Annotated in this window: 107 protein-coding genes, 1 other RNA gene, 1 pseudogene and 2 riboswitches; of the genes and pseudogenes, 38 read left to right on the plus strand and 71 right to left on the minus strand. The window is 37.9% G+C overall.

Annotation, left to right across the window (positions count from 1 at the left end):
* Positions 1-345: 345 nt before the first annotated feature.
* Positions 346-687: a transfer-messenger RNA gene (gene ssrA, locus EO116_RS00005) on the minus strand.
* Between the two features lie 129 nt (positions 688-816).
* On the opposite strand from ssrA, the gene sigH reads away from it, so the two are divergent.
* From sigH to EO116_RS00095, 20 genes are all read left to right on the plus strand, one after another.
* The gene (gene sigH / locus EO116_RS00010) at positions 817-1461 is read left to right on the plus strand and encodes an RNA polymerase sporulation sigma factor SigH (RefSeq protein ID WP_127160097.1); all 645 of its coding nucleotides are present in this window, start codon (positions 817-819) and stop codon (positions 1459-1461) included.
* Between the two features lie 19 nt (positions 1462-1480).
* A complete protein-coding gene (gene secG, locus EO116_RS00015) occupies positions 1481-1717 on the plus strand; it encodes a preprotein translocase subunit SecG (protein WP_126939070.1) in 237 nt (78 codons plus the stop codon).
* Between the two features lie 55 nt (positions 1718-1772).
* The gene (gene rnr / locus EO116_RS00020; RefSeq protein ID WP_127160098.1) at positions 1773-4145 is read left to right on the plus strand and encodes a ribonuclease R; all 2373 of its coding nucleotides are present in this window, start codon (positions 1773-1775) and stop codon (positions 4143-4145) included.
* Positions 4145-4609, plus strand: a complete 465-nt coding sequence (gene smpB / locus EO116_RS00025) for an SsrA-binding protein SmpB (RefSeq protein WP_127160099.1) — start codon at positions 4145-4147, stop codon at positions 4607-4609. The genes rnr and smpB overlap by 1 nt, the downstream gene beginning before the upstream one ends.
* A 13-nt stretch (positions 4610-4622) precedes the next feature.
* Positions 4623-5450: a PHP domain-containing protein gene (locus EO116_RS00030; RefSeq protein WP_127160100.1), complete on the plus strand. Its 828-nt coding sequence runs from the start codon at positions 4623-4625 to the stop codon at positions 5448-5450.
* Positions 5451-5459: 9 nt separating this feature from the next.
* A complete protein-coding gene (locus tag EO116_RS00035) occupies positions 5460-6317 on the plus strand; it encodes a hypothetical protein (protein WP_127160101.1) in 858 nt (285 codons plus the stop codon).
* Between the two features lies 1 nt (position 6318).
* Complete coding sequence (gene miaB, locus EO116_RS00040) at positions 6319-7629, plus strand: tRNA (N6-isopentenyl adenosine(37)-C2)-methylthiotransferase MiaB (RefSeq protein ID WP_127160102.1); 1311 nt, start codon at positions 6319-6321, stop codon at positions 7627-7629.
* Positions 7630-7644: 15 nt separating this feature from the next.
* Positions 7645-10245: a DNA mismatch repair protein MutS gene (gene mutS, locus EO116_RS00045; protein ID WP_127160103.1), complete on the plus strand. Its 2601-nt coding sequence runs from the start codon at positions 7645-7647 to the stop codon at positions 10243-10245.
* The gene (gene mutL, locus EO116_RS00050) at positions 10245-12263 is read left to right on the plus strand and encodes a DNA mismatch repair endonuclease MutL (protein WP_127160104.1); all 2019 of its coding nucleotides are present in this window, start codon (positions 10245-10247) and stop codon (positions 12261-12263) included. Before mutS ends, mutL begins: the two co-directional genes overlap by 1 nt.
* Before the next feature lies 1 nt (position 12264).
* Positions 12265-13044 carry a class I SAM-dependent methyltransferase gene (locus EO116_RS00055; protein ID WP_127160105.1) on the plus strand — a complete coding sequence of 260 codons (780 nt, stop codon included), beginning with the start codon at positions 12265-12267 and terminating at the stop codon, positions 13042-13044.
* 1 nt (position 13045) lies between these two features.
* Positions 13046-13993, plus strand: a complete 948-nt coding sequence (miaA, locus tag EO116_RS00060; protein WP_127160106.1) for a tRNA (adenosine(37)-N6)-dimethylallyltransferase MiaA — start codon at positions 13046-13048, stop codon at positions 13991-13993.
* Position 13994: 1 nt separating this feature from the next.
* Positions 13995-15236 (plus strand): methionine gamma-lyase family protein, encoded by a 1242-nt coding sequence (locus EO116_RS00065; protein ID WP_127160107.1) that lies wholly within the window; start codon positions 13995-13997, stop codon positions 15234-15236.
* A 130-nt stretch (positions 15237-15366) separates the two neighbouring features.
* Positions 15367-15516 (plus strand): hypothetical protein, encoded by a 150-nt coding sequence (locus EO116_RS08390; RefSeq protein ID WP_164726005.1) that lies wholly within the window; start codon positions 15367-15369, stop codon positions 15514-15516.
* Positions 15509-15712: a hypothetical protein gene (locus tag EO116_RS00070; RefSeq protein WP_164726006.1), complete on the plus strand. Its 204-nt coding sequence runs from the start codon at positions 15509-15511 to the stop codon at positions 15710-15712. Before EO116_RS08390 ends, EO116_RS00070 begins: the two co-directional genes overlap by 8 nt.
* Before the next feature lie 851 nt (positions 15713-16563).
* Entirely contained in the window at positions 16564-16734 is a 171-nt protein-coding gene (locus EO116_RS08395; RefSeq protein ID WP_164726007.1) for a hypothetical protein, read from the plus strand.
* Positions 16735-16976: 242 nt separating this feature from the next.
* The gene (locus EO116_RS00075; RefSeq protein ID WP_127160109.1) at positions 16977-17177 is read left to right on the plus strand and encodes a hypothetical protein; all 201 of its coding nucleotides are present in this window, start codon (positions 16977-16979) and stop codon (positions 17175-17177) included.
* Between the two features lie 192 nt (positions 17178-17369).
* Complete coding sequence (mnmA, locus tag EO116_RS00080; protein ID WP_127160110.1) at positions 17370-18431, plus strand: tRNA 2-thiouridine(34) synthase MnmA; 1062 nt, start codon at positions 17370-17372, stop codon at positions 18429-18431.
* A gap of 11 nt (positions 18432-18442) precedes the next feature.
* Complete coding sequence (lepA, locus tag EO116_RS00085) at positions 18443-20242, plus strand: translation elongation factor 4 (protein WP_062403449.1); 1800 nt, start codon at positions 18443-18445, stop codon at positions 20240-20242.
* Positions 20242-21402, plus strand: a complete 1161-nt coding sequence (gene hemW, locus EO116_RS00090; RefSeq protein WP_164726008.1) for a radical SAM family heme chaperone HemW — start codon at positions 20242-20244, stop codon at positions 21400-21402. Before lepA ends, hemW begins: the two co-directional genes overlap by 1 nt.
* A 40-nt stretch (positions 21403-21442) precedes the next feature.
* Complete coding sequence (locus EO116_RS00095) at positions 21443-22033, plus strand: nitrite reductase (protein WP_127160111.1); 591 nt, start codon at positions 21443-21445, stop codon at positions 22031-22033.
* Between the two features lie 193 nt (positions 22034-22226).
* On the opposite strand, the gene EO116_RS00100 is transcribed toward EO116_RS00095, so the two are convergent.
* A complete protein-coding gene (locus tag EO116_RS00100; protein ID WP_127160112.1) occupies positions 22227-22589 on the minus strand; it encodes a hypothetical protein in 363 nt (120 codons plus the stop codon).
* A gap of 724 nt (positions 22590-23313) precedes the next feature.
* On the opposite strand from EO116_RS00100, the gene hrcA reads away from it, so the two are divergent.
* From hrcA to EO116_RS00150, 10 genes are all read left to right on the plus strand, one after another.
* A complete protein-coding gene (gene hrcA, locus EO116_RS00105) occupies positions 23314-24318 on the plus strand; it encodes a heat-inducible transcriptional repressor HrcA (RefSeq protein WP_127160113.1) in 1005 nt (334 codons plus the stop codon).
* 20 nt (positions 24319-24338) lie between these two features.
* On the plus strand, positions 24339-24842 hold the full coding sequence (grpE, locus tag EO116_RS00110) for a nucleotide exchange factor GrpE (protein ID WP_127160114.1): 504 nt from the start codon (positions 24339-24341) through the stop codon (positions 24840-24842).
* Between the two features lie 59 nt (positions 24843-24901).
* Positions 24902-26728, plus strand: a complete 1827-nt coding sequence (dnaK, locus tag EO116_RS00115; RefSeq protein WP_127160115.1) for a molecular chaperone DnaK — start codon at positions 24902-24904, stop codon at positions 26726-26728.
* Positions 26729-26746: 18 nt separating this feature from the next.
* Complete coding sequence (gene dnaJ / locus EO116_RS00120) at positions 26747-27919, plus strand: molecular chaperone DnaJ (protein WP_127160116.1); 1173 nt, start codon at positions 26747-26749, stop codon at positions 27917-27919.
* A 24-nt stretch (positions 27920-27943) separates the two neighbouring features.
* Positions 27944-28825: a 50S ribosomal protein L11 methyltransferase gene (locus EO116_RS00125; RefSeq protein WP_127160117.1), complete on the plus strand. Its 882-nt coding sequence runs from the start codon at positions 27944-27946 to the stop codon at positions 28823-28825.
* A 12-nt stretch (positions 28826-28837) separates the two neighbouring features.
* Positions 28838-29578, plus strand: coding sequence for a 16S rRNA (uracil(1498)-N(3))-methyltransferase (locus tag EO116_RS00130; RefSeq protein ID WP_127160118.1), 741 nt, complete (start codon positions 28838-28840; stop codon positions 29576-29578).
* Positions 29579-29585: 7 nt separating this feature from the next.
* Positions 29586-30887 (plus strand): tRNA (N(6)-L-threonylcarbamoyladenosine(37)-C(2))-methylthiotransferase MtaB, encoded by a 1302-nt coding sequence (mtaB, locus tag EO116_RS00135; protein WP_127160119.1) that lies wholly within the window; start codon positions 29586-29588, stop codon positions 30885-30887.
* Between the two features lie 170 nt (positions 30888-31057).
* Positions 31058-31408, plus strand: a complete 351-nt coding sequence (locus tag EO116_RS00140) for a histidine triad nucleotide-binding protein (protein ID WP_127160120.1) — start codon at positions 31058-31060, stop codon at positions 31406-31408.
* Between the two features lie 14 nt (positions 31409-31422).
* Positions 31423-32934 (plus strand): beta-Ala-His dipeptidase, encoded by a 1512-nt coding sequence (gene pepD, locus EO116_RS00145; RefSeq protein WP_127160121.1) that lies wholly within the window; start codon positions 31423-31425, stop codon positions 32932-32934.
* Positions 32935-33196: 262 nt separating this feature from the next.
* Complete coding sequence (locus tag EO116_RS00150) at positions 33197-34192, plus strand: site-specific integrase (protein ID WP_127160122.1); 996 nt, start codon at positions 33197-33199, stop codon at positions 34190-34192.
* 245 nt (positions 34193-34437) lie between these two features.
* Here the strand turns inward: EO116_RS00150 and EO116_RS00155 are convergent, their stop codons facing one another.
* Positions 34438-34755, minus strand: a complete 318-nt coding sequence (locus tag EO116_RS00155; RefSeq protein ID WP_127160123.1) for a LysM peptidoglycan-binding domain-containing protein — start codon at positions 34753-34755, stop codon at positions 34438-34440.
* 197 nt (positions 34756-34952) lie between these two features.
* On the opposite strand from EO116_RS00155, the gene lexA reads away from it, so the two are divergent.
* Positions 34953-35633, plus strand: a complete 681-nt coding sequence (lexA, locus tag EO116_RS00160; RefSeq protein ID WP_127160124.1) for a transcriptional repressor LexA — start codon at positions 34953-34955, stop codon at positions 35631-35633.
* Positions 35634-35697: 64 nt separating this feature from the next.
* Here the strand turns inward: lexA and dapA are convergent, their stop codons facing one another.
* The 25 genes from dapA to cobU form a co-directional block, all read right to left on the minus strand.
* Positions 35698-36582: a 4-hydroxy-tetrahydrodipicolinate synthase gene (gene dapA, locus EO116_RS00165; RefSeq protein WP_127160125.1), complete on the minus strand. Its 885-nt coding sequence runs from the start codon at positions 36580-36582 to the stop codon at positions 35698-35700.
* Positions 36583-36606: 24 nt separating this feature from the next.
* Positions 36607-37638, minus strand: coding sequence for an aspartate-semialdehyde dehydrogenase (locus EO116_RS00170; protein ID WP_127160126.1), 1032 nt, complete (start codon positions 37636-37638; stop codon positions 36607-36609).
* Between the two features lie 91 nt (positions 37639-37729).
* Positions 37730-38524: a 4-hydroxy-tetrahydrodipicolinate reductase gene (gene dapB / locus EO116_RS00175; protein WP_127160127.1), complete on the minus strand. Its 795-nt coding sequence runs from the start codon at positions 38522-38524 to the stop codon at positions 37730-37732.
* Positions 38525-38532: 8 nt separating this feature from the next.
* On the minus strand, positions 38533-40209 hold the full coding sequence (gene recN / locus EO116_RS00180; protein WP_127160128.1) for a DNA repair protein RecN: 1677 nt from the start codon (positions 40207-40209) through the stop codon (positions 38533-38535).
* Between the two features lies 1 nt (position 40210).
* Positions 40211-40666 (minus strand): arginine repressor, encoded by a 456-nt coding sequence (argR, locus tag EO116_RS00185; RefSeq protein ID WP_127160129.1) that lies wholly within the window; start codon positions 40664-40666, stop codon positions 40211-40213.
* Positions 40666-41241 carry a class I SAM-dependent methyltransferase gene (locus tag EO116_RS00190; RefSeq protein WP_127160130.1) on the minus strand — a complete coding sequence of 192 codons (576 nt, stop codon included), beginning with the start codon at positions 41239-41241 and terminating at the stop codon, positions 40666-40668. The genes argR and EO116_RS00190 overlap by 1 nt, the downstream gene beginning before the upstream one ends.
* Positions 41238-42116, minus strand: coding sequence for an NAD(+)/NADH kinase (locus EO116_RS00195; protein WP_127160131.1), 879 nt, complete (start codon positions 42114-42116; stop codon positions 41238-41240). Before EO116_RS00195 ends, EO116_RS00190 begins: the two co-directional genes overlap by 4 nt.
* Positions 42117-42124: 8 nt before the next feature.
* Positions 42125-42928 carry a TlyA family RNA methyltransferase gene (locus EO116_RS00200; protein WP_127160132.1) on the minus strand — a complete coding sequence of 268 codons (804 nt, stop codon included), beginning with the start codon at positions 42926-42928 and terminating at the stop codon, positions 42125-42127.
* 9 nt (positions 42929-42937) lie between these two features.
* Entirely contained in the window at positions 42938-43816 is an 879-nt protein-coding gene (locus tag EO116_RS00205; RefSeq protein WP_127160133.1) for a polyprenyl synthetase family protein, read from the minus strand.
* A gap of 83 nt (positions 43817-43899) precedes the next feature.
* Complete coding sequence (gene xseB / locus EO116_RS00210; protein WP_062402788.1) at positions 43900-44109, minus strand: exodeoxyribonuclease VII small subunit; 210 nt, start codon at positions 44107-44109, stop codon at positions 43900-43902.
* On the minus strand, positions 44102-45307 hold the full coding sequence (gene xseA, locus EO116_RS00215) for an exodeoxyribonuclease VII large subunit (protein WP_127160134.1): 1206 nt from the start codon (positions 45305-45307) through the stop codon (positions 44102-44104). The genes xseB and xseA overlap by 8 nt, the downstream gene beginning before the upstream one ends.
* Before the next feature lies 1 nt (position 45308).
* A complete protein-coding gene (locus EO116_RS00220; protein WP_127160135.1) occupies positions 45309-46301 on the minus strand; it encodes a metallohydrolase in 993 nt (330 codons plus the stop codon).
* A 1-nt stretch (position 46302) separates the two neighbouring features.
* The gene (nusB, locus tag EO116_RS00225) at positions 46303-46701 is read right to left on the minus strand and encodes a transcription antitermination factor NusB (protein WP_127160136.1); all 399 of its coding nucleotides are present in this window, start codon (positions 46699-46701) and stop codon (positions 46303-46305) included.
* Positions 46688-47068 carry an Asp23/Gls24 family envelope stress response protein gene (locus tag EO116_RS00230; protein ID WP_127160137.1) on the minus strand — a complete coding sequence of 127 codons (381 nt, stop codon included), beginning with the start codon at positions 47066-47068 and terminating at the stop codon, positions 46688-46690. The genes nusB and EO116_RS00230 overlap by 14 nt, the downstream gene beginning before the upstream one ends.
* Positions 47069-47077: 9 nt before the next feature.
* Complete coding sequence (locus EO116_RS00235) at positions 47078-47440, minus strand: Asp23/Gls24 family envelope stress response protein (protein WP_127069248.1); 363 nt, start codon at positions 47438-47440, stop codon at positions 47078-47080.
* Positions 47441-47536: 96 nt separating this feature from the next.
* The gene (gene efp, locus EO116_RS00240; RefSeq protein ID WP_126939116.1) at positions 47537-48094 is read right to left on the minus strand and encodes an elongation factor P; all 558 of its coding nucleotides are present in this window, start codon (positions 48092-48094) and stop codon (positions 47537-47539) included.
* Between the two features lie 14 nt (positions 48095-48108).
* The gene (locus EO116_RS00245; RefSeq protein WP_127160138.1) at positions 48109-49179 is read right to left on the minus strand and encodes a Xaa-Pro peptidase family protein; all 1071 of its coding nucleotides are present in this window, start codon (positions 49177-49179) and stop codon (positions 48109-48111) included.
* A gap of 74 nt (positions 49180-49253) precedes the next feature.
* On the minus strand, positions 49254-49979 hold the full coding sequence (locus EO116_RS00250; RefSeq protein WP_127160139.1) for a pseudouridine synthase: 726 nt from the start codon (positions 49977-49979) through the stop codon (positions 49254-49256).
* Positions 49969-50613, minus strand: coding sequence for a histidine phosphatase family protein (locus tag EO116_RS00255; protein WP_127160140.1), 645 nt, complete (start codon positions 50611-50613; stop codon positions 49969-49971). Before EO116_RS00255 ends, EO116_RS00250 begins: the two co-directional genes overlap by 11 nt.
* Positions 50614-50624: 11 nt before the next feature.
* On the minus strand, positions 50625-51719 hold the full coding sequence (locus EO116_RS00260) for a histidinol-phosphate transaminase (protein WP_127160141.1): 1095 nt from the start codon (positions 51717-51719) through the stop codon (positions 50625-50627).
* 11 nt (positions 51720-51730) lie between these two features.
* Complete coding sequence (locus EO116_RS00265; protein WP_127160142.1) at positions 51731-52609, minus strand: GHMP kinase; 879 nt, start codon at positions 52607-52609, stop codon at positions 51731-51733.
* Positions 52610-52628: 19 nt separating this feature from the next.
* Positions 52629-53366 carry an adenosylcobinamide-GDP ribazoletransferase gene (gene cobS, locus EO116_RS00270; protein ID WP_127160143.1) on the minus strand — a complete coding sequence of 246 codons (738 nt, stop codon included), beginning with the start codon at positions 53364-53366 and terminating at the stop codon, positions 52629-52631.
* Between the two features lie 7 nt (positions 53367-53373).
* On the minus strand, positions 53374-54351 hold the full coding sequence (gene cbiB / locus EO116_RS00275) for an adenosylcobinamide-phosphate synthase CbiB (RefSeq protein WP_240629081.1): 978 nt from the start codon (positions 54349-54351) through the stop codon (positions 53374-53376).
* On the minus strand, positions 54351-55871 hold the full coding sequence (locus EO116_RS00280; RefSeq protein ID WP_127160145.1) for a cobyric acid synthase: 1521 nt from the start codon (positions 55869-55871) through the stop codon (positions 54351-54353). Before EO116_RS00280 ends, cbiB begins: the two co-directional genes overlap by 1 nt.
* On the minus strand, positions 55864-56451 hold the full coding sequence (gene cobU / locus EO116_RS00285) for a bifunctional adenosylcobinamide kinase/adenosylcobinamide-phosphate guanylyltransferase (RefSeq protein ID WP_127160146.1): 588 nt from the start codon (positions 56449-56451) through the stop codon (positions 55864-55866). The genes EO116_RS00280 and cobU overlap by 8 nt, the downstream gene beginning before the upstream one ends.
* A gap of 72 nt (positions 56452-56523) precedes the next feature.
* Between cobU and EO116_RS00290 the strand changes: the two genes are divergently transcribed.
* Positions 56524-56874, plus strand: a complete 351-nt coding sequence (locus EO116_RS00290; protein WP_009353780.1) for a hypothetical protein — start codon at positions 56524-56526, stop codon at positions 56872-56874.
* Between the two features lie 114 nt (positions 56875-56988).
* On the opposite strand, the gene EO116_RS00295 is transcribed toward EO116_RS00290, so the two are convergent.
* The 10 genes from EO116_RS00295 to EO116_RS00340 all read right to left on the minus strand — a co-directional run bounded on the left by EO116_RS00295 (position 56989) and on the right by EO116_RS00340 (position 67406).
* Positions 56989-57492 carry a cob(I)yrinic acid a,c-diamide adenosyltransferase gene (locus EO116_RS00295; RefSeq protein ID WP_009353784.1) on the minus strand — a complete coding sequence of 168 codons (504 nt, stop codon included), beginning with the start codon at positions 57490-57492 and terminating at the stop codon, positions 56989-56991.
* Positions 57493-57556: 64 nt separating this feature from the next.
* Positions 57557-58420, minus strand: a complete 864-nt coding sequence (htpX, locus tag EO116_RS00300) for a zinc metalloprotease HtpX (protein ID WP_127160147.1) — start codon at positions 58418-58420, stop codon at positions 57557-57559.
* Positions 58421-58500: 80 nt separating this feature from the next.
* Complete coding sequence (thrB, locus tag EO116_RS00305; RefSeq protein ID WP_127160148.1) at positions 58501-59430, minus strand: homoserine kinase; 930 nt, start codon at positions 59428-59430, stop codon at positions 58501-58503.
* A gap of 10 nt (positions 59431-59440) precedes the next feature.
* The gene (locus EO116_RS00310; RefSeq protein WP_127160149.1) at positions 59441-60733 is read right to left on the minus strand and encodes a homoserine dehydrogenase; all 1293 of its coding nucleotides are present in this window, start codon (positions 60731-60733) and stop codon (positions 59441-59443) included.
* Positions 60734-60751: 18 nt separating this feature from the next.
* Positions 60752-61204, minus strand: coding sequence for an ACT domain-containing protein (locus EO116_RS00315; RefSeq protein ID WP_062402832.1), 453 nt, complete (start codon positions 61202-61204; stop codon positions 60752-60754).
* A gap of 2 nt (positions 61205-61206) precedes the next feature.
* Positions 61207-62205: a flippase-like domain-containing protein gene (locus EO116_RS00320; protein ID WP_127160150.1), complete on the minus strand. Its 999-nt coding sequence runs from the start codon at positions 62203-62205 to the stop codon at positions 61207-61209.
* Positions 62202-63068, minus strand: a complete 867-nt coding sequence (locus EO116_RS00325; RefSeq protein WP_127160151.1) for a ChbG/HpnK family deacetylase — start codon at positions 63066-63068, stop codon at positions 62202-62204. The genes EO116_RS00320 and EO116_RS00325 overlap by 4 nt, the downstream gene beginning before the upstream one ends.
* 59 nt (positions 63069-63127) lie before the next feature.
* On the minus strand, positions 63128-63934 hold the full coding sequence (locus tag EO116_RS00330; protein WP_127160152.1) for an RNA methyltransferase: 807 nt from the start codon (positions 63932-63934) through the stop codon (positions 63128-63130).
* 12 nt (positions 63935-63946) lie between these two features.
* Positions 63947-65680: an ABC transporter ATP-binding protein gene (locus EO116_RS00335; protein ID WP_127160153.1), complete on the minus strand. Its 1734-nt coding sequence runs from the start codon at positions 65678-65680 to the stop codon at positions 63947-63949.
* Positions 65670-67406, minus strand: coding sequence for an ABC transporter ATP-binding protein (locus EO116_RS00340; RefSeq protein WP_127160154.1), 1737 nt, complete (start codon positions 67404-67406; stop codon positions 65670-65672). Before EO116_RS00340 ends, EO116_RS00335 begins: the two co-directional genes overlap by 11 nt.
* Before the next feature lie 124 nt (positions 67407-67530).
* Between EO116_RS00340 and tpx the strand changes: the two genes are divergently transcribed.
* Both tpx and EO116_RS00350 read left to right on the plus strand, forming a co-directional pair.
* Positions 67531-68046, plus strand: coding sequence for a thiol peroxidase (gene tpx, locus EO116_RS00345; protein ID WP_127160155.1), 516 nt, complete (start codon positions 67531-67533; stop codon positions 68044-68046).
* Positions 68047-68115: 69 nt separating this feature from the next.
* The gene (locus EO116_RS00350) at positions 68116-68535 is read left to right on the plus strand and encodes a phosphate-starvation-inducible protein PsiE (RefSeq protein ID WP_164726009.1); all 420 of its coding nucleotides are present in this window, start codon (positions 68116-68118) and stop codon (positions 68533-68535) included.
* A gap of 288 nt (positions 68536-68823) precedes the next feature.
* Here EO116_RS00350 and EO116_RS00355 read toward each other — a convergent pair whose 3' ends face one another.
* From EO116_RS00355 to EO116_RS00425, 15 genes are all read right to left on the minus strand, one after another.
* A complete protein-coding gene (locus EO116_RS00355) occupies positions 68824-70719 on the minus strand; it encodes a glutamine synthetase (protein WP_127160156.1) in 1896 nt (631 codons plus the stop codon).
* 119 nt (positions 70720-70838) lie between these two features.
* Positions 70839-71291, minus strand: a complete 453-nt coding sequence (locus tag EO116_RS00360) for a GatB/YqeY domain-containing protein (protein WP_127160157.1) — start codon at positions 71289-71291, stop codon at positions 70839-70841.
* Positions 71292-71311: 20 nt separating this feature from the next.
* Entirely contained in the window at positions 71312-71491 is a 180-nt protein-coding gene (gene rpsU, locus EO116_RS00365; protein WP_009353131.1) for a 30S ribosomal protein S21, read from the minus strand.
* A 124-nt stretch (positions 71492-71615) separates the two neighbouring features.
* Positions 71616-73763 carry a TonB-dependent siderophore receptor gene (locus EO116_RS00370; protein WP_164726010.1) on the minus strand — a complete coding sequence of 716 codons (2148 nt, stop codon included), beginning with the start codon at positions 73761-73763 and terminating at the stop codon, positions 71616-71618.
* Between the two features lie 19 nt (positions 73764-73782).
* Complete coding sequence (locus tag EO116_RS00375; RefSeq protein ID WP_127160159.1) at positions 73783-74733, minus strand: ABC transporter substrate-binding protein; 951 nt, start codon at positions 74731-74733, stop codon at positions 73783-73785.
* Between the two features lie 291 nt (positions 74734-75024).
* Positions 75025-76812 (minus strand): WG repeat-containing protein, encoded by a 1788-nt coding sequence (locus EO116_RS00380; RefSeq protein WP_127160287.1) that lies wholly within the window; start codon positions 76810-76812, stop codon positions 75025-75027.
* An 11-nt stretch (positions 76813-76823) separates the two neighbouring features.
* A complete protein-coding gene (locus EO116_RS00385) occupies positions 76824-78101 on the minus strand; it encodes an amidohydrolase (RefSeq protein WP_127160160.1) in 1278 nt (425 codons plus the stop codon).
* A gap of 9 nt (positions 78102-78110) precedes the next feature.
* Complete coding sequence (gene mtnA, locus EO116_RS00390; RefSeq protein ID WP_127160161.1) at positions 78111-79163, minus strand: S-methyl-5-thioribose-1-phosphate isomerase; 1053 nt, start codon at positions 79161-79163, stop codon at positions 78111-78113.
* A gap of 28 nt (positions 79164-79191) precedes the next feature.
* Positions 79192-80064, minus strand: coding sequence for an Hsp33 family molecular chaperone HslO (hslO, locus tag EO116_RS00395; RefSeq protein ID WP_127160162.1), 873 nt, complete (start codon positions 80062-80064; stop codon positions 79192-79194).
* Positions 80065-80078: 14 nt separating this feature from the next.
* Positions 80079-80537: a 6,7-dimethyl-8-ribityllumazine synthase gene (gene ribE, locus EO116_RS00400; RefSeq protein WP_126939143.1), complete on the minus strand. Its 459-nt coding sequence runs from the start codon at positions 80535-80537 to the stop codon at positions 80079-80081.
* 76 nt (positions 80538-80613) lie between these two features.
* Entirely contained in the window at positions 80614-81810 is a 1197-nt protein-coding gene (locus EO116_RS00405; RefSeq protein ID WP_127160163.1) for a bifunctional 3,4-dihydroxy-2-butanone-4-phosphate synthase/GTP cyclohydrolase II, read from the minus strand.
* 14 nt (positions 81811-81824) lie between these two features.
* Entirely contained in the window at positions 81825-82478 is a 654-nt protein-coding gene (locus EO116_RS00410; protein ID WP_009353516.1) for a riboflavin synthase, read from the minus strand.
* Positions 82459-83589, minus strand: coding sequence for a bifunctional diaminohydroxyphosphoribosylaminopyrimidine deaminase/5-amino-6-(5-phosphoribosylamino)uracil reductase RibD (gene ribD / locus EO116_RS00415; protein ID WP_164726020.1), 1131 nt, complete (start codon positions 83587-83589; stop codon positions 82459-82461). The genes EO116_RS00410 and ribD overlap by 20 nt, the downstream gene beginning before the upstream one ends.
* A 95-nt stretch (positions 83590-83684) precedes the next feature.
* Positions 83685-83815, minus strand: a riboswitch (FMN riboswitch).
* Between the two features lie 88 nt (positions 83816-83903).
* A complete protein-coding gene (locus EO116_RS00420) occupies positions 83904-84881 on the minus strand; it encodes a suppressor of fused domain protein (RefSeq protein WP_206168298.1) in 978 nt (325 codons plus the stop codon).
* A gap of 110 nt (positions 84882-84991) precedes the next feature.
* Positions 84992-85909 carry a suppressor of fused domain protein gene (locus EO116_RS00425; protein ID WP_127160165.1) on the minus strand — a complete coding sequence of 306 codons (918 nt, stop codon included), beginning with the start codon at positions 85907-85909 and terminating at the stop codon, positions 84992-84994.
* Positions 85910-86545: 636 nt separating this feature from the next.
* Between EO116_RS00425 and EO116_RS00430 the strand changes: the two are divergent.
* Together EO116_RS00430 and ade are read left to right on the plus strand one after the other, a co-directional pair.
* Positions 86546-87879 (plus strand): annotated as a pseudogene (locus EO116_RS00430) (NCS2 family permease).
* Positions 87880-87898: 19 nt separating this feature from the next.
* Positions 87899-89581: an adenine deaminase gene (ade, locus tag EO116_RS00435; RefSeq protein ID WP_127160166.1), complete on the plus strand. Its 1683-nt coding sequence runs from the start codon at positions 87899-87901 to the stop codon at positions 89579-89581.
* Between the two features lie 200 nt (positions 89582-89781).
* Here ade and EO116_RS00440 read toward each other — a convergent pair whose 3' ends face one another.
* Positions 89782-92598 carry an FAD-binding and (Fe-S)-binding domain-containing protein gene (locus EO116_RS00440; RefSeq protein ID WP_127160167.1) on the minus strand — a complete coding sequence of 939 codons (2817 nt, stop codon included), beginning with the start codon at positions 92596-92598 and terminating at the stop codon, positions 89782-89784.
* Positions 92599-92823: 225 nt separating this feature from the next.
* On the opposite strand from EO116_RS00440, the gene EO116_RS00445 reads away from it, so the two are divergent.
* On the plus strand, positions 92824-93318 hold the full coding sequence (locus EO116_RS00445) for an S-adenosylmethionine decarboxylase family protein (RefSeq protein ID WP_164726011.1): 495 nt from the start codon (positions 92824-92826) through the stop codon (positions 93316-93318).
* Between the two features lie 141 nt (positions 93319-93459).
* Here the strand turns inward: EO116_RS00445 and EO116_RS00450 are convergent, their stop codons facing one another.
* Genes EO116_RS00450 through EO116_RS00460 form a run of 3 tightly spaced genes read right to left on the minus strand, consistent with a single transcriptional unit; the run spans position 93460 to position 97899 of the window.
* Positions 93460-93939 (minus strand): dCMP deaminase family protein, encoded by a 480-nt coding sequence (locus tag EO116_RS00450; RefSeq protein WP_127160169.1) that lies wholly within the window; start codon positions 93937-93939, stop codon positions 93460-93462.
* A 12-nt stretch (positions 93940-93951) separates the two neighbouring features.
* Positions 93952-96420: a leucine--tRNA ligase gene (gene leuS, locus EO116_RS00455; protein WP_127160170.1), complete on the minus strand. Its 2469-nt coding sequence runs from the start codon at positions 96418-96420 to the stop codon at positions 93952-93954.
* Positions 96421-96471: 51 nt separating this feature from the next.
* Positions 96472-97899: a glycosyl hydrolase family 18 protein gene (locus EO116_RS00460; RefSeq protein ID WP_127160171.1), complete on the minus strand. Its 1428-nt coding sequence runs from the start codon at positions 97897-97899 to the stop codon at positions 96472-96474.
* A 139-nt stretch (positions 97900-98038) separates the two neighbouring features.
* Here EO116_RS00460 and lgt point away from each other — a divergent pair, with 139 nt between their 5' ends.
* On the plus strand, positions 98039-98851 hold the full coding sequence (lgt, locus tag EO116_RS00465; RefSeq protein WP_127160172.1) for a prolipoprotein diacylglyceryl transferase: 813 nt from the start codon (positions 98039-98041) through the stop codon (positions 98849-98851).
* A 183-nt stretch (positions 98852-99034) separates the two neighbouring features.
* Here the strand turns inward: lgt and trmFO are convergent, their stop codons facing one another.
* The 14 genes from trmFO to thiD form a co-directional block, all read right to left on the minus strand.
* Positions 99035-100354 carry a methylenetetrahydrofolate--tRNA-(uracil(54)-C(5))-methyltransferase (FADH(2)-oxidizing) TrmFO gene (gene trmFO, locus EO116_RS00470; RefSeq protein WP_127160173.1) on the minus strand — a complete coding sequence of 440 codons (1320 nt, stop codon included), beginning with the start codon at positions 100352-100354 and terminating at the stop codon, positions 99035-99037.
* Positions 100351-102600, minus strand: coding sequence for a type I DNA topoisomerase (gene topA, locus EO116_RS00475; protein ID WP_127160174.1), 2250 nt, complete (start codon positions 102598-102600; stop codon positions 100351-100353). Before topA ends, trmFO begins: the two co-directional genes overlap by 4 nt.
* Positions 102601-102613: 13 nt before the next feature.
* The gene (gene dprA, locus EO116_RS00480) at positions 102614-103717 is read right to left on the minus strand and encodes a DNA-processing protein DprA (RefSeq protein WP_127160175.1); all 1104 of its coding nucleotides are present in this window, start codon (positions 103715-103717) and stop codon (positions 102614-102616) included.
* The gene (locus EO116_RS00485) at positions 103718-105289 is read right to left on the minus strand and encodes a YifB family Mg chelatase-like AAA ATPase (RefSeq protein WP_127160176.1); all 1572 of its coding nucleotides are present in this window, start codon (positions 105287-105289) and stop codon (positions 103718-103720) included.
* A 15-nt stretch (positions 105290-105304) separates the two neighbouring features.
* The gene (locus EO116_RS00490) at positions 105305-105661 is read right to left on the minus strand and encodes a YraN family protein (RefSeq protein ID WP_127160177.1); all 357 of its coding nucleotides are present in this window, start codon (positions 105659-105661) and stop codon (positions 105305-105307) included.
* 264 nt (positions 105662-105925) lie between these two features.
* Positions 105926-106729, minus strand: coding sequence for a ribonuclease HII (locus EO116_RS00495; RefSeq protein WP_370447255.1), 804 nt, complete (start codon positions 106727-106729; stop codon positions 105926-105928).
* Positions 106716-107609, minus strand: a complete 894-nt coding sequence (ylqF, locus tag EO116_RS00500) for a ribosome biogenesis GTPase YlqF (RefSeq protein WP_127160179.1) — start codon at positions 107607-107609, stop codon at positions 106716-106718. Before ylqF ends, EO116_RS00495 begins: the two co-directional genes overlap by 14 nt.
* 249 nt (positions 107610-107858) lie before the next feature.
* Positions 107859-108200: a 50S ribosomal protein L19 gene (gene rplS / locus EO116_RS00505; protein WP_009354025.1), complete on the minus strand. Its 342-nt coding sequence runs from the start codon at positions 108198-108200 to the stop codon at positions 107859-107861.
* Positions 108201-108370: 170 nt separating this feature from the next.
* Positions 108371-109264, minus strand: coding sequence for a DUF4261 domain-containing protein (locus EO116_RS00510; protein ID WP_127160180.1), 894 nt, complete (start codon positions 109262-109264; stop codon positions 108371-108373).
* A 70-nt stretch (positions 109265-109334) separates the two neighbouring features.
* Positions 109335-110228, minus strand: coding sequence for a zinc metalloprotease HtpX (locus EO116_RS00515; RefSeq protein WP_127160181.1), 894 nt, complete (start codon positions 110226-110228; stop codon positions 109335-109337).
* 6 nt (positions 110229-110234) lie between these two features.
* Positions 110235-112268: a glycine--tRNA ligase subunit beta gene (glyS, locus tag EO116_RS00520; RefSeq protein ID WP_127160182.1), complete on the minus strand. Its 2034-nt coding sequence runs from the start codon at positions 112266-112268 to the stop codon at positions 110235-110237.
* Between the two features lies 1 nt (position 112269).
* A complete protein-coding gene (gene glyQ / locus EO116_RS00525) occupies positions 112270-113145 on the minus strand; it encodes a glycine--tRNA ligase subunit alpha (protein ID WP_009354040.1) in 876 nt (291 codons plus the stop codon).
* Between the two features lie 378 nt (positions 113146-113523).
* Positions 113524-114195, minus strand: a complete 672-nt coding sequence (gene thiE, locus EO116_RS00530; protein WP_206168299.1) for a thiamine phosphate synthase — start codon at positions 114193-114195, stop codon at positions 113524-113526.
* Between the two features lie 94 nt (positions 114196-114289).
* Positions 114290-115096, minus strand: a complete 807-nt coding sequence (gene thiD / locus EO116_RS00535) for a bifunctional hydroxymethylpyrimidine kinase/phosphomethylpyrimidine kinase (protein WP_127160183.1) — start codon at positions 115094-115096, stop codon at positions 114290-114292.
* 66 nt (positions 115097-115162) lie between these two features.
* A riboswitch (TPP riboswitch) is annotated at positions 115163-115259 on the minus strand.
* Positions 115260-115343 lie beyond the last annotated feature (84 nt).

The following is a 115343-nucleotide window of genomic DNA, read 5'->3' on the forward strand; positions in this document are numbered from 1 at the left end:
CCGTCCTCATTTACTCTTGTATGTTTGATATATTCCTCTTTAATTTTAAAGATAATTTCTGTATAATTAACTGTAGACATATATGACTCATCCTTTCTTAATTGTGTGGTTACTTTTATGATACGGTTTGAGTTTGTATATGTCTATTTTATTGCAAAAAAAGAATGTTGGCGACTACTCTTATATGAGTAGCCCCAACATTTATTATAGAGCCTAAAATTACCTAAACTATACGAACACTTACGAACATTGAAAATAGTATAGAACACTAAAAAACCGCTTATTCATCGGATTCGTGAACACTTACGAACACTTATGAATAAGCGGTTATTTCATTTGGTATTGTGGTGGAGACGAGGGGAGTCGAACCCCTGTCCAAACATGTTGCCCCCTAGACCTCTCCGAGCGCAGTTGATGTTTTAAATTTTGGATAGTGTTTGGACACCAACAACCTAAGCTATCCTAGCTCATGAGATTTAACTAGATCTAATTGAGCGGATAGAACTAGCTAGCCCGTAGTTTGACGCCACATCCCTCTCCACGGGCGAGAGAAGGTGTGACGTAGCTTATGCAGCTAATGCAAAATTTTCTTCTGCGTTTAATTTAAGGTTCACTGATTTATGGTCGAGTGAGACACCAGCTCGCTTTCTAAGATACACCCATACCTGTCGAAACCTTTACGTCCCCATATGTTATTATTGTCTTATAATTATATAGATATATGTTGTGAAAGTCAAATGTAAATATGTACTTTTTTATATAGATAGTGTATACTATTAAATATCATTCCTAGTACAGAGTCACAGGAGGAATCCTATGTCATATGAAACAGAAACAGTAGCTGAGTTTGAGCGTTTTTCTTCATTAACTGATGAAGAAATTGTTACTATCTATCAACGTGAGAATAATCATTATGCTACTGATTATATTGTGCAACGATATAAAAATTTTGTTCGATCCAAAGCTAGGTCCTATTTTTTAATGGGTGCTGATAAAGAAGATATTATACAAGAAGGCATGATTGGTTTATATAAAGCAACGCGTGATTTTAATCAAGACCATGAGGTTAGCTTTAAAGCGTTTGCTGAATTATGTATTACGCGACAAATCATTTCTGCCATAAAAGGGGCGAGTCGTCAAAAACATATCCCTTTGAACTCGTATATCTCTTTAAATAAGCCAGCCTATGATGACTCAGAACGAACGCTCATTGAAGTGTTAGAGACAGAAAAAAATCTAGATCCCCAAGAGGTAGTCATCAATAGAGAGCAATATGCTCTGATTAAGGAAGTAATGGAGGCTGTTCTTAGTCCTCTAGAGTGGGATGTATTGCGTGGATATATGGATGCCAAGTCGTATCAAGAGATGGCAGAAGAACATCATCGTTCTGTAAAATCCATTGATAATGCATTGCAGCGAGTAAAGAAAAAAATGGAAGTGTACTTCGGTCATAGCCGTTGATACAGAAAGGAAGAGATTCATGAGAGATTTTCTAATGGTTGTTGAAATTATTATTTCTATTCTTTTAATTGTGGTAGTAGTAGCACAAACTGGTAAAAGCGCAGGTATGGGCGGTGCTGTTTCTGGTGCAGCAGATTCCGTATTTGGTGGTAAAGAGCGTGGCGTAGATGGATTTTTATCACGCTGTACGGTGATTCTTGCTACTTTGTTCGTATTAGTTAGTCTAGCTTTAGATTTAGTGTTAAGTTCTTATTAATACATAAAAAACCCTACCCTATGGTAGGTTTTTTTTATAGAAATACTGAGGTACTATGAGAGAAGAAATATTAGGATTTTTTAGAGATATATGGCCTGAATCCTATCATATCGAAGATGTTCCTTTCATCTTAGGTTATAAAGGCGAAGAGATTCAGGCTTATTTTTCTGTATTACATGAGTTAGAAGAAGAAGGATGCATTCGTATTAAAGACGGTGAATATGGGGTCTATCAAAAAACAGAGGGCCCTCACCTAATAGGAATTTATAAGGCAAGTAAAAAAGGATTTGGATTTGTTATACCTTCGGAAGGTAATTTACCAGATGTATTCATTCCCAATGGTTGTGCAGGTACAGCTATGCATGATGATGAAGTAGAATATATTATCAAGCGAAAAGGTACGAGTAAACGAAATGCAGAAGGTATCATTCGTCGTGTTGTGACTCGAAATACAACTCGTGTAGTAGGCATATTTGAACGACTTCCTAAAAGTGGCTTTGTGACACCTCATAATGAACGATTAGGTGAGGATATTTATATTCCTTTAGAATGTACTATGGATGCACGAAGTGGTGCCACCGTAGTAGTTGAATTGACAGCTTGGCCAGAGGAACATCGCAAAGCAGAAGGCAAAATTGTGGGAATTGTAGGGGATAGTTCTACACTGGATTTAGATGTATTGTCCGTGATGGCTACCTTTGATTTGCCAAAAGAGTTTCCAAAAGATGTGCAAGAAGAGGCCCGGAAGATTTCTTTCACAATTACTGATGAAGTAGACCGCTTAGATTTACGCCACCAAGAAATGATCACCATCGATGGAGAAGATGCGAAGGATTTAGATGATGCTGTGCATGCGAAAGTATTGGACAATGGCAATATTGAATTGGGGGTTCATATTGCAGATGTCAGCCACTATGTACCGACTGGATCTATTATTGACCAAGAGGCATACCGCCGTGGTACCAGTGTCTATTTGGTGGACCGTGTCATCCCTATGTTACCGGTGGAGCTATCAAACGGCATTTGCTCTTTGAAAGCTAAAGAAGATCGCTATGCTATGTCCTGTATTATGGAAGTAAGTCCTCAAGGTAAAGTGTTGCACTATTCTATAAAGCCATCCATTATTCATATCACTCGTCGTTGTAGCTACAAGGAGATTTACTTAGCCTTAGAAGAGAACATTATTCCTGATGATTTGGCACCTCTCATGGATATGGTACGAACTTTGGAAACATTGGCATACCAATTAATAAAGATGCGCCAACAAGCTGGGGCCATAAGTTTTGAGCTTCCAGAGTATAAAGTTCTCTTAGATGCTACGGGCATTCCTCAACGAATCATACGAAAAGATAGAACCATTGCAGAAAAATTAATTGAACAATGCATGCTGTTGGCCAATGAAACGGTGGCAACTTTTCTTAGTGAACGTTTGGACACATCCATATATCGTATCCATGAAGATCCAAAGGATGCTAAGTTAGAGCAACTTATTACTGTCCTACATCATTCTGGATATCCTGTGAAATTACCAAGCAAGGTAGAGCCTAAGCATATTGAAGAATTATTGCAATCCGTCAGCGGTACAGAGATTGAACCGGTGGTACAGATCATGGTACTTCGTTCCATGCAACAAGCGAAATACAGCTCGGAACATATTGGGCATTTTGGGTTAGCATCTGACACATATACCCATTTTACATCACCCATCCGTCGCTATCCGGATTTGATGATTCATCGACTCTTGCGCTATGTATTGGGTGGCAAGCCAAAACGACTTGCATATATCGCTGATGAAGCATACTTAACACATGGAGCCACTCATTGCTCAGAGCGTGAACAAATCGCCACAGAAGCAGAACGTGAAACCTTGGACATGAAAAAGGTCCAGTATATGGCACAATATGTAGGTGAAAGTTTCGAAGGACATGTAAGTTCCATTACTGCCTTTGGTTTATTCATTGAACTTGACAATGGCGTGGATGGTTTAGTTCCATATAATTTGATGGATGATGACCATTATGTCTTTGATGAACCGCATTATATGGCTTATGGAAGAAGAAGCGGTAAAGAGTATCATTTAGGAACCCCTGTTACTGTGACTCTTATTAAGGCTGATATAGAACTTAGACAAATTGATTTTGTCATTGGAGAGGTAGAATACATCGATGGCTACTTACGGAGAGGTCAAGAAAGGAAACAATCCCTTTCTAGACCACAAAGGAAAAATAGATCACCGTATAAAAAGAAAAAAGATGAGAAACGAAATAATCGAGATAGACAAACTCATGATATAATAGAAACGACAGGTACCACGAAAGCGGTAGAGCAAATGCTACGCAAGCTGGATACAAAAAAGAAAACAGCGTTTTATGAAACGATACATAAAAAAAGTCATCGTAAACAAGGAAAGAAACAGAGGAAACGGTAATGGCGAAAGATAACAATGCATTAATTGTAGATAATCGCAAAGCTCGGCATGACTTTCATATTCATGAAACCTATGAGGCAGGCATTGCCCTTACAGGAACGGAAGTGAAGTCGATTCGGGCTGGGCGCATTAATTTAAAAGACAGTTTTTGTCGCATTGAAAATGGGGAACTTTTCTTATACCAAGTACATATCAGTAAATATGAGCAAGGCAATCAATTTAATCATGAGCCAGAACGGACACGTAAATTGCTTATGCATAAGCGTGAAATTCATAAACTATTAGGCCAAGTGAAAGAAAAAGGATACTCTTTGATTCCCTTAAACTTTCATTATAGTCATGGGTATGTAAAAGTTACCATTGGCCTTGTGACAGGTAAGAAAAATTATGATAAACGACAAGATATGGCGGAGCGAGATGCAAAACGAGATATTGAGCGTCGTATGAAAGAACAGAATCGTTAGGAAAGGAGGGTCTATGTTAGTCGATTTCCACATGCATACGAATGTATCAGACGGTACGTATATGCCAAGAGATTTAGTGGCATTAGCAAAAGAGAAACAAATACAAGCGATGTCTATTACAGATCATGATGAAGTAGGTGCTTATGGGCAATTAACAAGAGATGATAGAATGGGAATTCAAATCTATTATGGTTGTGAGTTTAGTACCTATTACAATGAGAAAGAAGTGCACGTATTGGGATATCAATTTTCCTTAGACCATCCGGAACTACAGGATTATATTTCTCACTTTAAAGAAGTACGTCGTTCTAGAATCCATAAAATGGTGGATAAATGTGCGGACGCAGGTTATGATATTTCCTATGAGGAATTGGTAAATACCTTTACCGATGCTGTGTCCTTTGGGCGCCCTCATATTGCGCAATTATTGATTGCTCACGGCTATGTGAAAACCGTAGGGGAAGCCTTTGATACCATGTTAAACCCCAATGGTCCTTGCTTTGTGCCGAAGGAAAAGTATGCCCCACAACAGGCCATTGATTTGATTCATCGTGCCGGTGGTATCGCTGTGTTAGCCCATCCTAAATTAGTGGAAAATGACACCTATGTACATGAATTGCTAACGCTTCCTTTTGACGGAGTGGAGGTCTATCATTCTAGTCATTCTACTGAGGATAGTGCTAAATACCATCAATTTGCCACTGATAGGGGATTGTTAATCTCCGGTGGATCCGACTTTCACGGGATACAAGATCGATTTCCTGAAAGTATCGGCCTTGGTGAATATGAAATACAAAGTGAATGGGTAGCAGAATTTATGAAAGCCTTACAAGGCGCATAGAGGTGTAGTATGGATGTAATCGCATTTATTGGCCCTAGCGGAACAGGTAAAAGTCATAGAGCATTAGTGGTGGCCCATGAACACCACGCATCTTGTATTATCGATGACGGCATATTAATTCATAATAATCGCATCGTAGGTGGATTTTCTGCTAAAAAAGAAGAAAATCGTATTAAAGCCGTTCGTCGTGCTATCTTTCAGGACAAACAACAGGTGGAAAGTGTGCGAAAAGCACTGGATGAAATTCAACCAGAACGCCTTATGATTTTAGGCACATCGGAGAATATGATTGGAAAAATCACGAAAGCCTTGGGGATTCCTGGGCCGTCCTATTATATTCATATTGAAGATGTAGCTAGTCCGAAGGATATTGAAAAAGCACAACATGCTAGATTAAAAGAGGGAAAACATATTATTCCCGTTCCATCGGTGGAGTTAAAACCTCACTTTAAAGGATTTTTAATCGACCCTATTAAGTCGTTCTGGCGCAGAACTAGATTGTCTTCGAAACAAGATGAAGGTTGGGAAAAATCTGTTATTCGCCCAGCTTTCAGCTATTATGGAAAACTGGTCTTTGAAGATGCAGTGATTCAAGCACTCATCAAAAATAGCATTGAAAAATCCCCAGGTGTGACAGATGTGCGCAGTATGGATATCAAAAAGAGCAAGGAAGTCACCAATGGGTTAATCTTACAAATTGACGTTACTGTTATGTTAGGATTCGTGGTAAAGGAAATCATGGATACGTTGCAAAAAACGATACGTCAAGAAATAGAATATATTACAGGCATGTCCATAGAGCGGCTTGCCATTAAGGTGGGTGGCACTATTGAGCCATCAAAAGTAAAATACAAGCATAAGGAGTAATATGAAGTCATACTATATTTATACATACGGTTGTCAAATGAATGAAAGTGATTCAGAACGATTGGCACATCAATTAGAGTCTGTTGGATATGTACCTACAGAAGATGTAGATTCTTCGGATTTGATTATTTTAAATACTTGTTGCGTTCGTGAAACAGCGGAAAATAAAATTTATGGCCGTATTGGCGAGTTAAAGCATTTGAAAGAAAAGAATAAAAACTTAATCATTGCCATCACTGGCTGTATGGCACAAAAGAACCAAGCGGATATGTTCAAACGAGCACCTCATATTGATATTGTATTGGGTACGCATAATATCCAACATATCAATGAAATGGTAAAAGAAGTGCAACGTACGAAAAAACGCCAAGTCAATGTAGAAATGGATAACACTGTATTACCAGAACTGGCGGCGAAACCAAATGGTACTTTCTTTGCGTGGGTACCAATTATGAATGGTTGTAATAAGTTCTGTACATACTGTATCGTACCCCATGTGCGGGGCCGTGAAATTAGCCGACCTGTAGAGTCCATTGTGAAGGATGTGCGTGAACTAGGTGAAAAGGGCTTTAAAGAAATCACTTTGTTGGGACAAAACGTAAACTCCTATGGTTTGGATTTTAAAGATGGTACAGACTTTGGTACTTTAGTAGATGCCTTAGATGGCATTCCAGGTATCGAGCGTATTCGTTATATGACAAGCCACCCCCAAGATATGACGAAAGGCATGGTAGATGCCTTAGGTCGTTCTTCTAATATTGTGACACAGTTACATTTACCAGTGCAGTCTGGATCTGACAACATTTTAAAACGAATGAATCGTCATTATTCTGTAGAACAATATAAAGAGTTGTTACAATATTGCCGTGAAAAAATCGATAGCGTTACTATCACAACAGACATTATTGTGGGTTTCCCTGGAGAAACAGAGGAAGATTTCCAACAAACATTGCAATTATTGAAAGACGTACGATATGATATGGCATTTACTTTCATCTATTCCAAACGCTCCGGCACACCAGCGGCGGAATTTGAAGAGCAAGTGCCAGAGGAAGTGAAACGTGTGCGTTTACAAGCCTTGATGGACGTGCAAAATGAGATTTCTCTCGAGTTGAACCAAGCCATGGAAGGTAAGGTGTATGATATTATTGTAGAAGGACCTAGCCGTACCGATGAAAATATGTGGTTTGGACGTACATCGGGCAATAAAATGGTCCTATTCCCTAAACAAGAGAACTTAAAAGTTGGGGATACTATTGATGTACGTATCGATAAAGGACAAACGTGGGTATTATACGGCACTGTACTATAGAAAGGAGTTAACAGAATGGGCAAGAAACAAACGCCTATGATGGAGCAGTATTTTAGTATTAAAGCTCGCTATGAAAAGGAACTATTATTTTTTCGGTTAGGCGACTTTTACGAGCTTTTTTACGACGATGCTATCACCGCATCACGAGAATTGAATATCACCTTAACAGGTCGCAATGCGGGTGAAGAAGATAAAGCTCCTATGTGTGGCGTTCCTTTCCATTCTGCAGAATCCTATATTGAAAAACTCATCAGTAAAGGCTACAAGGTAGCCATCTGTGAACAAGTGGAAGATCCTAAAGAGGCAAAGGGCATCGTAAAACGTGATGTCATCCGTGTCATCACACCAGGCACAGTACTCAGTGAAAATGGTACGAAAGATGGAGAAAATAACTTTTTAGCCTTGACCTATGAAACAGGGGGGCAGCGCATTGTGTTGTTCACGGATATCACTACTGGTGAAGTGATTTGGGAACGCATGGATTGCGGTAGTGAAAGTTCTTTATTTGATGCTTTCACCATGTATCAACCAAAAGAGCTTATCCTAGCTGGTAGTAGTGAATTACCTACTAGTATCCAAGATTTTTTGACACGTCAAATGTCAGGCATAGCCTTGTCTCCGTTCACGCCTACAGAAACTATAGACAGTATTCGTCTAAAAGGTCGTGAACATTTTTCTGACGCCGGCTTGCTAGAAGAAGATGTATTAGAAGCCTTAGGTTATGTAATTCTCTATTTACAAGAAATTATTAAAACAGATACGTCTCACATTAATTATGTGCACCAACTATCTGTGGGAGACCGCATGATATTGGACACATCTTGTTTGCGCCATTTGGAGATTACAAGAAATGTTCGAGATGGATCTAAAAAAGGTACACTCCTAGATGTACTAGATAAAACATTAACCCCTATGGGGGCTCGCATGTTGAAACAGTGGATTGAGCATCCTTTAATGGATATCCATCGCATCGTGCGCCGTCAAATGGGAATAGGTGAATCTATTGATAATCCGACCATGCGTAGTCAACTGCGTTCTTTATTAACTTCTGTCTATGACTTTGAACGCATTCTAAGCCGTGTAGAAACGGGGAGTGTGTCTCCTAGAGATTTTGCCTCCTTACGAGAATCTTTGCGGGTCTTACCGATGATTCAAGAGGTAATACAACATTGTACCTCTAATATTCTTCAAGACTGTCATATTATGATTCATACTCATGATGACCTATGTGACCTCTTAACACGTGCTATCGTGGATCAGCCGTCGTTAGCGTTGAAAGATGGTCATGTCATCCGTGATGGATACAGTGCAGAATTAGATGAATTACGTTCTTTGGCTACCAATAGTCAAGAGTGGCTACATCGCTTAGAAGAAGAGGCGAAACAAGCTACAGGGATTCGCCTAAAAACAGGATACAATAAAGTATTTGGCTACTATTTTGAAGTGTCCCAAGGGCAAGTAGGTTTAGTGCCAGATTATTTCATCCGTAAACAAACCTTAACCAATGCGGAGCGCTATATAACACCAGAGCTAAAAGAGTTTGAAATAAAAATGCTCAATGCAAAAGAGCAGATTCAAAAGTTGGAATATTCTTTGTATCAAGACTTGCGCCTTAAGGCAAAAGAAAATATTAAAGAGATCCAAGAGACGGCTCGTGGCATTGCCCAATTAGACGTGATTTTGAGCTTAGGGGAAGTGGCTTTTACCAACAAATATATATGTCCTACTATTGTTACAAATGGGGCCATTTCCATCAAAGATGGTCGCCATCCAGTGATTGAAACCTTGCTGAAACAGGAATTGTTCATTCCTAATGACGTGGTGTTGAACCATTCCGAAGAAGAGTTCATTCTTATTACAGGTCCTAACATGGCAGGTAAATCGACATACATGCGTCAAGTGGCTTTGCTCATGATTATGGCACAAATTGGATCTTTCATTCCAGCGAGAGAGGCCACTATTGCTCCTGTGGACAGAATTTTTACCCGCGTCGGTGCCAGTGATGATATCTCTACTGGTCAAAGTACTTTCATGGTGGAAATGAAAGAAGTATCCTATATCTTAGAGCATGCGACGTGCAACAGTCTAGTCATCCTCGATGAAATCGGCCGTGGTACTTCTACCTTTGATGGTCTTAGTATTGCTCGTGCCGTGGTGGAGCACATTTGTGAAACCATTCACTGTAAAAGTTTGTTTGCCACTCACTATCACGAGTTGATTGAACTAGAAGACCAATATAGTAAACTGAAAAACTATACGGTGGCAGTTAAAGATAAAGGCAATGATGTGCTATTTTTGCGCCGCATTGTAAAAGGTGGTGCAGACCGCAGTTATGGTATCCATGTGGCTAAATTAGCAGGTCTTCCTAAGGCTGTTCTAGATCGAGCTAACACAATTCTATCTCATTTGGAAGATGGAAAAGTAGTATCGGAAGCAGTGCCTAAGAAAAAAGAAAAGCCAAGTGCTACAGGACCGCTATTCGGGAGTGGTGATTTATTTACACAACCCATTCTGGATCAGTTATTAAAGCTAGATATTATGAGTATGACCCCCATAGAGGCCATCAGTGAATTATATCGTTTACAAGAAGAGGCGAAACAAGGAGGTGGCAAGTAATGCCAACCATTCATGTCCTAGATGAAACGACTATCAATCAGATAGCAGCCGGTGAAGTGGTAGAACGCCCTGCCTCTGTTATCAAAGAGTTAGTAGAAAATGCTATCGATGCAGGAGCTACTTCTATTGAAGTAGAAATTGTAGAAGGTGGCATTGAATATATGCGTATTACCGACAATGGGTGCGGTATGTCCGAAGTAGATGCACGGCTAGCCGTATTGCGTCACGCTACTAGTAAAATTCGCAGTGCTGACGATTTATACGATATTGCCTCTTTAGGTTTTCGTGGTGAAGCGATTGCCAGTATTGCCTCTGTATCTAAGTTTACCTTACGGACCCGTCAGGAAACGGATACTATGGGCACACGGATTTATATCGAAGGTGGTCATATGGTAGATTGCGATCCATGTGGCACATCGGTGGGCACCTCCATTGAGGTGAAAGATCTATTCTATAACACCCCTGCTCGTAGAAAGTTTTTAAAATCTACTCGTACAGAAGCGAATAAGATTCAAGATATGATTGGCAAACTGGCACTGAGCCACACCCATATTGCTTTCAAATGTATTGTGGATACACGAGTTACCATCATGACACCAGGGAATCATAAGATGGTGGATACTATCGCCGCTCTCTATGGATTTAAAGTTAGTGAAGATGTATTTCCCATTGCTTATGAGGCGGAAGGTATTTATGTGGAAGGTGTGGTCAGCAAGCCAACGGTACTAAAAAGTAGCCGTCAATGGCAGACGACCATCGTAAACCAACGTGTCATTGCCGACAAAGCTATCTACAAGGCTATCGATACGGCGTACCATGCCCTATTACCAAAAGGTGGCTATCCCTTGGTGGTGTTACAAATCGTAGTACCTCCAGGGACCGTAGATATCAATGTACACCCAAGAAAAAGTGAAGTGAAATTCTCCGATGATAAACCAGTTTTTAAAGCAGTGTATAACAGTATTTTACAAGCCTTAGAACATCCGACTCATCACAGGACTAGCCAGCAAGAAGAAACCATTGCTACAGCCATCGACTACGATAAAGTATTCACTGGACGTTCCCAAGGATTTACAGTGATGCGTGAAAAAACAGAGGCTCTCGTGGATACGATTCGTCAAAAGGGATATACAGCGCCACAGCGCACTGTGTATGAGCAAGCTAACTTTAACGAAACCCTTGATGTGAATGAAAACTTTGTGCCTAAAAGTTATACTCAAGAGGATAAAGATCGGTTCAGAGCTATCCGTGAATCACGGCCTAATTTAGTACCAAGTTCTGTAGAGCCATATATAAACCATACTGGAAATGAATCCGTATCGAGATATCTAAGTGCAGCACAAGGTCTAGCAGATGATTCTCACACTGGGGATGCTCTTGGTATAGATAGTTCCTATGATACTGATCATGGTAATTCATATGATACTAATGCTAGTAAAACAGTAGCTAATCATGGATTGCTTCCTATGGGCCAAGTAGCCTCTTGCTATATTTTGGCAAAAAAAGGCGATGATTTATACATTATCGACCAACATGCAGCGCACGAACGTGTGCGGTATGACAAACTATGCAAATCATCTGAGTCCATTCCAATGCAGGAATTATTAATGCCTATGCACATGGATGTGAGCGAGGAAGAATTAACATTGGCAGAAGAACAGAGAGATGCATTGTTAGATTTAGGATTCCAAGTAGACCAAGGAGGACCCACTTCCTTACGTATTGATGGTCATCCTGTGGATATTATTGAAAGCAAAGTTCCAGAGATTTTACAATATGTATTTTCCTACATGCATGATCATCAAAGTCCAAGTGCAGCCCAATTACGTCATGAAATGTTGGCCTATTCCTCCTGTCGTGGTGCCATTAAAGCAGGACATAATCTGAACTTGGTACAAATTGATGCCTTATTGAATGATTTATTTACCACAGATAAGCCCTATGTATGTCCTCATGGACGACCTACGATTATTAAATTTACACCAGATGAATTAGGAAAATTGTTTTTACGGAGTTAGTATGTATTTCATTAGCACAAGTTCAAAGACAAATGCATATCTCATTGAACAGGCTAAGGAGTTAAGTAAACTTCTACAAATGCCCTATGTGCCACGAAAGCATCAGTCTGTAGAAGAATTATTAGATGTACATCATTGTGCGGGTGCCTTAGTCATCACCAAGGAAGGTCCTTCGTTTGTGACAAAAGAAGGGATGCCCCATCAATTTCATCTGTCTATGGCACATTTGCGCTTGTTAGAAATCGACCGTGGACATAGAGACCATCTGCTACGAGCTATCGGCTATGAAACGGTCACATCTGTTTTAGATTGTACCGCTGGATTAGGTTCAGATAGTGCTGTTATCAGCTATGGTTGTCCACAGTTAACACGTCATACGGCTATTGAAGGACATCCTATCTTGGGGTATATCACCAATTATGGATTTCGACACTTTCAGCATAAAAATCCTAATGTAACAGAGGCGTTGCGCCGTATTCAATTGGTTATTTGTAACTATCAGGATTACCTAAAACAGATAGAACCTAATCGGTATGATGTTATCTATTTGGACCCTATGTTTGAAAATCCTGTTTATGAAAGTCCTCAGTTTCTGCAGTGGCGTGGTCATTTACTAGAATCTAAGATATCTTCAGACATTGTAGAACTCGGCTTGGAAAAATCGAAACGTTTGGTCATTAAAGAGCGAAAAGGTAGTCGTTTATTCAAAGACATTCCACCTATAGAGATGGTGGGTGGTAAATATAGTTCCATCGCTTATGGTATCTATGAAAGGAGGTAAGATGAACCAGTTAATCACTATTTTGGGTCCTACCGCAGTAGGGAAAACAGCACTTACCTTACGGATGGCGGAAACCTTACAATCTCCCGTACTATCTGGAGATGCGTACCAAATTTATAAAGGGTTGACCATTGGCACTGCTAAACCTACCCTTGAAGAATTGAACAGAGTGCCTCACTATTTCATCGATACTCATGAGCCTAATGACTCGTATAGTGTGGCAGAGTTCAATGCACAAGCTAACACTGTCATATATGCTGTTAACAAGGACGGTAAGATTCCCATCTTATCTGGTGGTACAGGGCTGTATGTTCAATCCTTGCTAGAAGGATATGACTTTTTAGATGTACCTCGCAATGACAGTTTACGCCTTGAATTAGATAACATTTTTGATACCTCTGGATTAGAAGGTTTGCAAGCCTATGCTAATGAATTGGCTGAAAAAGAAGGTCTTACCTTACCATTTCAAGATAAACATCGCCTATACCGTGCGATCGAGTGTGTCTTAGCTGGTGAGGGACATGCCTTATTAACGCCATCAAAAGAAGGATTAGTCTTTCATGGTCCTGTCATCGGCTTAGAACGGTCCAGGGAAGAACTATACGAACGGATTAACCTTCGAGTAGAGTATATGGTTCGAGATGGCTTATTCGAGGAAGTAGAACAGCTATTGGAATCTGGTGTAAAACCAGATTCACAGGCTTTCAAAGGCATTGGATATAAAGAGATTATTCCTTACTTTCAAGGGGAATATTCAAAAGAACGGGCTATTGAATTAGTACAACAACATACACGACAATTTGCAAAGCGGCAAATTACGTGGTATAAACGGATGCCGTATATTCAGTGGATTTCTATCACTCCAAATCGCAGTGAAGAAAGTATTTATGAGGAAGCTATGGAGCTGGTTAAAACTAGTTTTGAGTTTTCTATACATAGAAAGGAATAGAATGACTGTAGAAGAAATCCGTCAACAGGCTCTTGAGTTAGCTGAAAAAGAGTTCAAAAAATTTGAGCCTGTGGCGTTATATAATACAAAAAAAGTACTGGAAGCATTTAAAGAGTGCCAACTTTCAGATTATCATTTTAATGGTACCAGTGGCTATGGTTACAATGATGTAGGCCGTGAGAAACTAGACGAGGTGTTCGCTCACGTATTTAAAGGAGAGCGTGCCATCGTGCGCCCTCATTTCGTGTCCGGCACCCATGCATTAGCCACAACCTTGCAAGCTATCTTAGGAAACGGGGCGAAAGGGAAAGAGTTCGTTTATGCTGTAGGGCAACCATACGATACGATGCAATCCGTCATTGGTGCGTCACGCCATGTGCCAGGATCATTAACAGAGCAAGGTTTCATCTATAAAGAAGTTCCTTTGGTGAATAACACTTACGATTTAGAAGGTATTCACCAAGCTATTACAAAAGATACTCGTGTGGTGGTGATCCAACGATCTAGAGGGTATAGTACGCGAGAACCTTTATCTGTAGAAGACATTGGTACCATTGTGAAAGCTGTAAAAGAAGTGAATCCTGAGACCATAACCTTTGTGGATAATTGTTATGGTGAATTTACAGAAATTAGAGAGCCTCTAGAAGTAGGAGCAGATATTATGGCAGGCTCCCTCATTAAAAATGCTGGCGGCGGTATTGCTCCTACCGGAGGTTACGTGGTAGGGCGAGATGACCTAGTAGAACAAGTGGGGTATCAATTAACGGCTCCAGGATTGGGTGACCATATGGGATCCTACGCGCCGGGATATCGCCTATTCTTCCAAGGATTATTCTTAGCACCTCATGTGGTATTACAAGCCTTGAAAGGAGCTGTCTATACAGCGGCAGTGGGAACCTTATTGGGATATGATGTATTTCCAAAAGTCGATGCACCTCGTTTTGATTTGATCCAAGCTATTAACTTACACGGACCAGAAGAAATGGAATACTTCTGCCGTGGCATGCAAGCCTATAGCCCTGTAGATGCTCATGTACATCCAATCCCAGGAGATATGCCTGGTTACGAAGATAAAATTATCATGGCAGGGGGCACCTTCGTACAAGGATCTTCCATTGAACTAAGTGCAGACGGACCAGTACGACCACCGTACACTATCTTTATGCAAGGCGGACTTGTGTTTGAGCACTCTATGCTAGGAATCTTGGGAGCTGCGGAAGAGATATTAAAACATAGAGGGTAGAATATTTACTTTTTACTAGTATAGAAAGGGGGGACGACGTGAAAGAATGGATTGAGATTGTCGGTTCGATAGTAGCCTTACTATTAGAAGCTACCCCACAATGTATATCCATTGCAATACGTCAAATTGAATGAAAACAAAAACACAAAAATTCTTGTTAGTGTTGGCAATTATTGCCTTTGCATCTAACATTTATACAGGTATGAATTGGAGCTCATGGATTAATGGTGCTTTGATTGGTTACCTTTACAGAACATGGATAGGTGATGATAATGCCTAGAGGTGGAACACGAGAAGGTGCAGGCCGTAAAGTTGGGTGGCGTAAAGGATATAGCGAGGCTAGACAAGGTCATCAAATCCGATTGCACGAAGATGAATGGGAAGTAGTTAAAGCATTTGCCAACTTAGTAAAACAAGATATTAATAAAGCGAGAGAAAAGTTAAAAGAATTAGAAGATGAACTGGTTAAAGTCTAATTATTTATTGTTGCTTTAATGAATAACTGAATGTTTAAGAGTTGGAAAAGTTACAAAGCTCTAAAATATAAAAAGGTTTATACAAAATGGTAAGACTACAAAAACAATATGAAGCAGAGAATATGGTAACATATGATTATTATCCTAATAATGGAACAGATTATGGGACATTTTCAGTAGATAAAACAACTCTCAACTTTACGGTTGAATGCTTAGATCCAATCTATCCGGAATTATTTTTTTCAAAGCTTTAATAAAAGTCAAAGAAATGATTGCAAATAATGATTGCAAGAATGAAGCAAGCATTATATGGTATTGATTAATTTAACTTTGAGTTTTATTGATAAGAATTGTATCGGGTATTTTCTGCATAATTTATTAAAAAAGCTTTACCAATTACTAATATTTTTTGTAGAATAGGTATAAGAACTTCTCGAGGTAGAAAATTTGTGGCCTCTACACAACTAGAAATAGGATTGAGATGTGGGGTAAGCGACACCCACCGAGAAGTATTAAAACCACTTACATTAGTAGGTGGTTTTTCTATTATTTATCTTCATATTTTAATCATAAAAAAGTATAATATATGTATGAAGGGAGGCGAAAACGTGAAAGAATGGATTGAGGTTATCGGTTTAATACTAGCTGTACTATTATGAGCAATCCGCCAATGTATATCCATTGTTACACGTTGAACAGAATGAAAATAATATTGAAAGTGTACGTAGTATTAGCAATTGCAGTGTTTATAAGTAAAATTTACACAGGGTTAGATTGGAGTTCATGGATAAATGGCTTCGTTGTTAGCTATGCAATTACAGTTGTAGTTAAACTTATGGGCGGTGATAAGAATGCCTAGAGGTGGAGCACGAGAAGGTGCAGGTAGACCATTAACAGGTGGAGAGCTTAGAAAGCAACGCCAATTAAGGGCTACAGAGGAAGAATGGCAAATCATTAGAGAGTTTTCTCAAATCTTGAAAAAAGATAAAGAACGAGCCAAACGGATGTTAGAAGTAAAATAGTTATGAGGACGCTTAGAGATAGGCCTCCTTTTATGTTATATAAAAGATGGTGATGATTTGATAAAAGCGTATGTAGTAAGAAACGATTCTTGAATAATAGGCTGCTTTAAAGGTCATAGAGATCATCTTGCTAGACTATTATATTTTTTATATAATAAAAACATAAATAATAGACAACTGGAAATACATGAGATTGTTTGTTTTAGTATTAAAGAAAATGAATATAAAGAGGGTGTTGCGGTATGTTGAACAAACCAATAAATAGTAAAGATAACATAAAATATGATTATCTTGATGATTTTAAAAACAATCCAGAACAAGTGATAACATGGGAGACAAAAAAAGCCTATTTTGCAAGTGCAGATGAATTTTGCAGAATGTTAGCTGAAGATAAAGAATATCAAGACTTTCTTGATGCATTATGTAAAAAATTTGGATACTAACCACTTACTAAGGTAGGTGGTTTTTTATTATGAGAAATGGATAATTAAGCCAATTATGGGTTTAAAATATTGTCATTATTACATAAAATACGATATAATATAGTGATATGTATAAGTATAATTTTTTGTTCAATTATACATCTTCAGACTTTCAATCTGTTTTGATGTATCAATTTGATGGTAGGAGATAATATGGACAAAGTATATGCAGTAGCTATGAGCGGTGGCGTAGATAGTTCTTTAACCGCTTCAATGTTATTAGAACAAGGGTATAAGGTATTTGGTATTACCTTGCGTTTATGGGTAAGCGACACGGCGGAAGATGAAATTCCCCAAGCTGTGGTGGATGCGAAGAAAATGTGCGATTTTCTTGGTATTGAACATCATGTGGTGGATGCGAAAGACATCTTTAAAGACAATGTGGTAGATTATTTTATCACGGAATATTCCAATGGTCGTACACCGAATCCATGCGTGTTCTGTAATCGCAATATTAAATTCGATTTGTTATTACAACGTGCCTTATCCTTAGGGGCTACACACATGGTGACAGGTCATTATGCGCAGGTTATGTACAATGAGGCAGCACAGCGGTATGAATTACATAAAGGTGACGATCCAACGAAGGATCAAAGTTATGTATTGTACACGTTAACCCAAGATATTTTAAAACATTTAGTCTTTCCTTTGGGGAATCAACCAAAAACGAAAACTCGCGAAATGGCTCATGAAAAAGAATTGCCTGTATGGGATAAACCAGATAGCTTAGATATCTGTTTCTTGCCGAATCACAATTACCAAGGGTTCATCGAAAAAACATCGAAATCGAAACCTAAATCAGGGCGTATTGTTCATGAAAATGGTGAGGTGTTAGGTACGCATAATGGATTATATAATTATACAATTGGACAACGTAAGGGCTTGGGCATTGCGTATGCATACCCTCTCTATGTTGTGAAATTAGATGGCGAAACAAATGAGGTTATCGTTGGTCCTAATGAAAGTTTATTCTCTCGCACCATGTTGTGTAAAAACTATAACTTCCTAGACGGAGTTGTGCCTACAACATTACAAGCGGAAGGTAAGATTCGGTATGCTGCGAAACCATCACCATGTACTGTTACTTTCACAGAGGACGGTACTATGAAAGTTGAATTTACGGAACCACAACGCGCCATTACACCGGGGCAATCTGTCGTATTCTATGAAGGAAGTCGAGTTCTTGGTGGTGGTGTAATAGATATTGTTTGTTAGAAAGGGAAGTCATGAGTACATCACATATTCGTAATTTTTGTATCATTGCTCATATTGACCATGGTAAGTCCACGCTAGCGGATCGTTTAATCGAAGAAACTGGGTCTTTGACGAAACGAGAAATGCAAGCCCAAGTCTTAGACTCCATGGACCTAGAACGGGAACGGGGCATTACGATTAAAGCCCAATCCGTTCGTTTATTGCACACTGCAAAAGATGGACAAGAATACACATTAAATTTAATCGACACACCGGGTCACGTGGACTTCAGTTATGAAGTATCCCGTTCCTTGGCAGCTTGCGAAGGAGCCTTGTTGGTGGTGGATGCTGCACAAGGTGTAGAGGCGCAAACTTTGGCCAATGTCTATTTGGCATTGGAACATGATTTGGAAATCATTCCTGTCATTAATAAAATTGATTTGCCAAGCGCAGATCCTGAACGTGTAAAACGTGAAATCGAAGATGTTATCGGCTTAGATGCATCTGACGCTATTTTAGCCAGTGCTAAGTCTGGTATTGGTATACAAGATATTTTAGAGGCTATTGTAGAGAAAATTCCTGCGCCACCAGATCATTCTGATAAACCAGCACGTGCTTTAATTTTCGACTCTCGCTTTGACTCCTACAAAGGTGCCATTGCTTACGTACGTGTGCAAGAAGGTTCTTTGAAAGTAAAAGATACCATCCGTATGATGCACAGTTCTAAGGATTTTGAGGTCACTGAATTAGGCGTATTTACACCGCATTTATTACCAGTCCAAGAATTGCCATGTGGGTCTGTAGGCTGTGTGGCAGCAAGTATTAAAAACGTTCGTGACTGTCGTGTAGGGGATACGATCACAAAAGCAGATAATCCAGCGGAAGAACCATTACCAGGATACCGTAAAGCCGTGTCTATGGTGTATTGTGGTCTTTATCCAACAGATTCTAAAGATTACGAAAACTTGCGGGATGCCTTAGAAAAATTAAACCTAAACGACGCTGCTTTAGAATACGAAGCAGAAACATCCTTGGCATTAGGCTTTGGATTCCGTTGCGGTTTCCTTGGATTGTTGCATATGGATGTCATCCAAGAACGATTGGAACGTGAGTACAATCTATCCTTGATTACGACGGCTCCAAGTGTAAACTATAAGGTATACAAAACTAATGGGGAAGTCATCGAAGTGGACAACCCTGCTAAATTACCACCGCCAACTGAAATCGACTATGTAGAGGAGCCATATGTAAAGGCTACCACTATCGTCCCTAAAGATTATGTGGGGGCCATTATGGAACTTTCACAGGACAAACGTGGGGAATACATCAGTATGGAATATATTGATGAAAGCCGTGTATCCATCGTGTATCATTTGCCATTAGGGGAAATCATTTACGATTACTTTGATAAATTGAAATCTGCTACGAAAGGCTACGCATCCTTGGATTACGAATTGATTGGCTACCAACAATCTCCAATGGTAAAAATGGATATCTTATTAAATGGAGATCCTGTAGATGCCTTAAGTATTATCGTTCATAAAGATCGCGCTCAATTACGTGGCCGTGCCCTTGCTGAGAAATTGAAAGAATTGATTCCTCGTCAAAACTTTGAAATTCCAATCCAAGCGGCAGTGGGGACAAAAATTGTGGCTCGTGAAACGGTAAAAGCATGGCGTAAAGACGTATTGGCAAAATGTTATGGCGGTGATATTTCCCGTAAACGTAAATTGCTAGAAAAACAAAAAGAAGGTAAAAAACGTATGAAAGCCGTAGGGTCTGTAGAGATTCCACAAGAGGCATTCATGGCGATTTTGAAAGTAGAAAACTAATGAATACAACTCGTATTCCAGTAGGCGACAGGGGAATGTATATCCACATTCCCTTTTGCCGTCAAAAGTGTACCTACTGTGATTTTCCTTCGTACCAAGGATTAGAAGACTATTTTGATGTGTATGCCTATGCGTTGCGCCAAGAGATTGAATCTAGTCAATCCCTGTTGGGGACAGAGCCCTTCGATACGATTTACTTCGGCGGTGGCACACCGACTGTGTTGTCCATTAAGGAATTGAATCGTATATTAGAGACAGTGTATAAAATATATACGATCAGTAGCGATGTGGAAATTACCATAGAGGCTAACCCTGGTGAAGTAGACACACAATACTTGCGACACTTATATGAGCTTGGCATCAACCGTATCAGTTTCGGTGTGCAAACGTTTCGTGATGACCATTTGCGTGTATTGCACCGAACTCATACGGCAAAGATGGCACAGCAAGCTGTATTAGATGCCTATGAGGTAGGGTTTCGTAATATTAGCATTGATCAGATCTATGGATTACCACAACAAACATTGGAAGATATTTCTTATAATCTAGAAGTCATTCAGTCTTTGCCGATTAGCCATATCTCAATCTATGGCCTGCAAGTGGAACCTAGTACCTTATTACATCGCCAAGTCATGGATCATTCGGTTATATTACCGTCTGAAGATATATGCGAACAGATGTACGACTGCCTTGTAGAAGGGTTAAAAAAACAGATGTTCGATAGATATGAAATTGCTAGTTTTGGTAAAGATGGGGCTTTCAGTCGTCATAATATCAAATACTGGCATGGCGCTGATTACATCGGCTTTGGTGCTGGTGCCCATTCCTTTGTGGGGAATCGGCGCTTTCAGAATACTCCTTACGTGGTGCCTTACATCCATAAGATTGAAATGGGTGAAAGTCCTTGCATAGAAGAAGAAATGATTACTAGTCCTCGTGACTATGAAGATTTTTGCTTTCTTGCATTGCGCACAAAGTGGGGGTTAGTACCTAGTTTATTTGAAAGTCGATTTAATCTAGACTTTCACAATATATATGGATCTATTGTAATAGATCTAATACGTAAACAATTGCTTGTTTATGAAGATGATGCATATCGTCTCACTAAGGAAGGGGCCAAGCACGGCAATTATGTGTTTAGTCAGTTCCTTACGTCCTAAGTAGGAATGTACGCCCATACAGTTAATTTAGGAGAGTTTTATGAAAACAGCAGTTATTTTACATGCCTTATTCAGTGAGTTCACATACGAACAAATGGAGACAATTTTTAGCCTAGCGAAAGAACATAATGGAAAGTTCCGTATCGTTCCTACAGGCATTCAAATTTATGACATTACAAAAGAACAAAAGGAAGCCATCTTGGAACACTTACCAGATGGAGTGGTGCAAGTACAACATAAATCGGTGAACTCCATCGTGGCATGCCGAGGTACAGATGGATGTAGCCATGCCTTTATGGAAACCATTCCGATGGCGACCATGGTAGACCAAAAACACTACGGCAAAGATATGCCGAACAAAATTCGCATCGGCATCAGTGGTTGCCCTCGATGCTGCGCTGAATCCATGATTAAAGATATCGGCCTAGTGGGAAAACCAAATGGCTTTACCTTAGTAGCAGGTGGCACAAGCGGCGCCTTACCTCGAAAAGCAATTACCTTGCTAGAAGGATTATCCCCTGAAGAAGCAGAACAGAAAATCTCAGAGCTCTTAGAATGGTATAGCACCAATGCGAAGCCAAAAGAGAAGTTTGAGCATGTGTTACAACGATTGGGGAATCCCTTCAAATAGTCACTTGTTCTGTTATGTAGCCTGTGGCTAATTAAACTGAATATACTAAAAGGAAGAGCACGGTATACTCCTCACAAACGGTATTTCATAATGTTTGTTCGGAGCACACCGTGCTCTTCTAGTGTTTGTGTAATTTAGTTGGTAAGATTCGCCACAGGCTACTACGCTTAACTTCGTTCCTAATGGGAATAGATTAGTACTTAATGGTTTTGTAATACACGCCAGCTTTAGGGTTGGTAATCCTTAGTTTTAATGGTGCATCGTCCTTGATGAGGTATAATGTGTCTTCTTCTAATCCAGTCCACTCAAGTGTAACTGAAGTTTCACCCGTTGTAATACCTAGTTCAGTCAACGGTGGAATGTAGAGAAGACGCATTGTATTTGGTAACAGTGTACTACTTTTTTTGATGAACTGTAATTGGTCTCCGTGTTTTACATAGTCCAATATATGTTCTAATTCGTTATGATGCTCCTCATTGATTAACTCATGAACCTGTGCGTGCTCGACATGTATAAAATTCTTAATCTCATCACGTTGTAATACAATAAATTTCATATACTACCTTTCCTTTACAGAAATCATTAATATAAAATTAGACTAAGCTATGGTCTATTAGTTTCCTAAACTTAATAACTCAATTGTTATATCTTTATAATCTTAATAACATTATACTATCATTTCTATGCCGAGACAATTTGAAAGGACAAATAACACCATCCCACCCAAACGTCATTCCGAGTGGATGTGTTAGTGAGGTGTGTCATGCAAAAAGGATTCTGTGTATTGATAACTTGTATGTCAGGGTTCTAGAAAAATTATGATAATGCTAGAAGTATGTTGCATTCTTTTGTTATGAAAATTAAGCCATCTCACCAAACGCCACCCCGAGTGGATGCGTTGGCGAGGTATGTCATATAAAAGGGATCCTGTATTTTGATGACTTGTATGTCACGGGTTTTAGATTAATTATGATATTACTAGAAGAATGCGACATACTCCGGAGCAAACCTACCGTAGGATCAGTTTCTGGAGGAGTGTGTCGCATTCTTCCCTTTATAAAATTGATGGTATATAGATTGACATACAAGAGACCATAAAGATTTATTTAGTATGACATACTTCACCAAACCAGACAATCAAAAAGTTTGTTTTTTTGACTAATACGGTATTTACTGAACTTTCACCAATTTTTCACTTGACATATGTTGTAAATGTGATACTATATATCTTGTAGTTAGCACTCAACCTTAGTGAGTGCTAATAATAACGAGGTGATACTATGGATGAAAGGAAAGAGCGCATTCTGCGTGCTATCATTCAAGATTACATTAAAACAGCGGAACCGGTTGGTTCTCGTACAATCGCAAAGAATTATGATTTAGGTATCAGTCCTGCGACGGTACGAAATGAAATGGCTGATTTAGAAGATCTTGGCTTTCTTGAACAACCTCATACATCAGCAGGTCGGATTCCTTCCGCTAAGGGATATCAATATTATGTGGATACCCTACAAGGATTTGAAGATGATGCAGCTGAAGATATTCCTGTAATTCGAGAGTTATGGCAGGCTCATCAACAAGAACTAGATGATTTTTTCGTGGAAATAGCAAAGTTGATTTCTCGAATCAGTCACAATGTGAGTATGTTTTTAGCTCCCGCCCATGATTCATCAACTATAACCTATATTCATGTTCTTCCTATTGATGAACATAGAGCCGTTATGGTAGTGGTAACGAATACAGGTGCTTTGGATAATGAGCCAATATATTTTACGGAACCTATTAATACAGAAGAATTAGCTATGCATGCGCATCGATTCAATAGTGTACTTCATGATGTGTCTATTCAGGATATTACCCGAGAAAACTTAGATAAAATGCGGGTAACTTTAGATCTACAAGATACAACGTATGTCATTTTCTGCGACACACTATATCGAGCCATTGCTAAGAGAAAATTATTCTACACAATAGGAACTACATCCTTATTAGAACAACCAGAGTTTAACGATATTAAGAGGGCTCAGCCACTGTTAGCCTTACTGGAACAACAAGATGAGTTAACTCAATTATTAACACCAAACTCTAGTAGTCCTATAGATGTAAAAATAGGTCACTCTAATGAACTAGTAAAAGATATCAGCGTCATCCAAGCAAGCTTCAATGTTCCTCATCAAGTAGGTACCCTCGCTATTGTAGGGCCTACACGAATGGAATATGGACGTATTATGGGTATTCTTGCATATATAAATAAGTGCATGGAAGAATTACAAAGGAAACAATAACTATTGTAAAGAGGTGAAGTATGGAAGAAAACAAACAAGAAGAAACGGTCACTCCTGAAGTGGAAGTTTTGGAAGAAGAAGCTCCAGAAACAGTAGATCCTACAAAGGAATGGGAGCAACGATACATGCGTTTGCAAGCAGATTTTGAAAACTTCAGACGTCGTACGAACCAAGAAAAAGAACAATTAGGGGTATTTGTTAAATCTCATGTGATTGAAGATTTACTCCCTATATTAGATAACTTTGAAAGAGCACTTTCAGCACCGGAAACGCCGGAAACAAAAGCGTTTATGGATGGATTCGTAATGATTCAACAAAGTTTGATGGCAAGCCTTTCCAAACAAGGCTTAGCAGTCATCGAAGCTGTAGGACAACCATTTGATCCAAATTATCATCAAGCCATTATGCGTGTTCCGCAAGAAGATATGGAAGATGATACAGTTTGTGAAGTGTTACAAACAGGCTATACTGTAGAAGGTCGTGTAGTACGCCCAGCTATGGTAAAAGTAGTTCATAACGGATAATTAATACATATATAATTATAATTAACATATTTAGAAGAAGTATTAGGAGGTCATGTTAAATGGCAAAAGTAATTGGTATTGACTTAGGTACTACAAATTCTTGTTTCGCAGTGATGGAAGGCGGCGAACCAACTGTTATTACAAACCAAGAGGGAGCTAGAACGACTCCTTCCGTAGTAGGTTTTGCGAAAAATGGCGAACGTTTAGTAGGTCAATTGGCTAAACGTCAAGCGGTTTCCAATCCTGAAAATACAATCATTTCTATTAAACGTCATATGGGTACAGATTACAAAGTGAATGTAGAAGGTAAATCCTATACTCCACAAGAAATCTCCGCTATGATTTTACAAAAAATTAAAGCTGATGCTGAAGCGCATTTAGGGGAACCAGTAAAACAAGCAGTTATTACTGTTCCTGCATACTTCACTGACTCTCAACGTCAAGCTACAAAAGACGCAGGTACAGTGGCCGGTCTTGAAGTTCTTCGTATCATCAACGAACCTACAGCGGCTGCATTAGCATACGGTGTAGATAAAGGTGAAGATGGTAAAATCCTTGTATTCGACCTTGGTGGTGGTACATTCGACGTATCCATCCTTGAATTAGGTGAAGGCGTATTCGAAGTATTGGCAACATCTGGTAACAACCATTTAGGTGGTGACGACTTTGACCAACGCATTATGGATTATTTAATCGGCGAATTTAAAAAAGAAACTGGCATCGATTTATCCAATGATAAATTGGCTGACCAACGTTTAAAAGAAGCTGCTGAAAAAGCTAAAATTGAGTTGTCTGGCGTAGCAAGCACACAAATCAACTTGCCATTCATCACAGCTGATGCAACTGGTCCTAAACATTTAGACGTAACATTAACTCGTGCTAAATTTGATGAATTGACACGTGACCTTGTAGAAGCAACTATCGAGCCTACACGTAAAGCAATGAAAGATGCTGGTTTATCTGCATCCGATATCGATAAAGTATTATTAGTTGGTGGTTCCACTCGTATTCCAGCTGTACAAGATGCTATCAAACGCGAATTAGGTAAAGAACCAACTAAAAATATCAACCCAGATGAATGCGTAGCTATCGGTGCTGCAATTCAAGGGGGTGTATTAGTAGGGGAAGTAAAAGACGTGTTGTTACTTGACGTAACTCCATTGTCCTTAGGTATCGAAACTATGGGTGGTATCTTCACACGAATTATCGACCGCAACACAACAATCCCTACTTCTAAATCACAAGTATTCTCCACAGCAGCAGATAACCAACCTTCCGTTGATATCCATGTATTGCAAGGGGAACGCGATATGGCGGCAGCGAACAAAACATTGGGTCGTTTCGAATTGTCTGGTATCCCAGCAGCTCCTCGTGGAGTGCCTAAAATCGAAGTTACTTTCAACATCGATGCTAACGGTATCGTAAATGTAAAAGCAAAAGATCTTGGCACTGGTAAAGAACAAGCAATCACAATTACATCTTCTTCTGGCTTGAGTGACGAAGAAATCGATCGCATGGTAAAAGAAGCTGAAACACATGCAGCTGAAGATAAAGCGAAAAAAGAAGAAGTTGAAGTGAAAAACAATGCTGATAACTTGGTATACCAAGCTGAAAAAGCAGTGAAAGACTTCGAAGGTAAAGCTGATGCAGCACAATTAGAAGCTGTTAAAAAAGCGACAGAAACGTTAAAAGCATCTATTGAGTCTGGTGATATTGAAAAAATTAAAGCTGATAGCGAAGCATTGACAGCTCCTTTATACGAATTGTCCTCTAAAATGTACGAACAAGCACAAGCGCAAGGCGAACAAGGTGGACAAGAAGCTCCTAAACAAGACGATAATGTAGTAGACGCAGACTACACAGTAGTTGATGAAGACAAAAAATAATAAGAAGGGACATAGGTAATGGCTCGTGATTATTATGACGTCCTAGGCGTCAACAAAAATGCATCCCAAGATGAAATTAAGAAAGCCTTTCGTAAGAAAGCACGTCAATACCATCCAGACGTAAATCGTGACAATCCAGAAGAGGCAGAAAAGAACTTTAAAGAAGTAAATGAAGCCTACGAAGTATTGTCTGATGATACGAAAAAAGCACAATATGATCAATATGGTCATGATGCCTTTACTGCCGGCGGAGGTAACTCCGCTGGTGGCTTTGGCGGTGGATTTGGCGGCTTCGGTGGTGCTGGTGGTTTTGATGATATTTTTGGTAATATCTTTGACATGTTTGGCGGCGGTGGTGGCCGTGGTCAACGTGGTCCAGAGCGTGGTGCCGATTTACGCCAAGACGTACGCATTTCCTTCCGTGATGCTGTATTTGGCACAACGATGAAAGTCAATGTACAGCGCCATGAAGAGTGTGATCATTGTCATGGCACAGGTGGTGAGCCTGGTTCTAAAGTAGAAACATGTCCAAACTGTCATGGTTCCGGACAAGAGGCTGTTATTCAAAATACGCCATTTGGTCGTATGCAAACAGTTCGCACATGCTCTCGCTGTGGTGGACAAGGTAAAATTATTGAAAAACCTTGTAAAGTATGCCGTGGTCAAGGACAAGCTATTAAACGCCGTGATATTGAAATCAAAATACCTGCTGGTGTTGATGATGGAGCGCGCTTACGTGTGTCCGGTGAAGGTGAGCCAGGCACATTAGGTGGCCCTAAAGGCGATTTGTATGTGTATATTTCTGTAGCCAGAGATAAGGAGTTTGAACGTAGTGGTAACGATGTTGTACTTCGTCAAACTATCTCTTTCTCACAAGCTGCGTTAGGTGCTACTATACAAGTTCCTACATTAGAAGGAAAAGTAGAACTTAAGATCCCAGAAGGTACACAAACTGGTACTGCTTTCAGAATCAAAGGACAAGGTGTTCCTTATTTACGTCAACCAAGCCAACGTGGCGATCAACATGTAGTTGTCACTGTAGAAACACCTAAAAAATTGACAGATAAGCAACGTCAATTATTAGTTGAGTTTGCTGCAGAAAACAAAGAAGATGTAAATACTTTGAAAGTAAACAAAAGCATATTAGAAAATTTAAGTGATAAGGTGAAACAGTTATTTTGCCAAGATTAAACCTTGGTAAGTAAGGAGTCATCTATGAAATGGATAGAAATATCCATTACTGTAGAAGTGGCAGTCATTGATGAAATGGCTGCCATTTTTAATGATATAGAGAGTAATGGATACATAGAAGAAACAATTGAAAATAACCCCAACTTAAGTCGTGTGACCATCTATTTAGAGGCACACAAAGATGAGAAGCAATGGAAACAGATCATAGAAACAGTATTACAAGATACTAATATTTTTTTTGAAGATATGGAATGTAAAACTGTAGACGATGAGCAATGGTATCATAGTTGGCAACAATATATTATGCCTACGAGATTGTTACCAGACTTGGTGATTTGTCCCGCTTGGCAAACTTATGATACCACTACAGATCCACTCGCCACAGAACAAGATGTGGTCATGACCATGGATACAAAGCTATCTTTTGGCACAGGGGACCATGAAACTACTAGGAATTGTGCCACTTTATTAGACAAATACATACACCGTATTCCCATAGATTTGAGCCAACAGGTTTGCCTAGATATTGGTACTGGCACAGGTATTTTATTACTAGCAGCTTATCATTTAGGGATACCTAACCTAGTGGGCATCGACCTAGAAGAAGAGGCTGCTATACAGGCTAAGAAAAACTGTGAAAATAATGGTATTGAGGCAACCATCATTCATGGCAATTTAAGCGATGACTTTTACGGTAAAGCTCATCTTATACTAGCGAATTTAACAGTAGATCCTCTAAAAATTTTATTGCCTATGATTAGGGAAAAACTACACGATAATGGTATACTAATAATAAGTGGTATTGTGGACGATCGGTATGATGAAATTATGCCGTATATTACTAACCACTGGACTATTATGGAAGAAATGGTAGAGGGTCCTTGGCATACCTTTGCCTTGGCATAAGATAGGAAGTATATGAAAAAAATATTTATTGATGGCATTATAGATGAAAGTATCCAGTTATCTGCAGATACAGCACATCATCTCTTTCATGTATTGCGCCATTCTAAAGAGGAACCTTTTATTGTGAGCAATCATGAAGGGCATACAGGTGAATTTATGCTAATATCTGAGGAATCAGATATATATATGGCGAAACGATTACGTACCATTGACGTGCCTACATCAGCTACGAAAGTAGTGTTAATTCAATCCTTTTTGAAAGGCGATAAGTTCGAGTTTTTATTGCAAAAGGCTACGGAATTAAACGTTCATCACATCTATGGTGTATCTTCGGTCCATTGTGTAGCTAAATATGATGCTAAAAAATTAAACGCCAAGAAAAATAGATGGGAAAAAATTATCATAGAAGCAAGCCAACAATGTGGTCGCCCTAATGTACCTACATTAACAGTAGAACAGTCACTTTCAGAGGTACTGCAAACCTTACAATCTGATGAGGGAGTTCTCTTGTTAGGTGCCTATGAACGAGAAGATGACAAGACGATCAAAGATATTTTACAAACACAGTTACAAACTCAATCATACCATACTATAGCAATATGTATCGGTCCAGAAGGTGGTTATAGTCCTACTGAAATGGAATTATTAGAAGCGTGTGGAGGCCATAAGGTTAGCCTAGGATCCACTATATTGCGTGCTGAAACAGCAGTCTTAAGTGCTGTGAGTATGATTCAATATGAATTACTAGATTAGGAGTCTCATGAAGACAGTTGCATTTACTACCTTAGGGTGTCGTGTCAATCAATATGATACGGATGCCATGAAAGGTTTATTTATAAAAGCAGGATATACTCCTGTTGGTTTCGATGAAGAAGCCTCTATTTACGTGATTAATACTTGTTCTGTAACCAATATGGGAGAGAAAAAATCACGCCAATTAATCCGACAAGCAAAGCGCCGTAATCCAGAAGCCTTTATTGTAGTCACAGGCTGTTATGCCCAATTGGCGCCAGAAGTAATTTCTGCTATCGATGGGGTTAACCTTGTCATCGGTACGGCAAACCGGAATAAAATCGTGGAATTAGTAGAAAATATTCCATCCACAGAAGAACAGATTTCCATCGTTCGTAATGTGATGGAAGAGTCTACCTTTGAAGAAATGCCTTTATTTGGCAATGAAATCGAAAAATGTCGGGCTTTCATGAAGATACAAGAAGGATGTAACAATTTCTGTTCCTTCTGTATCATTCCATATACACGAGGAAAATTAAAGTCGAGAAAAATTGAAGACATTATGGAAGAAGCAAAACGCCTGGTTGCCTATGGGTATAAAGAAGTAGTACTCACAGGGATACATCTCGGTAACTATGGTATTGAACTACCTGAGCGACCAACCTTAGGCCGTGTTGTGCGTGAATTATTGACCATTGACGGCTTAGAACGGATTCGCTTTGGTTCTATTGAGTCTGTAGAAGTATCGGAAGAATTAATCGAGTTAATGGCAACGAACCCTCGTGTATGCCCTAACCTACATTTGCCATTACAAGCAGGATCTGATCCAGTGTTAAAAGCGATGAACCGTCACTATAATTTGCAACAATACAAAGATTTAGTGAAGTATTTACGTAGCCGCATTCCGAATCTATCCATTACAACAGATATTATCGCCGGATTCCCAGGGGAAACAGACGAATTATTTGAGGAAACCATGCGCACTGTCAAAGAAGTTGGTTTTACGCATATCCATGCCTTCCCATATTCTATTCGAGAAGGTACGCCAGCTGCTAAGATGGAAGACCAAGTTCCAGAAGCCGTGAAAAAGACACGAGTAGCCTTATTAAATCAACTTGGGAAGGAAGGCTTTAAAGCCTATGCCAACCGTTTCCTTAACCAACCTGTGAAGGTTCTCATCGAACAATGCGATGACTTTTACTATTATGGCTTAACCAATGAATACGTACATAGTAAAATACCTAAACAAGACCATGCATTTAACGTAGGGGATATTGTAGGTGGAACCGTCACAGAAGTACATAGTGATGTGGTTCTTGTTGAGGTTTAAGGGGAATTTAGTACGAGGCTAATGATCCAACTGAGGGGCGTGCTGGAAAACACCTGAAGGTGAATCAATCGGTATTATTAGAAAGAAATAATAGACTATATAGAAAATATTTGATATATTAAGTGTTATAGTATGTAAGTACAATACATCAAATGAGAAAGGGGATTCCCATGAAAGAAGATTGCTTATTTTGTAAAATTATTAATAAAGAAATTCCAGCTAAAATTGTATTAGAAAATGACAAATTCTTAGCATTCCATGATATTGCTCCAGTAGCTCCAGTACATGTGTTGATCATTCCTAAGAACCATGTATCTAACATTGCTCACTTAAATGAAAGCAATGAAGCCTATGTAGAAGGTATCTTACCATTTGCTAAATTGGTTGCAAAAGAATTAGGTCTTGCTGCTGATGGATATCGTTTAACATTAAACACTGGCGCTAAAGCAGGTCAAACTGTATTCCATTTACATGCTCATTTATTGGGTGGTAAAGAATTAGGTTGGCCAAATATTGACTAATCTAGGAGGAACACGTGTCAATAGAACAAACTATTATGAATCAATATAATGTAGATAATATTCTGCATTACTTTCAAGAAATTGCTAACATACCTAGAAAGTCTGGACATGAGCAAGCTATTTCTAACTATATTAAGGATTGGGCAATCAATCTAGGATTAGATGTATTCCAAGATGAACATTATAATCTAATCATAAAAAAAGCTGGCACAGAGGGCTATGAGTCTCATGAACCGGTGATCTTACAAGGTCATATGGACATGGTGTGCACGAAATTAGAGACTGTAGAGCATGACTTTATTAATAGTCCTATCTCTTTACATGTAGAGAATGGTATCTTACATGCCAACGGAACTACCTTAGGGGCAGATGATGGCTTTGCCGTGGCTTATGGTATGGCTATCTTAGCATCTACGTCGATTCCACATCCTCCGTTAGAAGTAGTATTCACCGTAGAAGAAGAAACTACTTTCAATGGTGTGAAAACATTGGATTACAGTCATTTACAAGGTAAACGCCTCATCAATATGGATGGGGAACGTATGAATGAAGTGACAATCGGCAGTGCTGGTGGTCATGGATCTACTGTAACATTGCCTATTCCACAAGTATCAGTAAATAATGAAATGACAAAACGCAGAATTACTGTCGAAGGCTTACAAGGTGGTCATTCTGGTTGTGATATACATTTAGGTCGTGGTAATGCAATTTATATTTTATCTAAGGTATTAGGACGAATCACGGGGGAGCACAACATTCGCATTACAGAAGTAAACGGTGGCAGTGCGCCTAATGCGATTCCATTGCGTGCCTATGCGGATGTATATTTACATTTACAAGATGTGCCGTATGTACAAGTTTTGTTACAAGAAGAACAAGACAAGTGGAATGTACACTATGCAAAGGCTAATGAAAATATGACAATTTCTCTATCTGTTGTACCTAAAGTAGATCGTGAAGATTTAGTAGAATTAGACCTTGAAGCTATTACTATGGAACGTGCTTTTAGTACTGACACAGTACAAAAGCTGTGTGCCCTTATTCAAGGTATCGAGCAAGGTGTACTACAGCATGCTCCTGACAATCCGAATGAAGTATGGTACTCTAATAATGTTGGTGTCTTAGGTATGGCGGATGGTGCTGTGTATCTTAAAATGCAAGTTCGCAGTACAGATACGAAGAATTTGGAGACTCATTATAAAGGCTTAGCACAATTGGCAGAAACTTATGGTGCTACGACGACCTTTGAGAACCAATATCCAGGTTGGTTACCAACATTTGATAGCCCATTACAACAAGCTTATCAACATGCTTATGAATCTGTGACAGGTGCTAAAGACCTACAGTTTAATGTAATCCATGCAGGCCTTGAAGTTGGCTACATGTTAGATAATTTACAAGGTCCTGTTGATGCTATTAACATTGGACCAAACATTTATGACTTACATGCACCTACAGAACGTATGGAATTAGATAGCTTTGTTACTACTTGGAATGTATTGAAAGAGTTTTTAAAAAGCTTGTAATTTAATCCTTGCTATAGTTTATCCTATATGTAATACTAGTCATGAGTTAAAAAAACTATGAATCCCTATGTGGGTAAATAATAATGTACTCATATAAGGTTATTACTAAGTATATGAACTATTGGTAAAAACAGCATATTTGCCATATTTTTTGGCATATGATATAATTACTTCCGATAACGATATATTATCGGAAGTAATTTTTTGGTTTAAAATAGCGATATAGGTATCAATACCTCTATATAGCACTTTTGAGGCGCTTATGAGTCAATCTAACACACACTTTTACTTACGCAATTATAAAGAGATCATGAACAACTCTAAGCTTAGTGACAAGGCTAAGTCTAGTATTCTATTATCTAAAGCAGAAAATACTGTGGATGCTTACGAATCTGATTGGATGGATTTCGTCGATTGGTGTCGTCATAAACAAGAATCTTATTTTCCAAGCTCACCAGAAATCATCGTCAATTATATCAATGATTTAGCCGATTATGCTAAGGCTAATACCATATCACGTCGTATTAGCGCTTTATCAGAAAATTTTAATGCCTCAGGTATTGAAAGTAACCCTTGTAGCGCTCCTATCGTAAAACAAGCGATGCGAGGTATACGTCGGTCCTTAGGTACTTACCAGCAAGGTAAAACACCTGTACTACTGGATGATCTTATGGATATCGTAGACTATATGGAAACTGGCGATATAGCACCTATACAAAAACTACGTGATAAAGCTATTTTATTATTAGGCTTTATGGGAGCCTTTCGACGTAGCGAATTATCTGCCTTAACCGTAGAATCCTTAAAGTTTTTGCCACAAGGACTAGAAATCTTCGTATCAAGCTCAAAAGCCGACCAAGAAGGCCAAGGTGCTATTGTAGCCATACCCTATATAGATAATGAAGCATTATGCGCCGTAAGAGCCGTAAAAGCATGGTTATGTTTTGTTCCTATTACAACAGGTCCTATTTTTCGGGGATTTACAAAAAGTATGAGCGTACGCAAAACTGCTATCAGTGATAAAAGTATTGCTGATATTGTAAAATACTATATGGCGGCTATTGGCGAAGATCCATCCTTATATGGAGCTCATAGTCTACGTCATGGATTTGCTACTACAGCTGCCCATTATGGCGTTGAAGAACGAAATATTATGAAACAAACTCGACATCATAGTGTCAATATGGTTCGTCGCTATATTAATGAAGCCAATAAATTTGTAGATAACCCTATATCCTCTATATTCAATCGTAAATAGTACCATATTAATTAACTACCTACAACTTGAATGCGTTATGTATACTGAGCCTATATGGGGAACTACATAATAATATATACACTATATAATACAGAAACTAAAAAGGTTTATTTCTTACACCAAAACAAGACAAAATAAAATAAGACTGCATATTTCCATGAATAATACATAGGATATGCAGTCTTTTTATTCTATATTTCAATATGTATGCTTACATAATTTCTCGAACATACGAATTCTATAATTTAATTATTTGCCCAAGCTGTAATAAAACCGAACATAGTTTTTTCTTTTAATGTTGGAATCATTAAAGTTTCTCCAGCACGTAATGCTTTACCATGTTGTAAATGATTAATTTCTTCGATCGCTACGATATACTCACGGATATCAATATCTTCAGTTTGTGCCAATGCCTTTTGAGAGATGCTCCACAAGGTGTCTCCAGCGTCTACTTGTACGGCTTTAATATTTTGAGTATCCATCTCTAATGTTGTAGTATTTATCATACCATCTACTACAAATACCATAGCTACCATTAGTAAAATAGAAAATAATTTATTCATAATTTATACCTCTCTCTAATAATATCGAACAAAATAAATAGTACATCTGTTTGTTTATGTTCATATTCTAACACACATACAAATGTTCGGTCAAGTGTAATTTTTTAGAACGCATATTTGACAATTTTCGATATTAAATTTATAATAGGTTTATATAAATTAAGTTCCATAATACTGTAGAATGAGAGGTTATTCCCTTGAGACGTCCAGCAACTGATATAAATAGCAAACAACAAAGAATATTAGATTTCATTATTGAAAGTTTACAACAGCGCTATCGCTGCCCAAGTGTTCGTGAAATTGGCGATCATATGGGGTTAAGCTCCACTTCTACTGTTCAAAGTCATTTAAATACATTAGAAAAATTTGGCTATATTACTCGTGATGCTAATAAGAATCGCTCTATTACCGTTGTAAATATGCCTGATGTGCCGGCTTTAGAAATGGATGAGGAAACTCACGAAGTTACGTCAAGCCCTGAATTTAATTTTTTAGAGGCTGGCCTTCGTCGTGTCCCTTTAATTGGTACTGTACAAGCAGGTCTTCCTGTAACAGCTGTTGAAAACCGTGAAGATGAATTCGTCTTACCTACTGCTCTATTAGGTAGCTCTGAATGCTTTTTATTACGTGTTCGTGGCGAGTCCATGCGAGATATCGGTATGTATGAAGGTGACTTGCTAATAGTGCGTAATCAATCTACAGCAAATAATGGTGATATTGTAGTAGCTCGTATCGATGATGAAGCCACAGTTAAGCGTTTTTATAAAGAGTCTGACCATATCCGCTTAATGCCAGAAAATGAAGAGTTTGAACCTATCATCACACGAAATTGTGTAATTGAAGGTCGAGTAATTGGACTCATTCGTGACCATATATAATCTAAGATATAAAGAAAAAGATAGCAGTCTTTGATAAGACTACTATCTTTTTTTATTTGTGTTTTTATTGTTTATAGGATTCTATAGCTGCATCGATGATCTGCGCTTCTTCTACAGATGGATCACACAATGGCAATAATAAAGGCCCTGTACTGAAACCTAATTGTTTCATCGCATACTTTACAGGAATAGGATTTGTGGTAATAAACATAGCTTTTAGAATAGGTACTATTGAAAGTTCAATGGCTCTTGCTTCTTTTACTTTACCTTCTTTAAATAAAGCTATCATTTTTTGCATTTCTTTACCTACAATATGAGAGGAAACAGAAATAACGCCCACTCCACCATTTTGTATCACATCTAATGTTAATGCATCATCACCAGAATAAATCATAAAGTCATTATTTGGTAGCAATTCACGAATCTGTTGGATGATTTTGATATCTCCTGTAGCTTCTTTAATAGATGTAATATTAGTACATTCTTTTGCCAATCTTGCCACCGTTTTCGGCTCTATACGGCCTCCAGTACGTCCAGGTACATTATATAGCATAACAGGCAAATCAGTACTGTCTGCAATAGCCTTAAAGTGCAAATAACAACCTTCTTGATTCGGTTTATTATAATATGGCACCACAGCCATCACCGCATGAACACCAGTATGGCTAGCAGCTTTCGTTAAAGCGATTGATTTTTTAGTAGAATTACTACCTGTATTCGCAATAATGGTAGCACGATGACCATACTCTTTAGCGATTAATGTAAATAGCTCAAGTTTATCACGATCATCAATATTTGGACCTTCACCAGTAGTGCCACATACAATTAAGCCATCAGAACCATTGTCTAACAAGTATCCGGCTAGACGTAGTGCTTCTTGAAAATTTATATGACCATCGTCAGTAAAAGGAGTGATCATTGCTGTTAAGATATTTCCAAATGTTTTCATCTTAGCACCCCCTGAAATATATAATTAGAAAGATTGATGTTCTACCAAGTATTCTGCAATTTGTAATGCATTTAATGCAGCACCCTTACGAATTTGGTCTCCTACTATCCAGAAATTCATAGCATGGTCATTAAACAAATCTTTACGAATGCGGCCGATTTCACAATCATTTTGATTTGATGTATATAAAGGCATTGGATATTCCTGTGCTGCTGGGTTATCATTCACACGTAGACCAGGAAATTTTTCGCAAGCAGCTTTAAAATCTTCTACAGATACGGGTGATTCCGTTTTTACTAGTACAGATTCAGAATGAGAACGATATACTGGGACACGTACTGTAGTCGGTACTACAGCAATGGTATCATCATGGAAGATTTTTTGAGTTTCCAATACCATTTTCATTTCTTCCTTAGAGTATCCATTTTCCATGAATACATCGATTTGCGGAATTAAATTAAAAGCGATTGGATAATGTTTGTCCATAGAGCCTGTAGGTAATAAATTAGCTACCATCTCTTCCCCTGCTACATGTTGAGCTACTTGAGAATCTAATTCTTCAATGCCTTCTTTACCAGCCCCAGATACAGCTTGGTATGTGCTCACAACAACACGTTTAATAGGGGATAAATCATGCAATGGTTTTAAGCCTAAAGCCATGATGATAGTGGAACAGTTAGGATTAGCAATAATTCCTTTATGTGTATCAATATCTTCTGGGTTTACTTCAGGTACTACTAATGGAACCTCTGGATCCATACGGAAAGCACTAGAATTATCGATAACAATAGCACCTCGTTTAGCAGCTTCTGGAGCCAATGTTTTAGAAATAGAACCACCTGCAAATAAAGCAATATCTACACCATCAAAAGATTCTGGTGTTGCTTCTTCCACTACATAATCTTTACCATCTACTGTCAAAACTTTACCTGCAGAACGAGCAGAAGCTAAGAGTTTAATGCTTTCATAAGGAAATTTACGTTCTTCAATTAATGTAATAAATTCTTGGCCTACTGCACCAGTAGCACCTAATATGGCTAAATGAGGTTTTCTCATAGTGACTCCTTAATATTAATAACTTAATGTATAGTTATATGTATTATACTATTTAAGTTTTTCTTTAGCAAGAATTATATAGAATATAGAATTATAAATAATGTTCTAAACCATACGTTAATCCTGCAAAATCTTTGATTTTTTTACAAGCTAATACCACTCCAGGCATAAAGGACAAGCGGCTTAATGAATCATGACGAATCACTAATGTTTCATCATAGCCACCAAAAATAACTTCTTGATGTGCTACATAACCCGGTAACCGAACGCTGTGAATCGTCACATCATCTACCTTAGCACCACGAGCACCTGGTAGACTCTCACGAGTTAAATCCTCGGCAGCTTTTACATTAGCAGCTTGTTTTGCCTCATTAACCAATTTAGCCGTTAATACAGCTGTACCAGAAGGTGCGTCGTATTTATGATTATGATGTAATTCAATAATCTCCACATCTGGAAAATACGGAGCTAGTTCCGCTGCCGTTTTCATCATCATCACCGCACCTAATGAGAAGTTAGGAGCTACCAAACAATTTGCATTATGTGCTCTACCAATGGAATCTAATTCTTGACGTTGTGCTTCTGTAAGACCAGTTGTACCAATCACAACATGAATCCCTTTTGATAGCATAAGTTTTGCATTTTCAAAAATAATAGCTGGTGTTGTAAAGTCCACAATCACATCTGGATGTACGGCTTCAATACCTTCCTCTAAACGACTATATATTTTACAATCTAAAGGGCTAGTACCGATAAATTCACTAACATCTTTTCCTCCGTGACTAGGATCCACCCCGCCTACTAAAGTTAACTCTGTATCATTATGAACAGCTTTTAGAACCTCACGGCCCATTTTACCAGCTGCTCCATTTACTAAAACCTTCATTGTTCCTCCTAGAATGATTCCTGTTGAAAGTATTGAATCATTTCTTTTGCTGTATCTATGGCTGTATCTGAGAAAGATTGTCCTGACATCATACGGGCAATCTGTGTAACATGTTCATCTTCTGAAAGAATAGTAACCTTAGAAATAGTTCGCCCTTCTTCTTCTACCTTATGTAAATGATAGTGTTGCTTTGCCACACTTGCTGTTTGTGGTAGATGTGTAATACAGAATACCTGATTATCTGAACTTAATTGAAGAATTTGTTTAGCTACTTGTAAAGCTATATCACCACTAATGCCTACATCAATTTCATCAAACACTAAGGTCTTATGGGTTGCTTTATTAAATACTGTTTTAAAAGCTAAGGCAATACGTGCTAACTCACCGCCAGAGGCAACTTTATGTAACGGCAACAATGCCTCCCCTGTATTAGCAGAAAATAATAGTTCTATGCGACTAGCTCCTAATGGAGATAAAGTTTCAGTACCTTCTATGACAAATTCTAGCTTTGCCTTTGGCATACCTAATTGAGTTAAATTTCGCTGTAAGGCATCGGTAATTTCTTTATGATGAGCATGACGGATCTGTGTAAGAGTCTGTAACGCTTGTAATGCTTGTGTCTTTAGTGTTTCCATACGTTCCACTAGCTGTGATTCTTCACTTTCATCAGACTCTAGTAGCTCTAGTCGAGTTTGCGCAGCTTCTTCAAAGGCTAAAATACTTTCAATGGTATCTCCATATTTACGTTTTAAATTGTAAATAAGTGTATCTCTCTCTTGTAAGTAAAAATAACGCTCTTCGTCATAGTTGATGGAATCACGGTATCTATCTAAAGCTTGTGCAGCCTCTTCTAATTGATAATAGGCGGATCGCAATAACTCAGCTATTTCTTCCATGTCTTTATCATATTTTACAAGATCAGTCACTTCATTAGTAACACTATTTAAACCATCAATCAGGGGAGTTCTGCCCCCATAGATACCATCATAACAACAAGAAATTGTAGATTGAAGATGCTCATAGTTATCTAATCTTTCTAACTCTTCAGATACAGCCGTATCTTCATTAGTTTGTAATTGGGCTTCTTCAATTTCATCAATCTGAAACCTCAATATATCTAATTCACGAATTCTTTGTGCCGACTCTTCACGCAATGTTTCTAACTGTCGCTTTGCACTTGCATAGTCAGTATAGGCTGTTACGTAATTTTCATAAGCCTTCGTGGCATCAACATTATACGTATCTAAATAGATATGATGTGTTTCCGATAATAAGAGCTGTTGGTTACTATATTGACCATGAATATCTGCTAAATAGGTGCCGATTTCACGTAAAGCCTTCAATGGAATCACTTGGTCATTAGCTAAAATTTGTGATTTACCGTTTCGATTAAAAGTTCTAGATAAAATTAAAGTGTCTTCTTCTACTAATATATTTTTATTTAGTAACAGTTCTTGTAATGCGGTATCTCCGGCAATGTCAAAAACACCTTCAATGAGAAAAGAGTCCTTTTCATGACGAATAAATTCATTACTAGCTCTTTCCCCTAATAAAATGGAAAATGCATCCATCAAAATTGACTTACCTGAACCTGTTTCCCCAGTAAAAATAGTAATACCCTTGGCAAACTCTAACTGCATATGTTCGATGAGGGCAAAATTTTTAATCCCCATGCGTACTAGCATATTAATCCCTCATTAAGTCTTGCATACGTTCTAATACCAATTCTACACTTTCTACAGAATTGCAAATTAATAGAATCGTATCATCTCCTGCAATTGTTCCTATTACTTCGGGCCATTTTGCATGGTCAATGGCAAATGCCACAGATTGTGCGGATCCTGGCAAAGTATGTAATACTACTTGATTTAAGACGTGCTCGATACGCAAAATGGAATCTTGGAACAAGCGATTGATGCGAGTTCTAGATAACATAATATTTTCTTCAGGAGATAAGGCATATCGATAGCGTCCATCTCCTGTAGGAACTTTAATTAGCATCAATTCCTTAATATCACGTGATACTGTTGCTTGTGTAACAGTAATCCCTTCTTCTACCAAAGCTTGCGCTAACTCTTCTTGTGTTTCAATAGCCTTAGTTTGAATAATTTCTTTTATCTTATTATAACGAAAACGTTTCATTATTTCCTCCGACGAATGATATATAAAATAGGTGGTTGATTCGCTTGATTTAACGGTCGCCACGTACTACAGTGAAACTCTTTTTGATTCATAGACGCTATATATTCTTCTAGGTCTTCTGCTTCTTTACGACCAGCTTCTGTTCCAGGATACGCTACAATGGTACATAAACCATTTACTGAAAGTTTTTCTAATCCCTTTGATAAAGCTTTAATTGTTGATGTAGATTGGGTCATAATTTGATGGTCTGCATTCGGTAAATACCCTAAATTAGCTACCATTAAATCGATAGTAGATACAGGAAGTGTTTCCAGCACACTATCATGTGATCCCAATATCAAATCAACTTGCTTCATAGCCTGCGGAATTTCTTTCAAAAGTTTTTCTTTCGTCCTTGTTAGCGCTACTTCTTGTATATCAATGGCATATACATGAGAATTTTTATGACAATGTGACAATAGATATACCGTGTCATGTCCATTGCCACAAGTAATATCTACAATAGTTCTAGCTGTAACCAGGGCGTCTAACCATAAGTGATGCTGAAATTCTACACTATGGTGTAGAGGAATCATAGAACCTCCTTAGATCGTGCGGTCAACTTTTTAAACAAGGTAGCGAAGAATTTTTGATCTTTAAATCGCACATATTTACAATATTGTGGATGTGCTTCAATATGTAGAGAATCAGTATTACTAAACTCATAATCAAAAGTGCCATCTACAGAAATATGCAAGTTTTTCTGGCGCTCTGGCATAGTAATATCAATCTTTGCACTTTCTTTTAGCACCAAAGATACGCCTTGTAATAAATGAGGGGCTATGGGTGTTACGATAAGCGAGCGATTATCTGGCGCCATAATAGGACCCCCTGCAGATAAGTTATACCCTGTAGATCCAGTGGAACAGGCTACAATTAAACCATCAGCAGGATACATTTGTGTATGTCCACCATTAATCGATAAATTGATGCGAGCCATTTTACCTGGTTCTGAGCGGGATACCACAATATCATTAATAGCAGGACGTAGCACGCGATCTCCCTCTGGAGTGTGTAAAGTTCCCACTAAATGAATGCGATCTTCCACATAATAATCGCCTTTACTAATTCTTTCAATAGCCATCTCTAAATTATCAAGCTCTATTTGATTTAAGAAACCTAATTCCCCTAAATTAATACCACAAATTGGTACATTATAAGGATAGATTTGACGTGCCAATTGAATAATTGTACCATCGCCACCAAAACTAAATGCCATATCTAAATGTTCAAATACTTCTGGTCGTGGTAATAAGTGAGATTTTTCTATCCCCAATGCACATACATCATGATGTTCTAATTCTTTAGGCATATAAACTTCTATGCCATATCTATGGCAATAGGTAATTGCTTGTGATAAAATATCTCGAATATTCTCTTTTTTCATATTAGGAAAGAAACCGATTCTCATAGATCCTCCTATAATTGATGAGCCTCCTCTACCGTGGCTGTAATAAGCCCTTCAGTAATATCTAAGGAACCCTCTACTTGTTTTGTAAAATATCCTAAAAATTCAATATTTCCTTCCATTCCTTTAATGGGAGAATAGGTTAGTCCATGTAAATATAACCCACAATCTTTAGCAATGTGTAAGATACGATCTAACACCAATCTATGTGTGGATTTTTCACGTACGATTCCACCTTTACCGACTAGTTCTTTACCAGCCTCAAACTGAGGCTTAATTAAAGCTACTAATGAGCCAGTATCTTTTAATAGGGTCGTCGCTACTGGTAGCACCTTATCTAGAGAGATAAACGCCACATCAATAGAAATAAAATCGCTAAGTTCCCCTAATTGTACAGGCGTAACTGTGCGAATATTTTGTTTTTCCATGTTAATGACTCTAGGATCTTGCCGTAATTTCCAGGCTAATTGATTATATCCTACATCAATGGCGAACACTTTGGTAGCCCCATGTTGTAAGGCACAGTCTGTAAAACCTCCAGTGGAAGCACCAATATCTACCATAACGGCATTCGTTAGATCTATGGGATATAACTCGATGGCTTTTTCCAACTTTAAGCCACCACGGCTTACATAGGGTAAGGTATTACCTTTTACCTCCAAATGTGTATCTACTGAAACCTTAGTACCAGCTTTATCCAATCGCTGTGTACCGGAAAAGATAAGCCCCGCCATAATAGCAGCCTTAGCTTTTTCTCTACTTTCAAATACACCACGTTGCACAAGTAGTATATCAAGACGTTCTTTTTGACTCATACGTGTCTCCTACTGTGTGCGGTCCATTAAATATTGGACTAGCCCTTCAAGTACAGGTGATGTTTGATTGGAATCGTGCAATGCTGTTAATGCTAGATGAGCCACCTCTTGGGCGCGTTCTTTAGCAGTATCTAAGCCTAAAATAGATACATAGGTTGCTTTATGTTGACGTTCATCACTGCCAGGTGTTTTCCCTAATTCTTCTTGTGTACCTACTACATCTAAGATGTCATCGGTAATTTGGAATAATAAACCTAAATGATCTGCATATTGTAGGTAGGCCTCTCTTACGGATGTAGTGGCCTCCACAATAATCAGACCAATTTCAACAGCGGCACTAAATAATGCTCCTGTTTTACCTTTGTGAAGAACTATTAATTCATCTAATGGTAGAAATTTTCCTTCTGATTGTAGATCAAAAGCTTGACCACCTACCATTCCGCTAGGGCCAGCACCTTTGGCTAAGACATGAATGATCTGCACCACTTGTTCTGCGGATAACTCAGTGTGTTTGCTCACTAATTCAAAGGCATATGTAAGTAGTCCATCTCCAGCTAAAATTGCCATACCATCACCATAGACACGATGATTAGTTAGTTTTCCACGACGATAATCATCATTATCCATAGCTGGTAGATCATCATGAATTAAAGAATAGGTATGAATCAATTCAATAGCACATACTACATCTTTATAAGCTTCCCAAGATCCACCTAAAGATTCAATGACAGCTTTTGTAATAATTGGACGAATTCTTTTACCACCCATCAATAAGCTATAATTCATGCTATCGTATACACGAGCATATTCCGTATTAGGTGATTCTAATACAGAGGATAAATAACTTTCAATGTCTGCTTTGCTTTGTTGCAAGTACTCTTTTAACATAATATCCTCAATTCTTTGAAAGATAATAATTTTTTGTATAAATATTCTAACTCTATTATACCTAAAAAAACGTACTTTGTCTTCTAATTCGTATCTACTTGTACAGTTTCAATTATTTGTTCAACTTCTTCTTCTACAAGCTGCAATAAATCAGAACATTCTTTAACTAGAGTTAATCCTTCCTTGTAAGTTTTTAACAATTCATGCATAGATAAGCTTTCGTCATCTAGTTTTTTTACTACTTCTTCTAGGGCTGTATATTTCTTTTCGTAATTTTTAATAGATTTAGCCACGTTGTGTTACCTCCTGTACAGTTGCTTTCACAGAACCATCTTGAATATGTATATCCAATGTATCGCCTAGTTGTACATCTTGAATCGTTTGTAATGGAGCACCATTAACATCTACTTTAGCAAAGCCCTTGATGACCTTAGACAATGGATTTTTATTATCTAATTGAGTTGCTAATATAGCTAACTTACGTGATTCATCTTGTGTTTTCTTTTGTATTGCACTATGTAGTAGGTGTTCGAAGCGTTGTAATATATTTTTCTGTTGATGCACCAAGTTCATAGCAGGTACAGTAATCTTACGGTTGGTAATAGAAAATAACTGTTGTTTTTCTTTTTGAATACGATACTGTACTGTGTTGTGAATAAAATCTAATTTTTGCTGTACTTCTTCTTGTAGGTCCACCAGTGGATAGATAGCTAGCTCAGCGGCATGACTAGGAGTAGCCCCTCTTACATCTGCAACAAAATCGCATAATGTATAATCTACTTCATGACCTACTGCAGACACAATCGGTGTTGTACAGTGGAATATAGATTCTATTAAGGATCTGTCATTAAAGCACCATAAGTCTTCCATAGAGCCACCACCACGACCAACAATAATTAGATCTACATCTGGATCCGCATCTGCCATAGCTACACCACGAGCAATAACAGGGCCTGCAGTAGGTCCTTGTACAGGTACATTAAATACTTTAAATGTCACTAATGGATTGCGATGAGATGCTACATGTAAAATATCATGTATAACTGCTCCCGATGCAGAAGTAACAACGCCGATACAACTCGGTACAGGTGGCAAAGGTTGTTTGTGCCGTTCGTCAAAATACCCTAACGCATATAGTTCTTGTTTTAATTTTTCATAGGCAATTTGATAGTCACTTTTGGCACCAATACGAATGTCTTCACAAATAAAACTTAAACGACCAGTCTTTTCGTAAAAACTAATGTTTCCTCGTACTTGTACTAACAAACCGTTTTCAAGGGCACCTTCCAAGCCATGTTGTTGCACTTTAGAACGCCACATAGCCATATCAATGGAGCCTGTATCATCAATGAGAGAAAAATAATAATGTCCTGTACTGTGACGTTTTACATTAGAGATAACACCTTCAACAATACAGTTTTTTAAGAGAAATTCTCCCTCTACGGTTTGCTTAATAATTTTATTTAATTCTCCAACGGAGTAAGCATCCATTCTATTCTCCTTCAACAACCTTTGCTCCATAGGCATTACCTGAGGCATTATCTGCACTATATTTAGAGGATACACATAACACATCTAAATCATGATGGTGTCCCCAATGAACTAAGCGATCTTGTAAGTAGGTATTAGCCATGACACCACCGGCAGTAATTAAGGTTGTAATATTATGCTTTGTTAAAATATGAGATAAGGCTTTCTCTAGGGAACTTCCAATACAATGGAACACAGAGGCTGCCAAGATTTGTGCATTTTTTTCTGTACTAAATGATTCTCTATCAGTCCAATCGATAGGCTTATGTTGCAATGATTCCCACCAACGTTGACCAGCGCTATATGGACCACCAAAGCTAATAGTAGATTCTTTTACGGATATAGGAAGCACAGAGTCTACGTTGTATTTAATACGTCGTCCCAATGTTTCCATACTTGGACCTGCTGGAAATTGTAATCCCATTAAGACACCTAGTCGGTCCACTAACTGGCCTCCAGCTATATCATCAGAGCCTCCCACTATTTGCACTTTAAAACCACTTTTATGAATGCGTTCACAAAGAATAAATTCCGTGGTTCCTCCTGAAAGGTGCAAACTTAAAAAGGGCCCTTCGGGAATTTCACCAATTTCACGCAAGGCTGCCCATATATGATTCTCTTGATGAGAAAATACATGGACAGGAACTTGTAAACAATGTCCCAGTGATTTTGCTGTATTAAGACCTACTAAGAATGCCGGCATATAGGAATCTTCTTCTCGTCTTGGAAAACCGCTGACACCGATAGCTGAAATGGGCTGATCCAAATGTAAAGACTGAATCAGTTCACCTAAAGCACGAGTATGTTGAAATACCATTTGTGACTGTTGCAACCCTCGTTTCCCTTGCGGTACCTCTAGGAGCTTTCTAACTTCCTGAACTAATCTACCTTCCTCATCAACAAGAGCACAAGATGTAGTATAACAGCTTGTATCTATTCCTAAATAATAGGCCATATTATTGTCTCGATTTGGCTAAATTATGAAGAATAGCATTAATGTACTTATAGGAAGTCTCTCCTCCAAACTCTTTTGCTAATAGAACAGCTTCATTGATGACAATTTTAGCTGGTGTATCCGCTTGTGGATGTAATAACTCCCAGGCTGCCATACGCAAAATAGTAAGTTCTACTTTAGGAAACCGCTCCATTTTACGTTTAGGAGAAAATTCTTGTAACGCTGCATCTAATTGTTCTATTTCACTACGTACACCTACAATTAATTGCTCTGCAAATTGATTGGCTTTTCCTTGCATGTTAGTAGTATCTAAAACTGTCTCCTCAACTACTTCCCCTGAAAAAGTATCTGCATAAATTGTTTCAAATGCAAATACTCTTGCTAACCTACGATGATTCATGACTAGGTTCCCTTCTTTCTAAACCGTCGATGTGTACATCTACACGAACACGGTATAAGTCTAACATATTTCGTAAATCTTGCCGCACTTGTTGTTGTATTTGTCGCGCCACTTCTAATGGATGTGATCCACAGTATAAACGAAGATATAAATTAATTTCTATGAAAGCATCTCCAAAGGTATCTCGTTTATGCTTTACATTCATTCCAGGCCAACTTTTTTGACCTAATTTTTGTGAGATACCATCTACAACACCATCAAAAAATCGTTTACTCATAGAGTGAATTTCATCGAATGATGACAATACTCTTGCAGTGACATCTAAAATAACGGCATCTGTAATTTCAATTTCTAAATGATCTGACATACAAATCCCCTATGATATGGTACTTTCAAAAATAATATCTTGCACATAAATATCAACACTGTTTACAGTAGCATCTGCCATAGATACAAGAGCACTTTTCACTCGTTCTTGTAAACGTAATGCAATATCTGGAACACGATATCCATAATACACGGCAATATGTAGAGATACTTGTAATGAGCCATCTTCCATGACTTGTACTTTTACACCTTCCATGGCATTTTTTCTACCAAATAAGCTACTTACTGTATCTCCAAATGTTGTGCTCATACCCGCAACACCTTTCGTTTCTAGTGCTGTCATGGTAGCAATCATTTCATAAACAGAATGATCGAACTGTATCAGTCCTTCAAAAAAGCGATTATCTTCCATATGTTTACCAAAAAAAGCATTTGTCGTCCCACCACAGGCCAACAAATGCTTTTAATTACAATACTATATTAGTTGTTAAAAGATCAAATCTGTGGTTTAAGCACGTTCAATATATTGTCCAGTACGTGTATCTACACGTAATACATCGTCTACTTCGATGAATAAAGGTACTTTTACAACATAACCTGTTTCTAATGTAGCAGGTTTATTACCACCAGTTGCAGTATCGCCACGGATACCAGGGTCAGTTTCAACTACACGTAACTCTACGGCTACAGGTAAGTCAATACCGATAACAATGCCTTGGAAGAACATAATAGATACTTCCATGTTTTCTAATAAGAAGTTTTTAGCATCTCCTAATTGGTCAATTGTTAACTCAATTTGGTCATATGTTTCATTGTCCATGAATGTATATGCTCCATCGGACTCATATAAGAAAGCCATACGACGACGATCAACGTGAGCTTTTGGCACTTTTTCACCAGCATTGAAAGTACGCTCTACTACAGCACCTGTTTGTAGGTTTTTCAATTTAGCACGTACGAAAGCGGCACCTTTACCTGGTTTAACATGTTGAAAGTCAACTACTTGCCATACATTACCGTCTAATTCGACAGTTACGCCTGGACGAAAATCATTACTGGAAATCATTGTAAATCCCTCCATTACACATCTAGTTCTATTAAATCTTTAGGAGTTTGTGTGAGTATTTCACAGCCCTCCTTAGTAACTATAACTGTATCTTCAATGCGAAGCCCCATATGGCCTGGTAAATAAATACCTGGTTCCACGGTGACGACCATATTTTCTGTTAATACATCTTTGGATCTAGGTGATGCTACTGGTAATTCATGGATGTCTAAGCCTACACCATGACCTGTACCATGACCAAAATTAGAACCATAACCTTGTTCCTTAATATAGTCTCTGCAAACTGCATCTACCTCAGCACCGGTAACGCCCTCTCTAATGAAAGCAACACCTCGAGTTTGTGCTTCTAGTACGATGGAATAGAGTTTCTTTTGTTCATCACTAGCTTTACCTAATACGATAGTACGTGTCATATCAGAGTGATATCCGTTATACATAGCACCAAAGTCAAAGGTAACAAAATCGCCTCGTTCCATCACTTTATCGCTAGCCACCCCATGAGGCATGCTAGAACGATAGCCAGATGCCACAATAGTGGTAAAAGATGGCTCTCTAGAACCACGTTTTAACATTTCAGTTTCTAAAATGATGCGAGCCTCATTTTCAGTCATCCCCACCTTTAATTGTGGCAACATGGCTGCAAATGATTCATCAGCGATGCGAAAGGCTTGTCGTAAACACTGTAGCTCGTCGTCTCGTTTTACTATACGTAGGCTGGCAAAATCAAAGGATAAAAATTCTGTTTCATCTAATGTATCACAAACTTCTTGAAACACATCGACACTCATATAATTTCCTTCAAAGCAACATGTGGTTAATGCAATGTTGGATGAACTTAGTATATTCTTAATTGTATCATATACATAGCCCGTATATTGGATGACCTCATACCCTTCACATTGTTCTTTAGCCTGCTCTGTATAACGACTATCCGTTATCATATAGGCTTTGTCAGGCGTTACAAATGCCACTCCAGTGGTCCCTGTAAATCCTGCAAAATAATGTAAGTTAATAGGGCTAATGAGGATGGCTCCTCCATATGTTTCTTCTGTTAGGAATGCTTGCAAAGCGACTAATCCATTCATCGTCTCGCCTCCTTAAAAAGCATCAACTAATGATACCATATAATGCATAGTTATGACAAATTGAATAGATTCGATTAGATAATTTCTTTTTCTTCTTCTGTTAAATCTATGAATGTGCCTACTTCTTCAATAGAGTCAAGTGTAATGTTATCGATAGCAATACGTTGTAAGTATGTTACCGTTCCACCACAAGCACCAATCATACGCTTCACTTGATGATACTTTCCTTCGTAAATCGTCAACTCACAGGAGTGAATCGTTTCACCAGATTCATTCATCACGCCCTCATCATTGTGTAGTGTTAATTCTGCTGGTTTACACTCTGTACCATCCCCTAAAACCATGCCTTCTTGAATGCGACGAATACCTTCCTCGGACAATATACCGCTATACTCTACATAGTAGGTTTTACCAATATTCTTTTTGCCATGAATAATTTTATGAGCCCATGGACCATCGTTGGTTAATAATAGCAACCCTTCTGTATCTTTATCGAGTCGTCCTACAGGAAATACTTTTAAAGTTTGAAACTCTTCAGGAAGTAATTCCATAATAGTATGGTCTACAGAATCTTCAACTGCTGTTACATATCCAGCTGGTTTGTGAAATTTAATATAATATTCTAATTGTGCTTGTACGACTTGATCTTGAACCGTAACAACATCTACATCAGGATTGATATGTATATCTTTCTTCTTGATAATAGTGTCATTTACTTTTACCAGACCTTGTTTAATTAAATCATGTACTTCTTTTCTTGTACCAAAAGCTTTATGGGCTAAAAATTTATCAATCCTCACCGTAACCACCTTCTCTCACATGAGTATGAGATGTATCATTTAAGATACAAATACGATTATAAGGGGATTTATCACCCCAGAAATCCACTACACTAACAGCTGTATTACCTTGTGCTAAACGCCATAAACAATTTAATGGAATACCTGTTAATGCACACAATAATGTGCGTATAGTTCCGCCGTGACAAACTACTAATAATCGCTCTCCATCTTCCATAAGTGATAATTCTTCTATCAGTCTAGCATAGGCACGCTCTTGCACCATTTCTACAGTCTCCCCATTAGGAATTGGTTTTTGTGAAGGATCTTCATAGATAGCTTCGATTTGGCCTGGCCACCGTTCATTAATTTCAGAATAGGTTAAGCTTTCCCAGTCGCCAAAGTTAATTTCTCGTAATCCTTCTGTGAAAGTAGTAGGAATATATCGGCCTTTTAAAATTTCTTCAGCCGTAACTCTAGCTCGTACTAGGTCTGAAACAATAGCTCTATCAAAATGAACATCTTGTAAAGCATTCCCCACATCCACAGCTTGAGCCATGCCTTTTTCATTTAATGGTATGTCGCTGAATCCTTGATGCTTTCCAAGATGATTCCAATCTGTTTCACCATGGCGGACAAAATAAATTTGTATCATAATATCTCCTATTATAATCTAAAATATGCTTGTAAAGCCTGTATTAGTTGCTGATTTTGCTTTCTTGTTTTGACAGCTACCCGAAACCAATTAGGCCCTAGCCCAGTATACTGAGAGCAGTCTCTAAGTAAGATAGATTGATGATATAAATTCTGAATCATATCTTCTAATGAATACTGCTCATGTAGGTGGCAAAGAATATAATTCACAGATGGTTCAATGCACTGTAAGGAGTCCATCTGCATAAGCTCCTTATATAGCCATTCTTTTTCTGTTTTTAGTGCTGTACGAGTCCTTTTTATATAATCTACATCTTGTAGAGCTTCTTCGCTGTATATTTGAGCTATATGGTTTACAGACCAGGCAGGAATATGATCTTTGATAAATTGTGAAATCATAGGATTTGCTAGCATCGCCCCAATACGTAAGCCAGGGACTGCGTAAAACTTAGTTAAAGAATGCACAACAATCACACTGTCATAATCCTTTACATAGTTACGCATAGAATAAGCATCCCCTAAAAAATCAATAAATGACTCATCAAAGACTAGATAATGACCATTTTTTTGGCACACTTTAAATAGTTCGTCACTTCGATCTTTCCATATGGTACCACAAGGATTATTAGGATTTCCAATAAATACTAAGCGATGCTTAGATTGATTTAAATCATGTAATATCGTTTCTAAAGGATAGGCAAAACGAAATGATTCCTTATTGAATTGTAATTCATATTCTATGACTGGCAATCCACAAGAATGAGCACCATGGCTATACTCTGAAAATCCTGGAGCTGGTACATAAACACCTTCGATTTGCGGCAATCGACAGATGGCATAAATTAACTCTGCCGCTCCATTGCCAAAAACGATGCATTCCTTGGGCATATTCCACAGTTCAGAGGTGATGGAATACAGATGAGTCATATCTGGATCTGGATAATGAATAACATCCTGCAATGCGTCCTTCACGGCATACAAGCCCTTACTACTCATCCCTAATGGGTTAATATTGGCACTAAAATCTAAAATCTGATCTAAGGAAGTATGTAATAGTCGGCTCGCTTTATGCACATTGCCACCATGTACATTTGTTGTTTTCACCATGATAACCTCCTTTATCGTTCCATGAAAGTAATTCCTTCATTCGTGGTTTCTACTATATCCATGAAGGTAAGAGTTGGTAATTCCTGCTTTACTCGCTGCAGGCAGTGTACAATACTTGGTGAGTCTGGGGGAAATAGCAAACCCAGTACAGTTCCACTATGGGCAATAATCGTTCCGATAGCATTACACTCTACACCTATTTGATGTAAAGCATATAAATTCGGCTTCTGCAAAATACGTTGATTACCGAAAGAACTAATGGTAGAGGCTTCACCGATAAGTTTAACATTATGCTTATGTATACCTTCTTTAAATTTTGCTAAAGCTTCTACCATCAACTCTTCTTTTTCATCAATTAAAATATCTAAATTTTGCTGATGGTTAAACTGTACCGTATCAATCGTACCGCCTTCATCAAACATGACAATACGAATCGGTGGACATGTTCCTAATAATTCACAACATGTACCATTTAGATAATCAAATTGAACAATACCAGGGTAAAAGGGAGCATCTGTAGGTTCGAGTGATAAGCAGATTGATGCCAATTGCTCCATAGAAAGATCGTAGCCATGACTTTTAGCTGTAGCCATAGCTACTACACTAATATCTGCACTACTAGAAGCCAATCCTTTGCCTTGTAAAATATCGGAATGTAAATATATGGGCTTCGCCGTAGATCGATCGATTCCTAATGTATCCAATACCATGATGTAAGCTTGATAGGCCTTTGACTGTAAAGAAATCGATGAAAGAGGAAGTGGATATTGTACATCACCAATGGCGTAGGAATAGCGATTAATAGGACAGGTTACTAAAAATCGTTGTCCTTTTATGGAGCCTTGAATAAACTCTCCACAAGTGCCTGGCGTTCTTACATAAAATGCCAACTCTACTTCCTCCTTTCATTTATATAACACTGACAATAATTGCGCCTAAAATGATAAAAATTTCTGATAATTCACATACAAATCCATACGTGTCCCCTGTAGTTCCTCCTAAATGTTTTGTCACATAGGAATTAATGATAAGATTCACAGCTAAAGCAATGACAAATAGATACGCATACAACCATTCATAGAAGAACAATGGTAATAATGCCAATACCGTTGCAACCGATGTGGCATACTTAGGGGAATTAGCAGCAAAAAATTTACCGATTCCTTCCGGTCTTGCATAAGGAAACTTTTGAATACTAATGACCATCGTATAGCGACTCAATATAGGCATACTCACCAGAACTATAGGGACAACTACAGACGGTAGATTTACTAATAATTGCCATTTTAAGAGCGTTAAAAATACAAAACCTACTACCCCATTACTCCCTACTCGGCTATCTTTCATAATCTCTAATTTACGTTCTCGATCGCGCCCTGAAAATAGGCCGTCACAGGTATCCATAAATCCATCTGCATGAAGTCCACCAGTAAATAGAAATTCAAAGATAACTAACATAAGCATCAGTAAGGATACTGGAAAGTACGAATTTGCTAAACTATAAAGAGCCCACATAAAGGCGCCAATGACAAGTCCTACTAAAGGAAAATAGGTAACGGATGCGCCAAAGTCTTCTACTTTCCACTCTGTTTGGTTTACAATTTTTAAACGTGTTAAAAATTGAAGTCCTACAAAAAATCCTTTCATGTTCCACCTACCATTGATTAATTACATATGTACTGACCATTGTTAACGCAACACCCAAGATAGAAACAGTATACATCAAATATATAGTTTGATAAATGTGTTTCCCTACCATAGATGTTATAGGGTCTCCCATATAGGCCCGAAAGGTGACTTTATCGTGATATACATTTTTTCCGCCTAACCGAATATGTAATGCCCCAGCTACAGGAGCCTCTGCATACCCCCCATTAGGACTAGGATGTTTATGTGCATCACGAGTGGCTATACGAATGGCATGTTTCCAATCTTTGCCACAGAGAAAAGAGGCTATCACAAATAAAACACAAGTAATACGTGCGGGAATATAATTAACTACATCATCTAAGCGGGCTGCAAATCGACCAAAATATAAATAGCGCTCATTTTTATAGCCTAACATGGAGTCCATCGTATTAATAGCTCGATATCCAATGGCGCCCCAGGGACCTAATAGGACAAACCAAAATAGAGGGGAAATAATGCCATCTACTGTATTTTCCGCTACTGTTTCAATGGTAGCACGAGTAATTTCGCTTTCATCAAGTTCACTAGTCTTACGACCTACAATCCATCCCACTTTACGGCGTGCTTCAGATATATCTTGTTTTCTCAACAAATTAGCAATTTCTATGCCTGACTCGGCTAAGCACCGTGGGCTAATGGCGATATATAGGCACAACAAAGAAACGATAAAATAGCCAATTGGATGAATAGTACCACCGATGAACAATAGGCCCGTAACGATGATCATAACAGTAATTATGACCAATAAAACGGTAGAGATGCCTAACAAGATTTTATGTTTTGGTGTCGTATTCTTTTTGTACAATATATTTTCATAGAAAGAAATACAATTGCCAATCAATACCACTGGATGATACTTACTCCTAGGATCACCCACTAAAGTATCTAATAAAAGTGCTCCCAAAGGAATAAAATATAGAAGATGGTGCAAAAACCATTCCATTATTCTTGCTCCCATAATGATTGAATATAATCCATATCTAAATGTTCTTCTACAATCGTAGCTAATCGATTATAGGCAGCTTCTTTATGTTCAAAATAGCGGAATACAATATCTAATGGCCCTAATCCTTTTTTTGTACGCAATGCATTCAAGATTGCACGACGTAATCCATCATTATCTAAAATGCCGTGAATATATGTGCCCATTACTTGACCATTACTAGTGACAAAACCATCGATCACATCTACCTTAGTATCACTACGCTTTTGAATATGGAAACAACGTTCTCCCGGTCCTACTGGCTGTGTATCTCCCATATGAATTTCATAGCCTACAAGATTTTCACCACTATAATTAGTACCTAAGAAAGATAACTCCTTTACATCAAAACAAACTTGATGTGTTAATTTTTCAGTTTTCATAGTAGTAGCTGTTGGAAGCAAGCCCAAACCTTTTAATTCAGGAATATCCCCTTCAATCCCTTCCGGATCATAAAGCATTTCTCCCAGCATTTGATTACCACCGCAAATACCCAATACAGGTACCCCAGCATTTGCTAAGTCGTGGATATCTTTATCATAGCCATGCTCTTGCAAGTATGATAAGTCAGCTAATGTATTTTTAGAGCCTGGTAAAATTACCATATCTGGATGGCCAATTGGCTCCCCTTGTTTCACAAAACGAACAGATACATCTGGTTCATAGGCAAGAGCATCAAAGTCTGTAAAGTTAGAAATTTTAGGAGTTTGCATGACCGCAATCGTAATCTCCTTAGATACACCTCTATATTTACTTTCTAATGCTACAGAATCTTCTTCATCAATATCAAGGTTTTCTATGGCTGGTACAACACCAACTACTTTTTTACCAGTCTTCTGCTCAATAAAATCTAAAGCTGGTTGCAATAAGGTTACGTCACCACGGAATTTGTTGATAATAATCCCTTTTACCAAATCTCTTTCATCAGGCTCCAATAACTCTAATGTGCCTACAACAGAGGCAATAGCACCACCTCGATCAATATCTGCAATAAGCATAACAGGAGCCTTTGCCAATTTAGCAACGCGCATGTTAACAATATCATTAGCTTTTAAATTGACTTCCGCAGGGCTACCAGCCCCTTCAATGACAATCATATCAAAATTTTCATCAAGATATTGTAAACTTTCTTTTACTTTATCTAAGGCTGTTAAGGAGTATTTTGTATGGTATTCTCTAGCGCTATACACACCTACCGGTTTGCCCATTAACACAACTTGAGAGGACTGATTGCCTGTAGGTTTTAATAGAACAGGATTCATTTGTACAATAGGTTCTAAACCTGCTGCTTCCGCTTGTGCTACTTGGGCACGACCAATTTCATCCCCTGCTTTTGTAACATAGGAATTTAATGCCATATTCTGTGCTTTAAAAGGTACTGTTTTATATCCCTTATTGTGCAAAATGCGACACATTGCTGTAGCTAAAATACTTTTACCTACATTAGAACTGGTACCTTGAAACATAATCTTTTTAGCCATGGTGATTTACCTCCAATGCTTTTATATCAATTGTTATACCACTGATTGTCATATACGCTTCATCAGCCTCTGCTGCTACCATACGATTGACACGTCCCATAATATCTCTAAAAATGCGAGCTAACTTATTTTCTGGCACGATACCTAAACCAATTTCATTGGTAACAAAAATAATTGTTTTTTCATCGTCTCCCCTATAAGCTCGAATAGCATCGAGTACAGCCTGTACTTCTGAAAGTATAAATCTTTCACGATTATTTATATCTTCCTGAGATGTAAATTCTCCATCTTGTAATACTAGATTAGTAGTCCACATCGTTAAGCAATCTATTAATACCACAGAGCATTCATCTAATACTTTTTGAATCTCTGCACTCATAGCATAAGGAATTTCATAATTGTTCCAAATCTTTTTACGCCGTTCTTGATGCAAATGAATACGATGTTTCATTTCCTCATCATAGGCTTGACCTGTAGCAATATATCCTTTTTGTCCTTCCTTTGATAGTGCTAACGTTTCTGCAAATTCACTTTTGCCACTACGGGCACCACCTGTACAAAATATGATACGATTTTTCATAGTATACCTATACAAAGTTGCCCTTTATCAGTTATCATAAGTACTATACATTCATTAATAAAGGAGACAACTATGGAATTATTAAATTTAGACATCCAATTAATGGCCACTCTATGGGAAAATACATACCGTGCAGCCATCAAAGATCAAAATGGAAATTATGTAGCTTCTGTACGCATCATTGTGAATGTACCACTTTCACCAGATCGGTTACCACCAAACGCCCCAAAGGCAGATCCACAATTATTTGTATTGGTAGAAGATGCTGTGATGGAATCAGAAGACATCATTCAGTTTGAAACATTATTATCTGTACACATCCGTGAGAAATTTAAAAATGAAATCGATCAGATCTATTTCTTCTATCCAAGCCCAGAAGATGTATTAAACAAAACTGTAGATGTACAAGAAGTACAACATTAATTACAGTAACTACATACATAGTATTATAGCACATCCAAAAAGATTTGATAGAAATAATCTAAGAGATACTAAAAGGAGGTACCCAATATGGAGTACCTCCTTTTATATCGTATACTATTTCACTTCATCTTCTACGCGCGCTAAGATAAATAGCAAGTCGGATAAGCGATTCAAATAGCGAAGATTCGACATATGAATCTCTTCTGTTTCTCCTAATTTCCATAGGTCTCGTTCTGCACGGCGAACGATGGTCCGACCTAAGTGTAAGAAACTAGATGTTTTACTATCGCCAGGTAAAATAAATTTAGATAGGGGCTCTAATTGTTCATCAAATTTGTCGATGATCTGCTCTAAATTAGTCACATGCTCATCTGTAATAGTAGCTTCTTGCCCTAAGCTAGAGATATCAGCCATAATCATCCATAGTTCTTTTTCAAGTTGCAATAATGTGTCTTGCACTACCTTTTTATCAGAGTACGCACGAGCTACTCCAAGAAAGGCTTGCGCCTCGTCAATGGTTCCGTACGTACAAACACGTTGAGATGCTTTACTTACACGTTCACCAGTGTATAAACCAGTAGAACCTGCATCGCCTGTTTTTGTGTACACTTTTGCCATAGTATACCTCCTTAACAATTAGAAATCTTACGATCTCTGTAACATAAGATGTGCATTGCTCCCTTTATATACGACTCGCTATGTCACGCAAACGTTGAATACGACTTTCTGTAGATGGATGCGTGCTAAATAATTGAGTCATAGTGGAAGAAATCCCACTTAAAGGATTAATGATAAACATGTGTGCTGTAGATGATACGCGGCTTTCACTTTGCCCTGGAAGCACACCAAATTTAGCATAATGCTCAATTTTGGCTAATGCAGATGCTAAGGATAATGGCTTGCAACTCATCATCGCCCCTTCTTCATCTGCTAAATACTCACGAGATCGTGAAATAGCCATTTGAATTAAGCTAGCTGCCAAAGGTGCTAAAATGATAGTGCCAATTAATGCTAAAGGATTAGAATTCTCCTCATCATCACGGCCTCCAAAAATAGCTGCCCATTGTAACATATTCGCCACCATAGCAATAAATCCTGCCATACTGGCTGCAATAGTACTAATTAATGTATCTCTATGTTTCACATGAGAGAGTTCATGAGCTAGTACACCTTCAATTTCATCATCTGTTAATAAGTTCATAATACCTGTTGTCACAGCCACTGCTGCATGCTCAGGGTCGCGGCCTGTAGCAAATGCATTAGGTACTTCTGATTCAATAATATACACCTTTGGCATCGGTAACCCTGCATTATGAACTAATTTTTTTACAATATGAAAGATGTTAGGATTGTTTTGCTCTGTAATTTCTTTTGCATCATACGCACGTAGTACCATAGACGCACTATTCCAATAGGTATAGAAGTTGATACCTAAGGAAATAATAAACATCAGTATCATTCCAGAGTGACCTCCAACCATTTGACCGATCACCATCAATAATCCTGATAATAATGCCAACAAGGCTGCTGTTTTTATATTATTCATGTATTCCTCCTACTTAGATATATTTTAGAATATATATACTTAATTATATCATATACAGTTTAAAAGAATCATGAAGTGTTTTACTCATATTTAATTTTCACAACTTTAGCGCCTTCACGGTCTGCATGAAGCACAAAGCGACGACAATCAATATCGTGATTCATAAAGACAGAGCTCATGGCATCTGCTACGGTCACCCCATGTTCTGGAGAACAATAAGCGATTAAAGTAGAACCTGAACCACTAATAGTAGACCCATAGGCTCCATGTTCCTTAGCCGCCGTAAATACTTCGTCACAATAGGGAATCAACGTTTTACGGTATGGCACATGTAGATAATCCTGTAACGCTACAGACAAATTGTCCATACGATTTTGTATCATTGAACCTACGAATAAAGTAGCAAAGCCTACATTGGCAACGGCTTCCTTATAACTTAATTCCGTTGGCAGTACACTACGTGCATAAGATGTTTCTACAATCACTTCTGGTACTACTACAGCAAAAGTTAAATTACTTGGTACATCGATATGAGAATGAAATACCGTATCATTTCCACCAACAGCACAGACTAAATTCCCCATAATAGCTGGCGCTACATTATCTGGATGCCCTTCCATATCATTGGCAATAAGTAATAACTGGTCCTTGTTTAGCGGCTCCTGTAAATAGGCATTGGCCAATAGTAAACCACCTACAATGGCAGTAGAACTACTACCAAGTCCTCTTGACGGAGGAATTTGTGTATTAGAATGGATACGACCGTATACTGGTGTAGTATTCACCTCTTTAAATACACGCTCCATGGCAATACCCACTAGATTTTGACTATGGTCTTCCTGTTCCAATAAATCTGCCCCAAAACCTTCAAAAGTATACGTATTAGATGTAGCCTCTGTATCAGGTTCAAAGGTAAATAAATTATATAAGTTTAATGCGACTCCTAGACAATCAAATCCAGGACCACAGTTAGCACTCGTAGCCGGTACTTGTACCGTAATAGATTTCATGAACACTCCTTTATTCAACCATAATGCGGATGACACTACCCACTTCTCTAACGACACGTAAATGATTGAAAGAATCAATTAAATTTTGAATATACGCATGAGGGCATTTAGAAGTAATGATCGCTAATGTAGCCGTATCATTATCTGCTTTACGTTGAATCACTGAATGAGCAGAAATACGTTGTTCTGCTAATTTGGTCGCTACTTTTGCCAATACACCTGTAGAGTTATCCACAGTCATGCGAATGTAATAAGCAGATTCAATTTTGCTAGAACTATACATTGTTTTTTGAGGATAATAGAATTGTTTCATTTCCCCTGTTTTGCCTTGCACCACATTGCGGGCTACTTCCATTACGTCACTCACAATAGAACTACCGGTTGGTAAGCTACCAGCTCCACGACCATAGAACATAGCATCATCAAAGCCATTGCCACATAAGAATACAGCATTAAAGGAACCTCGAACAGAGGCTAATGGATGTGTGTTGGCAATAAAAGCAGGATGTACATTTAAAGACAAGCCTTTTTTCGTTTCTCTCGCAATACCTAATAACTTAATCGTATAGCCAAACTCTTTACCAAATTGGATGTCACTAGCATCAATTTGTGTAATTCCTTCACAACTTACATCTTCAAAGAAGATACGTTTATTAAAGGCAATAGAACCTAAGATAGCTAATTTACGTGCTGCATCATAGCCTTCCACATCGGATGTAGGGTCAGCTTCCGCATAGCCCAGTTCTTGTGCTTCTTTCAGTACTTCTTCGTAGCCTAATCCATCTTCACTCATTTTAGACAAAATAAAATTTGTGGTTCCGTTTAGAATCCCCATGATTTCCGTAATTTGGTTACTACCAAAAGAATCATATAAGGCACGGATGATCGGAATCGCCCCTGCCACACTCGCTTCAAAGCGTAAATCCACATGATGTTTTGTAGCTAATTCCATAAGATAGGGACCAGCTTCTGCTAATAAATCCTTATTAGCCGTCACCACATGTTTTCCAGCAATAATAGCTTCTTCAATACAAGTACGTGCAAAGGTGGTACCACCCATCACTTCTACCACAATATCTACAGATGGATCTTGTAAAATTTCTTTATAATCTGTTACAAATGTAGCCGTTGCAGGTAGTGTAATATGACTATATTTGTCTGGATTTCTAACATAAATTTTATCCACAATCACTGGTACATCAATACGATTTTGTATGACATCTAAATTTTTTGTTAATAGTTCAACTGTACCCTGACCAACAGTACCAAAGCCCAAGAGGGCAATCTTTACGCCTTGCTTCATTATTTATCTCCTTAAGCACTAGGCTTGACCAATTAGTTCGACCTTAATAACTCCCTCTAATTGTCGTACTTCGTGCAAAACATCTTCTACTGGTAATGTTAATTCCTTCGTTTCAAAGGAAATATTCACATGTGCTACACCTTGTAGCGGCAAATTCTGATTAATTGTCAATACACTGCCATTATAATCTGCAATGATCCGTAAAATGTTAGATAGCATACCAGATTCATTAGAAATTAGGGCATTAATAGACACAATTTTACCTTGTGAAAGTTCATAAAATGGAAAGACATAATCTTTATATTTATAATAGGCAGAACGACTCAAATCCATTTTTTCTACAGCTTCATTAATCGTTTTCGCCTCTCCTAATTGTAAAATAGATTTTACTTTGATTGTTTTTTTAATCGCCTCAGGTAAAATTACTTCATTCACTAAATAAAATTTGTCTTTTTTGCCTTTCACAGCCATAACTACACCTCTTCACTACTAGTGGATACGGAACTTGCGATGTGTTGTCCATATAAAGTAAATACGGAGTACATACCGACAAAGAACGGAATATATTCAGCTACAATCCGCCATGCCACTGCAACTAGCCCCACTGTTCCAATGGGAACAAAGGAGGCAAACAAATACACAAATAATCCTTCAGCAACTCCTGTTCCCCCAGGTGTGGGAGCAAAATATAAAATTAAATTTAATAAAATCATGCGATTTAAAATTTCAACAATGCTAATATCTGACGTAAACGCATACATCAAAGCTGGTGCTATCGCATACAAGAATAATAAACTCAATGCAGACTCGATAAATACAATGAAAGATTGCATCGGATTTGCATATAATAAACTAAGTCCTCCATTAAATTCATCCAACTTGATGAGCCAGCCTTTAGGATTTCCTTTTTTCATCATTTTACATATCCAAGTTACCAAGCGTTTCATGAGTCGCGTTTGTAATAGATACATTCCCAGAAATGTTGAAATCACAACGAAAATTGATATACCTAACAATTGTGTATTAGTTATATAGGGTACTTCAATTGGTTCTGTTACTAATATAATCGGTAACATGACAATTAAAAATAAAATAGAAAATACGGTTCGTACTAATACAATAGGTGCTGCTTTGCCAATAGGAACATGATAGGATCGTAAAATTAAAGCCTGTGCCACCGCGCCACCACTTGCACCGGGAGTTAACATGGCCATAAAATAATTACCAAATATAACTCGTAAAATGGCAATTAAGGATAAACTATATCCACCCATACGTACCAATCGTTGCAGACGCAATCCATCAAAGTACATTCCTAAAGCAAGTGCTAATATTGCCAACAATAAAGATGTAATGTTGAATGTACCTAGCGTAGCTAATGAATCTAAATCAATTGTAAAATAAATTGTTATTCCTGACACAATCAGAAGCAACAATCCAATTAAGATTCCTCGCTTTATCATGGTACTCATGAATGGTCTCCTTCATTCCATTGTCCATAATGAATCAGACTAATATCTTGAGTACCAATATATTCTTTCACTCTAGTCGAAGTCATAGCAGATCGTTCCTCATCCCAATGATATCCCCACTCATATAAGGATCGAAGTGTATTATTATCTTTGCCAGGATGTGTCATAATTTCATGGACCCCTTGTTTCTTAGCAACCTTTCCTAAAATTGCTAATAAGGCATCTTCTTTCAACTGTCCACCATTCATCATGCCCCAAAAATATAAAGGCGATGAAAATCCTAAGTCTCTAGATGTAGCATAAGCTTGTTGTGTAATGACCGTAAGCCCAACTTTACCAATCCAACGTCCTAATGAAGACACACCATTCAATAAAAATGGAGTTTCATCAGGCATACGAATCTTAGTTAAACCATAGCGCTTCATTTGTTCTGCCACTATAGGCAATACTTGTGGTAGCACATGCATATGTTGATGTCCATCCACATGAGTAATCGGTAATCCTGTAGACATTACTTTTTGAAATTGTGCTTCAATTTCTTTTCGTAATTCATTTCCCTTTATTTGCCCTGTAAAAAGCCGTTTTATAAATTCTGTATGTGTCATAGGAAATTTGCCATCTATGAGCAGACTTGGAACTTCTTTAGGGTCACAAATTGGTAAAAGACCACCAACCAAGCATATATGTATACCTACGCCCAATGTAGGTGTTGTCTTAGCTAATGAGACGGCATCCTCAAAATACTCTCCAGATGCCAATAAAGACGTACTTGTTACTATTCCTTGTTGATGACTTTCTAAGATTCCTTCATTAATAAGAGGATGCAAACCGAAGTCATCTGCATTCACAATTAGACGTTTCATAGTTACCTTCCTGTACGCACTAAATGGATAATTGTATTCTTATTCTACCAAAATTATTGCTATTTGGATAGACAAAGTTTTCTTTCTTGTACTTTATACATGCACAAAGCTCCAGCTATGGCAACATTCAGAGATTCCATAGGACCATACATAGGGATAGAAATTCGCTGTGTAACCAACTGTAATATATCCTCTGTAATACCATTTGCTTCATTTCCTAAAGCAATCATTGTGGACCCTTCATAGGTTGGTTGTCCATAATCTATACTCTCTTCTAATACGGTTCCATACAGTGTAATTCCTTGCTCTTCTATAAGCCTTACTACCTCATTTTTTGTGACATTTGTATAAATTGGTAATTTACACAATCCGCTCATAGTACTTCGTACTGTTTTTTCATTGTATATATCTACCGTATTAGACGTTAAGAACATAGCCTCTACACCAGCACCAACAGCAGTTCGTATTAAAGTTCCTAAATTGCCTGGATCTTGTACCCCATCAATCAGCACATATAAACCATTCTCTTTTACACGAAAATCTTCTAATCGTCGTACTTTTTGACATACTACAGCAATTACACCTTGCCCATGAACTGTTGTTTCAATCCCTTTCCATAGGCTATCTGAAATGGAAAATACCTGAACATCATAGGTGTCACATAAAGATAGCAATAGATTTAACTGTTCCTGTTTTATGGATTCAATATTGACAATGACATACCGTACTGTACCAGTAGGCAATATATCCATTACAGTGCGATATCCTTCGGCTACAAATTCCTGATGCGTAGTACGATATTTTCGTTTATATAATTGTACAATGTGTTTAATTTTTTTATTATCTCTTGAAGTAATTTCTTCCATATTACCCTTTCTTTATGCATTCCATAATTGATAGAACAAACCTTGTTTATCTAACACTTCCTCCAAGGTACCTTGTTCTACAATTTCACCATCAGATATGACAATAATTTTGGTAGCATCACGTAAGGTTGATAACCGGTGTGCTATGGCAATCATCGTTTTTTCACCTTTCATATCTGCAATCGATTGTTGCAATAATTCTTCTGTGTGACTATCTATATTGGAAGTAGCCTCATCGAATACCAATAATGATTTATTCTGTACCAAGGTTCTAGCTAAGGACAATAGTTGACGTTGCCCCTGTGAAAGTAAAGATCCCAAATATCCTACAGGTGTATGATATCCCTCTTCCAAACGCTGTACAGAGCTATCTAAATGAGCCCGTTTAGCAGCTTCTTTTATCATTTCTTCTGTAATAGAACTATCAAACAAAGAAATATTCTCTTCAATAGAACCTTTAAACAAATGGGAGTCTTGGAATACATAGCCCATAGATTGGCGTATAATTCTTGGGTCCAACGTACTCAAATCGTGTCCATTAATACGAATACATCCTTTGGTAGGCTGTTCAAAACCAAGTAATAATTGCATCATAGTTGACTTACCGCCACCGGATGGACCTGCTATTCCTAAGAATTCTCCCTCCTGTAAGGACCAATTAATATTTTTTAATACGTAATTTTCTGTTCCATCATAAGAAAAATAGACATGATCAAACTCGATAGAATGAATCGCAGAAAATTCTTTAGGCACCACAATATTCTTTTGTACCTGCTTAGTTTCACTTTCCAACATAGGTAAAATACGTTCTGCTCCTGCTAAGGCAGACTGTAAGTTACCATATTTCTCAGCAATTTCTTTGATAGGTTCAAAAATCCGATTAATATATTGTAAAAATGCAAATACTGTGCCTGCCTCCGTAATAGAATCAAAATATCCAGTTACAGTAAAAATAGCAATCAGAGCTACAAAAAATAATCCATCTACAATCGGCCTAAAAATAGCAAATGTTTTTACCTCAAATAGGCCTGCCTCTAGAAATTCTCGACTTACCTTATCGTAGCTTTTTTCCATGATAATTTCACCCACATAGGTTTTAATCATCAAAATAGCATTTAACATTTCTTGTACGGATGCATTGGATGCAGCCACTTTACTACGAACACCTCTGAAAGCTTTTCTAGCATACTTACGATAGATAAAAATAACCCCAGCAAATACAGGTACTAATAGTAATACTATGGTAGCTAATGTAGTGTCTATAAGGAACATAAATGCTAAGATACCAATAATCTGAAGGATACTACTACTTATTTTTACTAGTACCTCTGTATATAAGGTACGAATTGACTCTGTATCATTGGTAACTCTTGTCACTAAATTTCCTACAGGATACGCCGTAAACTCTCTAGGACTCATAGTTAATATATTTTCAAAAATTTTATTTCTAATATCATAGATGATACGTTGTCCAAAACTTTGCAAAGCATAGTTTTCAACACCTAATGCAATCATTCCAAACAAAATTAATCCAATATAAGCCACTGCATAATTCGTTATGAGCCCCATATCTTTAGTTGCCACACCGACATCGATAAATTCTTTCATAATAACTGGGCGTACTAGTTGTACACCGAGCACTAACAGCAACATACAAACGCCAAGACACATATAAGCCATATAGGGTTTGATAAATGTGCACAAATGTAATAGCACATGATAATCTGTTTTTTGTTTAGTTCTCATGGCTATCTCCTCGCTTTTGCAACATCACCAACTGATGATACATACCTTTTTGTTGTAATAATTCTGAATGCGTACCGGATTCAACGATATGACCTTCATGGAACACATAAATACAATCTGCACCTTCTAAGGCCTCTAGACGCTGTGAAATGCATATAATAGTTTGTTCTGTATTAGATCGCAGTGTGTCTAAGATATGACATAAACTATGAGCATCTAAAGCAGAGAAAGCATCATCTAACAGCAAGTAGGGAGCATCTTTAAAGAATGCACGAGCCAAAGAAATTCGTTGTCGTTGTCCTCCAGATACATCGGTACCACCTTCTTCTAAGTTGTCAAACTTACGATTCCCTTCAATACGTTCCTCTAAATCTCTAAATAACCCCGCCCGTTGAGCAGCTTCTTCAATAGTCATTGACAAATCTTTTCCATTTGTATAGCCAAATTGAATATTATCTCGAATAGATACACTTAGTAAAGAAGGCGTGGATGGTGCATAGGCAATACTATGACGCAATGTACTAAGAGGAATATCTTGAATATCGGTAGAGCCGAAATAGATACTATCTTTAGGTGCATGTTGAATATCCAATAATAATTTAAATAAAGTAGATTTCCCCGACCCCGGACCACCAACAATACCAATAAATGACCCTTTTGGAATATGCATAGATACATCTTTTAAAATTGGTTCCTTACTACTAGCATAGGTAAAATTCAATCCTTGAATATGTATATCTTCTAATGGTAAGTACCCTACTTGTTCTTGAATTTCTTCCTGCGGAAGTTCAAAGAATTCTTCCATTCGTTCCAAGGAGGCCAAGCCTTTTTGCAATACAGATGTTAAAGAGCCAATTGCCATGATAGGTCCTATAACAAGCATGACATAGCCGTTAAGCGCCACAAATTCGCCTACTGTTAGTTCTCCATTGATGATAGCTTGACCACATACATACATATTGAGAGCATAGCAGACAAAGGGTGCCATATATGTTAATGGAGTCAGTAAGGAATCAATACGCACCACATCTAGATTGTTTTCATAGTTCTTTTCATTCACTTTTATAAACCGTTTCCAGCTTGTATACTCCTTGTTGAATGCACGAATGACTGCCATACCTAAAAATAACTCTTGGGCATATTCTGTCACATCACTGTAGGAACTTTGCGCTTTCTTTTGACGACTTCGTAAATGTTTTGAAAGTTTCAACATGCCATACACAATAAATGGCATCGGCAATATAGTCACCACTGCTAACCATAGGGACATCTTTTGAACGAGGATACAAAATGCAATGACCCCAAAGAATAAGACATCTACAAATAACATAACCCCTAATCCCAGAGATACACGTAAAGAGGTTACATCATTTGTCATCAAAGCCATAACTTTTCCTGGACCATGTTCATCGTAATACGAAGTAGGAATGCGTAATGCATGATGAAATAACTCACGACGCAAATAGAACTCGAAATTGCGTATAGATCCTAAGAGCATGTGACGTGAAATAAATTTCAACACAGTAATCACAATAGCTAGCAGTACAAACAAACTAACGTAATACCAAATTCCATCTTTTCCCACATATAATGTATTGATGGCTTCCCCCATCCAAGTAGGCACTAACAAGAATAATCCATTAATTGTTAGAAGTAGAATGATACCAATGATATATTTATAGGAATGTTCTTTAAAAAAGTATCGGAATAAGTGAAAACCTTTCATACGTACCCCCATTCTATGATAATTTCGATTTTTTTCGATAAAGTTTATTTACTAATTTTATTGTACCATGTTATAATGTCAATATACAAAAGATATTATTCCGTATTTTAAGGAGGAACATACAATGGAAAAACGTACAGGTGTAGTAACATTTGCTGGTAACCCAATCGCTTTATTGGGCAAAGAAGTTAAAGTAGGCGACAAAGCTCCTGCTTTCACATTATTAGACAATGGTTTAGGTGAAAAAACATTAGCAGATTATGCTGGTAAAGTAAAAGTTATCTCCGTAGTACCATCTTTGGATACTGGCGTATGTGATGCGCAAACTCGTTGGTTCAACCAAAACGTTTCTAAATTAGGTGACAATGTGGTTGTATTGACTGTATCCGTAGACTTACCATTCGCTCAAAAACGTTGGTGTGGTGCTGCTGGTATCGACCAAGTAGAAACTTTATCTGACCACCGCGATCTTTCTTTCGGTGAAAATTATGGTTTCATTCTTGAAGGCTTACGCTTATTATCTCGTGGTATCGTTGTCATCGACAAAGACGACGTAGTTCGTTACGTAGAATACGTGCCAGAAGTAACATCTGCTGTTAACTTCGACGCAGCTGAAGCGGCAACTAAAGCCTTAGTTTAATTGTTACTAAGTAAATACATAAGGGTGCAGTGATTCGTCACTCCACCCTTTTTTATTGGAAAGGTCCTTATGAATTATTTTTTGCAACAAATATCTACATTTTTTCAGTGGGTTCTAAATTTCACTTTATTTTCTATTGGTATCGTATTAACCGTAGCTGTGTTGAATACAGCGTTTTATATTGTGACGCTCATACCGGGTTTATTTACAACTGATGTAGCATATACTACATTTTTAGAAGAAATTATTAACTTCTTCCTCTTTTTTGAATTCTTATCCTTAGTAGTGAAATATTTTAAAAACAACTTCCACTTCCCTCTTCGCTACTTTATCTACATCGGCATTACTGCCATCATTCGACTGATCATCGTATCCCATGAGTCATCACTGGATCTATTTTTATGGTCTGCTGCTATTTTAGCATTAGTCATTAGTTTGGTCTTAGTTGTACGATATGGTAAAGAGCCATATAGCAACGAGCGTTTATAAAAATGAATCGCTTGTATAGCGTTTTGACTTCTCTATATTAGAGTTGTATCATATACAAATTATTCATAGTAACTCAATACTACATAAAAAAGGACTGTTCACGATTTCGTGTTCAGTCCTTTTTATTTAAGCCTTTAGTTATATTGTAAGTCAAACTGTATGATATGCTATTTTCCATATAAATATACCTTGGGGGCTATTGTCACCCCCAAAATATATATATTAGAACTCTTATTACATGCCATACCAATAGAATAGGCCTATGTAAAAACACTACATAAAAATCTATTATAAAATGTTACGAGTATATTCTGCATACAATGTTTCTAATTCAACTACTTTTTCGTTCATTTCTACTTGTAATGCAGACGCTATATCATAGTCGCCTTTCACCAATGCATCAGTGATACGTGTGAATAAAGATTTGCTGTCTACACTATCTTTTGCTAGATATAAGCGCAAGGTATTCACTTTGTTCCAGTTCGCACTGTCAAAACCATCTGTTGCATCATGGATAGCTTGTAAGGAACGCACTAATTGAATATTAGCTGGAACAATACGGTTCGCCAATTCTAATTTCCAACGATTGATTACACCAGCCATGAAAGAATCCATCAAATCTTTTTCGAAAGCACCACCCAAAGTTAAGGAAGCTACTTTTTCTGGATTGTTTGTATAGCCTTGGATATTTTCCCATACAGTAGCAGGGGCTTTACCAAATTTACGATCACGCTCTTCTGCTGTGAAATCATCAAATACGTCCACTTCAGAACGATATTCACGAGATGCTTCTAAATAGTCTGCAGCTTCCCCTTCTTTTTTTGACAATTCCGCCAAAATTGCTTCTGGTGCTTTACCAGATGTAATGACATATTTCATTCCATCGAAAGCAGATAAGTAGATCAGTGCCAATGCTGTGTATGTATTTGTATATGGGTTTGGAGAACGCAATTCAAAACGAGTTGCCATTGGTGTATCCACATCGCGAATCAAACCACAAAGAATAGTACGGTTACGGCTTGGCAACGCAGGATCTGTACCCAAGGATGTAACGATACATACAGGTGCTTCAAAACCTGGTTTTAAGCGGTTTAAGGAGTCTGTTGTGGATGAAATGAATGGGTTAATCGCTTCGTAGTGTTTTAATAGCCCCATAATAGCACCATATGCCAATGGACTAGCATGTTCTTTGCGTAAATCCGCTGGGGAGAACAAGTTGTGCACTTTGCCATTTTTCATTTTTACCATCACACCGAAATGCGTATGTTCACCAGAACCTGCTACACCGATGATTGGTTTCGCATTGAAAGTAACATCTAAGCCATTTTCACGGAATACTTCACGAACGATGATACGAGCTTGCAATTCATTATCCGCTGTTTGTAATGGATTATTTGTGTATTTCCAGTCAATCTCTAATTGTTCTAATACCCAGTCTACATTACCCTCGTCATCTAGTTTCGCTTTTACACCGCCAACTTCTTTATGGCCCATCTCTGCATGCAAACCATATTTATCTAGCAAGGATACTGCTTTCTCTAAGGCTGTACGAACGGAACCATGTGTACGTTGCCAATATTGTTCTTGTAGTTTTTGAGATACGGATAACGCTTTTGCATCTACATTTCTGGACGGCGTTTTCACCCAAAATTCCAATTCTGTAGCAGATGTAAAGATAACGTCAGCGATTTCATTAGCATCGATAAATTCCATGCCTTTCACTTGGTTCGTTTGTAATAATTTCATCAATTCTTCTTTTACATATTCACAGCTACGTTTTAAGATAGAACGAGAATCTACATAGCGATCGCAGTGCTTTAAGAATGCTGGAATACGAAGTGTACCTGTTGGTTTGCCTGTTGCCTCATCAATGTGTTCATAGTTATAGTCTACAAACCAGTTTACACTTGGGTCACCCCACATATCTACACGAGCATTATTCAAAGTAGCAATATTCGTCAGTACAACAGAAGATCCATCTGTTTGAACGGCACGACCTTCAAAGAAAGATTCATAATCATCAAAGAATTGCTCCATTGGAATTTTTTCATCTGTATCATTACCAGCAAGGTCAACCCCTACTAAAGATACAAAACGAATTTCTGGATGTTGTTCTAGTAAGGCAAGAACACCTTCTTTACCATATTGGCCTGCTGGAATGTAATATAATAATTCTTTGCTCATGATAAACCTCCTCATAATAAACAAAAAGACTCCAAGAAACTATGTTTCTTAGAGTCCTCATTGACTTAGTATTATATTATATTATTATAGTAACATAATCAATTAAGTCTGTCAACACATTAGTTGACTTTTGCAAGTTCTTCTTTGACAATCGCATTGACTAACTTGCCATCCGCACAACCCTTAGTCTTTGGCATAACCAACGGCATAAGGTCACCCATCTTAATTGGTGCAGTTAGAGTGGAAATCGCTTCTACCACAATGTGACGAATTTCTTCTTCACTTAATTGGGCAGGCAAATATTTGGCTAATACTTCCATCTCTGCTTTCACTTGAGTCACTAAGTCATCACGACGACCTTTCTCAAACTCAGCTAAAGAATCTTGGCGAATTTTCATCTCTTTCGCTAATATAGCGAGAATGTCTGAATCTTCTAATTCAATTTTCTTATCGATTTCTGTATTTTTTATGGCGCTATTTACCATGCGAATGACTGAAAGAGCCACTTTACCCGCTTCGCGAGCTTTCATAGCTTCTTTCATATCTGTTTTAAGCTGATCTTTTAAGGACATGTTGTACCTCCAAGATTGACTTACGCTTTGAATTTGCGTTTTCTTGCTGCTTCAGATTTTTTCTTTCTTTTTACGCTTGGTTTTTCGTAATGTTCGCGTTTGCGTACTTCAGATAAAACACCTGCTTTTTGGCAGGAGCGTTTAAAACGACGAAGTGCACTTTCAAGCGATTCATTTTTACCGACTTTAATTTCTGACATCTATATCCCCCCCTCCAAAACGTATAATGGAAGTGCAGGTAATTTATATACGCACATACAGATATTATAAGCAGTTGACATATATTTGTCAAGCCTAGTCCCCTATAGTTTCTAGGAATTTATCTTATAATTTCATTTCTATGCCAATTCGATACATACGACCATCGATATATAAATCATGTACTTCACGGTTTAATAAGTTATCAATTCCTACATAGGCAGATAATCCATTATTCCATTTTTTATTGACATTGAAGTTTAATGTGTTAAAAGAGTATTCATTATAACTATTAGCGCCGCGATTTCGCGCTTCTTCAAAACCATATTTATGTGTAAAGCTATTCCACAATACAGCACTATATCCATTGGATTTATGGTCATCATACATAAGTTGTAACGTGCTTACTGATCTTGGACGATTACCTAAGCGTTCGTCAGTTGTCATATCTTTCACATCGATATAGTTGAAGGTTCCTTTTACAGTAAGACGGTCAGTTACTTTATGACCTAGACTCAACTCTACCCCTTGAATTTTCGCTTTACCTACATTGTAATATTGATGACGTTGTGATACACCTGGCACATCAGATTGTATCCGATGACTATCAATTAGATTACTTACACGTGTATGGTAATAGGATGCTTTACCAAATGTTTTACCCCGTTCTGCTTCTAAAGCAACATCAAAAGATGTAGAAGTTTCAGGTTTTAAGTTTGGATTTCCTATAATATTTAACACTCCCATTGGTGTTGTATGGAACATATTTAAGTATAATTCTGAAATACTTGGAGCTTTGTATCCTTTACCAAAGTTGAATTTCATCCGTGTATGAGTATCGATTCCATAAACTAAACCCAGCTTTGGTGTTACATTATGTCCAAATTGACTATTGTGTTCATAACGAATGGCTGGTGTAAAAGAAAGTTTTGCATTGACTTGCCACAAATCTTCTACGTATGTTGCCCAAGAATCATAATGAAATTTTTTAGTTTGTTTTATTTTATGTGCATCCAACCCACCTAGACGCGTACCTTCATAGATAACACGTCGGTACTCACCGCCAAATGTTACATTATGATGATCCCCTACATACATAGTGTCTTTTCCTTCGAGGACAATATTTTTGTACTTAGCCGCATCATAATCACTAGCAGGATATAAAGATTGATAATCAAACTTCAATGATGTTGGTGGTGTTGGTGGTTTACTTGGCATCATCACATTGATAACGCCTTCAGGTAAAGTGCGGCCATCTGTCATACGGTAAGATTTGTCTAATTGACTATAATAAGTAGAAATTTCATAGGCATTTCTTGCTGTTTTACCTGTATAGGTAATACCAGTTTGAATACTCTTATTATCAAACAGCTCTTGCTTATTCAAATTGACTGGAACCATTTTGGGACCCGCCATAAATACCATTCCACTTTTATGGAATACAGTAGCATATTTATCGGCATTATCAGTTTGCAGCTTTTCTTTAAAATAACTGAAATCTACTTTAATTGTATTTTGGTTTGAATTTTTGAAATCATATGTAACACTACTATTATAGGATTGTTTATGACCATACATAATACGGCGATAACCTTCTGTATATCCTGTTAATTGTTTTGTTCTCGTATTGAAAGTCTGATCTGACATATGTCGATTGATAGGTCTTTCTTTTGTGACGTTCACATTGAAAATTGCATTCCAACGATCTTGATTTCCACTATTAAGTGTATAATGTACTTGCTCATGTTTAGTGCCGCTAGATACACCAAAAGATTGTGACATACGGGTAGGCTGTTTGGTAATAATATTAATGATACCACCCATAGCATCTGATCCATATAAAGCAGAGGATGAGCCACGGACAATTTCAATGCGATCCACTTGATCTAAATTAATTCGACGCAAAGTGTACACATTCGTCGTATTGGATGCATCTTCACCTGCCAAACGACGACCGTTCACAAGAACTAAAGAATGCCGAGATTCCATGCCTCGAATCATCACTTGATTACCAGTCATTCCTGCTTCTGATAGATTAATATTATCAGCTAGTTGTAAAGCACTTTCTACAGTATCTGCACCTAATCGTTTCATATCTGCTTGAGTAATAACTTGCACCGCCGCTGGGCTATTTTTAATAGTTTCTGCTCGCTTTGACGCCGTAACAACCACTATATTATTATCACTGGCATCCATCGCATGTGTTACATATGTAGGCGCTACTAAAGTACTGAAAATAGCTCCATATAAGGATGCTTTTACTAGTTTATTCATGATACAACCTCCTAATAATTTATTCATATAATGCTTTGTACATTAATTCTAGTGTTTGTGTAATTCGTGTACCAGGATTTAATGCAAATAATCCACCTGGAACATAGTGAATCTGACCTGTTTCCACTGCTTGTACATGTTGCCAAGCTGGATTCGATTGCATTTCTTTTACAAAGGACTCTTTAATAGAAGGATCAGGATACATAACTACAAAAATAATACGTTCTGGATTCTGTTCTTGAACGAATTCTAAACTTAATGGTACATAAGGAGCCTCACCACCTATATTTTTACCAATATTATTAGCCCCTAAGCTATCCAATAATTTACCACTAAAAGAACGGTCTGTACTCACATTCAAGTTACCTGGTGTTCCTAGTAATAATAAGGTTTTGGGGTGTGGTTTATCTTTAATTTTTTCTTTATACATAGTAAATGTTTGGTCTATATTCTCTATTTCTTTCTTACTTATGTCTTCATGGTTTGTAAGTTCACCAAATAATTGCAAGGACCGATTGACATCCTCAAAGGAGTCTAAATCATTAATATACAAAGGAATGTTCGCCGATGTTAAAGCCTCCCGAAGTTTTATATGATTGGCTATATTCATACCAATCACCAAATCAGGATTTAAACTAATAATCTTTTCTACATCAGGATTATATGTATTCCCTACAGAAGGGATATCTTTCACCTTATCTTTTAACTCTCCTGATAAGGAAGCCGCATCCATACGGCCCACAATGGTTCCTTCTACGGCCAAATACATATCAATATTGGCTGTATTTAAGATCACAACCCGTTTGGGATGACTTGGCATGGTCACAGAAGTTCCCATCCTGTCAATTTCCGTTCTTGTTGCCGCCTCTTGTGTTACTGCTGTTGGCGTATCAGCAGTCCAAGAACACCCTGATAGTGCCATCAAACCGCATAGAACAGAGGTATAAGCTACTGCATTCCACAATCGCATTAGTTTCCTCCTAATAAAAAATCCATTTTCCCTAAGGAAAATGGAACTTATCCGAACACTATATATTGAGCACTTGCTCACTTGTTACTTAAATTTACAAATTGTTAAATCAATTTATTCCATAGTAATATAAATAAAATTTTTTGTCAATTAAAAGAGAGGCCATAGAGACCTCTCTTTTATTTCAAATATCCATAGCTAATTAAAATTAACTTCGGACAAGCTAGACTAGTTTTATCTAATCAATTCATATCTATTGATAATACTATACGTTAGATCTTATAGTGTATACTAATTGCTTTTACCAACAAATACTTGTATAGACTCATACTTTGGCTCAATAATAGTGTTTCCTGTAAAATCTAGAACACCATATTTACCATGTTGTTTATAAACTACACTTTCTAAAGTAGCTGTATCCACCTTAGATGTGTCCGATGGTAATTGCAATAGACTTTCGCCTGTTAATGGATTGACAAGGTATATATTATTTCCTCGTTTACCAATTAATCCACTGTAAACACCATAGAATGGTTTAGGCGCCGTGATGGAATCATAACTTTCACCAATTTCACGGAATGTATCTAAGGAAATCATTCGATAAGCGGATCCAGATTTACCAACCAAAACCGTAGGAGCTACTACTTCTAATTTTGAATACGCAAATGGAAGCATAGTACTATTATCTTGACGTTTTACACCCCAACGCCCTTCTTCATCTTGTAAGAGAAAGGCTCCTAGTTCTGGCATATATGTAATATTTTTATAGACCATTGGGAATACTTCAACACCCTCTTTGGTATACAGTCCAAAACGGCCATCTTTATAGGTCATAATCCCGGCTTCAGTTAATGGGCTGACCATCTGATTTTTAGAAGAAATAACTTCTTTGCCTGTTTTGTCAATATACCCTCGTTTTAATTTAGAGGTTGTCCAAGCATAGTCAGTTTCACCATAGCTTGCCTGATGATAGAATGCACCTTTCACCAAAGCAGCCGCCAATGTATTAAAAATTCCACCAAAATTTAACCCATGAGCCTTTCTTGTTACACGAGCTATCCCATTTAGGTAGGGTTCAATTTCATCATACTCTTTCACAGAAAATAGTATTTTTCCGCTTTCATCAATAGCTACCTTTTGTTTATTGCCTAATAATACAAAGGCAATTCCTTCACTGAAAGGAGCTAATACGCGTTGAATCCGCTCACCCTCAACTTGTTGTGGCATTTGTATTTTACGGGGTTGAGTACCTTCCGTTTGTGAGATAATTTTCAAAGCTGTAGCTGACTCTACATGATTACCTTCATCATCAAAATATAAAATAGATCCATCTCTTTGATAACCGGAAATAAGACCTGTATTTTGATTCCAACTTAGAGAGGTAAATATCTCATCCGATTTATATTCTCCTGTTCGAGCATTAAATATTGCTACTAATTTATTGCTTGTACCTACGCTATGCAAGTCACCATATAATTCTTTATCAAATTTAAAGGGCTTACTATGCAACATTTGACCTTGCAGATTATAATAGCTAGTTGCCTCGCCTTTCATAGCATAGATTAATCCTGTAGGTGATACTTCTACATGCTTTGTCGGCATGACAATAGAAGAACCCGTATTCACAGTTTCTAATACTGTTTTACCTGCCTCTTCATATAGTACAACGTCTAGCTTTCCTGTACTATCTAAGCGACCTATATGTAACTCTTTTTTAGGTCCCATTACAGGTTGTCCTTCTGATGATAGGATACTATTACCATCTTTAGATTTACCAATGTAATAGTACGGTTCATGGCTAAGTTTTTCCATTTGTGATTGCACATCACCCAGTGCCTTAGCCTCATTTGCAACTTTATAACTCTTTGTAGGATGGTCAATATGTTTACTAAAAGCCCCCAATACAAAGGCCCTTCCCTCATAGTATCCACGCATATAATCCATGCCACGATAGTAGCCTACACCGTGATAACCAACGCCACCAGATACATGTTTTTCTGCTTGTACTATAAACGGTGTCACCATGGTAGATACACTTGCCAAAACAAGTCCCAGTGCTAACTTTTTACATACTTTCATAAGAGCTCCTATTACGCTTGAAATACAGCCTGTGCTTGAGCTATTTCATAACGCAATTTTTCTTCATCAATAGTCAATAATTCTTTATCTTTCATCACCACTTTACCGCCTACAAGAACGGTAGTAGCATCTGATGAATTAGCCGCATACACTAGGGATGCTACATCATTATACCGTGGTTGCCAATGCAATCCAGACGTATCATACAAAACAACATCTGCCCGATATCCTACGTCTAATATGCCCAAATCATTATAATCTAATGCTTTAGCTCCCATGACTGTACCAAGCTCCCAAGCCGTTTGAGCAGGTATCGCCAATGGATCGTATAAACGAGCTTTATGTAGCATAGCTGCTAAACGTACTTCTTCTAGCATATCTGCATTATTGTTACTAGCAGAACCATCTGTACCCAAACCAACAACAATTCCTTTTGAAAGCATTTCTGGCACTGGTGCAATGCCACTGGCTAATTTTAAATTCGATTGTGGATTATGAGCTACGCGAACAGATTTTTCTTTCATAATATCCATATCTTCATCAGTAACATGCACACAATGGGCTGCTAAACATCCTAAATCAAATAAACCCAAGTCATTCATATGTGCAATAGGAGTTTTACCAGTAGCTTTTATAACATTTTCCACTTCTCCTTTGGTTTCGCTTAAATGCATATGAACTTGTGCTCCTAACTCGTGACCTAATTGAACCACTCGTTCTAAATACGCATCAGGGCATGTATATGGTGCATGAGGTCCTAGCATCACTTTAATTTGATTTTGGTTATAACCGTGATACGTTTCAAACAATTCTTTACTTTCTATTAACGCTTGCTCTGCTGTAGGCGCTACACCAGCCATACCCCGTGATAATACAGCACGAATACCTGTTTCTTTCACAGCCTCAGCCGTTTGATCCATAAAGAAATACATATCACTAAAACAAGTAGTACCAGAACGGAACATTTCTGCAATGCCTAACTGTGTACCCCAATAGACTAAGTGATTATTCAATTTAGCTTCCGCTGGCCAGATGGCAGTTTGTAACCAATCCATTAACTCCAAATCATCTGCGTAATTACGCAATAGGCCCATAGCAATATGAGTATGCGTATTTACCATTCCTGGGGCTGCTAGCATACCTTTACCATCAATCACTTCTTTAGTTTGAGGTATAGCATCATTAGAAACAAATTCTTTAATGTATCCATTTTCAATGACAATAGCAATATCTCTTGCAATTGAATTTTCTTGTAACACATCTACATGTGTGATAACAACATCAACCATGTTCAACTCCTATTTCTTTTTCTTTTCTTGTAAACTGCGAATACTTTCGTTAAACGGAGGTCGTAACACGCCTTCTTCTGTGATAATAGCGGTCACTAAATCATGAGGTGTGACATCAAAAGCTGGATTCAATACTTCAATATCTTGTGGTGCAGAAGGCACGCCTTGGAATTGCAACACCTCTAGAGGATTACGCATTTCAATAGGAATATGTGCTCCTTGTTCCATGGAGAAATCAAAAGTACTATACGGCGCTGCTACATAGAAAGGAATATTGTGATGTTTGGCCAATACGGCTACACTATAGGTGCCAATTTTATTCGCCACATCACCTTCTAGAGTAATACGGTCAGCTCCTACAATAACTGCATCAATAAGACCTTGTTGCATAGCGTAACCAGCCATATTGTCAGTTTGCAATGTCACAGGAATACCGTCTTCATGTAATTCAAAGGCCGTTAACCGAGAGCCTTGCAATAATGGTCTTGTTTCATCTGCGTAGACACGATCTAGCCTACCTTGTGCGTGAACTTCACGGATCACCCCTAAGGCAGTACCGATTCCTGCTGTAGCCAAAGCTCCTGCATTGCAATGTGTCAAAATGCGATAAGATTCTTTATCTTGGAATAAGGTAGCACCATGTTTTGCCATACTTTCATTTAAGGCAACATCTTCAGTATCAATGGCGATAGCTTCTTTTACAAGAACCGCATCTAACTCGCCAATATCGCCTGTGAAAGTATCTACAACACGCAATACTCGATCAATAGCCCACATTAAATTCACCGCTGTCGGTCTCGTTTGTCGCAATGTTTCCGCAAAGGCTCTAAACTCGGATAAAATCTCTGCCCTAGCGCCTCCTCTATGGTGACTTTCACGGAAGGCAAGAATTAAACCATAGGCCGCTGCTACACCAATCGCAGGAGCACCACGGACACGAAGCATCTTAATAGCCTCTGCCACTTGACGCCAATCTGTACAATGTACATACTCCACAGATGTAGGTAATTTCGTTTGATCTAAGATAATAACTTCTGATCCATTCCATTCAATACTTTTCATACTGTTCCCTCCATAGAAACAAGTAGCATTAATGTGTTTCTTCAATTAATAAGGTTTGCATGTCTTCCTTAGAAAAGTGATATTTTTCATTACAGTAGTGACAAGTTAATTCTGTGACTTCATCTTGGGCTAACTCTTGTTTATCATGCATTGGCAAACTTGCTAATCGATCAAAAAATCGTTCTCGACTACAAGGACATGCAAAATGAATATGCTCACTATAGACTTCTTGGACAGTAAATCCATCCAAAATGCGTTCCATTAAGTGTTCCGCATTAGGATTTGCTTTCAAATAATTAGTCACAGGCCCAATGGTTTTCAGATTTGCTTCAATTTTATCAAATGCATCATTTGTCACATCTGGTAAAGCTTGTACTAAAAAGCCACCTGCTACAATCGTATGGTAATCTGGATCTACTAATACACCTAGGCTTAATACAGATCCCACTTGTTCAGACATAGCAAGATAATAGGCTAAATCTTCCGCCACTTCACCTGTTTGAATAGGGCTTTGGGAAGTATAGTTTTGACGAAGTTTAGTAAAGCGAGTCACTTGAACCTCTCCATTACGCCCTACAGCAGCCCCTACATCAAGCTTTCCTTCTCGCAATAGTGGTACATCTACATGCGGATGGTCCACATATCCTCGTACAGTGTTATTACTGAATGCATCCACATGAACAATGCCCAAAGGTCCATCACCACGCAATCGGATACTTACATTTTCATCATTTTTAAAATCACTAGCCATTAGCATAGCCCCAGTCATAGTACGACCTAACGCAGCTGTTGCCACCGGCCACAAATCATGGCGAACTCTCGCCTCTTCTACGGTATCAGTAGTTACGGCAATGGATAGCCGCAATCCTTCTGCTGTTGTATAACGTTTAATAAAATCCACGCATATCCTTCTTTCTACATAGATTCCAATAGATTGATCATTTCGATAGCACCCATAGCGCAATCAAACCCTTTATTACCAGCTTTTGTACCAGCACGTTCGATAGCTTGTTCAATGTTTTCCGTTGTGACTACACCGAACATAACAGGTACGCCAGAGTCTAACGACACATGGGCAATACCTTTTGCTACTTCATTACAAACATAATCATAATGGGTAGTAGCACCACGAATGACTGCACCTAAACAAATAACAGCATCATATTTTCCACTTTTAGCCGCTTTTTGTGCGATTAAAGGAATTTCAAAAGCACCTGGTACCCAAATAGTAGTAATGTCACTATCTTGCACGTCATGACGCAATAATGCATCTTTCGCACCGCTAATTAATTTAGATGTGATGAACTCATTAAAACGGGAACCGATAATAGCAAATTTCTTACCTGTACCTATTAATTTACCTTCTTGAATCATTGTAATTCTCCTTTATTCATATAAGACATATATGGACCTAAGCACACTGTTTATTAGGTGTTATTTTCATATATTATTACAGCATATGACGCATTTTTTCTTTTTTTGTATTTAAATATTTTGCATTAATACTATTGGCTTTAATCACAATAGGAACTCGCTTAGATACAGTGATTCCCCAACGCTCTAAATCCTCTTTCTTTTCTGGATTGTTCGTTAACAACTTAACACTTTTTACATCTAATTCACGTAACATTTGTGCTGCTAAGGAATATTCACGCATATCTGGAGGAAAACCTAATTTTACATTTGCTTCCACTGTATCATACCCTTGATCTTGTAGTGTATAGGCTTTAATTTTATTCGTTAATCCAATGCCACGCCCTTCTTGGCGCATGTAGATAACGATGCCTTCTCCTTGCTCTTCAATAGAGCGCAATGCATTTTCCAATTGTTCCCCACAGTCACAGCGATGAGAACCAAATACATCTCCTGTTAAGCACTCAGAATGAATACGCATCAACACATCAGATTTTCCACGTACATCACCTTTTACAATCATAAGATGTTCTTTATGATCTACTTCATTTTTAAACACAATGATGCGGAACTCACCGAACTTTGTAGGCAGTTTTGTTTCTGCTGCAATGCTTACTAATCTATCGTGTCGCTTTCTGTATTCCACTAAAGCTTCTACAGAAGCAATCTTTAAATTATGTTTTTTACTGAAAGCCAATAAATCATCCATACGTGACATATAGCCTTCATCATTGGTAATTTCACAAATTGCTGCCGCAGGATATAATCCAGCTAGTTTACAAAGGTCAATAGATGCTTCTGTATGGCCCTGGCGTACTAATACTCCACCTTCTTTGTAACGCAACGGAAATACGTGTCCAGGACGTCTAAAATCTTCTGGTTTTGCATTTGGATCAATGAGTTTTTGCATCGTTACAGCACGTTCTTCTGGAGAAATACCTGTGGTCGTATCCACATGGTCTACTGATACAGTAAACGCTGTTTCATGATTATCCGTATTCTTTTCTACCATTTGAGGAATACCAAGTCGTAGCAAATCACCTTCCAACATCGGTGTACACAATAAACCTCGAGCCTCTTTGATGATAAAGTTAATGCTTTCACGAGTAGCAAATTCAGCAGCCAAAACTAAATCACCTTCGTTTTCACGACTTTCATCATCTACAATAATCACAGGCTTTCCTGCTTTTAAGTCTTCAATTACTTCTTCAATAGAGTTTAATGTATAGGACATAAATATCATCCTTTCTATAAAAAGCCGTTACGCACTAAAGTATCCATCGTCACTGTACTAGTATTAGTAGACTCCAGATGAGTTTCTTTCATAAAATGCTCAATATAACGGCCAAAAATATCTGTTTCTAAATTCACTGTAGTACCAATAGTAGCATATTGCAAAATAGTGTTTCCAATCGTATGAGGTATAATAGAAATTTCAAACCAACCAGTTCCCACCTTGGAAACAGTCAAACTAGCTCCATCCACAGTGATAGACCCTTTGTATATAACATAGTGTAGAATAGCATCATCGGCAGCGATACGGAACACAATGGAATTACCTACATGATCTTTACCGATAATCTTGCCTTGACCGTCCACATGCCCTGCCACTACGTGGCCACCGAAACGACCGTTGGCAGCCATAGCTCGTTCTAAATTTACCTTACTTCCTGCTGAAAGATTTATTAATGATGTCATTTTAACTGACTCTGGCATCACATCTGCTGTAAATCTTTGGGCTCCTATGTTCGTGGCTGTTAAGCATACACCATTGACCGCTACGGAATCACCAATTCTTAAATCATCAAAAATGATAGTTCCTGCAATTTCAAGGGTAAGCGAGCTTTGGGAACGTTTTACACTCTGTATGGTCCCTATTTCTTCAATGATCCCCGTAAACATAAACGCCTTCTCTTCCTCTTCGATAACTAATTATTTTCATATTATCACCAACAGCCATCACTTCATCAATATCTAGCTGTACTGCTTCGTCTAAACTAGAAAAGCCTAAACCACCCACGGCTGGTGTAGCTCCAATACCTCCAATAATACGATTCCCAATATAGGTTACCAATTTATCAAAAGATTTAGTTTCTACAAAACTAGCCACCACTTGGCTTCCACCTTCAATGAGTAAACTCATACATTGACGAGCACCTAGTTCTTCCAAAATAAAGGAAATATCTAAACCTCTTTCATTGGATGGCGTCACAATAACTTCTGCTCCCTTATCACTGAAAGCTCCCATTTGTTCTAGCCCACACTCTTCGCCAACAAATATTGTTATATTGCGATTAGGTACTGTCCAAATGGTTGCATCTAGTGGAGTTCTACCTTTAGAATCTAGAATGTATAAATGCGGTTGATTTTCTATTGTTTCTTGTGGTAATCGACAGCTCAACAATGGATTATCAGCAATAATGGTACCTACACCTACAAGCATGCCATCTACCTCCTTACGGATGCGATGTCCATCGAGTCTCGCTTCTTCATTGGTAATCCATTTTGATTCACCACTAGCCGTAGCAATCTTTCCATCCATAGACATGGCAGATTTTAAAATCACAAAAGGCTTTCCTGTTTTAATGTATGTAATAAATGCTTCATTCATTTCCACACATTGTCGCTCTAATACACCAACCTCGCCTTCTATGCCCGCCTCTCGTAGCATCTCTAAGCCTTTACCGGCAACTAAAGGATTAGGGTCAATCATACCGATGACAACCCTTGAGATACCTGCGGCTATCACACGTTTAGCACAAGGCGGTGTTTTTCCATAATGTGAACATGGTTCAAGTGTTACATACAAGGTAGCGCCTCTGGCATCCATACCTGCTTGATGCAAAGCATACACTTCTGCATGAGGTTCACCTGCTTTTTGATGATATCCTTCACCAATGATGCGACCATCTTTTACAATAATAGCCCCTACCATTGGATTTGGAGATGTACATCCCCTTGCTTTCTCTGCTAATTCAATCGCTTTTGCCATATATTTTTCATCAGTTGTCATATGTGTCATGGCTCACCTCTACACAAAAAAGGGACTATATACATAGTCCCTTTAGCATTCCAAATATTTGATAGCCTATACAATAGCCATCAATATACTGTCTTTTCCCATCCAGACTTTACTGTCGGTTCCGGAATATTACCGGATCTGCTCCTAAAAGCTTGCGGACTACTATACCGCCGGTCAGGAATTGAGGTTTCCCTCGCACCTTGCCTCAAAGACTCCATTATTTGATGTTTATTCTTATTTCCTAAGATGAGTTTATTGTATCATAGATTTCTTGATATAGCAATGAAAGTTGCCATTCACCCTAACTATATCACAGACTTTCTAGTATAACTTGTTACATCAGTGCCAAGTTTTTCATATAACTCTTTTACAGTAAGTTCTTTTTTCATAACGGCTTGTAACTCTTGTTCCGTTACGCCAATAAAGGCAATAAAATCTACGCGTCCATATGGAGTCTCTAAAGATTGAAGTTCTCTATCAGGAATCGTAATAAAACCAACAATATTAGATTTACGATTTACGTCCATCCCCTCAGTTTGTCCAGTATAAATGTATTCATAAGGCTTAAAGATTTCTCCATCTTCTATAGTATTTCTACCAAGAATCTGTAAAATTTGAGCTACATTTTTGAGTTCTCTTTCTTCATCCTTATAGGCAGCTTTTTTTAATTTAATCGTAAATTCCATACCAAACCCACTTTTTGTTTTATCTTTACTTTCTTTATCATAAAGTTCAGTTATTCCATAGGTGACATATTTATAATAGTCCCCTCCGTCATGAATCGTTACTCTATCTATTGGATCTGGACCTCCAAGGTCCCAACGTATTAGAGCCACATAGTTTGTATGTAGCGAATAGCTTGGATACACAGAGTTTACTTCCGCTTCTATTGCCTCCATACCATATAGATTCGTTTTTTTAGCATTTGAGATAGTATGGTCATCACTCGCTTCTAAAGGTTCAATAGTTGCAAATTTATGGTTTGAGTCATTTAACTTAACTGTGTACATGTAGTGCTTTTCACCAGCATCATTTTTTTCCTCTGATTCAGCGTCGATACTAGAAGTGCTACTAACTGCACTAACGCTAGGCCTTTCCTCGGATTCATCATGGATAATGGAAGCGCTACTAACTCCACTCCTCTCCTCAGATGCGACACCATTCATTTCAGTATTTGCGACACCATTTCTCTCATCATATGAGATCCCATTATTCGCAAAAACCCCAAACCAAGTCATCCCCATAATGGCTGTTAATAGTAACATTTTTTTACTTACTTTCATTCTAACTCCTTTTTTCTACGTTCACAAAACAGTCGATATGTCTATTTTATTATATTAGCACAAGGCTATAATTATTGGACTGCATATAATTTAATATTCTCAGCAAACTATTATATGACAGATTTTCTCCTGTAACTTGTCACATCAGTGCCAATTTTTTCGTACAATTCTTTTTCAGTAATCTTTCGGTTCCTAATCGCTTGTAACTCTTTTTTTGTAATACCAATCAGTGCAATAAAGTCAACTCGACCATATGGTGTGTCAAGAGATTGTAAGTCCTTATCGGGAACTGTAATAAATGCAACAATGTTAGATGTACCTGCAATATCTATACCGATATTTTTCCTTAAAGAACTCCCCTTCACTAAATAAGTATCTTCATAAGGCTTTACTATATTATTTTCTTGTATAATATATTTTGCAAAATTCTGTAAAAGCAAAGCTATATAAAGCAGTTCTTTTCGTTCCTCTGATTGATTTTTATATTCACCACGTTTTAATTTTAATGTTAATTCTGTACCAAATCCACTTTTTGTTTGGTCCTTACTCTCTTTATTATGCAATTCTGTTAATCCATATGTAATGAAGTGAAAATAATCTTTTTCTTTATGTATGCCAATTTGCTCTAAAGGTTCTGTTCCGCCTGATTCCCAAGTTATTTTCGGTGTGTAGTATCTTGCATTCTCCCACAAGGGATGTATACGTTTCACTTCGTTTTCTATAGCATCCATCCCATAGCGGTGTGTTTCTTTTGCAACAGGAGTTCCTTCATCCTCTTTTTGTTCCCTAGGGGCAATATTAGCAAATTTGCTATTAGGATAGTTTGACTTAAAATCAAAGAAAGAAAGTCTACTTACACCAGCATTGAGTGTTTCTTCTCCCTCTTCAGTACCATATGCACTAGCAGAAGAACTTGTACCTGTAGCACTATGAACTGTTTCAGATATTATACCATCCATAGCAAAAGTCCATAAGCAGATTTGCCCCATCACAGCTGCTGATACAAATATTTTTGTACTTATTTTCATAATATCTCCTTTTTTAATATTTTAGAAAAACCTTCTATTTATCTAATATATAGCTATTACCATCTTCTCACACTATCTTCTAATTATTCTATTCGTTGCAGTAATACTTCTTCCATTGCTTTCATACGTTCTGATGTGACTAACTCATATTGTGAGTATACTTTATAAATTAATTCTAAACCATTTTTGTGTATTAATACATGTTATTTCTCTATCCTAATATTCTTCTATATCTTCTGTCATTTTTAACTTAAGTATACGTTGTTTACTAGAAAAAATCTATCTATTTCATATGTATCGATAACTAGAAATGATTTTTATCACATAATAGCATTCTATATATTACAATTTAGCATAGCAATTGTTTGTATATTTATGTCTTTTACCAATACTATTCTTCACAACGTTATCATTATATCAAACTTAATTGATAAAAAGTTGATATTTTAGGTATACTTTAAGCATTACGTATATTTTAAGCTATTTATAGAATATAAATTCAACAGAACTTAATGAAGCATCTTATAAACACCTATAAAATGATTAATCGATATGCGTAATAACTGAGAATATATGCTATGATGAGGACATAGTAAAGGTCTACTATCAACATCATTGTGAAAGGAGTGTATTTTTATGAACACCAGTCCAACTATTGGTAGTAACAACAGTTTTTGGGATCGTAAATGTAATGTAACGGAGCGCGGTTCCACCATTAAGCGAGAAATCTTTGCAGGTATTACAAGTTTTCTCTGTGTCTCTTATGTATTAGCAGTTAATCCTATCATTTTAGGTGCTAGCGGTATGAATGAGGGAGCTGTGTTTACAGCTACTGCTATCTGCGGTATTATCATTACTTTATTATTAGGTTTTTACACGAATATGCCCTATATTGGCATTTCAGGGATGGGGATTAATGCGTATTTTTCCTACACCGTCGTTATCCAAATGCACCACTCATTTATGTTTGCTTTGACTGCTGAACTAATTGCGGGTCTATTGATTTTACTCATTGCACTTACACCTATTAAGGATTACATTTTTGAGGCTATTCCACACAATTTAAAATTAGCAGTAACCGCCGGTATCGGTTTATTCATCGCCTTAATCGGTCTTAGTAGCGTTGGCATTGTTGTTGCGAATCAAGGCACGATTGTGGGATTAGGTAGCTTTACAGATCCAAATGTCATCATCGCCATGATTGGTGTCATTTTAATTACAGCAATGACCGCTCGTGGCATAAAAGGAACCATGTTCATCGCTATCATTGTCTGTGCCATTTTAGGTGTTTTTTAGGTATCACTAAGATTCCAGATAGTATTCTATCATTGCCACCTAGTATGGCTCCTGTTTTTATGAAGTTTGACTTTTCTGAATTAGTAACAGCAGACATGTTCTTCGTGGTTTTCACCTTCTTATTTGTTAACTTATTTAACATCGTAGGTGTATTGATTGGTCTCAGTGAACAAGCAGAAGTTCCAGAAGCAGATCGTCAACGAGTGAATGGCAAGTGTATGAAAGTAGCTGCTCTAGGTACTACTATTGCTGGTATATTTGGAGCCTCTCCACATATCGTAGCTGTAGAATCCGCCGCTGGTATTGCTGAGGGTGGGCGTACTGGTATTGCCGCCATTACATCTTCTATCTTGTTTGTAGTTGCTTTATTTTTTGCTCCATTATTGATGGTAATTCCAGCTGCAGCCACTGCACCAGTCTTAATTGTTGTAGGCTTATTCATGCTTATGTGTATTAAAACAATTAATTTTGAAGATATCACAGAAGGGATTCCCGCATTTCTAACAATTATTATGATGCCATTTACCTACTCCATCGGTGTTGGTATTGAATGGGGTCTTGTAAGTTATGTGGTTGTCAAAATATTAGCAGGACGACAAAAAGATATTTCCCTTATTATGTATGTACTAGCACTTATTTTTATCGTAAAAGAAGTTATGCCATTTATTATTTAGTTGGTAAAGGAGCCTTTTTATGATTAACTATAATTCTTACAGTCAAATGTCCAGTGTGGCATTGGGCAAAGAAAAAGCAAGTTTAGTATTAAAGCATGGCACAGTGTTAGATGTATTTAGTGAAAAGTGGGTTCAAACAGATGTGGCTATTGAAAATGGTGTCATTGTTGGTCTTGGATCCTATGAAGGTAAAGAAGAATTAGACTTACAAGGAAAATATATCGTACCAGGCTTCGTAGACAGTCATCTTCATTTAGAATCCACACTAGTTAATCCATCAGAGTTAATTCATCAGGCCCTACAATTTGGTACTACTACTTTCATTGTCGACCCTCATGAGGCTGGTAATGTAGCAGGGCTTGAAGGGATTCAATTTATCATTGATGAAACTAACGATGTGGAGGGACATGTGTATGTAATGGCACCATCTTGTGTTCCTGCCATCGATGGTGAAGAAACTGGTTGCATATTAGAAGCGCCAAAATTGAGCGAGCTTAAACAAAACCCTCGCATCTTAGGATTAGGTGAAGTGATGGATATTCCTCGTGTCATCAATGGAAATATTCCTATGCTGAAAAAGTTAGAAGTCTATGAGGACCGTGTTATCGATGGTCATATCATTGGTGTAAGTGACAAGGAACTACAAGCCTTTGTATTGGCAGGTGTACGTACGAATCATGAAGCCGGATCTTATGAAGAAGCAAAAGCTCAAGTCATGGCTGGTGTGCAAGTGTTAATTCGTGAAGGTAGCGCTGCTCATAATCTAGAAGCCATTGTAAAAGGCATCATTGAAGATGGTGTTTGTTGTGATAAATACTCTTTCTGTACTGACGATAAACATATTGAGGATATTATTGCTAAAGGACATATTAGTTACAATGTAAAACGCTCCATAGAACTTGGTCTAGACCCAATTCAAACTTATAAAATGGCCTCTTATAATTCCTGTGTAGCCTATCACCTTCGTGATCAAGGCGCCATTGCTCCTGGTTATAAAGCTGACCTTATTATACTAGATGACTATAAGGAAGTAACAATTCACGATATATTAATAGGTGGTAAAAAAATTTCTCGTACCTATACACATGAGAAGAAAACACCTACTCACCTATTACATACTATTAACATTGGTGAATTTAAACCATCTCAACTAGATTTACCTGTCACTGGTCCAATGCCAATCATTAATTTAATTCCTGGCACGTTGTTAACCAAGATGACACACGAAGAAGTTCCTGTATCCAATGACCTTTTCATAGAAAATGGCACATTTAATAAGATCACATGCATTGAACGTCATCATGCAACAGGACACAATGGTGTAGGGATTATCAAAGGCTATGATATTAAAAATGGTGCTATTGGTACTTCTGTAGCGCACGATGCACATAATGTCATCGTAGTTGGAGACAATGACCGAGATATGCTAGTAGTTATTGAGCGTCTGAAAGAAATCGGCGGTGGTTATGTCATTGCTAGTGAAGGAACAGTAATAGCAGAACTTCCCCTTGAAATCATGGGGCTTATTACAAATGAAAGCCATGAAGTTGTGGATGCAAAAGTTGCAGAAATGAAAGAAATTGCCTATTCTATGGGGGTAAACCGTGGATTAGATCCTTTTATTAATTTAAGCTTCCTATGCTTAACAGTGATTCCAGAAATTAAAATTACCACAAAAGGAATTGCTATTTTTGGTGAGTAATACATATTTTTATATACATCCCTTATACCTAGGAGGGACTTCGGCCCCTCCTTCCTTTTTTACAGTATCTACTTGTACAGTAGTAATCCACATACTTATTATAGAAACAATATGTTTCCCATGGTATTTAATCGTTCAATATATTATGATATGCAGAAAAGCAGCCCCCAAAAGGGCTGCTTTTTTCATTGTATACGGAGTTATTTAGAACATGCATCTAATAGGTAGGCAATGCCAATAAATGGAATGCCTGCACGTTCGCCTAAGCCGATTTCACATGTGGAGCTAGAGCTTACTCCTAGTGTTGCTCCATACTCTTTCACTTCATCTCCCAAATCGCGTGTAGCGGAATGGTTCAATTCAGGTGTGAAGAAACCTTTTTGCCCCGCGAAACCACAGCACGCAAAGGATTTAATATTGAATACTTCATCAGTACATGCTCGTGCAATAAGTTCAATATATTTTTCCTTACCAGCTTTTTTGATTTTACATTGTTTATGAACGATAACTCGTTCTTTACATTTCACAATGTCTAATTTAGGCACGATATGAGTATATAAAAATTCAGATACATCAAGAATCGTAACAGATTTGATATGTTTGAAAGCATGGGAGAAACATGCAGAATGATCAATAACAACTGGATATACTCCACCACAGCTTGCTTCTAATAAAGCATTTTCTAAATCGCGTAATGCACGTTTATCAATGTCTTCATAGTTTTCAAAGCTCAAACCACAACATAAGTTTTCAATATGAGGTGGATAAATGACATTATAACCTGCTTTTTTACATAAATTTTCCATCACTTGTTGCAAGCTACGAGTATCTTTTTGACCTTGATTTGGTTTGAATGCACGATTTGCACAAGTACTGAAATACACAACATTATCATTGCCTACAGTATTACGTTGGCTTTTCAATGTGTGGCGGTTAGCTTTTGGCAATGTAGTTGGAGCATATGGTGTCACACCTGTTAGTTTGTGAGCACCTTTTGTAATTTTAGAGATTAACTTATTAGTAATCACTTTACCTGCTGCACCACCTAATGTCACACCCATGCGGGCTGCAGCTAAGGTAGCTGGGAAATTGTCATAAATCGCTTCTGCAATACCATGACCTTTTGCTGTCACTTTACGAACAGATAAGGCGATTTGTGCTGTATCAATGCCTAATGGACATAGCATGGAACACATAGAACATGCTGCACATGTATCTACGCCATAGTATTGATAACCTTCAGATAATGCATCTGCTTCCGCATGTTTACCTTCTTGACGAAGACGTGTTTCTTCACGTACCAAGGAAATACGTTGACGAGGTGTCAATGTTAAATTTTTAGATGGACAGTTCTTTTCACAGAAGCCACATTCAATACACATATTGAACAATGGATCAATAGCAGCCATCGCTTTCAAGTTCTTTTTATATACATCTGGATCATCTGTAATGATAACATCAGGGTTGATTAGGTAATTAGGGTCAAATAATTCTTTGATGCGACGGTTAACTTGGTAAGCTTTAACACCCCACTCTAATTCTACAAAAGGCGCTACCATACGACCTGTACCATGCTCTGCTTTGATACTACCTTCCACAGCAGCGACTTGTTCTGCCATTTCTTTCACTAGTCCACTGAAATTATCACGTTCTCTTGGGTCGTTCAAATCTGGAGTAATGATAAAATGAACATTACCGCTTAAAGCATGACCAAAGATGATACCATTATCCATGAAATCATATTTACGGAATAATTCTGTAATGATACCGATGCCTTTAACAAAATCTTCAATTTTAAAACACACGTCTTCTGTAATTACCGTAGAACCAGATTTGCGTTGTCCTGCTGCAATTGGCAACAATCCTTTACGGATATACCACCAAGAATTATATTCTTCTGGATTCGTAGAGTATAAGCTAGGAATGATAGTTGGAATATCTTTTAATTGTTCTTTAATATATTCCACTTGTTCCTCTAATTCTTGCTCATTGTTACTTTCAGATTGGAATAGAATACAGCTAGTACCCTCTGGCACTCCACGTACAAAGTCCGGTACTTGTTCTAACTTTTGTACACTCTTAAGGCTGAGATAGTCCATCATTTCCGCAGATACTACATATTGACGTCCCATATTCGCTAACGTTACAACTGCGCGAGATGCATCGGATAGCTCTTTATAGAACACAAGGCCACAAGCCTTGAATTTTTTATCCTCTACTGTGTTGTAGACTACTTCGGATACAAATCCTAATGTACCTTCAGAACCGATAAAGATATGATTTAAAATATCCACAACATCTTCAAAGTCAACTAAGGTATTAATGGAATAGCCAGTAGTGTTTTTAATTTTAAATTTACGTTGGATTAATTCTACTAATTCAGGATCATCAAAAATCCATTGACGAAGGTCTAATAGGCCTTTTACAAGGTCTGCACGAGAGGTCATGAAAGCTTGTACACTAGATGGATCGCTAGTATCTAAAATCGTACCATCCACCAACACAACACGAACAGATTTTACTGTTTGATAAGAGTTTTCTACAGTCCCACAGCACATACCAGAAGAGTTATTGTTAAAAATACCCCCTACCAAAGCGCTAGCAATGGTAGCTGGATCAGGACCAATTTTACGTCCATAAGGAGCCAATTTTTCATTAGCATCAGATCCGATGACACCACAGTCACACCGTAATGCTTTACCCCCATCCAATACTTCCATACGTTTAAAGCCATCATTAGCCACCACTAACACATGTTCACTAGAAGCTTGACCAGATAAAGATGTACCTGCAGCTCTAAAAGTAACAGGTGTACCATATTGATTTGCTAATTTTAAAATACGAATGACTTCTGCTTCATTATTGGCTTTCACCACTACTTGTGGTACATAGGAATAACAAGAAGCATCTACACCATAGGCATAGCGGTGTAAAAAATCTGTAAATACTCGTTCAGGGCATACGGCCTGCGCTTCTGTAGAAAAAGAAGCAAAATCGTAACGTAACGGTGCTTTCATAATAGGACCTCCTAGCATTACTATATGTAGTATCATTTACGTGTTTGAACAACTCGTTCAAAAGGACATAGCTCTCTATATCTTATATATAGCTTACCATAGTAGTAGAGTTTAGTAAATTCTATAATTAATTTTTATAATTAGTACTATTACAAAAAAGTATAACAAATTTACAAAATTAAAATTATCTTATATAATAGACTATGAATGAAAGTAGGTGAAAACATGCACGTTTTAGGTGAGCACGTCTTAATTGATTTATATTCTTGCATCGATGAAAAAATAGAATCCCCTGCTGTATTACAAGATGCTATTGTAAACGCCTTAGCAATTACGAATCAATGTGTTGAGGAAATTGATTGCCAAATTTTAGAAGATGAAATCTTCTTGGTAGCCGTATCCCATCATTGCCATGTAATTCTTCATGCGTACCCACAATTAGGCTATGTAGCGGCAGATATATATACATTTGAAAAATCTGTAGAAACCAAAGTAATTATGAAAGAGTTACAACGTTCTGTAGGTTCTGAAAAAGTAAAGGCTACTAGTATCCGTCGTGGCGACTTCGGTAATGAAAGAGACATGAAGCCTCGCAAACAGTCTTCTCTGACTGCTATGGGTAGAGTCACACGCACTCGAACACGATTGACAAAAACTGGTAAAAATATTACTTCTAAGGGCGTAAAAGCTATCAAAAAAGTAATAGGAAATAACAAATAAACATCGAACATACTAACGGCTAGGTCATAATTGGAACTAGCCGTTATTTTGTTCGATATTATACTGTTCCAACATAAAAGGCTGAACCTAGGAATATCTCCTCAAGTTCAGCCTTATTATATACAAATGTAGTCAATTCAATTACAGTTGTAACGATAATTGTCTACCGCTTGGTTCATAAGCCGTAATCGTTACTCCCGCAGTTTGAAACAATCGTTTTGATGCTTGCACTTCTCGTGTATCTTTGTAATCATCACGCCAATAAATTACTTCTTTAATGCCACTTTGTATAATGGCCTTGGCACATTCATTACAAGGGAATAAAGTGACATAGATTTTACTGCCCTCTAAGGAACCACCACGATAATTTAATATGGCATTCAATTCACTATGAACGATATAAAAGTATTTATTGTCTTCGTCCCGGTTACGATTCCAAGAGAAATCATCATCATCACAACCTAAGGGCATACCATTGTATCCGATAGATAAAATTTTATTATCATCACTTACAATGCAAGCTCCTACTTGGGTATTAGGATCTTTAGAACGTTGCCCTGCTAACATAGCAACACCCATAAAGTATTCATCCCAACTAATATAGTCCTTACGTTTTTCCATAGGAACCTCGTTTTACTTGACTACAATATTAATTAACTTTTTAGGTACTACAATCACTTTCACAACAGTTTTACCCTCTGTAAACTCTTGTACACGTGGTAATGCTTTTGCAGCGGCTTCTAGTTCTTCCTTAGATAATGAAACAGATACTGTCAATTTATCCCGCACTTTGCCATTCACTTGAACTGCCACTTCTACCTCGTCTACCACTAGAGCAGATTCTTCATAAGTCGGCCAAGATGCAGCATGGACAGAGCCATCAAATCCGCATTCATGCCAGATTTCTTCAGTAATATGTGGTACAAATGGTGCTAGTAATAAAGTTAATTTTTCAACTAATTCTTTTGCTAAATCGCTTTGTACAGAGTCATGGCTATCTTTAAATTGGTACATAGCATTTACCAACTCCATAACAGTACTGATGGCAGTGTTAAAATTGAATTTACCATCTAAGTCTTCTGTTACTTTTTTGATAGCACGATGTAATTCACGACGTAATGCTGTTTCATCTTTGGATAAGCTATCATGATGACCTGTTGTACCTAATTGTTGGTATGTATCGATAATACGCCATACACGACCTAAGAAACGATAGGAACCTTCTACCCCTTGGTCACTCCAATCCAGATCACGATCTACTGGTGCTGCGAATAAGATAAATAAACGAGCTGTATCTGCACCGTATTTGGCAATGATTTCTTCCGGAGATACTACATTGCCTTTAGATTTAGACATTTTAGAACCTTCTTTTAACACCATACCTTGTGTTAACAAGGCTTTGAAAGGTTCATCCACTTCTACTAAGCCGATATCATGTAGTACTTTCACAAAGAAACGTGCATATAATAAGTGCAAGATCGCATGCTCAATACCACCAATGTATTGGTCTACATTCATCCAGTATTTTGCGATTTCTTTGTTGAATACTTCTTGATCATTACGAGCATCTACATAGCGTAAGAAATACCAAGAGGAATCAATGAATGTATCCATTGTATCAATTTCACGTCGAGCAGGACCACCGCAGCATGGACATGTTGTGTTTAGGAAGTTTTCAGATGTAGCTAATGGAGAAATTGCACCACCATCAAAGGATACATCTTCTGGAAGCTTTACTGGTAATTGATCTTCTGGAACTAATTGCTCTCCACATTTTTCACAGTACACCACAGGAATTGGACAGCCCCAATAGCGTTGGCGAGAAATCAACCAGTCACGAAGACGGAAGTTTACAGTTTTACGACCTGTTCCCTGTTCAGTGAAATAATCACCCAATGCTTGGCGTGCTTCTTCGGAAGTTTTGCCACTGAAGTCGCCGGAGTTCACCAATATACCATCTTCTGTAAAGGCAGCATCTAACGTTTGGAAGTCCAAATCTTGAGCACTATTTTGAATCACCCAATTCACAGGTAAATCATATTTTTTAGCAAAGGCATAGTCTCTTTCATCATGAGCTGGAACACCCATAACAGCACCAGTACCATAGTCTGCTAGTACATAGTTAGCAATCCAAATTGGCACTTCTTTGCCAGTGATTGGATGTGTCGCATAAGAACCTGTGAACATACCTACTTTTTCTGCTTCTGTAGAAGTACGCTCAATATCACTTTGGTTGCGCAATGTTTCAATGAAAGCTTCCAATTCTGCTTTATTGGATGCATCTTGAATCAATTCTTTTACATACGGATGCTCAGGTGCCAACACCACATAGGACACACCAAACAAAGTATCTACCCGTGTTGTATACACTTCAAAAGTTTTATCAATTTTAGGTACATGGAACGCAAATTGTGTACCTTCGCTACGACCAATCCAATTGCGTTGCATTGCTTTTACACGGTCAGGCCATTGGTCCAATGTATCTAAATCGTCTAGCAAACGATCTGCATAGTCTGTAATTTTAAAGAACCATTGCTTTAAGTCTTTTTTCACTACATCATTATCACAGCGCCAGCATTTACCATCAATAACTTGTTCATTAGCCAATACTGTATGGTCATGTTCACACCAGTTTACTTTGGCTTCTTTTTTATAAGCCAAGCCTTTTTTATAAAATTGTTGAAATATCCATTGTGTCCAACGATAGTAATCTTCTTTACAAGTCGCAACTTCACGGCCCCAGTCATAGGACAAGCCCAATTCTTTTTGTTGGCGCGTCATATTAGCAATATTATCTAATGTCCAATCTTTAGGAGATACGCCATTTTTAATGGCTGCATTTTCCGCAGGCATACCAAATGCATCCCATCCCATTGGATGTAATACATTAAAACCGCGCATTTTTTTGAAACGTGCCACTACATCACCGATGGAGTAGTTACGCACATGACCCATGTGTAAGTTACCAGATGGGTATGGGAACATCTCTAACACATAATATTTTTCTTTACTTGGGTCATACTCTGTTTTAAACACTCCAGACTCTTCCCAATATTGTTGCCATTTTTTCTCAATGTCTTGTGCCACGTATTTCTCGTACATGTTATGCCTCCTCAATTGTATGTATTAATACTCTTAAGTATACTCCAAGTCTTAGTCTTTAGGCAAAGACTTTTTTTCTTTTGTAATCGTTACAACACCTGTTTCATCAGTGTCTTTATGCGTTTTCTTAAACTGTAACACAATTTCTTTACCGTCTTTAGAAATCTTTGTCACTTCTGAAGTATCTGTATGTTTAGATTTTTTCTTCTTATCTTTCTTTTTCTCTTGTTTTTTTAGTTCTTTTTTATAATCTTTTTTGTCTGAAATTGCTTTCCCCTTTTCAGTACTATTTGTATTAGCACCATCTAGAGCAAAGCTCAGTACCGGCCACACATTACTAGCTTCAAAACCTTTGCGCCAAGCCGCGACTCCTGCAAGTTGTAATTCTTTTACAAGACCCACTTTATAGCTTAACGACTGTGGATCTTCAAACCAAATTTTTGTGAGTGTCCCCTCATATGGTTTCTTTTCATCATAAATACCATAGACACCATTTTTATTCGTCAACGTTAAATAATTACCTTTTAATCGCTCATCCCAGCGCATCACATCTCTGTATTCACGTTCTAAGTCCAACGCTTTGGACATGGCTAGTGTTTTACTTTTTGCTTTTCCTTCCCAAGAACCTTTCACCGGTATAGACCACTCACGCATATAAAATGGGATGCCCAATACAATTTTTGATGCTGGTACTTCTGAAAGCATTTGCTCTGTATGCTTTCTCACCCATGGATAGGAGGCCACTGGTCCTGCTGTATCACTAGATGCCCAAGTTTCATCATACGCCATAAGTACTACATAATCTACTGCATCTGCGTAGGCCTTGCGGTCATACACTAAAGACCAGTTTTCACTACTAGAATAGCCCGTTACATCAATAGAACTATGTAGGTTATAATCTCTCAATCCCTTAGCAAGAAAATCCACAAACTTAGTTAGCTGTGCTTTATCTTTGTAATGAACATTTTCAAAATCAAAGTTATATCCATCATAACCATACTCTGTAGCATAATTAATAAGACCTTGTTTGTATCGTTCCCACATCGATTCATTAGCGAGTATTTTACTAGTCATATCTGGATCGAATTGGTTTGTAATCAAAGGCCATACGCGATAGCCTTTTTCCTTATAACTATTCACATAGTCATACGATAGCTTAGAACTAGCTTTTAGACCAGTCGTAGTCAATTCAAACCAGCTGGGAGACATAATTGATGTACCATTCTGTACATACTTTTTATCATACGCCGTTTCTGATACTATAGGATCAAATACCATGGTGATAGGTAATGTAACTTCTTGTTTTTCTGGAATATACAACATAGGACCTACATATTGTGTAGCTTCAACTGCTGTTGTTGTATTGGAAAGTGCTGGAAAGGGAATATGGATTGCTGCCTCTGCTACTGGATAAGAAGCAAACAAACTAAATGCCGATATTCCTAGCACCATATGTTTCATAAATTGTAAGTGTTTCATAAGCGCTCCTTTTAACCTTTATATTATATCACATTCAGCCTATATAGTGGGAACACTATACTATTTCTCTAAAATTTATGGTACACTACAAAGGTAGGATTTGTTAGAAACATTTTAAATAGAAATAATAGGAGGTTCTATGCATCAATATTTATTTTTTATTGGAGGCTTTCCAGTACGCGCCTACGGTTTACTTCTAGCTTTAGGTATTATTAGTGCTGCTATTGTAGGCTACTTCATTATGAAAAAAGATGGCCGTGGATGGGAAAAACATATGGTGGATTTTACCATTACTGTTGCTATAGCTGGTATCATCGGTGCTCGACTATGGGATGTATTCTTCTTTGACTGGGGATACTATCATAATCACTTATTAGAAATTCCATACGTATGGCAAGGTGGCATGGCTATCCAAGGTGGCGTACTATTAGGTGCTATTGCTGGAATTTACTATTTAAAGAAACAGCAGGTAGACCCTTGGGCATTTGCTGATTTATTTGCACCAGCCCTTATGGTAGGTCAATCTGTGGGACGTATGGCGAATGTCATGAATGGTGATGCATTCGGTCATCCTACTGGGGGAAATTTCGGTATTCTCTATCCAGAAACTACTTTGGCATACCGCACTTATGGTAATCAACCATTATGGCCTGCTGAAATATGGGAAGGTCAAGTAGATATTATTTTGTTTGTTATCTTACTATTGGCTAACGTGTTCCCTCATAAAAAAGGACAAATTTTCTGCTTATATGCATTCTTGTATTCTGGCTTGCGCTTCTTCCTAGAATTCCTGCGTGGAGATTATGTAAACCTAACATTAGGCTTTAAGTCAGCACAGGTTACAAGCTTAATTGTCATGGCCATATCCTTTGGTATCTGGCTATACCTTCATTATAAAGGAACAACGGATACGCATATATTCCCTACAGAGAAAGGCAAAAAAAGAAAATAATGATTCATTAGTTTCAACACAAAGTGATGCCTATACAATCAAACTAATAACAAATATAAAGAGGAAAGGATGCGCATAGCAAATCCTTTCCTCTTTTTCTTATCTATAAAATTTCAAATATCGCAAAATTCTCTTGCCTTTGCATATGTAAAGCACTATATCTATCAAGTACAAAACTATTCATTAAAACAGTAATTCTTCTGCTACAATTAATGCCTCTAGTTCTTCTAATGCACGTTGAGCAATTAATGCATTCTTTTCTTTTTTCTTACGTACTTTAGCTCCCCAAGGTTCCATGATTCCGAAATTGACATTCATTGGCTGGAAATTAGAACCTTCATAGGCACTGATATAATGACTTAGACCTCCAAGAGCTGTTGTTTTTGGGAATGTAACAAATTCTTTATCCTGTAATACACGTGCCACTTGGATGGCTGCCATCATACCCGCCGCTGCTGATTCTAAATACCCTTCCACACCTGTCATTTGACCAGCAAAGAACAATCGTGGGTTAGATTGCAATTGAAATGCGTGGTTTAACAGTTCTGGAGAGTTAATATACGTGTTCCGATGCATCACGCCATAGCGAATAAATTCTGCATTCTCTAAACCTGGAATCATTTGGAATACTCGCTTTTGTTCGCCCCATTTTAAATGCGTTTGAAAGCCCACTAAATTGTACATAGTAGCTTCTTTATTTTCCTTGCGTAACTGCACTACTGCATGCCACTCAATATTGTTCCGCGGATCTACGAGACCAACCGGCTTCAAAGGTCCATAGCGCAATGTATCTACCCCACGGGATGCCATAATTTCCACAGGCATACAACCTTCAAAATAGATTTCTTTCTCAAAATCTTTTGGTTGTACTACATCGGCTGTAGTTAACGCTTCATAGAAAACATCATATTCTTCTTTCGTCATAGGGCAATTTAAATAATCTGCATCCCCTTTATCATACCGTGAGGCTGCAAATACTTTATCGTAATTTAAAGACTCTGCTGTTACAATCGGCGCTGCCGCATCATAGAAATAAAAATCTTTAGAACCAGTTAACTCTTTAATCTTAGTCCCTAACGCTTCTGATGTGAGTGGACCACTTGCAAAAATAACAATACCTTCATCTGGAATCTCTGTCACTTCTTCATGAATCACTGTGATTAAAGGGTGTTCTTTAATACGTTCTGTGACTCTTTTGCTAAAAGCATGACGATCTACAGCCAAGGCACCACCTGCTGGAACTTGAGTAGCATCGGCAGATTCCATGATTAAAGAGTCTAAACGACGCATTTCTTCTTTCAAAAGCCCCACTGCATTTTCTATCGTATTCGCACGCAAAGAGTTAGAGCATACTAACTCTGCAAATTGATCTGTATGGTGAGCCGGTGAAGACACTTTGGGACGCATTTCATATAAGTGCACAGGAATACCACGCTTAGCCAGTTGATAAGCTGCCTCAGATCCAGCAAGACCAGCTCCAATAATAGTTACAAAATCTTTCATTCTTTATCTTCTTTCTTTGTTCTAGGTTTACGTTTTGGCCTTGTTTCACAGTCAGGATTGGAACAAAACTCTTTTTTATTTCCATTTTTATATACTTTTTCAGCCATTAAGCTACCACAAACGGGACAAGTTTTATCAATAGGTTTATCCCACATTGTAAAATCGCAAGATGGATACCCTTCACAACCATAAAAAACACGACCTCTCTTGGATTTACGTTCTAAAATCTCATGAGATTTACATTTAGGACATGTCACTCCCGTGCTAACTGTAATGGACTTAATATTTCGACAATCTGGAAAGTTAGAACATGCTAAATATTTACCATAAGGCCCTAATTTATAGACCATATCATGTCCACATTTTTCACAAAGGATACCACTCTTCTCTGCCTCCAGCTCTATCTTCTCAGCCGATTCAGCTGTGTATAATTCCTTTTCAAAACTATCATAAAATGAATGGATAACAGCTTCGTAGAAGTTAGTCCCTTGTGCAATATGGTCTAAATCTTCCTCCATAGAGGCAGTAAATTTCGTATTAATGAACTTTTCAAAATGAGTTGTTAAAAATTCCACCACGGCAAATCCTAAATCAGTAGGAATAAATTGTTTATCCTTACGCTCCACATAATTCCGTTTTAAGATCGTATCAATGGTAGCTGCATACGTACTTGGTCGACCAATTCCCTGTTCTTCTAATACTTTGATAAGACCTGCCTCAGAATAACGGCTTGGAGGTTGCGTAAAATGCTGTATACCATCCATAGAGATAGGCATAATAGCTTGCCCTTCCTCTAGGGCTGGCAGTATATGGTCATCCTCTTTTTTAGCGTCTTCATAGACTTCTGTAAAACCTTTAAATATTACACGATTTCCAGAAGCCTTCAATGTATACTCATCTACGTGAAATTGCATAGTTATCGTTTCACTTTTCTGTGGAGCCATTTGACTCGCTAAAAATCGATTCCAAATCAAGGTATATAATTTTAACTCATCACTAGATAGATAGGACGCTACCGCTTTAGGTGGTAATTCCAACATGGTAGGACGAATCGCTTCATGCGCATCTTGAGCATTCGCCTTCGCTCCAAATGCATTTGGTTTACTCGGATAAAACTCCTTCCCAAAGGTCTTGAGAATATAGACTTTAGCCGCTTCTTGCATTTCCTTTGATACCCGAGTGGAATCCGTACGCATATAGGTAATTAAACCTACATGACCATAGCCCCCAATTTCTTTACCTTCATATAAATGTTGTGCTGCAGACATAATGCGCTTTGCATTCATATTCAGTTTGCGTACACCTTCTTGTTGCATCGTCGACGTCGTAAATGGAGCTGGTGCTTTGCGACTACGTTGCCGTGATTGTACAGAACTAACTACACTTTCACGGTCACGAATAACACGTAACACTTCATTACTTTCTATCTCATTAGAAATCGTTAGCTTTTCATCACCTTTGTGTGTCACTACCACATCAAATTGTTCATTCTTAGCTGTTTGATACACACCTTCAATAGTCCAATATTCTTCTGGAATAAATGCTTGGATTTCTCGTTCCCGATCGCAGATAATGCGTACAGCTACAGATTGAACACGTCCGGCACTAAGTCCTTTGCAAATCTTTTTCCACAACAACGGACTTAATTTATAGCCTACAATACGGTCCAACACACGACGAGCCTGTTGAGCATCCACCATATGCATATCAATCGGTCTAGGTGTTGCCATCGCCTCTTGAATAGCATGCTTGGTAATTTCATTAAATGTCACTCGACATGGCGTAGTACCATCTATATTTAAAATATGTGCTAAATGCCAAGAGATGGCTTCTCCTTCACGGTCAGGGTCAGTTGCCAGATACACAGCCTTCGCCTTATCTGCTTCTTTGCGCAAATCTTCAATAACAGCCTTTCTACCTGGTACATTCAAATATCTAGGTAAAAAACCATTAGTTATAGATACACCCATTTGCATTTTAGGTAAATCCCTTAAATGGCCCATGCTAGCTTTTACCACATAATCATCACCTAAAAACTTTTCAATGGTTTTTGACTTTGCTGGTGATTCCACGATGATTAAAGTTTTTCCATCTTTTTTGAAAGTTCGTTTATACTCTATTTCAATCGGTTCTGGACGCATGACCAAAGGTCTAGACTCTGGTACGTTGGCGCTTGTTTTGACAGTTTCTTTTGTATCTTTGTCTTTTTTCTTCTCCCCTGTAACGAAGGATCTAGTAATGGCCAAAAATCTTCCTCCTCTAAGTATGTAGCACGTACCCCTGAGGGGTGTGTGTAATCATTTGTTTTAGCTCTAATTGTAACAGCAATGTATGAAGATTTGATAAAGGCAATTGCGTGGTATGTACAAGTTCTTCAATCGTTGTATTTCCACCAGGATTCATAGCCTTCAACACACTTTGTTCTTCTTCATTCACTATGTTTACTTTATTACTATCCATGTTACTATACTTTGCGACTTTTTGCCAACCATATTCACGCAATACTTGTTCAGGATCTGTTAATACTGTAGCTCCTTGTTGAATCAACCAATGATTTCCATCACAAGTATGCGTCAATACATTACCAGGTATGGTAAATACATCTCTCCCTTCATTAATCGCCATATCAGCAGTAATCAACGATCCGCTACTAGCTTTTGCTTCCACCACAATAGTGCCTCTCGTCATACCGCTGATAATTCGATTTCGTGAAGGAAAGTGATGACTCTTTGCTTGCATATGCGGTCCATATTCTGATACTAGCAATCCATCTTTTTCTAAAATTTCTAAAAATAAATTCCGGTTTGTTCTTGGATAGGTTACATTTAAACCGCAGCCCATAACAGCAATCGTTGGAGTTTGTCCTTGCAAGGCCCCTTCATGGCTAGCACGATCGATCCCCATGGCGCCTCCACTAACAACAATAATGCCTAAATTAGATAAAGCCCGTCCAAAGTGTCTAGCTACTTGTACACCATAGGTAGAGCACTTTCTAGCGCCTACCATCGCCAAAGAACGATCCGTATGTTGCAACACTTCTATATTCCCACGTCCATACAACACTCGGGGACTATTATAAATTTCTAATAAAGATTTTGGATAGTATGGAGATTCCCAAGTAAGCACTTCCATATGATAACGCTCTAAATCTTCTTCTAATTGTAATAGAAAGCTTTCATTGATAGGACGGCGAATTTCATCAAATAATTCATATTTACAACCCAATGATGGTTCCACATTGTGATGTAACACATGATGCCAAGCTTCTTTGGCACTTTCGTAATAGGTAAACAAATTACCTAAGCTTGCATTTCCTAATCCTACTACATGTTGGAGAGCACTCGCATAAATTTCATCTTTCATTTACAATCCCTCCTGTACCTGCCGATAACTCAAGGCTTCTGACACATGCTCTGTTAAAATCTCCTCAGATTCTGCTAAATCAGCGATTGTTCTTGCCACTTTAATAATGCGGTCATAGCTACGTAAACTCAAATGTAATGTAGTAAAAGCTGAATCTAGCAATTCTTTAGCTTGCTCAGAAAGTTTCACATACATTTCTATATCACTATGACTTAAATGTGAGTTCACCCCAATATTCGTCCCTTTATATCTTTCAGTTTGCATAGATCTAGCACGGATAACACGGCTACGTACTTGCTCTGTACTATCTTCATCCTTAGGGGCATATATCTCTGTTAAAGTAGGTCTTTCTACGGGTACTACTAGATCCATTCTATCCAAAATAGGTCCTGATAACACTCGTTGGTATCTTTGAATTTGCGTAGCTGTACAAGTACATCGATGATCTTCTTCCGTTCCAAACCATCCACATGGACATGGATTCATAGCCATGACAACAATACAATCACTAGGATAGATGGTTGCCATTCCAATCCGTGCAATATGTACTTGTCGTTCTTCTAAGGGCTGTCTCAGAACCTCTATGACAGGCCTACGAAATTCTGGTGCTTCATCCAAAAATAAAACGCCTTTATGTGCCAAGGTAATTTCTCCTGGTTTGGGCGGTTGTCCTCCTCCCGCCATAGCTACTAATGTACTCGTATGATGAGGACTGCGAAATGGTCGTTGTTCCATTAATCGGCCACTTTTTAATAAACCCATTACACTATAAATGTGGCTTACCTCTAGTTGCTCCTCCCGTGAAAGAGGAGGCAATAAAAACGGCAATCGTTTAGCTAACATGGTTTTTCCCGAACCTGGAGGTCCTGTCATCAGTAAATGATGACCACCAGCAGCAGATATTTCTAAGGCTCGTTTTGCCATTACTTGCCCTTTTACATCTTGTAAATCTAGTATTTCCGTACTATATTTTGATGGCACTATAGCTATCTGTGCACATAGATTTTCTTTCTTTTCAGGATGCTCTAATACTTCCACAACTGCAGCTAATGTAGATAGTCCATATACAGGTATAGAGGCCCCACTAATAGCCTCTTCATGATTTCCTATAGGCACAATAATGTCTTTTACCATAGAAAGATAATTATTGTCATTCCTTAACTCCTGATTTGTCACTCCCATCACCATAGATAACATCCCCATCACTGGTTGCAAGGAACCATCTAGCGATAATTCTCCTATAAATATATGGTGATTCCAATGTATAGACTCCTTTTTCTTGTGTTTTCCCGATTCTTGAGCGGCCAAAATTCCCATGGCAATGGCTAAATCTAAAGAAGACCCATCTTTACGAATATGGGCAGGTGCTAGATTGACCACAATTCTCTTCATAGGAAACTCAAAGCCACCATTTTTGATAGCCGATCGCACTCTCTCCTTTGCCTCTTTCACAGAGGTCGCTGGTAAACCAACAATATCAAAGCTTGGTAGACCTGGGCTAATATCTACTTCTACGGTCACCACATATCCATCAATACCATTCACACATACTCCATAGGTTTTTGCATACATGATACTCCTCCCATCTTATAAATGACACGCTTTCATATGCCGTAATTCAGAATCTCCCATTTGAGGCACATATACTTCTATGACATCAAATCGTATAGATTCATACTCTATATCACGGGTTGCCAAAAACATAGATATGACATGACGTATGTGTTGTTTCTTTTTCCAATGCACCGCCTCGCAGGGCATTCCATAGGTTTGGGTCCGTCTTGTTTTCACCTCTACTACAATGAGCATATTCTCTTTTTTAGCGATAATATCTACTTCACCAAATCGATAGCGTATATTTCGTTCCAATACATCATAGCCTTGGCTTTTCAAATAGTTGGTAGCTAGGTCTTCACCGTATCTTCCTAATTCAATGTGGTTCATAGGCACCTCCTTAGTTCTACATTACTTTCATTACAAAAGAATGTAAACCGTACAACCCACACTGTTAGGAGTGTACTATACCAAGAGTGTTATAATCCATATACAATTATCGATATGCAAAAAAGCATCCTCATAGAATACTCTATAAGAATGCTTTTATAAGTAATATAATATTATAACCATTTTCAAACAATGGAATCGCTATAGGCAGAGATATCTTTATAGGTATCCTAAGCATGTATAACCTAAACGATATACTAATACTTAGATTTCTTCTACAGGCTTACCTGCCACAATCGATTTGATAGGTTCAAAACTATGACGATGTAATGGTGTAATGCCAAGGTCTTTTATCGCCTGCTTATGTACATCTGTATAATATCCTTTATGAATCGCAAACCCAAATCCTGGATACTCTTCGTCCATAGATTCCATGAAGCGGTCACGTGTTACCTTTGCTACAATGGAAGCAGCCGCAATAGATGCACTTTTAGAGTCTCCTTTAATCAAAGATTCTACAGGTACCTCTAAATCTGGTAATTTCATCGCATCCGATAATACAGCCTCTGCCTGTACTGGCAAATTACGAATCGCCTCATACATAGCTTGTCGTGTAGCCTCATAAATATTGAGTGTATCAATGACTTCTGCCTCATAGGACACACAGTGTACCGCTACTGCTACCTCCATGATTTGATCAAATAAGGTATCTCGTTTTTCTGGCGTTAGTTTTTTGGAATCGTTCAACCCTACTAGCTTGCAATGAGGTGGTAAGATAACAGCTGCTACTGTCACAGGACCTGCAATAGGACCTCTACCTACTTCATCTACACCAGCGATTAGGTATTTGCCTTCCTCGTAAAAGCTTTCTTCATAAGCGTACATAGCTTCTAAACGCTGTTGCTCTTCTAGGAGTTTTTTCTGCTTTCGTAAATACACACCAGCAGCGTTCTTCACAGATTCACGGGAATCCTCCAATGCCCATTGTATATAGTCAAAGGGACATTCTCCTTGCAATAGGTCTTTAATTTCTTTTACTTTTAAATCGTGAAACTCACTCTTCGTCAACATAGTACGGCTCCTCATCGACGCCATCAAAGGTAATATATCCCAATTTATTATTGCGGTAATCGGTTAAGATCACACGACGTACCTTGTCATAATCTACGACGCCACCGCTTACTAGACAACCACGACGACGACCAATAGCCTCTAACATCGTATCTACAGATGTACGCTCTTCTTCCGTCAATTTATAGCGTTCATGCAATAATGTCGGTTCATGCTCTTCTAAATATGCCAATAACTGCTTGATAACAGAGTCTAAATCATATACATCATCGGAAATAGCTCCTGTCATCGCTAACCGTGCAGCCGCTCGTTGGTCTTCAAACTTAGGCCACAACACACCTGGAGTATCCAACAGTTCCAAATTCTTACCTACTTTCACCCATTGTTGACCTCTTGTATGACCAGGTTTATTGGCAGTTCTTGTCGCCGCAGAACCAGCTAATTTATTAATTAAAGTAGACTTTCCTACATTGGGTATCCCTAGAATCATAGTGCGCACTGTGCGACCTTTGATACCTTTTTTTAGCCATCTATCGATGATCGGCTGTGCTAAGGATTCTACGGTTTTCACGAGTTGCTTATTTCCTTTTCCATTTTTAGAATCAATAGCAATAGCATGAATACCTTCTTTTTTGAAAAATTCAATCCATTCTTTTGTAGCTTTCGGATTCGCCAAATCGCATTTATTTAAAATCACTACATGTGGCTTATCTCCGATCAATTCTCGGATGACTGGGTTGGCACTACTCCGTGGAATACGCGCATCTAATAATTCGATAACCACATCTACTTTCTTTTTATGTTCCGTAATCATGCGAGTGGCTTTGGCCATATGGCCTGGGAACCACTGCACGACTGGAAAAATTTCTTGACTCATACTTCACCTATTCGTCTATTATCTATATCATATGCTCATTTTACTGTTATTTTTTCTGCTAATCTAATATCTTTTATGACATACTACTATCAAACTATATTCATTTTATGAAAGTATATAAAATCGACTATCAAGTAGCAAACTCCCATCTATGATTTCATAACTAATATGCCCTACTATTTAGCAGTTTCTAAAGGAAATAAAAAAAGGCTAGCCATAGACTTACGTCTCATGGCTAACCCTTTTAAATTAGCGTTTTTCGCGAATACGAGCAGCTTTACCAGTAAGGTTACGTAAGTAGTACAATTTAGCACGACGAACGATACCGCGACGAGTTACTTCGATTTTTGCTAGACGTGGGCTGTGAAGTGGGAATACACGTTCAACACCAACGCCAGAAGCGATACGACGAACTGTGAAAGTTTCACGAACGGAACCACCTTGACGGTTGATTACCAAACCTTCGAAAACCTGAATACGTTCACGGCTACCTTCCACAACTTTTACGTGTACTTTTACAGTATCACCAGCGCGGAACTCAGGAATGTCAGAGCGAAGCTGTTCTTTTTCTAATACATCAATAATATTCACGATTTTTTCCTCCTATTTTGCAGACGTTCATTACTTACACCTTATAAGCAGAGGACCATCTCAAATTAACAGTATTATTCTATCATAAATAAAAGTTTTTATGCAAGTAGGAATTTTAAGAATATAAAAAAACACTCAGGTCTATTTAGAATTTAATAAATTCAGTTTTCCTAGTAAAATTCTCCTAATCTCTTCCACCAAGACTTCTTTTTCTTCTTTTTATAAGAAATCTTCAGTGTGTCCTGATCAGGAAGAGCAACACCTTTACTCCGTGTGATTTGATGAATATCATCTGTAGAAAGTCCTATTGTTTCTCCATCCTTAAATTCCACATCATCTTGCAATACATATGATGAAATTGAAGATATAAACGATAGCAATTTTCCTGCTTCTTCATCGACATCTAAGATTTCAAGCTCTAATTTTCCAAAAGTTTTCATTCCATAAGTGTAGGTAGATAGCCCATTTTTACTCCTATATAAGCCGAACCATACCCAGGTAAAAATTGGAAGCTCCCCATCTCTAATCATCTCAGCAGATTGCATATAATAACTAGGCTCAAATACTACACCACATGTGAATACGCCAATGGCGTTTTCTTGCTTGCAGCAAGTAGCCATAATTTTCGTATAAAGTATACCCCTTGATATTACATCTTCTTCATCCCCCAAAATAGCTACAAAAATGTGAGCCTTATGAGTCTTTGTAACCTCTACAGCCTCTTCCCACATCCAATTATTTTCTGCGTTTATTTCAGCTTCTTCATTTGGTACAGGTGCAGGGAAATTACTGATTATAATGCTACATTTATCAAAATAGGCAACGATTGTATCTTCATCTTCAGTATCTTCTTTTGATAGTTCAATTTCCCAATCCGCTTTTAAATCGCTGATTAATTTTTCTTTATCCCATACATCTTCTGAAAGTAAAACACTTCCACAAAATGAGCCTACAGCTTTCTCTTCTGATGCAGAACCTTCTTCGTTAGCATAGTCAGAATATATATTGTTTTTCTCATCTTCTTTTAATGAATTAAATTCGTTATTCGTTACTTCTTCGTTCATAAGTGGGCATCCTCTCTTACACTATAGATGCGATACATCCATCATATTTTCAGCACCAATACGTGAGACCTTACTTTCCCTCCACATATTGTCGCAATCGTTCAATACGTTTTTCTGTGGCTGGGTGTGTGCTATAGAGTTTACTCATGAGACCACTTTCACTACTTTCAGCAGTATAATTACGCAAGGTAACTAATGCATTATGTAATTCAGCGCCTAAGCCGATTTCATAAGCATATTTATCCGCCCGATATTCGGCTCGTCTACCAGTGAATAAGTCAATAATAATCAAAGGCGCTTTAATAACCCACTGCATGAAAAGTATCTGCAATACCACGCATAGGTAGAAGATTTGTACAATAAATGTAATTATCGGCAATCGCAAATATTGAATCCATAATATGACACGCGCAAATAGTTCGTACACACGAATGCACATTTGTCCCAAATAGTTCATATAGAAACAAGAAAATCCATAGGCCCCATCTTTATGATGAATATGTCCCATTTCATGAGCCACTATGCCCAATAATTCATCATAAGGCAACTGTATGATAGCCCCCGTATTGATACAAATTCGATTATGCCCCATTGCAAAAGCATTGATAGAATCATCATTTTTGATAAACCAGTCGAATTGAGACATATCGATGCCCGTATGATTTTGTATATCCTTCTGAATCATCTGCAGAATCTCTACCTCTTGCCCTAGGGGACGACGTCCCCCATAGAGCCACATGGTAATGCGATGAAACCAAGGAATTTGCGCTAGTGCCGCCACAAGTAACACAGAGGTACCTGCTACGGCATAGCTAATATTTTCCAGGTTAATACGCACATGAAAGAGGTCCATCGCTTTCATCAGAAAAGGATGATCAATAGGTCCAAAGATGACTTGATACATATACACAATGCTACCAATGATGAACAGATTGGCAAAAAATGTTAATACCGTAACAATCATAAGAACCTACTTCAATTTGCCTAAGTTACTTACTTCATAAGTCATACGCAATAATTGAAGACGATTTTGTTTCACAGCTTCGTCTTTATCCATAACCATAACATGTTCAAAGAATGTTTCAATATACGGCACCAAGGATTCTGCTAAACTTACAGCTTTCACATAGTCCCCCGCCTCTAAGGCATTGCGATTCGTTGTATATACTGGCAATGCAGCTTTGTACAAGGCTTGTTCAGAATCTTCTTTTAACAAGGATTCGTCAACACCTGTGAAAGTCACGTCTTTTACCATATTAAAAATACGTGTGTAAGCCTGCATTAATGGTTCGTTTTCATCAAGGCGATTAGCTGTTAACGCTTGTCCTAAACCTTCTGCTAGTGCTACAGTCACAGTATCTTGGCTCAATACGATATCCACTACTTGGTATGGCATACCTTGTTCTAACAAGATATTTTTCAAGCGAAGGATGAAGAAGTTTTCTAATTGACCTAGTAATTCTTCTTGTTTTTCACTAGCCACGCCTAATAATTCCATTGCTTTCACCCAGATTGGACGCATGGATAAGGACCATTTGCTGTCCATCAAGATGTTGATGATACCGATTGTTTGGCGGCGCAATGCATATGGATCTTGAGAACCTGTTGGAATTAAACCACGGCTGAACGTTGCTACGATAGTATCTACTTTGTCAACAATACTTAAAATGCGTCCTGCATCGGTACTTGGCAAGATATCCCCAGCAAAACGAGGTAAGTATTGTTCAAAAATAGCCTCCCCTACAGCTGGTGTTTCGCCATCTAGTAAAGCATATTCTTTGCCCATAATGCCCTGTAATTCAGTAAATTCACTTACCATACCTGTCGTTAAGTCTGTTTTAGCAAGGTGTGTAGCGCGTTCTAAGGTAACTGTATCTGTAAAGCCTACTTCTTTTGCTAACGCAACACCTAATGTTAATAGACGTTCTGTTTTATCTTTTAAATTGCCCAATCCTTCTTGGAAGACAATTTTTGTCAATGCTTCATAACGACCTGCTAATGGCGTTTTACGGTCTTCGTTAAAGAAGAATTTCGCATCGTCTAAGCGAGCACGAAGTACACGTTCATTACCAGCTGCTACTACTTCTAGAGATTTGCTATCCCCATTGCGAACTGTTAAGAACATAGGAAGCAATTTACCTTTGCCGTCCACCATCGGGAAGTAGCGTTGATGGTCTTTCATTGGTGTAATAATGCAATCAGATGGCAAAGTTAAGTAGCTTTCATCGAAAGTACCACAAAGAGCTGTTGGATATTCTACTAGGAATGTAACTTCATCCAATAAATCTTCATCCCATACCACAGTAGCCCCTTTTGTGGCTGCTAGTTCTGTTAATTGTTTACGGATTGTTTCACGGCGTACGTCTTGGTCGATCATAATGAAGTTCTTAGTTAGTGTATCTAAGTAATCTTTTGGTTCTGCTATGGTCAATTCAGATTCACCTAAGAAACGATGTCCACGGCTTACATTTGAGCTAGTTACATTAGCGAATGTTACAGGTACTACGTCTTGACCAAATAATGCCACCAACCAACGTGCTGGACGAACGAAACGTTCTTCTAAATCGCCCCAATGCATGGATTTAGGGAAGCTTAATCCTGTAATCAAGGATGGTAACACGTCAGATAAGACTTCTTTTGTATCTAAACCAGCTGTCGTTGTGTCAGCAAAGATGTATCCATCTACTACTTTCAATTCAGATACGTCTAATCCTTTACCGCGAGCAAAACCGATAGCTGCTTTTGTAGCATTGCCGTCAGCATCATAGGCAATAGACACAGATGGACCTTTATGAGTTTCGTGTACATCTTCACCACGTTCTGCTACGTCATTGATAAGTAATGCAACACGGCGAGGTGTAGCATACACTTTCACAGAGCCATGTGGAATGTGACGCTCTGCCAATGCAGCTGTTGCTAATTCACCTAATTGTTTGATAATATTTGGCAAAAATCCTGCAGGAATTTCTTCTGCCCCAATTTCAAAGAGTAAATCCTTAGCCATCTTATTTATCTCCTTTCAACAATGGGAAACCAAGTTCTTCTCGTTTCGCCAAATAGTTTTGCGCACAAATACGAGCCATGTTACGAACACGACCGATGAAAGCTGTTCTTTCAGAAATAGAAATGGCACCACGTGCATCTAGCAAATTAAATGTGTGGGAACATTTCAATACATAATCGTAAGCCGGCAATACAAAGCCTAATTGACATACACGTGTAGCCTCAGCTTCGTACATGTCGAACAATTTGAACAACATATCTGTATCAGCTAATTCAAAGCTATATGTAGATTGTTCTACTTCGTTCGCATGCCATACATCGCCGTATGTGTATTGTTCATTCCATTGTAGATCATACACATTTTCTACACCTTGAATGTACATAGCCAAACGTTCTAAACCATATGTGATTTCAACGGACACTGGTTTTACATCGATAGATCCCACTTGTTGGAAATAGGTAAACTGCGTTACTTCCATACCGTCTAACCATACTTCCCAACCAAGACCCCAAGCACCTAATGTTGGAGATTCCCAGTTATCTTCTACGAAACGGATATCATGATCTTCTGCATGAATGCCAAGAGCCGCCAAACTTTGCAAGTATAATTCTTGAATATTATCTGGAGACGGTTTGATAATCACTTGGAATTGATGATGTTGGAATAAACGGTTTGGATTGTCACCATAACGGCCGTCTGCTGGACGACGGGATGGTTCTACATAGCATACAGACCAAGGTTCAGGTCCTAAGGCATGTAAAAATGTAGCAGGGTTCATGGTACCTGCCCCTTTTTCAATGTCATATGGTTGTTGTAAAATACAACCTTGTTCACCCCAAAAGTTTTGGAGTGTAAAAATCATCTCTTGAAATGTCATTTCCATTCCTCCTTATGTTTTACAGGGAATAAAAAAAGTCCCTGCAACGAAAATCGCTACAGGGACGAGATATACCCGCGGTTCCACCCTAATTGGCTAATGCCCTCTTTTAAAAAATAGCCTTTACTAATTGTCCATACCTAGTATGATACAACGTTCCTGCTCATACTCCACAGCGCCTTCTACTCCATTGTGAGCTTTCACCATCCTCACTCGCTAAGGGGAGTATACTCCTCTGCTTCATCGCCTATGTATATATACTATTGTATGGATAAAAGTGGTTAGTGTCAAGGTGTATCCGCTGAATCAACGATGTAAGTTTTTCATTACTTTAACTATACCCATATTCTTCAATAATCCAGCAATATGTTCTGTACATTATTTTTCCAAGAACATCTTACACCATTCCATGTTCTCTATCCACATGGCAGTTTCATATTCGATGTCTTCCATTTCCGTAATGGCTGAGATCACCGCAATACCGTCCACTGGCTCCGCTAAGACATCATCAAAGTTATCTCGATTAATGCCACCAATAGCCACCATTGGGATAGTCGGATTATGAGCACGTAACGCCAAAATTAATTCTGGGCCTCGCACAGTTTTGGCATCTTTTTTTGTGCTTGTTTCATACATAGGACCTACACCAATATAATCCACATAGTCCAACTTTGTGTTCTCTAACTCTTCTACAGAGTTAATAGACGTCCCCACAAGGGCGTTAGGCAATCGTTTGCGTACTTCGTCAAGGTCCATATCGTCTTGTCCCACATGGACGCCATCAGCGTCTATCTTTTCAGCTAATTCTACATCATCATTAATGATGAAAGAAACTCCATATTCCTTACAAATGTGTTGTAACTCTCGTGCCAACTGTTCTTTTTCGTCACCTACTAAAGCACCTTCTCCTTTTTCACGAAGTTGAAAGCAAGTAATACCCCCTTTACAAGCTTCTGTAAGGGTCTTGTGAATATCCTTCGTATTCGGTGTTCCACAAATGAAGTACAACCCCATCATGGAGCGCACTGTATCTATATCATGATGTTTCAAAATAATCCTCGTTTCTTATATAACAACCAAAACAGATTACTTATAGTATACCACGACACTAAGTATGGTTGATATGATATGGATCATACCTGTATTACTCAGAATATTCATCCCCATAGGCCATATGATTCACTGGTCCATTGCCTGTGCCCAACCCTGGATTATGCAAGATAGCTAATCGGATATATTCTTTACCAATGGTAATGGCATCTTCCAAGGATTTCCCTTTAGCTAGTTCTGCTGTTATAACAGCAGAGAATGTACAACCTGTGCCATGGGTGTGTACTGTGTCATATTTAGGACTTGTCCAAGAGCGACGCATGGACATGGTATCTTTTGTAAACAAGTAATCTGTAGCCTCATCTCCAATGTGACCACCTTTGATGATTACCGCTTGAGGGCCTAATTCTTGTAATATACGCACTCCAGCGGTATGCAAAGCTTCTACCGTATCAATTTTCATCTCTGCCAATACCTCAGCTTCACTACGATTCGGTGTAATCAAGGTCGCTTTCGGAATCAATTTGCTTTGTAAGGCTTTCACAGCCTCATCGGAAATTAAACGATCCCCACTGGTGGCAATCATCACTGGGTCTAATACATAGGGTACCTTAGGATCTATGTAGGTGCCGATTAGTTCCATCATCTCTGCTGTGGCTAACATACCCGTTTTCACTGCTTCCGGCACAATATCTGTATACACCGATTGTAACTGTGCTTCAATCATGGATACATCCATATGGGCAATTTGCGTTACACCTCTTGTATTTTGTGCCACCACGGATGTAATAACAGCCATTCCATAGACATGACGACTTTGAAAGCTTTTTAAGTCCGCCATCACCCCTGCACCACCTGTTGGGTCTGTTCCTGCAATCGTTAATGCTCTATGTAATTTCATAGGTATCTCCTTTACTAGTAACAAAAAAGAACCAATCCTTTGGACGGTTCTTGTACAATGTCTAGTATTCGATGCCATCCACTTTCCTCCGCCAGCATTATCTGGTTCAGGTCTAGGGTTTTGATACTCATCAATCTCAGCATAAGCACCCCTAGTGGTTCTTATATTAATTTAGTTATAACATGAAATATACTCCAATGCAATATAATAAATTACAGCTAAGCTACTTTCACTAAAAGATATTTCC

The organism is Veillonella sp. VA137 (assembly GCF_003992015.1).
Lineage (GTDB): Bacteria > Bacillota > Negativicutes > Veillonellales > Veillonellaceae > F0422.

Bases quoted from the DNA above. Each gene is read 5' to 3' on its own strand.
- sigH (WP_127160097.1), top strand. From the start codon at position 817: ATGTCATATGAAACAGAAACAGTAGCTGAGTTTGAGCGTTTTTCTTCA.
- secG (WP_126939070.1), top strand. From the start codon at position 1,481: ATGAGAGATTTTCTAATGGTTGTTGAAATTATTATTTCTATTCTTTTA.
- rnr (WP_127160098.1), top strand. From the start codon at position 1,773: ATGAGAGAAGAAATATTAGGATTTTTTAGAGATATATGGCCTGAATCC.
- smpB (WP_127160099.1), top strand. From the start codon at position 4,145: ATGGCGAAAGATAACAATGCATTAATTGTAGATAATCGCAAAGCTCGG.
- EO116_RS00030 (WP_127160100.1), top strand. From the start codon at position 4,623: ATGTTAGTCGATTTCCACATGCATACGAATGTATCAGACGGTACGTAT.
- EO116_RS00035 (WP_127160101.1), top strand. From the start codon at position 5,460: ATGGATGTAATCGCATTTATTGGCCCTAGCGGAACAGGTAAAAGTCAT.
- miaB (WP_127160102.1), top strand. From the start codon at position 6,319: ATGAAGTCATACTATATTTATACATACGGTTGTCAAATGAATGAAAGT.
- mutS (WP_127160103.1), top strand. From the start codon at position 7,645: ATGGGCAAGAAACAAACGCCTATGATGGAGCAGTATTTTAGTATTAAA.
- mutL (WP_127160104.1), top strand. From the start codon at position 10,245: ATGCCAACCATTCATGTCCTAGATGAAACGACTATCAATCAGATAGCA.
- EO116_RS00055 (WP_127160105.1), top strand. From the start codon at position 12,265: ATGTATTTCATTAGCACAAGTTCAAAGACAAATGCATATCTCATTGAA.
- miaA (WP_127160106.1), top strand. From the start codon at position 13,046: ATGAACCAGTTAATCACTATTTTGGGTCCTACCGCAGTAGGGAAAACA.
- EO116_RS00065 (WP_127160107.1), top strand. From the start codon at position 13,995: ATGACTGTAGAAGAAATCCGTCAACAGGCTCTTGAGTTAGCTGAAAAA.
- EO116_RS08390 (WP_164726005.1), top strand. From the start codon at position 15,367: ATGAAAACAAAAACACAAAAATTCTTGTTAGTGTTGGCAATTATTGCC.
- EO116_RS00070 (WP_164726006.1), top strand. From the start codon at position 15,509: ATGCCTAGAGGTGGAACACGAGAAGGTGCAGGCCGTAAAGTTGGGTGG.
- EO116_RS08395 (WP_164726007.1), top strand. From the start codon at position 16,564: ATGCCTAGAGGTGGAGCACGAGAAGGTGCAGGTAGACCATTAACAGGT.
- EO116_RS00075 (WP_127160109.1), top strand. From the start codon at position 16,977: ATGTTGAACAAACCAATAAATAGTAAAGATAACATAAAATATGATTAT.
- mnmA (WP_127160110.1), top strand. From the start codon at position 17,370: ATGGACAAAGTATATGCAGTAGCTATGAGCGGTGGCGTAGATAGTTCT.
- lepA (WP_062403449.1), top strand. From the start codon at position 18,443: ATGAGTACATCACATATTCGTAATTTTTGTATCATTGCTCATATTGAC.
- hemW (WP_164726008.1), top strand. From the start codon at position 20,242: ATGAATACAACTCGTATTCCAGTAGGCGACAGGGGAATGTATATCCAC.
- EO116_RS00095 (WP_127160111.1), top strand. From the start codon at position 21,443: ATGAAAACAGCAGTTATTTTACATGCCTTATTCAGTGAGTTCACATAC.
- EO116_RS00100 (WP_127160112.1), bottom strand. From the start codon at position 22,589: ATGAAATTTATTGTATTACAACGTGATGAGATTAAGAATTTTATACAT.
- hrcA (WP_127160113.1), top strand. From the start codon at position 23,314: ATGGATGAAAGGAAAGAGCGCATTCTGCGTGCTATCATTCAAGATTAC.
- grpE (WP_127160114.1), top strand. From the start codon at position 24,339: ATGGAAGAAAACAAACAAGAAGAAACGGTCACTCCTGAAGTGGAAGTT.
- dnaK (WP_127160115.1), top strand. From the start codon at position 24,902: ATGGCAAAAGTAATTGGTATTGACTTAGGTACTACAAATTCTTGTTTC.
- dnaJ (WP_127160116.1), top strand. From the start codon at position 26,747: ATGGCTCGTGATTATTATGACGTCCTAGGCGTCAACAAAAATGCATCC.
- EO116_RS00125 (WP_127160117.1), top strand. From the start codon at position 27,944: ATGAAATGGATAGAAATATCCATTACTGTAGAAGTGGCAGTCATTGAT.
- EO116_RS00130 (WP_127160118.1), top strand. From the start codon at position 28,838: ATGAAAAAAATATTTATTGATGGCATTATAGATGAAAGTATCCAGTTA.
- mtaB (WP_127160119.1), top strand. From the start codon at position 29,586: ATGAAGACAGTTGCATTTACTACCTTAGGGTGTCGTGTCAATCAATAT.
- EO116_RS00140 (WP_127160120.1), top strand. From the start codon at position 31,058: ATGAAAGAAGATTGCTTATTTTGTAAAATTATTAATAAAGAAATTCCA.
- EO116_RS00150 (WP_127160122.1), top strand. From the start codon at position 33,197: ATGAGTCAATCTAACACACACTTTTACTTACGCAATTATAAAGAGATC.
- EO116_RS00155 (WP_127160123.1), bottom strand. From the start codon at position 34,755: ATGAATAAATTATTTTCTATTTTACTAATGGTAGCTATGGTATTTGTA.
- dapA (WP_127160125.1), bottom strand. From the start codon at position 36,582: ATGAAAACATTTGGAAATATCTTAACAGCAATGATCACTCCTTTTACT.
- EO116_RS00170 (WP_127160126.1), bottom strand. From the start codon at position 37,638: ATGAGAAAACCTCATTTAGCCATATTAGGTGCTACTGGTGCAGTAGGC.
- dapB (WP_127160127.1), bottom strand. From the start codon at position 38,524: ATGAAGGTTTTAGTAAATGGAGCAGCTGGTAAAATGGGCCGTGAGGTT.
- recN (WP_127160128.1), bottom strand. From the start codon at position 40,209: ATGCTAGTACGCATGGGGATTAAAAATTTTGCCCTCATCGAACATATG.
- argR (WP_127160129.1), bottom strand. From the start codon at position 40,666: ATGAAACGTTTTCGTTATAATAAGATAAAAGAAATTATTCAAACTAAG.
- EO116_RS00190 (WP_127160130.1), bottom strand. From the start codon at position 41,241: ATGATTCCTCTACACCATAGTGTAGAATTTCAGCATCACTTATGGTTA.
- EO116_RS00195 (WP_127160131.1), bottom strand. From the start codon at position 42,116: ATGAGAATCGGTTTCTTTCCTAATATGAAAAAAGAGAATATTCGAGAT.
- EO116_RS00200 (WP_127160132.1), bottom strand. From the start codon at position 42,928: ATGAGTCAAAAAGAACGTCTTGATATACTACTTGTGCAACGTGGTGTA.
- EO116_RS00205 (WP_127160133.1), bottom strand. From the start codon at position 43,816: ATGTTAAAAGAGTACTTGCAACAAAGCAAAGCAGACATTGAAAGTTAT.
- xseA (WP_127160134.1), bottom strand. From the start codon at position 45,307: ATGGATGCTTACTCCGTTGGAGAATTAAATAAAATTATTAAGCAAACC.
- EO116_RS00220 (WP_127160135.1), bottom strand. From the start codon at position 46,301: ATGGCCTATTATTTAGGAATAGATACAAGCTGTTATACTACATCTTGT.
- nusB (WP_127160136.1), bottom strand. From the start codon at position 46,701: ATGAATCATCGTAGGTTAGCAAGAGTATTTGCATTTGAAACAATTTAT.
- EO116_RS00230 (WP_127160137.1), bottom strand. From the start codon at position 47,068: ATGTCAGATCATTTAGAAATTGAAATTACAGATGCCGTTATTTTAGAT.
- EO116_RS00235 (WP_127069248.1), bottom strand. From the start codon at position 47,440: ATGGAAGATAATCGCTTTTTTGAAGGACTGATACAGTTCGATCATTCT.
- efp (WP_126939116.1), bottom strand. From the start codon at position 48,094: ATGATTTCCAGTAATGATTTTCGTCCAGGCGTAACTGTCGAATTAGAC.
- EO116_RS00245 (WP_127160138.1), bottom strand. From the start codon at position 49,179: ATGAATGGATTAGTCGCTTTGCAAGCATTCCTAACAGAAGAAACATAT.
- EO116_RS00255 (WP_127160140.1), bottom strand. From the start codon at position 50,613: ATGATACAAATTTATTTTGTCCGCCATGGTGAAACAGATTGGAATCAT.
- EO116_RS00260 (WP_127160141.1), bottom strand. From the start codon at position 51,719: ATGGTGAAAACAACAAATGTACATGGTGGCAATGTGCATAAAGCGAGC.
- cobS (WP_127160143.1), bottom strand. From the start codon at position 53,366: ATGAAAGGATTTTTTGTAGGACTTCAATTTTTAACACGTTTAAAAATT.
- cbiB (WP_240629081.1), bottom strand. From the start codon at position 54,351: ATGGAATGGTTTTTGCACCATCTTCTATATTTTATTCCTTTGGGAGCA.
- EO116_RS00280 (WP_127160145.1), bottom strand. From the start codon at position 55,871: ATGGCTAAAAAGATTATGTTTCAAGGTACCAGTTCTAATGTAGGTAAA.
- cobU (WP_127160146.1), bottom strand. From the start codon at position 56,451: ATGAAAAATCGTATCATATTTTGTACAGGTGGTGCCCGTAGTGGCAAA.
- EO116_RS00290 (WP_009353780.1), top strand. From the start codon at position 56,524: ATGGAATTATTAAATTTAGACATCCAATTAATGGCCACTCTATGGGAA.
- EO116_RS00295 (WP_009353784.1), bottom strand. From the start codon at position 57,492: ATGGCAAAAGTGTACACAAAAACAGGCGATGCAGGTTCTACTGGTTTA.
- htpX (WP_127160147.1), bottom strand. From the start codon at position 58,420: ATGAATAATATAAAAACAGCAGCCTTGTTGGCATTATTATCAGGATTA.
- thrB (WP_127160148.1), bottom strand. From the start codon at position 59,430: ATGAAATCTATTACGGTACAAGTACCGGCTACGAGTGCTAACTGTGGT.
- EO116_RS00310 (WP_127160149.1), bottom strand. From the start codon at position 60,733: ATGAAGCAAGGCGTAAAGATTGCCCTCTTGGGCTTTGGTACTGTTGGT.
- EO116_RS00315 (WP_062402832.1), bottom strand. From the start codon at position 61,204: ATGGCTGTGAAAGGCAAAAAAGACAAATTTTATTTAGTGAATGAAGTA.
- EO116_RS00320 (WP_127160150.1), bottom strand. From the start codon at position 62,205: ATGAGTACCATGATAAAGCGAGGAATCTTAATTGGATTGTTGCTTCTG.
- EO116_RS00325 (WP_127160151.1), bottom strand. From the start codon at position 63,068: ATGAAACGTCTAATTGTGAATGCAGATGACTTCGGTTTGCATCCTCTT.
- EO116_RS00330 (WP_127160152.1), bottom strand. From the start codon at position 63,934: ATGGAAGAAATTACTTCAAGAGATAATAAAAAAATTAAACACATTGTA.
- EO116_RS00335 (WP_127160153.1), bottom strand. From the start codon at position 65,680: ATGAGAACTAAACAAAAAACAGATTATCATGTGCTATTACATTTGTGC.
- EO116_RS00340 (WP_127160154.1), bottom strand. From the start codon at position 67,406: ATGAAAGGTTTTCACTTATTCCGATACTTTTTTAAAGAACATTCCTAT.
- tpx (WP_127160155.1), top strand. From the start codon at position 67,531: ATGGAAAAACGTACAGGTGTAGTAACATTTGCTGGTAACCCAATCGCT.
- EO116_RS00350 (WP_164726009.1), top strand. From the start codon at position 68,116: ATGAATTATTTTTTGCAACAAATATCTACATTTTTTCAGTGGGTTCTA.
- EO116_RS00355 (WP_127160156.1), bottom strand. From the start codon at position 70,719: ATGAGCAAAGAATTATTATATTACATTCCAGCAGGCCAATATGGTAAA.
- EO116_RS00360 (WP_127160157.1), bottom strand. From the start codon at position 71,291: ATGTCCTTAAAAGATCAGCTTAAAACAGATATGAAAGAAGCTATGAAA.
- rpsU (WP_009353131.1), bottom strand. From the start codon at position 71,491: ATGTCAGAAATTAAAGTCGGTAAAAATGAATCGCTTGAAAGTGCACTT.
- EO116_RS00370 (WP_164726010.1), bottom strand. From the start codon at position 73,763: ATGAATAAACTAGTAAAAGCATCCTTATATGGAGCTATTTTCAGTACT.
- EO116_RS00375 (WP_127160159.1), bottom strand. From the start codon at position 74,733: ATGCGATTGTGGAATGCAGTAGCTTATACCTCTGTTCTATGCGGTTTG.
- EO116_RS00380 (WP_127160287.1), bottom strand. From the start codon at position 76,812: ATGAAAGTATGTAAAAAGTTAGCACTGGGACTTGTTTTGGCAAGTGTA.
- EO116_RS00385 (WP_127160160.1), bottom strand. From the start codon at position 78,101: ATGGTTGATGTTGTTATCACACATGTAGATGTGTTACAAGAAAATTCA.
- mtnA (WP_127160161.1), bottom strand. From the start codon at position 79,163: ATGAAAAGTATTGAATGGAATGGATCAGAAGTTATTATCTTAGATCAA.
- ribE (WP_126939143.1), bottom strand. From the start codon at position 80,537: ATGATTCAAGAAGGTAAATTAATAGGTACAGGTAAGAAATTTGCTATT.
- EO116_RS00405 (WP_127160163.1), bottom strand. From the start codon at position 81,810: ATGTCCTATACATTAAACTCTATTGAAGAAGTAATTGAAGACTTAAAA.
- EO116_RS00410 (WP_009353516.1), bottom strand. From the start codon at position 82,478: ATGTTTACGGGGATCATTGAAGAAATAGGGACCATACAGAGTGTAAAA.
- ribD (WP_164726020.1), bottom strand. From the start codon at position 83,589: ATGACAACTGATGAAAAATATATGGCAAAAGCGATTGAATTAGCAGAG.
- EO116_RS00420 (WP_206168298.1), bottom strand. From the start codon at position 84,881: ATGAAAGTAAGTAAAAAAATGTTACTATTAACAGCCATTATGGGGATG.
- EO116_RS00425 (WP_127160165.1), bottom strand. From the start codon at position 85,909: ATGAAAATAAGTACAAAAATATTTGTATCAGCAGCTGTGATGGGGCAA.
- ade (WP_127160166.1), top strand. From the start codon at position 87,899: ATGATTAACTATAATTCTTACAGTCAAATGTCCAGTGTGGCATTGGGC.
- EO116_RS00440 (WP_127160167.1), bottom strand. From the start codon at position 92,598: ATGAAAGCACCGTTACGTTACGATTTTGCTTCTTTTTCTACAGAAGCG.
- EO116_RS00445 (WP_164726011.1), top strand. From the start codon at position 92,824: ATGCACGTTTTAGGTGAGCACGTCTTAATTGATTTATATTCTTGCATC.
- EO116_RS00450 (WP_127160169.1), bottom strand. From the start codon at position 93,939: ATGGAAAAACGTAAGGACTATATTAGTTGGGATGAATACTTTATGGGT.
- leuS (WP_127160170.1), bottom strand. From the start codon at position 96,420: ATGTACGAGAAATACGTGGCACAAGACATTGAGAAAAAATGGCAACAA.
- EO116_RS00460 (WP_127160171.1), bottom strand. From the start codon at position 97,899: ATGAAACACTTACAATTTATGAAACATATGGTGCTAGGAATATCGGCA.
- lgt (WP_127160172.1), top strand. From the start codon at position 98,039: ATGCATCAATATTTATTTTTTATTGGAGGCTTTCCAGTACGCGCCTAC.
- trmFO (WP_127160173.1), bottom strand. From the start codon at position 100,354: ATGAAAGATTTTGTAACTATTATTGGAGCTGGTCTTGCTGGATCTGAG.
- dprA (WP_127160175.1), bottom strand. From the start codon at position 103,717: ATGAAAGATGAAATTTATGCGAGTGCTCTCCAACATGTAGTAGGATTA.
- EO116_RS00485 (WP_127160176.1), bottom strand. From the start codon at position 105,289: ATGTATGCAAAAACCTATGGAGTATGTGTGAATGGTATTGATGGATAT.
- EO116_RS00490 (WP_127160177.1), bottom strand. From the start codon at position 105,661: ATGAACCACATTGAATTAGGAAGATACGGTGAAGACCTAGCTACCAAC.
- ylqF (WP_127160179.1), bottom strand. From the start codon at position 107,609: ATGAGTCAAGAAATTTTTCCAGTCGTGCAGTGGTTCCCAGGCCATATG.
- EO116_RS00510 (WP_127160180.1), bottom strand. From the start codon at position 109,264: ATGAACGAAGAAGTAACGAATAACGAATTTAATTCATTAAAAGAAGAT.
- EO116_RS00515 (WP_127160181.1), bottom strand. From the start codon at position 110,228: ATGATTGTTACGGTATTAACATTTTTTGCCAATCTGTTCATCATTGGT.
- glyS (WP_127160182.1), bottom strand. From the start codon at position 112,268: ATGGCTAAGGATTTACTCTTTGAAATTGGGGCAGAAGAAATTCCTGCA.
- glyQ (WP_009354040.1), bottom strand. From the start codon at position 113,145: ATGACATTTCAAGAGATGATTTTTACACTCCAAAACTTTTGGGGTGAA.
- thiD (WP_127160183.1), bottom strand. From the start codon at position 115,096: ATGAAATTACATAGAGCATTAACGATTGCAGGAACAGACCCAACAGGT.